Source organism: Desulfobaculum sp. SPO524 (assembly GCF_044987625.1).
In the GTDB taxonomy this organism is placed as follows: Bacteria; Desulfobacterota; Desulfovibrionia; order Desulfovibrionales; family Desulfovibrionaceae; genus Desulfobaculum.
Genome location: NZ_JBJDSB010000005.1, coordinates 1 through 114,077 on the forward strand (window position 1 = coordinate 1; position 114,077 = coordinate 114,077).

Genomic DNA, 114,077 nt, shown 5'->3' on the forward strand with positions numbered 1-114,077 from the left:
CGAGAGCCGAGAGCCGAGAGCCGAGAGCCGAGAGCCGAGAGCCGAGAGCCGAGAGCCGAGCAGACCCCAAACCCCAGCGTCAACAGCGTATTCGCGAAAAAATGCGCGCGGGTTGCCTTTTTCCATGTGGCGCAGTACGGCAAAGGCCGCCGACCATCCCGACGCGGCGCGCCGCCCCAGCGGGCGCGTGCCAACGGTTCACCCCAAACGCCGGTGCCAGCATCATGCATGTTCTCCTCACCGCCATCCGCCGCCTGAGCGGCCTCGTCAATACCCTGACCGAAGGGGCGCTCATGCTCTGCGCCGTGGGGATGGTGGCCGTCATCAGCCTGCAGGTCTTCTGCCGCTACGTGCTCAATGATTCCCTGTTCTGGTCGGAAGAGCTGGGGCGCATGCTCCTTGTCTGGCTCACCTTTTTAGGGGCGTGCGTGGCCTATAAACGCGGCGCGCACATCGGCGTAGACATCCTGACGGAGCGCCTGAGCGGCCACCCTCGCCGCGCGGCTCATATTCTGGCGCATCTGGTGGCGCTGGCGTTTTTCGCGGTGCTTATCACCTCCGGCATGCGCGTGCTGGACTTTATGCAATACCAGCAAACCGCGGCCCTTGGCATAACCAAGCAAATCCCCTTTAGCGTGGTGCCCCTGAGCGGCGCGGTGCTGTTTCTGCACGGTCTGGCCTTTTTGCTGGATGACCTGTTCGGCGGGGGCAAGGCATGACCTCCCTGCTGTTCGTCGCCCTTGTGGCGCTGTTTCTGCTCAACGTCCCCATCGCCATCGCCATCGGCGCGGCCTCCGTTGCCGTGTTTGCCCTTCAGGGCGACACCGGCCTTATGGTGGCGGTTACCCGCATGTACGCGGGGGCGGACTCCTTTCCGCTTATGGCGGTTCCGCTGTTTATGATTGCGGGGCAAGTGATGGAGGCCGGCGGCATTTCCCGGCGGCTTATCGCGTTTGCCGAAGCCCTTGTGGGCTGGCTGCCGGGCGGGCTGGCCGCCGTGTCCATCGTCTCCGCCATGTTCTTTGGCGGCATCTCCGGTTCTGCCGCGGCAGATACCGCCGCCGTGGGCGGCATGCTCATCCCGGCCATGGCGCGCAGTGGCTACCCGCGCGGCTTTGCCGGAGCGGTGCAGGCGGCTGGCGGCTCCATCGGCGTCATCATCCCGCCCAGCATCCCGATGATTGTGTTCGGCTTCCTCACCAGCGCCAGCATCGGCAAGCTGTTTGCGGCGGGCATTCTGCCCGGCCTGCTCATGGGGCTGTCCCTCATCACCGTGGCCGTGGTCCTGTCACGGCGCGGCGGCATTGAGGGCGGCGGACGGCTGCGCCCCTTCTCCCTGCGGCATATTCTACGCACGGGTCGCAGCGCCCTGCTCGCCCTTGGCGCGCCCGCCATCATCCTTGGCGGCATCCTCGGCGGCGTCTTTACCGCCACGGAGTCCGCCGCCGTGGCCGTGGTCTACGCCCTTTTCGTCGGCATGGCCGTCTACCGCGAATTGCGTCTTGCCGCCCTGCCGCGCCTGTTCATCCACGCGTCCATCACCGCCGGCGTGACCATGTTCATCATCACGCAGGCCACGGCGTTCTCGTGGCTGCTGACCATTGAGCAGATCCCGCAGGACATCACCTCCGCCCTGCTGACACTGACGGACAACCCCATCGCCCTCCTGCTGCTGGTCAACATCATCCTGCTGGCGGCGGGCACCTTTGTGGAAACCACCGCCGCACTTATCCTGCTGGTGCCGGTCATCCTGCCCATGCTGCCGAACCTCGGCATCGACCTCATCCACCTTGGCGTCATCGTGGTGGTGAACCTTGCCATCGGCATGCTGACGCCGCCCCTTGGCATCTGCCTTATCGTCTCCTGCGGCATAGCGGGGACACGCCTTGCGGACATCAGCCTGCGGGTGTTGCCCTTCCTGCTGGTGCTCATCGTTGACCTGCTGCTGGTGACCTTCTGGCCACCGCTGACGTCCTTCCTGCCCAGCCTCATGGGCTGACCAAACGAAAAACGCCCCCGCCGGAATCCATCCAGCGGGGGCGAAATGTTTTGGACGCGCGGCGCTAGGACCGCAGCAGCACCACGGTGTGCTCGTCAATGCCCTGCATCACCATCACGGCGCACACCACGCCAAGGACGGCGCACACGCCCCACACGCTCCAGCGCAGGGCCGGCGAACGCTCGGCCAGTGCCCGGTCCGCACCGCGAAAGGCGCTGACGATAACGTCGCAGGCAAGGGCAAAGGGCGGAAAGCCCAAAAAGCCCAACACCGGCATCTCAAAGATATGCAGCACGTCCACGAAGGGGATGGCGTAGTACCACTTGGCCCCGGCCCAGTAGTTCCAGCACTCCCACATGCCGCCGCACAGAAAACCCGCCACCAGCACGAGAAGCAGCCGGCGCGGCTTGCCAAGAAGCAGGAGCCGCAAGTGCGAGCGCGCGCGGAAGCCGTAGAGCACAGGCTCCAGCAGAAAGACCGGAGCGCCCCAGATGAGCGGAAAGCAATACTTCGGCCACGCGAGCGGCAACACAAGGCAGGCCACGCCAAGGGCGAACATGGGCCAGCGCCACGGGGCAACGCGCAGCGGCGGCCACTTCACATCCTCCCACAGGCCAAGGAATTCCAAAAGCCGCCGCGTCACGGACAGCGCAGGGAGCACCGTGGCGTAGGCCAACACGTACCCGCCCCAGCGGATGGCCGTCTCGCGCGGCAGACCGATGTAGTACCAGTTGCCAAGGCGAAAGTTTGCGGCCTCGAAGGCGAGCCACACAATGACCGACAGCGGCAACAGCGCCCAAAAGCTGCGCGGGCGCTCATACAGCGTGGAATAGCCGCCCATGACCACAAGCAGGGACTCCGCCCCAAAGATGTACGGCCACCACGCAAACAAAAAATAATAGGTCAAAAACGGCTCTTGCCGGAAGCTCATCCCGGCGGAAGCACTCACAAAGGCGGCGGCGGAAGCGGCCAGAACCACCACGGCCGTTCGCATCGGCGTCTCGTTCACGCTGTTTCTCCTCGTGGATTCATCATTTGCGCCCGTCACCGGACAGGGCTTCCAGCACCTTGATGACGGCGGCGAAGTCCATGTCGCCAAGGCCCGTTGCCGCGCCCGCCGCGTACTGCTGCGCCGCCGCATGCGCGGCCGGGGTGCTTGCGCCGGTGGCATGGGCCGTATCCAGCACAAACTTCATATCCTTATTCATATGCCGCAGGGGGAACTGCGCAGGGTAGGCGCCGTCCTGAAACATCTGCTCCTTCAGGGCGTACAGCCCGCAGGCCAGCGGCCCCGACGTGACGGCGTCCAACAGCACGGCATCATCCACGCCGCCCTGGCGGCCAAAGTTCAAAGCCTCGCCAAGGCCCTGCATCATAACCCCAAGCAGCAGATTCACGGCCATTTTGGTCATGCTGCCCTGCCCCACGCCGCCGCAGTGAATCACCTTGCGCGCCATGGTCAACAACACCGGACGCAAGGCGTCCACGGCCTCCTGCGGCCCACCGGCAAGGACAAGCAGGCTCCCCTCTTCCGCCGGACGGCGCGAGCCGGAAACCGGGGCGTCCACGTAGGTGACCCCAAGGGGCCGCAGCGTCGCGGCAATCTCGCGGGTAAATTCCGGCGACAGCGTACTCATGTTGACCACGGTCTTGGACGCATCAAGGCCCATGGCGCAGCCTTCCTCGCCGGACAACAGAGCGTAGACGGCCTCCGGCCCGGTGACCATCATCACGACGATGTCGCATTTTTCCGCCAGTTGGCGCGGCGTTTCGGCCACCATCGCGCCCAGCTCGCGCAGCATGGCGCATTTCTCGCGCGAGCGGTTGTACACCACCAGCGGGTACCCTGCCCGCAAAATATTCTCGGCCATGGGCCTGCCCATCAGGCCAAGCCCCATGAATCCTACGCGCGGCTTCATGCTTCTTCTCCTTTTCGCCACCTGCCACGCCCCCAGCACATTTGTACATTCCGGGGAGATTACGCGCAGAGAGGCGTTGCATTTCCTTTCAGTTCTCGTCACACTGCATTCAGGATCACGGCAACTGTTTGCTCAGGAGCAACCCATGCCAGAGTATCCCATGCAGGAACACGCTCTCGTCGTGGACGACAATCCCATCATGTGCGAAACCCTCGCCCGCTCGCTGACGGACGTTGGGTTTAACGCCGCCTCACGCCACTCCGCCCAGAGCGCGCTGGACGCGGCCCAGCATTCGCCCGTGGCCCTCGCCTTTGTGGACGTTCGCCTCGACGGGGCGGACGGCATGGCCCTTGCGCGGGAGCTGCGCGCCATCAACCCCGCCACGGAGGTGGTGTTCATCAGCGGCGTCGGCACCTCGTCCGACCTGATTCAGGCCATGCAAATCGGCGCGTTTGACTACCTCATCAAGCCCTTTTCGCCCGATGACCTGCGCCTGACGCTGGAGCGCTACACCGAGCGCCGCGCCCTCAAGCGCCGCATGGAGCGCGCCGAGCAGCGTCACACCACACTGTTGCATAACATCCCCCTGCTTATCTACCGCCTTCGGGAGGACTTCTCGCTGGCCTTCATCAACAAGGCCTGCTCCGTAGTGCTGGGCTATGACCCCGACGAAGCGACACGCCATGACAACTGGTTCCTCAGCCGCATCCGCATGGGCGACCGCGCCCGCGTGCGCGACGTGCTGACGCGCGCCTTTGCCAGCGCCACCCCCCTGACGGTGGAATGCCGTATGGCGCACAAATCCGGCTACAACGTGCACGGCTACATCAAGACCATGCCCGGCCCCGCCGCCGCAGGTGCAGGCGAACCGCGCCTTTTGGACGGCATCTTTGTGGACATATCGGAGCGCGTGCACATGGAGCGCACCGTGCTGCAGGACGAAAAGCTCAAGACCATCGGCGCCATCTCGGACGAAATGGCGCACGAACTGCGCAACCCGCTTATGGCCATCGGCGGCTTTGCCCGTAGGCTGCACGCCAAGGTGCCCGACATGCCGGAAACGGAAATCATCCTGCGCGAATCCCGGCGGCTGGAAAACCTGTTGGACCGCATCCGGGGGTATCTGGACCCTGTGGATATCACTGCCGAGCCTTTGCACATCCCACCCATCGTGTCCAGTTGCCTGGAGCACCACCTGCCTGTGCTGGAACAAACCGGCATCACGGCTGATATTGAGCTGGCGGACATGCTGCCCCGAGCCCTTGGCGACCCGGAGGCCATCTGCACCATCCTTGGCATTTTGCTGGGGGACGCCAGCAAGGCCCTCGCCAAGCAGGGCAAGCTGTCCCTGCGCACGCTCTCCACGCCAAAGTCCGTGGATATCCGCATCAGCTACGCCCTTGCCGACATCCGCGACATTGACCCGGAGCGCCTGTACCTGCCCTTTGAGGAAGGCGGCTTCGGCCTGCCACTGTGCTACAAGCTCATCAAAAACATGGACGGCCTCATGCGCGTACGGCGCGAAAATGGCAACGCCGTGTTCACCATTTCCTTACGCCGCACCTAGCGCCCTTGGCCAAGGGCGCCGAAGCAAGCCCGCGCCTTCCCCTTGGCGCGGGCCGCTTTTTTGCGTACTGTCTACAATGACGCCCTTTCCCCTCAGCCATGGAGCCTTGCATGTCGCAATACCCACAAATCCTTGGTGTTTTCTCCCGCACGCAAGCCGCAGGCGTTGGCCACGGCGCAACACAGGGTGAATATTCGCAGACCACCTACTGGTATGTCCGGCGGCTGGACGATGACGAATACGAAGTGCAGCCCCTGAACGACCACCACGTTCCGTCGGGCCTGCGAAACTCCATCACCAAGGGCGACTTCATCTCCGCCTATGCCCCGGAACCCCGATTTTACGAGCAAAACACCGTCCCAGCCATCAAATCCCTCCAGCAAAAAATCCGCAAAGGCGAAGAAGCCTACGCCGATGGCAATCTGGACGAGGCCGAAAAGGCTTTCCTCAAGGCGCTGATGATTGATGAACTGAATGTGGAGGCCAACATGGGCGTTGGCTCCGTGTACGCAGACAAGGGCGAATTCCACAAGGTCAAGAAGGTGCTGAACATTCTGCTGAATCAGGACGCAACCTTCGTGGCCGAACAGCGTGTGCGCTTCAACCGCCTGGGCATGAGCCTGCGCAAACAGGGCATGAACGCCGAAGCCCTGCGCTACTATGAAAAGGCGCTGGAGTACCACGACAAGGACGAGAATTTGCACTTCAACACCGCGCGCGTCTACTACGACCTTGGCCGCAAGGACGAATGCATACGCCATATCAACGCCGCACTCGCCATCAACCCCAATATGGAACCCGCCCGAAAATTCCTGCGCTACGTCGAGAAAAAAGGCGTTCCAAACAAGTAGTACACATCATTTCCTTTTTTGCTTTCAACATGGCATGCATGATGCTATTGTCTAACAAAAGCTGTTAACAACGTGGCAGCTTTTTCCTCCTTGATGCAGGCGGCTGGGCCCCCCAACCCGGCCGCCTCTTCTTTATCCATCTGAAATCGAAACAGCTTTGCCGCCGCCTCCTGCGCCTGCGCCTTTTCGGCGCAGAAGGCACCATCCGTATCCCATGCGGCAACTCCTGCCCAAAAGAAAAGACGGACCGCTTGGCCCGTCTGCGTGCTGCGCTCTCCGTCCCGCCGCGTGCTACTGCATAAACACCCCGCCCGTTCCGACAAAGCCGGAGCAGTGGCAGTCTCCGCCGTGGCGCTGGCTGTAGCTGAGGCTTTCGCGGCGGCACACCACCAGTCCATCGCGAAACACCACCCACACCCGGCCGTAGTTCCAGCACTCAAAGGTGGCGGAATCGCCGTTGCGGCGAATGGTGCGCGGCTCGCCAAGCAGGGAGCGCACTTCACTGCGGGTCATGTCCGCCTCAACAAAACGCTCTGCGTAGTCCGCCTGCGTTTTGCGGTTTTGCATAATGGCATCATAGCGCGCCTGCGTTTCCTCAAGGGTGCCGAGGATGGCGTCGCGCTCCTGCCGCAGGGGGGCGGCCTGCTCCGGCGGGGCCGTGCGCAGACGCTCCTGCACGGCAAGGGCCTTGTCCTCAAGGCGGCGCGTGGTGTCGTAGCGCTCGCGCATACGGACAAGATCGTCGCGCTGGCGCGCCGCGGTTTGCAGGCGCTCGCGCATGGCGTCGCCATCCACCCGCGCGCGCACCTTCATGCGCACCGCAAAGCTCTTGTCCTTCATAAAGAACGTTTCCTCGTCCACCTCCACCTGCATGGTCGCGGCAGTAAAGGAGCGCACCTCGTCGCGTGTCAGCCGAAAGTCGCTCATCTCCGTCAGCACCTCCACATAGGTGCCAACCTGCTCCACCAGTTTGCGCTTGGCCTGCATAAAGCAAATGCGGCGGGCCTCGGTGCGGGTGTCGTTATCCCCCATCACGTACACGTGCTCCGCCGTCAGGGTCTTCACCTCCGCGCGCACGGTATTCGGGGCGCACAGCGCGGTTCCCCCCGCCAGCACCAACACCAGCGCCATCACCCGGCCCAGGCACGCGCCAAGCCCTGTGCGGCCTTCCGCATGCCTCACAGTTCAAACTCCTGATTCTGCGCCACGGCAAAGCAGTCCATCTCCACGCCTCGTTTTTCCAGAATGCGGTTGCAGTGCTCCACCATCTCATCTACCTGCTCGTCCGTGCGCTCCTGGTTGATGTGGAACATGCCATAGCGCTTCACCCCCGCATCTATGGCCAGATTCAGGGCGTCGGTATACAGCGTGTGCCCCCAGCCGCGGGTGAGTTCATTATACTGCTTGGGCAGATATTCGGCGTCGTGGATGAGCAGGTCCGCCCCTTCGCTGAAGGCGGCGTATTCCTCGGGCGTCAGGCCGCCATCGTGGGCAAAGTCCAGCTCGTTGTCGGTAAGGAAGACAAAGCTCTTGCCGTTTTCCTCAAACTTGTAGCCCAGCCCCTTGTTGGGGTGGTTGAGGGGAATGGATGTGATGCGCATCTCGCCGATGGTGAGGTCCACCCCGCAGGCGATTTCGTGCGTGATGTTGGACAGCAGCGCTTTGTAGGGCACGGGAAAATACGGCGCTGTCATCACGCCTTCCAGCAGGGTTTCCAGCGCGCCCATGCCAAAGGGGCAACCGCGGATGTTCAGTGTTGTTTTGGGCAGGAAGATTGGCTTGAAAAACGGCAGACCAAGAACATGGTCCCAGTGCAGATGCGTAAAGAGCATGGTGTAGTCAAAGCGCCCTTCCGCAAGAAGTGTGTTGCCAAGGCGACGGATGCCGGAACCGGCGTCTATGATGACAATGTCGTCCCGCGCGTTTCGGACCTCCATACACGTGGTATCGCCGCCATAGCGGTTGTATTCCGGCCCGGATACGGGGATGGACCCTCTTGAGCCCCAGCAACGGATATACATGGCAGACTGCACCTCGGGTCCACGCGGCGCGCAGAAAAACACAAAGGTTATGCGGAAACACGCAAGGCATGCAGAACACTTCAATTGTAGCCTACTGGAAAACACCGCGTATTTCAACACGTTTGCTCAGAGTGACGCATAACGCGCCCTGCGTCACCACGCTGCGCCCGCCAACGGATGCGCCAAGCGAGCCTTGTGATGCAGAATATTCATCCCCCACTTTGCCAACATCCTGCAAAAGCTGTATGCTTTTCTGAGTTGTGTGCGCTAGGTCACGCTTTGCCAAGTGGCCGCGCATGTCCAACGCCGGGGGGGAAGGTTGGCTCGCGCCGCCCTCGCCACAGGGCCGCCACCTGACGACTCCTGCCCCGCCGGCGGCATTCATCACAAGCTCTGGACGGCACCCATGCCCTACCGCATCCCCACCGGCCTCAGTACGCCCATCCTTGACGAGCAGGCCACGCTCCTCCGCCTGCGCGGCAATACCCAGTTTCTCACCGAGCTGTATGGCGTCTTTCTGGATGACCTCCCGCCAAAGCTCACCGCCCTCAGCAGCGCGCTCTCTCAGAATGACGAAACCGCCCTGCGCCGCATTGCGCACTCCATCAAGGGCGCGGCGGCAACCATCAGCGCGCTGTCCCTCAAACAGCAGGCGGAGCGGCTGGAGCACGCGGCAAGACAAGGCCGTAGCGCCGAGGTACGCGACGTGGCGCAACGCATCATCTTCCACGGCCAGACCACCCTTGAGCATGTTGCGGCCAGCATGGAGCTTCGATAGCATTGGGGCTCTCACGCCCATTGCTTTCAGCCAAAGGAAGATGCACCACCATGAGCGAAAAAAAGGAAATATCCATCAACCGCGTGGACTGTACCGAGTGTATGGGCTGCGTGGAGATGTGTCCCGACCTGTTTGAATGGGACGACATCAACGAAGAAGTCGTCCTGCGCAAGGAATGCGCGACCGAAGCGGAAATGGCCGAGGCTATCGCCCTCTGTCCGCAGGACTGCATTGAAGTGCACGGTCCTTGCCAAAACGGCGACTCCTAGCCGCCCAGCGCCCGTCTCGAAGCAGCGCGCCGGCGAGGCCACAGGCGCGGCATACCACGCACCACACACAACAACGCCCCCGTTGGATTACTCCAGCGGGGGCGTTGTTGCGCGCGGGCGCTAGGCGGGGTCGTCGTCCCGCCCCGGCGTATGCGCGGGCTTTGGCGTGCAGGTATGGCAGCAACTGCCGTAGATGAATTCGCTGTAGGCGTAGAGGATGCGGCGCTCGCGGTCTAGCTGCTGCGGCGAGCACCGCGGCGCGGGATGGGCCTTCGCAAGGGCGGGCAGGTCCTCATACCGGGGGATGGCGCGCATGCTGGTGCCAAGGGTGGTCCCCGTTGCGGCGTCCAAAAGCACGGCCTCGCGCGTGTCAGTCACCGCAACCAGCGGAATGGGACCGTCGGGGTACAGCCGCGCTGCGGCAAGAACTTCGCGGTCAAAACTGCCGGGCTGTCCGGCCACGAAAAAGAGCAGAAAGAGCGGCGAGCCATCCTCATCGCAGGCCACAAGGTCCGCCACGCGGCAATAGGTTTCGCCGTCCACGGGAAATTCAATGCCCACCTTGGCCAGCAGGCGCTGCGGCGGATAGCCCAGCTCCTCTACCAGCATGCGGGCCATGGCCTGACGGAATTCCTCGTAGGAGGTTTCCTCGATGTCCTCGCCGGTCAGGTAGTCCCGAACCACCTGACCAAGACTTGTTTCGTGCATCCGCATCTCCTTGCCGGGGCGGATGGAGCGCCGGAACGCCTAGGCCTTGTCCGGGGCTCCCGCGCCGGGGGCGTCTTTCTTCTTGCCGTCGTACAGCTCGGACCACGAGAGCAGGTTTTCACCGGGGTCCTCGTTGTCCTTGATGGCCTGCAGAATCTGCTTAAACACCGGCAGATGGGGCTTGAGCTTCGCAAAGCCCACACGCACGGCGACGTACAGCGGGATAAAGATGAAGTTGTTGCCCACTTCATTGCCGATGGCCGGGATGGTGAACGGCAGCGGAAAGACAACTTCGGAGAAGCGCATAACCATCCAGCCGAGGGCAAAGGGCACAGGCCACAGGCTGGAGGCAAATAGCGCAATGTGGGAAAAGAAATTCTGCCCAAAGGCTTCGTTCGCCAGCGAGTTACAGGCCTTGTAGCTGGCCTTGTCCTTTTCGCAGATGGCCTGCACGGACAGGTTGTGCTGGCGAATCATGTCCTGATTGATTTTGGCAAAGTGCTTCCGGTTGAGGAAGTAGGCGCCGGCCAAAGACAGTTCCCCCACCACCGTGCACAGAAGCACCAGCAGAAACATCCCCACAAAGTAGGCTGTCAGCGGCTCAAGGGGCAGCCGAAACAGGGGGATGAACACCGGGTCAAAAAGATAATTGAGGCTGTCGAAGGATGCTAACACGTCTTCCTCTCAGGGCGTGGTCTTACGCGGAAAGTCCGCGGACCTCTTTTGTACGATGTCTTGCCGCCCCGCACAAGTGCGGCGCAGGGCGGAAAAAGGGCCGGCCGGTAAAGACCGGCCGGCCCGGGTAGGGTCTCGCTTTACAGAGCGTGCACTCGCCTAGAAGGGAGGCAGGATGCTGAAGCCCAGGAAGCCCTTGGAGCAGTAGCGCAGGCCAACGTACAGGGCCAGCACGACGAACAGGCGCTTCAGCCAGACGTCGGGGATGTACTTGGAGGTGCGCGGTCCAATCATGGAACCGATAACGATACCGATAAGCTCGGCACCGATGAGGCTCCACTGTACGGGCGTTCCCTTCAGGACCATGTAGGAGGCGATGGAGTTGATCATGCCGATGAACACGGCCATGGCGGAAGTGCCAGCCACAAGGTACATGGGCAGGCCAGCCACGGAGGTCAGGAACGGCACGAGCAGGAAGCCGCCACCAACACCGAGGAAGGAAGCAAGAGCGGCGATGAAGAAGCCACCAATAACCGGGATGAGCGGGTTGAAGTGGAACTCGACGCCGAAGAAGGTGAACTCGCAACGGGTCAGGGTGAAGGTCTTCACCTTAACGCCCTGGGCGGACATATCCACGTTACCGGTCTTCACGCTGTCCTCAAAGGCCTTGGCGGCTGCCTTGGCTTCCTTCTTCTTGTTCTGGGCCTTGGGCGTAGTCTCGTAGAAGAGGTAGCAGCCAAGGAACAGGACGAAGAGGCCGAAGTAGCCGAGGTAGGACTTCAGGCTGATCTTACCGGCGGTCAGCCACGGCACCAGCCAGGAACCGGCCACGGAACCGATGGCCAGCGCGATGCCCAGAGGGGCAACCAGACGGCCGGCGCGGTAGTAGTTGAACGTGGACAGCGCGGCGGAGCAACCCACCAGCCACTGGTTGGACACGCGGATGGAGTCGGTGACGACCTTGTTCAGGGCCATCTTTTTGCCGAAGCCCTTCGCGTAGTCGCCGAGGCCGTAAATGGTGATGTGACCAACACCGGCCATAATGCCGCCGAACGCGCCGACGGTGGAGAAGATCCAGCCAACCCAGATGGCCCACACGAGGCCGATCAGGGCGTTGAGGTTAGGTGCGCCGGGGATGCCGAGGTATCCCTTGGCGGCGTTGGGGTCGAGCTTGTCGGCTGCGATGGCCTGGCTCACAGCGTCGGTCAGGCGATCGGCCCATGCCGCTTCCTGCGTGCACAGCACCACGGCAATGGCGAACAGTGCGAGGAATGCGTGGTTGGACTTGAATTTCACAGTGCCACCCTCCTTAAAGGTTGAAAGAAGAAAAACAACGGTCAGCGCAAAGCGCGCTTCAGCAACATCTTCTGCCCGTGTCGCTCTCGTGCCGTGCGAGATGCCGCATTCGGCGACACGAACTCCAGCGCATGCGTGGTGCATGCCGTAACGCAAGCAGGCTCAAGGCCGCGGTCGATTCTGTCCATGCACAGGTCGCATTTGAGAACCTTGCCCGTGGTCTCGTCCCACTGCGGGATGTTCCAGGGACAGGCAATGATGCATGCCTTGCACCCAACGCACAGCTCCTGATCCACAAAAACGATGCCGTCTTCGCGGCGTTGCATAGCCTCGGTGGGACAGGCCGCAACACACCAGGGTTGCTCGCAGTGGAAGCATGGCATGAACAGGTTCATGATCTTGGGCTTGCCCGCCTTTTTCAGCGGACCTACCGTCACCATCTGCCCCAGACGCGCACCCGGAGGCACGGCGTTTTTTTGCTTGCAATGCACCTCACAGGCATTACAGCTAATGCACCGGTCCTGGTTGGTCTTGATCATGTACTTGCTCACGGAGCATCCCTCCCGTCTCTGGATGAAAAACTGAAGGCCTTCACACCGGCGCCAACAGTGCCGCAAGCGTCCCTGCGGCGTAGGCGTCCGTCTGAGTCTAGGCGGTTAAATCAGTTGCTTGAGCCAAGGTCAATGAGGCCGCATGTGCATGTGATATCTTTCACATGACACAAAAACCCCTTTACATTTCACCCGGAACCAAGCGTGTCCGCCAGCCGACAAAGGCTCGCAGATTCCTGTATGTCTATCATGGTTTGCGTTTCAGCTTAAGTATAAAGGGCAACACGTTCCTTTTTTCACCGCAGCGTCACAAACCGCTGGCATGCGGCAGTTTTCGTTTTGGAAAGCCGCAACCGCGCTCCCCCGCCATACAACAGCAGACCGAACCCTTCGGTCCGGTCTGCCTCATTCTTGTGTTTTTTCTCGCTCAAGAGAGCCACCTCCCGCGCTTTCTGGCGGTCAGGGGATGGTCCGTTGTGGAGGGGGCGGCAGAGCAGCGCTCATCAAACCGGCGCGGCCAGTTGGCGCTCGTCGCCCGGCCCTGGAGTGTATCGTCTCTCGCGCTGTGCGGTCCAAGGCGTCCTCTGTCTGCATATTGCCGTCGTCCCCGGTTGCGGACCAGTTCTGCTGGCTGGTCCCGTTGTGTGGCCTTGGGGGCACGTCGTCCCCCTTGCCATTTACCGCATAAGCTGTCGCCCTGCTTCAGCGGCAAACTCAAAGACCGGTCCGGGCACCGCGCCAAGCAGCAGGATGGCGGCGGCGAGCACCGTCCCCCACACACGGGTCATGGGGCCTTCGTCCACAGGCTCCAGCCGCGCGGCGTCTTCAGGCTCCACAGTGTAGGCGTGGCGCACCAGACTCAGATAGTAATAGATGGCGATGGCCGTGTTCACTGCCGCCACGATGACGAACCAGTTGTACCCGTGGTTCCACGCGCTGGTCAGCAGGAAGAACTTCCCGATGAATCCGGCCGTAGGCGGCAGGCCAACAAGGGCAAAGGCCGCCACGGCCAGCACCATGGCCATATACGGCGAGCGCCGGTACAGGCCGTTCAGGTCGTCCAGCTTCACGTTGCGCCCGTCCTCGCTGGTCTTGCAGATGACCCAGAAGCACGTCAGGTTCATAAGGATATACACCAGACTGTAGAACGCGGCCGCGGCAAGGCCCTGCGCTGTGCCCGCCACAAGGCCCAGCATCACATATCCGGCGTGGGATACGCTGGAATAGCCCAGCATGCGCTTTACATCGCGCTGTACAAGGGCGGAGAGGTTGCCAAAGGTCATGGACACCGCGCCAAGGATGGCGAAAATCAGCGTCACCTCCATACCCGGAGTCAGCAGTGCGGCAAGGCGCACCAGCACGACCACCGCGCCCAGCTTGGGCAGGGTTGCCACGTAGGCCGCCGTCTCGTTGCTGGCGCCCTCGTACACATCCGGGCACCAAAAGTGGAAGGGAAACAGCGCCAGCTTGTAGAACATCCCCGCAAGGAACAAGGACAGGCCCACAACAGCCATGGGGTTATTGGCCCACGACCAGTCCGCCTGCGCAAGGTCCACAAGGTAGCTGGAATGCTGCGAGGCCAAAATGTACGACAGGCCATACAGCGAAACAGCCGTGGCGACCGCGCCGAACAGGATGTACTTGATGCCCGCTTCCGCCGCGCTGCGCTCCTTCGCGCGGATGGGGATAATGGCGTACAGCGAGTAGGAGGAAATCTCCAGCGCCACATAAATGGTGATGAGCTCCGCACTGGACGCGAGGAACATCAACCCAAGGGCCGAAAACCCAAGGAACAGAAAGTAGTCGCTTTCCTTGTCCTTCTCCAGCGTGGGCTGGCGCACGGCATTGAGCGTGCCGATAAAAAAGCCCACGGCAATGGCCAGCTTGAAGAATTGGGACATCATGTCCACCCGGTACGCACCGTGGAAAAGCTGCCCCTGCGCCGTCATGGCGGCAAAGGAGACGGCCACGCCAACCGCGGCACCCCACGGCACCCACGATGCGTCATTGCGCAGCGTGGAATGGCGGCTGATGCTCTGGGCGAACAGCACCAGAAGAATCACGATTTGGAAAAGTTCCGGCAAGAACAGGTCGGGGCGTATGGACACTTGCATTACTCCTGTTTACGGCTCCTGCGTCGCGGCGGCTTTGGGCCGCCCGCCGCATCGTGACGTGCATCAGTCCGTTACTGCTCGGCCACCACTACCGGCAGTTCTGGCGCATAATCGGCCAGCGTCCGCGCTTCGGCAGGAATCTGCGCCGAGCGGACGCGGAAGTCCGAAAGCAGCTTTTCAATGGAGGGGTCCACAACCTTCAGGCACAGCGTGGGCGCAAGGCCGATGTACAGCACCAGCGCCGCCAGCGGCGCAAGGTACACCCACTCGCGGATGCCAAGGTCCCAGAAGTGGCCGGAAGGTACGGACGAGGGCCGTCCCCATGCCATCTTCAGGCCAAGGCGCAGCATGTACGCCGCGGCCACCAGCGCGCCGGGAATGGCGATGCCGCCCACCCAGTAGTTGGCCTCAAACGCGCCGAACAGCACCAAGGCTTCGCCAACGAAACTGTTTGTCCCCGGAAAGCCAAAGCTGGACAGCGTGAAAAGCCCAAAGAAGCCCATATAGATGGGCAGGAACTTTCCAAGGCCAAGGTTGTCCTTGATCTCGCGGCTGTGGCTGCGCTCGTACACCGCACCGACGAGCATAAACAGCGCGCCGGTGGTAATGCCGTGATTCAGCATCTGCATCAGGGCGCCCTCCACGCCCCGGACATTGAAGAGGAAGATGCCAAGGGTCACAAAGCCCATATGGCCCACTGAGGAGTAGGCAATCAGCTTCTTCATGTCGTTTTGCCCAAGGGCGGCAAACCCGCCGTACAGAATGCTCGCCAGCGAAATGGCAATCATCATCGGGGCAAAGTATTCACTGGCGGCAGGCGTCAGCGGCAGGCAGAAGCGCAGGAACCCATAGGTCCCCATCTTCAGCAGCACGGACGCCAGATACACGGACCCGGCCGCCGGGGCCTCAACGTGCGCGGCGGGCAGCCAGGTGTGGAACGGGAACATGGGGCACTTGATGGCAAAGGCCAGCGCCATGGCAAGAAAGGCCCAGAACTGGAAGGTAAAGGAGTACTGCCCCTGCATCAGCTCCGGAATGGAGAAGGTCCCGGTCTGATGGTAAAAGGCGACAATAGCCACCAAAAGCAGCGTGGACCCGGCCAGTGTGTACAGAAAGAACTTGATGGACGCATACCGCCTGCGCGGGCCGCCCCACACGGCAATAAGCAGGTACATCGGCACCAGCATGGCTTCCCAGAACAGGTAGAACAGCACAAAGTCCAGCGCGACGAACACGCCCACGCACGCCGCCGTCATCAGCAGCAGGCACACGTGGAATTCCTTCACGCGGCTGGAGATGTACTTCCACGAGCACAGGGTGCACAGCGGCAGCAGCAAGATGGTCAACAGCACCATAAACAGACTAATGCCGTCCACGCCCAGATGGTAGTTCAGGTTCCACTGCTCCACCCACGGCACCACTTCCTCAAACTGCATGGACGCCACGCCCAGCTTGAAATTGAAGAGCGGAGCCGCCAGCAGCAGCTCACACAGCCCGACAACCAGCGTAAACCAGCGGACCATGCACTCGGTGCGGAAAAACGCAAGCAGCACCGCCGCAACAAGCGGGAAGAAGATGAGATACGTCAGAACCGGATACCCTGCTTCGATCATACGAGTCCGCTCCGTGTCTTTGGGCCTAGGCCCAGAACCAGACCACGGCGAAGATGCCGAGTCCCAACAAGATTGCAAAGGCCAGATAATCCTGAAGGCGTCCGGTCTGCCCCTTGGCTGCGCCGCGCCCAACGCCGCGCACCGTGTAGGCCGTTCCGTCCACCACGCCGTCGATGGCCTTAACGTCGAACCATCCCGCCGAGGCGGCAAAGGCCATCAGCCCCCGCAGCCCCACCACGCGGTAGACCTTGGTCCACACGCCGTCGATGATGGCCAGGGGCCAGCAGATGACCCACATGGCCAGCTTGCCAGCCAGCCGGTACACCCAGTCAAAGTCCAAGTTCCGCGACGGATGCGGCTTGATGATGTTCCGCATGTAGTAAAAGCCAAGCCCGGTGAACCCAAGCAGCATAAAGGCCTGCAGCAGGTGCCACGGGGTGTAGGGCACGTAGCCGACGTCAAAGGAGACGAGGTTATGCACCACTTCCGGGACACCGTGGTGCGCGCCGGTTACCGCGTAGGGCAGCAGATCGTAGAGCATCTGCGGATACACGCCCATGACGAAGCACAGCGCGCTGCTCAGGAACATGGCGATGTACATATTCTTGGGGATGGGGTTCAGCTTTCTGGTCTTGTCCTCAGGCTTGCCACCCCAGAAGGCGAAATACGGCAGCTTGATGCCAACGGAGAGGAACGTGCCCACGGCGGCAATTTCCATCCCCAGCGCCAGCCACGTATGGTGCGCTTCCGCCGCGCCGGCGATGGTCATGGTCTTGGAGACGAAGCCGTTGAAGAAGGGCATGCCCGAGATGGACAGCCCCGCCACCACATAGCAAATCATCACCAGCGGCATGCGTGAGGCCAGCCCGCCAAGCTCGGTGAGCTTGGCCGTGCCCGTGGCGTACAGAATGGTGCCCGCGCTCATGAACAGCAGGCCCTTATAAAGGATATGGGCGTAGGCATGGGCGCATGCGCCGTTCAGCGTCATGGCCGTGCCGATGCCGATACCCGCCACCATGTACCCCACCTGCGAGACGATGTGGTAAGCCAGAATCCGCCGTGCGTTGTTCTCGATGGTCGCGTAGAAAACACCGTACAGCGCCATCACCACGCCCATCACCGCCAAAATTTCCCAGGACGCGAAGGCCCGCGCAAGGACGTACACCGCCGTCTTGGTGGTGTAGGCGCTCATAAAGACGGAGCCGGTCACCGTGCCTTCGGGGTAGGCGTCGGGGAGCCATGCGTGCAGCGGCACCACCGCGGCGTTCACGCAGAAGCCGAGAAGGATAATCCAGTCGTAGTACTGCGCGGTGCTCGGGTCGATGGCCGTAAAGGCGAAGGTGCCAAGGTCCCAGTACCGCAGGAGCAACCCGCCAAGCAGGAACAGCCCGCCAAGGGTATGGAACAGGAAGTACCGAAAGCCCGCCCGTGTGGAGGCCGGATTGTCATTCAGCCACACAAGGAAGGTAGACGCCACGGACATAACTTCCCAGAAAATGAACAGGGTGAAGTAGTCCCCGGCAAACACACAGCCAAACGCGCCGCCCACATACATGGCCGCCGCGATGTGCTGGTATTTTTCCTTCAGGTGCAGGGCGAAGATGAATCCGATGAGCGCCTGCACCGCAAACACATGCGCAAAGATGACCGACAGCTTGTCCACCCGGCCAAGCACCAGCGGCTCATCGCTCCACAGGTAGTGCAGGGGCATGTACACGCCCGGTTCCATGCTCAGGACGCTGGCGATGGCCAACAGCGGTGCCGCAATGAGCATCCACTTCCACCCGCCGCGCGGCCACACGGCAATAAGCGCCGCCACGCCAAAGAACCAGATGGTGGGATGCAGGAAGCTACTCGTCTCTGTCATAGTAGTCCTCGGGCTTGCCTAAGATTGGGAAGACGACCTTCTTGAGAATCACGGTCATGACCACGGCAAATCCACAGCCGAACACCGCCCAGAATCCGGGATACCGGTCCAGACCGAAGTGCGGATGATGCGGATGGATGAAGAAGTTGAGGGCCACAAGGATGCCCAGCGTCACAAAGAGCGCCTTCTTCCACGCCCCCGCACGCATCCGCTGCCAGGACAGCCAGTTGCCTATCCTTTCCTTGAGCATGGACTAGTACCCTCCGAAGACCGTGATAAAGTTCATGAATATCTGGGGATACAGGCCAAGAATCACACTCATCGCCGCGGTCAGGCACAGGGGCACCACCATAACCATGGGCGCTTCGTGCAATTCCGCCACGGCCTGCGCGTCCTTGGGCTTGCCAAAGAATGCTTGGAACGTGATAGGCGCGAAGTAGCCCGCGTTCAGCAGCGTGGAGGCCAGCAGCGCACACAGCAGCACCATGCGGTTGATGTCCACCGCGCCGTTGATCATGTACCACTTACTGACGAATCCGCAGACCGGCGGCACGCCAATCATGGACAACGAGGCCACGGCAAACGCGCCGAAGGTCCATGGCATTCTGCGGCCATACCCGCCCATGTCGCTGATTTTCTTGGTGTGGGCCACCACATAGATGGCGCCAGCGCCCATAAAGAGTGTGATCTTGGAGAACGCGTGGTGCGCAATGTGCGCCAGCCCGCCCTGCACGGCCAGCGGCGTCAGCATGCACACGCCAATGACGATGTACGACAACTGACTGACCGTCGAGTATGCCAGCCTCGCCTTGATATCGTCCTTAGTCAGGGCAATAAGCGAGGCCGCCACAATGGTGAAGGCCGCCAAATAGGCCGTTGGTATCCCGAGGAAGAGCTTGTCCATCACGTCCACGCCAAAGCCGGAGAGCACCACGCGGGACACGGAGAACACGCCCGCCTTAACAACCGCCACCGCGTGCAGCAGTGCCGAGACAGGCGTCGGGGCGACCATGGCCGATGGCAACCAGTTGTGAAACGGCATCAGCGCGGCCTTGGCAAGGCCCGCAATGTAAAGGACATAAGTCACAGTGACGGCGATGGGATGCTCCGCCACCACCTGCGCCGGGAACATGCCCTGCACCACGTCGCCAAGGTGGAAGTCCAGCGTGCCGCACAGCACATAGGTCATGACCATGGCGGGCAGGAAGAACAGCTTGGATGTACCGATGAGGTACACAAAGTACTTCCGCGCGCCGTTAAAGGCTTCATCATCCTGATGGTGCGCAACCAGCGGATACGTGAACACCGAGATAATCTCGTAGAAGAGATACAGGGTGAAGACGTTGGCGCTCATGGCCACGCCCACCGCACCGAAGATGGCGATGGCGAAGCAGAAATAGTAACGCGTCTGCGCGTGCTCGTTGAGGGAGCGCATGTAGCCGATGTTGTAGCTGGTGACCCAGAACCACAGGAACGTGGCGATAAGCCCAAAGATGAGCGTCAGCCCGTCCACGCAGAACTTCACGTAAATGCCGTCCAGCAGCGTGAAGAGCGTCAGGGTCCAGATGGTGCCCTTGAGAACGGAGGGGATGAAGCTCGCCATGCCGGCGAAGGCCACTGCCGCGGCCACGAAGCTGACGCCCTCGCGCGCGTTCTGGTCGCTGCGCATGAACCAGATCAGGAAGGGTGCGACAAGCGTCGCAACAAGCGGAATCAGGAGGCGATAGCTCTCGATGTACTCTGGCATGTGCCTACTACCCCTTCAGTTCGGAGATTTCCTGGCTGTCCTCGCCGCCGAAGCGCTTGACCACCACCAGGATGATGGCCAGCACAAGTGTCGCTTCGGCAGCGGCAAGGCCCATGACGAGCAGGGTGGACAATTGGGCCAGCGTCGCATTTGCCGGGGTCAACTGTCCGGCCGCCACAATGGACAGCCCCGCACCGTTGAGCATCAGTTCCACACTGATGAGCATGCCCACCAAGCTCCGCCGGTGTATGATGCCAAACAGGCCAATGCCCAACAGGGCAAGCGCCACAAGTTGATACAGGACCAGCGGTGTCATCGTGCCTTCCTCCTCTCCCATGCCAGCACCACGGCTCCGGCCATGGCCACAAGCAGCACAACGGAAATAAGTTCAAACGCGAGGATGTAGTCCTGCATGAGCCCCCGCCCAAGCTGCTGGATGCCGACCTCGGCCGGACTGCCGATGGACACCTGCGGCACCTTGATGCAGATGAGCGCCAGCATCACCGCCGGAGCGATGCCGCCCAGCAGGGCCAACACCGTCTGGCGCGCGCTGCGGGACTGGCGCTCCTCCGCGCCGGCAGGAGCGCGGGTCAGCATGATGGCGAAAAAGATAAGGACGACCACCGCGCCAATGTAGATAAGCAGCTGCATCAGCGCGATGAAGGGTGCATTCATGACCAGATACAGCCCGGCCACACCGAACATGGTCAGCACCAGCCCGACCATGGCCCGCACCAGGTCACGCGCCAGCACGGCCATAAAGCCGCCCAGCAGTATGACCACGGCATACAGGGCAAAGAGCATCTTGGCGAAGATCAGGGTATCCATCGAGTATCAGGCCTTCCTCTGCTATGCGCGCAGGTTGCGCGCGTTGGTTGGAATAATTGCCGACCGCCTGGGACCGCGCCCCTATTCCTCGTCCGCGCCACCCTCTCCGGCCTGCTCACGCAGGCGGGCCAGAAGGTCGTATTCAAAGTCGTTTCGCTCGTACCCGGCCAGATACACGTCCATGGAGAAGCGGATGGACTTCACCGGGCAGACTTCCACGCAGGTGCCGCACAGGCTGCACAGGTTGTAGTCCAGCTTCCACTTGGACGGCGTTTTGACGGGCTTCTTCTTGGGCGGCTCCGTTTTGCCCTTTACCTCGCCCACCATCTCCTTGGGGGCTTCGGGGCCTTCCTTGGCGGCGGGCTTTGGCTCCTTCTTCTTGATCACGGAGATACAGCCAGACGGGCAGCTGGTGACGCACAGCATGCAGCAGATGCACTTGGGCACTGCCGGCTCCTTGGGCTTGCCCACCAACTCGATGTGCCCGTGATAGGTATGGATATTGTCGACGGTCTTGCGCGGGTAGTGCACCGTCAGCTGCGGACGGACAAAGTTTTGTCCCGTCACCCGCAAGCCCACGAGCAGACTCCACAGGCCCTTTACCGTGTCTCTCATCGTCTTGACGGACTTGCACGCGTTCATCGGTTCGGACACCTCGCTACGGTCGTCGCCGCCCGCTTTGGGCGGCGGGTGCTGCGGCTAGACGTAATAGTTGATGGAGAACAGCTTCACCAACACGGCGGTAACAAGCAGGTTGATGATGGCCAGCGGTATCAGCCACTTCCACGCCAGATTCAGCAGCTGGTCGAACCGCACGCGGGGGTACGTCCAGCGGAACCACATCATCACAAAGATGAGCGCGTAGACCTTGATGAGGAACCACCACACGCCGTCCATACCCGGACCGCGCCAGCCGCCAAGGAACAGGGCCGCGGCCACGCCGCTCACCACAATCATGTTGGCGTACTCAGCAAGGAAGAACAGGCCAAAGCCCATGCCCGAGTATTCGGTGTGGAAGCCCGCCGTCAGCTCGGATTCGGCTTCCGGCAGGTCAAAGGGGGCACGGTTTGTCTCGGCCACCGCGCAGGTAAAGTAGATGACGAAGGCCAGGGGCTGAGAGGCCGCCAGCCACTGCCATGGCCAGCTCCCCTGCGCCTCCACCACTTCGGACAGATTCAGGGTGCCCGTCATCATCACAACGGACAGCACGGCCAACAGCATGGGAATTTCATACGCCACGCTCTGCGCCACGGCGCGCGCCGCGCCAAGGAGCGACCACTTGTTGTTGGAGGCCCAGCCCGCCAAACACAGGGACAGCACCCCAATGCCCGCAAAGGCCAGAATCAGCAAAATGCCAAGGTTGGCCTTTTGCACCACCAGCATGTCCCCCCACGGAATGGGGAGCAGGGTCACGAACACGGGCAAAAACGCCAAAAACGGCGCGGCCCAGAACAGCCACCGGTCTGCCCCTTCGGGCACGAACAGCTGTTTGGCAATCAGCTTCACGGCGTCGGCCACGGTCTGGAGCAGACCATGCGGCCCAACCTCAAAGGGTCCCGGACGCCGCTGGAAGTGACCGGCAACCTTGCGCTCCATCCACACAAGGAGCACGGCGTTCACGCCCACGAAGGCCGCCAGCAGGACAAGACCCACGACGATCTGAAAAAGCGGCAGGGGAATTCCGTAGATCATCTCGGCTGTGTTCATCGGTCGATCTCCGGGATAACAAGGTCAAGGCTGCCCAGAATGGACACGGCGTCCGCCAGCAGGGAGCCTTGCGCCACCTCGGCAAACAGGCTCAGGTTGCTGTAGCCCGGCGCGCGCAGTCTGATGCGATACGGCGTCTTGGAGCCGTCGCTGACCACATAGATGCCGATCTTGCCGCGCCCGCCCTCGGTGGCGGCGTAGGACTCACCAGCCGGAGCCTTGAAGCTGGGCTTGGGCGCCTTCTTGGCGATGTGCTTGCCGTCGGCCTTGGGGAGCTGGTCCAGCGCCTGTTCGATGATGCGCAGGCTCTGCTCCATCTCCTCCAGGCGGACCATGTACCGCGCCAGAGCATCGCCCTGCGTGTACACGGGAATGGAAAAGTCAAAGCGGTCATAGATGGAATACGGCTCGTCGCGGCGGCAGTCGTAGTCAATGCCCGACCCACGCGCCACGGGACCCGTCGCGCCGTAGCGGCGGCAGCAGTCTTCGTCGATGACGCCGATGCCCTCCACGCGCTTGCGCAGGATGATGTTGTCCGTGACGAGGTCCTTGTACATGGGGAAGCGCTCGCGCTCGTAGCGCACAAAGTCGCGCACGCCCTCGATGAAGGAGTCGCTGACGTCGGCCTTGACGCCGCCGAATCGGTGATAGCAGTAGGTCAGGCGGGAGCCGGTCGGCTCCTGCAGAAGGTCCTGAATGATTTCGCGGTCCGCGAAGGCGTACATGATGGGCGTGAACGCGCCAAGGTCCAGCAGATACGCGCCCCACCAGAGGAGGTGCGAGGCGATGCGGTTCAGCTCGGTGGCGATGACCCGCAGGTACTCGGCGCGCTCGGGCACCTCAATGCCCGCCAGCCGTTCCACCGCCAGCACATAGGTATGGCCCCATGCCATGGCATGCAGGTAATCTGCACGGCCCGTATTGGGCAGGAACTGCCACCACGTCTTGGTTTCGCCCATCTTTTCATGCATGCGGTGGATGTAGCCAAGCACAGGCTCGGCGCGGCGGATATACTCGCCGTCCAGCTCGCACACGATGCGCAGAACGCCGTGGGTCGAGGGGTGCTGCGGCCCCATGTTGATGATCATGGTATCCCGGTCCGGCCCCTGCTCGAAATGCCGGCAGTAGGAGTCACCATGCAACCTTTCATCCATTTTCAGCATATGGCGTCATCCCTTGTTCAACGTGCTCCGCTCTCGCCTCCGGCCCATGCCGCAGTCCCAGCCCTATTCGCTCTTGGCATCCTCCGCCGGTGCGGCCTCTGCTTCAGCAGCAGCTTTGGCTTCGGCCTTGGCCTGCTCTTCCTTCATGGCGGCGAACTTTTCCTCCATGGCCTTGGCCACAGGGTGGTCCGTCGAGCAGTGCACCAAATCCGTGATGCAAAAGACCTCCAGCATGCTCACGCGCTTCTTTTCCGGCTTCATGAGCGGTTTTTCGTCCATGTCGTCAGGCAAAAGCAGGCGGCTGGGGTTGGGATTGCCGGTAAAGGTCACGGCGTAGAAGTCCATACACTCGCGCTCGTGCCACTCCGCGCCCTGATAGATGCCCGCAATGGACGGCACCTGCGCGGCGTCGTGCGGCAGCACCACCTTGAGCGTGATGCGCCCGTGCGCCGAGTACCGGTCAAAATGATAGAGGACGACGATGCCCTCTTTCATATCCAGACAGGTAATATCTTCCAGAAAATAGCCCTCTGCCAGCATGCGGCGCGCCGCGCGGCGCAGCTGCACCGGCTCCAGCACAAGCCGCCAGTTCTGCCCGCAGACGTCCGGGTCGCACATGGCGTTGCAGACGGTGCTCATTTCCTCAAGCCACTGCATGCTCATCTACTCCTCCCCTGTCGGCGGCTCGGGCCACCAGCGGCGACCGGTCATCTTTTCCTGCAACTTGAACAGGCCCTCCAGCAGCCCTTCGGGGCGCGGCGGACAGCCCGGAACGTACACATCCACAGGGATAAGCTGGTCCACGCCCTCAATGATGCCGTACTGCCCCTTGAACTTGAACGGGCCACCACTGATAGCGCAGTTGCCCATGGCGATGACGTACTTGGGAGCGGGCATCTGCTCGTACAGGCGGACAAGGGCCGGGGCCATCTTCTTGGAGACGGTGCCCGCCACAATCATCAGGTCCGACTGACGCGGCGAGGGCCGGAACACCTCCGCGCCAAAACGCGAAATGTCGAACCGCGCCATGCCGGTGGACATCATCTCGATGGCGCAGCAGGCCAGACCGAACGTCATGGGCCACAGCGACATCGCGCGGCAGACGTCCAAAATCTTGTTGGTGAGTTCCAGATTCACCAGAGGCGGCTCTGTGCCGACCTCCGCCTTCCTCAGAACGAAATCTTCCGCGGCCATTCGAACACCCCTTTCTTCCAGAAGTAGACGCAGCCAAGCGCCAGAACGACGATGAAGATCGTCACCTTGATGAGCGGCCACCAGCCGAAACTAAACGGGTAATACGCCGCAACGGGGAACAGGTAGAGAACGTCCACGTCAAAGGCGAGAAAGAGAAGGGCGTAGACGTAATAGTTGATGCCGAAGCGCACCCAACTGGGAGAACCGTAGGGTTGCATACCGCACTCGTACGGCATGCCTATTGCGCCGCGCCGGTACTTGGGGGAGAGGAGCAAGGCACCCAGTATAGGCCCCGCTGCGAACGTAAATCCGAACAGCAGTGCCAACAGGATCGCCAGATTCAACCATGTAAAGACCATCGGCCGCTACTCCTTGTGGCTAAAGCACCTATGCAAAGGAACACGATGGGAATCGGCATCAGAACATTCCGCATCCGATACAACCCGAGTTACTGATTTTTCCGGGTTATTATGTCGAAATCACATTTGTATTCCCCGTGTCAAGAGCGTCTACTTCGATCATCCGTTCACAAATGGAAAAAGGCCTTTACAATGTCAAATCACAGGCTTATTGCTATAAACTTGCGTCGTTTTGCACTGGCGCCCTCTCTCCATGTCAGCCAGGCGTCACTTTTTCCTTGTCCCACCCCTGCTATTGCACTCTATTCACACAACTGAGTAGCTCCAGTCCGCCCGCCAATAGTGCCGCCCCTTCTCACGCTCTTTCGTTTCTTTTGAAATTTTCACGAAATTCACCAAAAAATTTTCCAGACGCACCGAACCCACAAAGACCTCCCGACAAGGAAAACCTTGCATCCCGTTCCAAGAGTCTATAGTGATTTTGCGCCACCGCTCTACGCAGCAAAACCCGAGACAAACGCTATGAATACATCCGACAAACATCAGTCCTTCAAAGACAAGGTCGCGCAGCTCCTTCCCGAAGGTGGGCATCTAAACATGTGCCTGACCTGCGGGCAGTGCTCCGCCGGCTGTCCGGCCACCGGGCTGGAAGGGATGGACCCGCGCAAGTTCCTGCGCATGGCCTCCCTTGGTCTGGACGAGGAAGTCACATCCACGCCATGGGTCTGGATGTGCACCATGTGCCAGCGTTGCGTCAGCGTCTGCCCCATGCAGATTGACATCCCGCAGCTGGTCTACAACGCCCGCGCCGCATGGCCCATCGACAAACGCCCAAAAGGCATCGTCAAGTCCTGCGAAATGGCCCTCTCCACCCCCACGATGAGCGCCATGGGCACCTCGCCCGAAGACTTCCGATTCGTCGTCGAGGACGTGCTGGAGGAAGTCCACGAGACCCAGCCCGCCCATACAGAACTCAAGGCCCCCATCAACAAGAAGGGCGCGCACTTTTTTGTGAACCAAAACTCCCGCGAGCCCGTTACCGAGCCCGAAGAAATGATCCCCCTGTGGAAAATTCTCGACGTGGTCGGCGCGGACTGGACCTATTCCGATAAAGGATGGGCCGCAGAAAACTACTGCATGTTCGCCGCAAACGACGCCGCATGGGCAGAAAACGTTCAAACCAAAGTGGAGGCTGTTCATGAGCTGGGCTGTAATGTCTGGCTCAACACTGAGTGAGGCCACGAATTCTATGCAGTCCGGTCCGGACTCAAAAAATTCGGCATTAAGGCCAACTTCGAATTGAACAGCATTATCCCGTGGTACGCGCGCTGGATTCGCGAAGGAAAACTCCCAGTCAACGCCGACTGGAACAAGGACGCCAAAGTCAAGTTCACCCTGCAGGACCCCTGTCAGATGGTGCGAAAGACCCTCGGCGACCCCCTCGCAGATGACCTGCGCTTTGTGGTAAAATCCGTGGTCGGTGAAGAGAACCTCATCGAAATGTGGCCGAATAAAGCAGACAACTACTGCTGCGGTGGCGGAGGCGGCTTCCTCCAGTCCGGCTACACCGAGGCGCGGCACGCCTACGGTAAGAAGAAGTTCGACCAGATCATGGCAACAGGGGCCGCATACTGCATCACCCCCTGCCACAACTGCCACTCGCAGATTGAGGACCTCGCCCACCACTTCAGCGGGGGCTACAAGACCGTCCACCTCTGGACCCTCATCTGCCTCTCTCTCGGCATCCTCGGCGAAGACGAAAGAGGATACCTCGGCCCAGAACTGGCCGCCCTCTGCGACTAAACCGCCCAAGGCGCCCGCACCAACCAAAGCCCCGCGCTTCATCACCACGCAGTGATCGAAACGCGGGGCTTTTTGCGCGCCCGCCACACCGGGCGCAACGCCCCCGGCCTAACCAATGGACACGTGCCTCCGGCGCAATGCCCCGGCCTTTTTTTGCTCCGCAGGGTCAAGGGCCGTGGGCCCTTAACGATCCCATTTATACGCCAGTGATGCGTTCCGGACGCGCGGCCTCTATCCGGCCCCAGCAACGGCGTCCCACACACACGGCCAACTCCCCCAACGTGGAGGAAAAGGCCACCCCCCCCCTTTTTCGGGCTGGCTTCCAGCCCGAAAACCTCGGGATTTTTAAGGGGTCGCACCCCTTAAACAGCGCTGCTATCTTTATCTCTAAGCCCCTTCGTCCTTTCAGGCCGAACTGACTAAGAGCTAAAGCCGCCGGAGGCAACCTCTTGCCCCACGCATTACGACCCGGCCTATCCCATGGCACCACAAACCTTATGAGTTTCGGCCAGATGCACTCTGGCCTTGCCCTAAGCGGGCGGTTTGCGTCATACTTGCTGTCGCATCTAGGGTGCGCGGATCCTTGGTGGCTGTTTTTTCTGTAGCCCACCGGGATATCGAACGATTACGGCTCCTATTCGTGAACTTTTTCACGATAGAGCCGCCAACCCTTGCGCGCAGCGGATGCGACCATGTAGTTGATATGCGAGAACGACTATCACGCGGATGGCTCAGACCGGCGTCCGCTGGCACAACGTCCGGCCCGCCGTCATAAGACGGCATCCGTCCCATCACCGCGTCAGGAGAGCACACAATGCCCACAAAAGAGGTGTACAGCGTTTGCGGCATGTGCAGCGTCCGCTGCCCGATTATGGTCGAGGTTGACTCTGGCTCCCTCGGTTTCATCCAAGGCAACCCGCACGACCCCGGCATGGCTGGGGGCCTGTGTCCGCGCGGCGGCGCGGGACGCGCGCTGTATGAAGACAGCGAGCGCCCACAGTTCCCCATGATTCGCGAAGGCGAACGTGGCGAGGGCAAATGGCGCCGTGTAACGTGGGACGAAGCGCTGGACTATATCTGCGACAGATTGAAGGGCATCATTGACACGCACGGCCCGCGCAGCGTGCTGTGGTCGGACCGTGGTGGCCCGTTTGCGGACCTGCACAAGGCGTTCATGCGCGGGATTGGCTCGCCGAATTACTGTAACCACGACGCATCGTGCGCGCGCAACGTGCTGCACGCGGCAAAGTCCGTGATGGGCCTTGGGCGCAAGGGCGTGGCGTATGACTTCAAGAACACGAAGCATATCGTTTTGCAAACGCGCAACCTGTTTGAAGCCATCAACGTGAAGGAAGTCAACGGCGCGCTGGACAGCCTGGCGGCTGGCGGCAAGCTGAGCGTCATTGACATCCGCGCGAACATCTCGGCCAGCAAGGCGAACAATTTCTTTATAATCCGGCCGGGCACGGACTATGCGTTCAACCTCGCGGTGATTAACTGCCTTATCACGAACAAGTGGTACGATGCGGACTACGCCGAGCGGCACATTAAAGACTTGGACGAACTGGCAAAGTTCGTTGAGCCGTACACACCGGAATGGGCGGAAGAAGAAACGGGCATCAAGGCGACCGACCTTGTAAAGTTCGTGAAGGAACTGAAAAAGGCCGCGCCCGCCGTCATCTGGCATCCCGGCTGGATGGTGGCCCGGTACATGGATTCGTTTTATGTGTGCCGCAGCATCTACCTCATCAACGCCCTGCTGGGATCCATTGGCGCCAAGGGCGGCCTGCCCATCGTCAACAAGCCCAAAGACTTTGGCCGCAAGGGCCTGAAGGCGTTCTCGGACCTGTTCCCGAAGCCTGAAGAAAAGCGCGCCGATGGCGCAGGCTGGAAGCTCAAACACATCGACGCGGGACCGGGCCTTATCAACAAGGCGTACGAGGCCATCGAAAGCGAAGACCCGTACCCCATCAAAGCGTATTTCATCCATAGGCACGACCCGCTCCACGCCCTGCCGGACCAGCAGCGCGTCAAGGACATCTGGAAAAAGCTGGACCTCATCGTGGCAACGACGTTCAGCTGGTCCGATTCCTCATGGCACGCGGACGTTGTGCTGCCCATGTCCACCTACCTTGAGCGCGAATCCCCGCTGGCGACCAAGAACGGCTTGAAGTCCTACTTCTTCCGCCGCGCCCGCGCTGTTGAACCGCGCTACGACACCCGCGCGGACTGGGAGATTCTGGGCGGCATTGCCAAGCGCATGGGCTTCGACGCCCTCGCTTTCGACTCCGCCGAGGATATGTGGAACTACCAGTTGACGGACACTGGCGTCAGCGTTGAGGACTTTGACGCCACGGGCGAAGTCTGGCTGGCGGAAAAGCCCCTGTACCGCGACATGAACGACTTTTCCTTCCCCACTCCGTCAGGACGGCTGGAAGTCATCTGCGAGAAGCTGGAAGACATGAACCTGCCTTCGCTGAAGCCCTACGAAAGCCCGGAGCGCCCGCCGGAAGGTCGCTTCCGCATTGCGTTCGGGCGCTGCGCACTGCATACGCAGGGGCACACCGTCAACAACACCATGCTGAACGAGCAAATGCCCATCAACCCCGTGTGGATCAATACCAAACGCGCGGCGGAGATGGGCATTGCGGACGGCGACGAAGTGGAGCTTTCCAACGGCTCCTACAGCGCGCGCACCGTGGCCTTTGTGACGGACTTCATCCACCCGGAGGCGGCCTTTGTGGTACACGGATTCGGGCACAAGCTCCCGCCGGAGACGCGCTCCAGCCGCGGCATTGCGGATCAGGAACTGATGGAAGGCGGCCTTGAAAAGTGCGACCCCGCCGGCGGCGGCGTGGCTATGCAGGAGCATTTTATCACCATTTCCAAACCGTCCTAACTGCGGCGCACCCACCACGAGCACCCCGGCCGGGGCTTCCTAGCGGAGGCCCCGGCCGATTTCGTATTGACAAGGGACCCGTCACTGGGACAAGGATTTTGACGAACCACTGAGGGAGAGGACGTTATGCGGCACATACTGGGAACAGCACTTGCCTTGTGCATATTCCTCGGCTGCGCGGCGCAAAACGCCACGGCGGCGCGCCTTCCCTTTGCTCCGGGCGAAAAGCTTACCTACAGCCTACGGTGGGAGGCCATCCCCGCGGGGACGGCGACGCTGGAGGTGCTGCCGCACACACAGGTAAACAACGCGCCGGCGCTGCACTTTCGCATGAAGGCGTGGACCAATGCCTTTGCGGACATCTTCTACACCGTGCGCGATGAGGTAAACGCCTATACGGCTCCGGACCTTGAAAAATCCGTGCACTACACCCAGCGCCAGCGCGAGGGCAGCTACAAGCGCGACATCACGGTGTCGTTTCTGTGGGAGACGGGTCAGGCGCAGTACGCCAATATCATCAATGGTCCCAAGGACCCTATTCTCATCCTGCCCGGCACGTTTGACCCGCTGTCGGTGTTTTATGCGTTCCGGCGCATGCCGCTTAAGAAAGGGGCGCAACTGTACGCCCCGGTCACGGACGGGGTGAAGAGCGTTATGGGCCGGGCCACCGTCCTGCGCAGAGAGCGGCTGACCGTACCCGCTGGCACATTTGACACGTGGGTTGTGGAGCCGGAGCTCCGGCACATCGGCGGCGTGTTCAAAAAGAGCAAAGATGCCCGCCTCCTTGTGTGGGTTACGGCGGATGAGCGCAAGATTCCGGTGCAAGTCTCCAGCCGCGTCATTGTCGGACGCTTCTTTGCCGTGCTGACGGATATAGTTCCGGGGCGGCCACACAGGGAAGACACGCGGCCCAGCACCGCGCAGCAGTCGGCCCCGGCAGTTGAAGGTGCGGCGCAAATGGCTCCGCCAAGGCCAGCCAACTAAGGAACGACGCGGCCCCCGCAAGGCCCCCCAGAGGGGAACGGAATTTTTCTGGCCGCATCCTTGCCCTTCTTGGAACATTCAGTCATTATTGAACAATCAACACATTTCCCCTGTTTTACATAGGCTCCTGACCGCTCATGCACGACATCCACGAATCCATACTCCTCCTTGGCCACGGCGCAACACCTGCATCCGCCCTGCTGGACCAGACGGGCTATACGGTCCGCCACGCTACGGACAACACCGAGGCCATCCGCTCCATTGCGGCACTTCCGCCGGACCTTGTCGTGCTGGACGCAGGAGCCTCGCCCGAGGACATCACCGCCACCTGCCACGCGCTGCGTTCGCAGGCCGCGGAAAGCGACCTGCCCATCCTCATTCTGTCCGACTGCACGGCCCCCAACCTAATGATGCGCACCATTGAGGAACTTGGCGCGGTGGACTTCATCGCCAAGCCCTTTCAGCCGCAGGAACTTCTGGCGCGCATCCGCCTGCACCTGACCATGCGCAGTCAGGGCCAGCTCAACCGCCTGTACCTCGACCACCTTGAGGACCTTGTGGAACAGCGCACGTATGAGCTTCTGCGCGACAATCTTTTTCAGGAAGCCCTGAACAAGCTACTGGGGCTGTCCCTTGCGTCGCTGTCCACCACAACGACCCTGAACCACGCGTTGGACATTCTGCTGGCCCTGCCGTGGGCCAAGGAAGGCGCCAGCGCCGGAATATTCCTTACGCAGGACGATGGCAGCTACCACCTTGCGGCCAGCCGGGGGTCGCGCTCCATGCAACCGCATATGTGCCCGCACATCGGAAACGGTCCCACTCCCGGTCTGACCTGCCTGCGTTGCGGCGAGGTTCTGCACATTATCAGTTCCCCAGGTGAAGCCAGCGACAAAACCGCCGTGGAACATCAGGAAGCCTGCGTCCCGCTGATGCAGGACAACACCTTCCTCGGCGCGCTGACCATCATCATGGACGCGCCGCACAGCTTCGACGCACCGGAGCGCGAATTTCTCATCCATGCGTCGCAGACCATCGCCAATATTCTGCGCCACAAGGACTCCGAAGAGCAGCTGCTCTTTCAGGCGTACTTCGACCCGCTGACGGGCCTGCCCAACCGCACCAACCTCGTACGCACCATCAACAGCCATATTGGGCACTTGGCTCCGGGGTTGTCTCCAGTGCTGTGTATGCTGGACCTGGCGCAATTTAAGCTGGTCAATGAGAGCCTCGGGCACCCCACAGGGGACGCCGTTATCCGCGCCGCAGCGGAGCGCCTGCGGTCCTTCAAGGCCTACGGCATGGTTCCGGCGCGCATTGGTGGCGACGTGTTCGCGGCCTTTTTGCCGCAGGTGGAGGACAAAGCGCGGGCCATCAGCATTGCGCGGGAAATCCAGCGCCGCTTTGCCAGCCCCTTCCCCGTGACGGACGACGGCATTTACCTGAGTTCCTACATCGGCATCGCCATCGGCGCGGGGGAAAGCATGGACGGTGAATCCCTCGTCCGCGACGCGGACACTGCCCTGCACAAGGCCAAGCAGGATGGTCCGGGACGCCACGCCGTGTTCTCCTGCGCCATGCACATTTCAGCGCAGCGCTTCATGCGCCTTGCCAATGACCTGCGCCGCGCCCTAGACAATGACGAACTGGTGCTGCACTACCAGCCGCTGGTGGAGCTGGCTTCCGGGCGCATCCGCGGCGCAGAGGCCCTTGTCCGCTGGAATCATCCGGACCTTGGCATGCTGCCGCCGGACGAGTTCATCTCCGTAGCGGAAAAGACGGGCCTTATCGTCCCACTCGGGCTGTTTGTCCTGCGCCGCGCCTGCGAGCAGTACGCCGCACTGCGGGACAAAGCCGCCCCGAACGGCGACTTCACCATGAGCGTCAACCTCTCCGGCGTCCAACTTAGCTGTACCACCCTCGCCGACGACATCGCGACCATCCTGCGCGAAACAAATGTTCCGCCCCATGCGCTCAAGCTGGAAATTACCGAAACAGCGGCCATGACCTCGCCGGACCACGCCCGCGAACTGTTCACCAAGCTCCGCCAGCAGGGCATCACCATCGCCATCGACGACTTCGGCACTGGCTACTCGTCCCTGTCGCACCTGCACAGCTTCCCCGTGGATACGCTGAAGATTGACCGCTCCTTTGTGTCCGGCCTCGCCGATGCGCACAACACCACACCCATTATCCGCGCCGTGGTCGCCCTTGGGCACAGCCTCGGCATGAGCATTATCGCCGAGGGCGTGGAGGGCGCGGACCAGCGTGAACTCCTCTCCGACCTGCGCTGCGAGTATGGGCAGGGATTTTTCTTCTCGCGCCCCGTACCCTTTGAAAAGTTCGGCGAATAGCCGACATTCCATCCCTCCCCAGCGGCAGGCAACCCCCTGCCGCCCTTGACGAAGCGCCCCTCGCTTCCATGAATGGACAGCACTCTTCGCGCATGGACCACTTTTTGCTTCTGCGCAGGTGGTAGGCAACTCTCCATTCACCAGCAACAGGGGCGTCAATGTCACAGCAACCACCACAAAACACCGCGGGCAGCGGGCAGACGCCGCCATCCGGCCCCGCCGAAAGCATGACGGGCACACCCAGCGGCGCGCCCTCGCACTCCAGAACGCGTCACAGTCTTGACGCCATGGAGCGCGCCTTTGCGCCCACGGACGATATGCCGCAGTTCCACTGGTCCATCCCATGGGCGGACCTGATGATGACCATGTTCATCGTGTTCACGGTGCTTTTCGTCTACGCCAGCGCCAAGCGCGACTTTCTGCTGGCCTTCCGTGGGCATGTCGAACACGAAAACGTGCAGGATATAGACGAACTGGGCCGCCACGAGGGCGAAGTGCCCGTCTATTCCTTCCCCAAGACCGGCATCCATCCCAGCCCCGGCCCGCATCAACTCTTTGAGCGCTGCAAGGCCATCGTTGGCGAATCCGGCATTCAAAATGTCTCCATCGAGATGGAGGGCGACGTTATCCGCCTGAGTATGCACGGCCCCATGCTCTTCGACCGGACCGACGCGGTCATCAAGCCCGAAGGACGCCGGTTTCTCGACATGGTCTCCGGCATCATCGCCAAGGCCAAGTACAACGTGCACGTGCACGGACACACGGACAACTACCCGGTGCACACTCCCAAGTACCCCACCAACTGGGAGCTTTCCACCGCCCGCGCCACACAGGTGGCCCGCTACCTGACCGAGCGGCGCGGCGTTGCGCCGGAGCAGGTGACCATCAGCGGGCACTCCATGTTCAAACCGGCCGCCCCCAACCTCTCCGGGGAAGGCAAGGCCAGAAACCGCAGGGTGGAGATTGAACTCTCGCGCCCGGACCAACCCGATAGGGAGCACTCATGATACGGGCGAACATCATCGGCGTCTGTCTCTTCGGCATCATCTTTCTTGTCTCGTTCATCCTCACGGGGCACGTTGGCGTCTACCTGAATCTGGAGGCGTTCCTCGTTGTCACGTCGGGCACATGCGCGGCAATCCTTTTGTCCTACCCGCTTTCCGAACTCCGCATCGCATGGTCAGTAGCGCGGGGAGCCTACAAATCCCCTGGCACGCATCCGGACAAGGTCATCTCCGTCCTGCTGGATATGGCCATCCGTTCGCGCATGGACGGACTGACCAGCCTTGAGCGCATGGAGGAACAGACCACCGTCTACTTCCTGCGCGACGCCCTGCGAATGCTGGCAGACAACTATCCGGATCACGAAATCCGCGAGATTCTCACCACTGAGAGCATGTTCTTCCGCCAGCGTAGGCAGCACAACGAACGCATCTTCCGCTGCATGGCCGCCTATGCCCCGGCCTTTGGCCTTGCAGGCAGCGTCATCGGCCTTATCGGCCTGCTGACCGGCCTTGGCGACACAGGCGAGGTTCTGCGCTATATCCCCATCGCGCTCATCTCCACGCTGTACGGCATCCTGCTGGGCAACATCGTGCTCTCCCCCATAGCAGAAAACATCCGCAGCAAGACCGACCGTGAACTGCTCCTCCAGCACATCATCATTGAGGGCGTCTGCGCCATCAAGACCGAAACAAACACCCACATTCTGGAAAAGAAGCTCACCTCGTTCCTGACCCCGGCAGCACGCACCGAAGCCCACGACAGCTTCGCAGACATCCGCCGCAAATACCTGCGCGCCGCGCGCCTGCGCCAAAGCGGCTCCCCCGCACCAGCCAGCGCGGCCAAATCCACCGCCGTCGAAACGCACTAAGCCCCACCTCACCCCGCTGACAACACCACAGCGCCGAAGCAACTAAGCTGCTTCGGCGCTGTTTGCGTTGGGGCGTACGGTGGTGGTGACGCCTCACTGCTGTTCCCTCCGGGGGGTTAAGGATTTCATCCTTAACAATCCTCCCATGGGGGTTGGGAGCTGGGCGTGTGGCGTACTGCCCTTTCCCCGCCACCACGCTCCGCCCTCCATATGGGGATTCTTAAGGGAGTCACTCCCTTAAGCCGTCGGAGACCAAAAAACGCACGGCACGGGCACGCGTTGGGGCGTACGTTGGTGGTGACGCCACACTTCTGTTCCCTCCGGGGGGTTAAGGATTTCATCCTTAACAATCCTCCCATGGGGGTTGGGAGCTGGGCGTGTGGCGTGCTGCCCATTCCCAGCCACCACGCTCCGCCCTCCATGTGGGGATTCTTAAGGGAGTCACTCCCTTAAGCCGTCGGAGACCAAAAAACGCACGTCGTAGGCACGCGTTTGGGGCGTACGTTGGTGGTGACGCCTCACTTCTGTTCCCTCCGGGGGGTTAAGGATTTCATCCTTAACAATCCTCCCATGGGGGTTGGGAGCTGGGCGTGTGGCGTGCTGCCCATTCCCAGCCACCACGCTTCGCCCTCCATATGGGGATTCTTAAGGGAGTCACTCCCTTAAGCCGTCGGAGACCAAAAAACGCACGTCGCAAGCATACGTTTGGCCGCGCGGTCAAAAAAAACGGGGAGAGGACTGGTGTCCTCTCCCCGCTGGAGAATCGGTATCTGCGCCCTTGGGCGGCGCGGATTAGATAATGCGCTTACGGATATTCGTGACGAAGATTTCCGCAAGGATAACGATGGTGAAGATACACAGCAGGATAACGCCCACTCGGTCCCACTCAAAGAGGTTGAGGGCCGTATCCAGTGCCATGCCGATGCCACCTGCGCCGACAAGGCCGATGACTGCGGATTCACGCACGTTGATGTCCCAGCGGAAAAGCAGAATACCCCAGAATGCGGGGGCGACCTGCGGCCAGTAGCCCTTGAGGAGCACTGTAGGCCACGGAGCGCCCGCGGCTTTCAGGGCTTCGACGGGGCCTTCCTTGGCCTCTTCCAGCGCTTCGGCGATGAGCTTGCCGCAGAAGCCGACGGACCTGAAGCCGATGGCGACTGCGCCTGCCAGTGCGCCGGGGCCGAACATGGCCACGAACAGGAGCGCCCACACGAGGGAGTTCACTGTACGCGAGGACACGAGGATCAGCTTAGCCAGCCAGTTCAGCAGGGGCATCTTGGTGATGTTATTGGCACCCATGAGGCCGACGGGCACGGCCAGCACAATAGCCAGCAGTGTACCCAGCGTGGCGATGTGCAGGGTTTCCATCAGGGGGACATGCAGTCCCACGGGATAGTACGCCAGATCAAGCGGCCACATGCGGTTAAAGAGGTCCTGCACCTGCGCGGGCGCGTCGTAGAGGAACTCCGGGATGACTTCAACGGTCCTGACGGACCACATAAAGAGCGCCACCGCACACAGATAGAACGAGAACCGAGCCAGACGCTCGGCCGGGGTAAACCGTTCCCATTTCATCATATCATTCATCGGAACATTGCCTTCACTTTCACCGACAGAAATTCCGATACCATGATCAAGGCGATGATAGAGATCAGGATCGCGGCGAGGAAGTCGTAGTCAAAGCGCTGGAACGCGGCGAACAGGGTGCCGCCGATACCGCCAGCGCCAACGATGCCGACCATTGTGGAGTTACGCAGGTTGGCGTCGAACTGATACGACGAGAAGCCAACGAAACGGTTAAACACCTGCGGCAGCACCGCAAAGATGAGCACGCTCATAAACGGTGCGCCGGACGCGCGGACGGCTTCCACGGGCTTGAGGCTGATTTCCTCGATGGCTTCGGCGAACAGTTTGCCGATGAAGCCGATGGACGCGAAAATCAGCGTCAGGATGCCAGCCAGCGGGCCAAAGCCCACAGCCTTCACGAACAGGATGGCGAAGATGACCGGGTGGAACGAACGGCAGATGCAAATCACCGTCCGCGCGGGCCAGGTCAGCCAGTCGGGCATCAGGTTGCGGGCGGAGCACAGGCCGATGGGCAGGGAGAACAGCACGCCAAACGCCGAGGCAATGACGGCAATCTGGATGGTCTCCAGCATGTTGCGGATCAGCAGCTGCCAGCGCTCAAAATTGGGCGGCACCATCTCGCCGAGCAAGCTTGCGGCATTGGAAAAGCCCTGAATGAAGCGGCTCCACGTGATGTCCAGATACGACATGGCATACAGCGCATAGGCAATGGCCAGCAGGTAGCCCAGCCGCGCCCACCAATTTGGTTTGAAGGGCGTTTCCCTTCGCTCTGCCACCGAACTCATTGCAGCCAATCCTTGCCGCCGTAAATTTCCTGAAGATGCTCGGTACCGAGGGCATCGGGCGCGCCGTCAAAGACGACATGGCCCTTGCTCATACCCACGATGCGGTCGGCAAAGCGCTTGCCGAGGTTCACGTCGTGAATATTGACCACCAGAGGAATATTGCGGTCCGTACAGACCTTGCTGAGCAGTTCCATAATTTCCACGGAGGTCTTGGGGTCCAGCGAGGAAGTCGGCTCGTCGGCGAGCAGAATGTGCGGGTCCTGCATCAGGGCGCGGGCAATGCCCACACGCTGGCGCTGGCCGCCGGACAGGCTGTCCGCACGCTCGTTGGCGAATTCCAGCAGGCCCACGCTGTCCAGCAGGTGGAATGCCCTTTCGATGTCATCCTTGGGGTACTTGCGCAGCCATGCACGCCATACAGGCAGATAGCCAAGGCGACCACACAGCACGTTTTCCATCACGGACAGACGCTCAACGAGGTTGAACTCCTGAAACACCATGCCGATGCGGCGGCGGGCGGCGCGCAGGTTGCTGCCGGAGAGGTTGGTGATGTCCAGGCCGGAGATGCTGATGCTGCCGCTGGTGGGATCGATGAGCCTGTTGATGCAGCGGATGAGGGTGGACTTGCCCGTACCGGACGGGCCGATGATGGCCGTGGTGGATCGTCCGCTCACTTCAAAGGAAATGCCTTTCAATACAGGCTTTCCCGCTACATATTCCTTTACCAGGTTGTCGATGCGCAAGGAGCGCTCTGAGTCATTCTTCATAGGTACGCTGTTCCAGTTCTTTACACGTATGAACCCGGAAAGGCCTTGGCCTTTCCGGGTTTTCACTCCGTCACGCCAAAAGGCGATCGGGTTTAGTTCTTTTTCTTCGCCCGCTTGGCGGCTTCCTTGGCGGCCATCTTCTTCAGGCCATCCTTGTTGTAGTAGGTGCCGGTGGATTCCGCGATGTCGCGGATGATCTTCCAGTCAGCCATGTAGGTGACGGGATAGAAGCGGTCGGCGCCCTTGAAGTTTTCCTGCATTGCAGGCGGGAAGCGGTACGTGTGGAACGCGCCAACAATCTTCTGCACCAGTTCGGGCTTCAGGTTGTGCGCGTAGCCAAAGGAAGAGGTGGGGAACTTGGCGCTGCGGTAAATGATGCGGAAGTCGTCGCGGTCGATACGGCCGGCTTCGGCCATGCGGTCGAACACGTCGGAGGCGACGGGAGCGGCGTCGTAGTCACCGTGGGCAACGCCCATGATGGACTGGTCGTGCTTGCCGGAGTACATCACGCGGTAGTCCTTATCCGGGACAAGGCCTTCCTTGGGGAAGAGCGCGCGAGGAGCGAGGTTGCCGGAGTTGGAGGAAGCGGACGTGTGCGCCACGACCTTGCCCTTCAGGTCCTCCAGCTTCTTGTAGGGGCTGTCGGCGCGGACGATCATGATGAGGTTGTAGCCCTGGAAGCCGTCGGCGTAGCCCTTAACGGCCATGGGCACAAAGCCGGCCAGATTCACGGCAAAGCCGGTGGGGCCGGTGGAGAAGCCAGCGATATGCAGGCGACCGGAACGCATGGCCTCAACTTCGGCGGCGTTGGACTGCACGGTGTAGTACACAACGCGCTTGCCGGTAGCTTTCTCAAGGTAGGCCTGGAAATCGGCGAAGGCATCCCTGTACACTGCGGGATCTTCAACAGGCGTGTAGGTAAAGACCAGGGTGCTCGGGTCGAGCCATTCGGACTCGTCCTTGGGGCTATCTGCCACCAGGTCGCCGTCCTCATCACAATACAATTCGTCAAGCTGACCACGGTTCAGGCAGTCGCCAGCAAAGGCGACACTAGCACTGGCAGCCATCAGCAGGACCAGAAGAGCGGTAAGAAATCTCTTGGCCATCAGAAACCCTCCAATCGGTTGTTTCAAACGGGACTCCGTTCTCGACTCTCGTACCGCGGCTTGAACCCCACACGCCGCGGCCTCCATTACACTGCAACACAGAGGATGCCCTGCATCCTCTTGGCGGGAATTTCCACGCCCGCCTGCGGTGCCCTTATATGATTTCCCCGCTTTTCACAAGATTATTACGATCTTGTATCGGTTTTTTCTATGGCAGGCGCATTTGCGATGCCCGCGAATTCCTGCGATGGTTTCTGCCCATTTTTTGATTCAATCCCCGGCGGCCAATGCCGCGCCCAAGCTGGCGCGGTCCATCACCAGCGCCGCCCTGACGACGGAGGAGACGTTATGCCCCTTATGCAATTGCCCCAGCTGCTCAGCACGCCCCGCACCACCGCCACCGCCCCCGGAGCGCTGTCCTCGCTCTTTACCCATGCGGCGCGGTTCGGGCCACGGGGCGTGCTTGTCCATGGGGCGAGCCTTGCCGCATCCGGCGCACTGGCCCGCCTGCTTGGCGACTGCCCCGGCGATATGGATTGCCGCGCATGGCAGCATCCCGGCGGCGAGCCCACCCTCCATCAGCTAACCGACCTGCTCTGCGCCGCGCGCGAGCACGGTGCGGACTGGATTGCCGCTGTGGGCGGCGGTAGTGTGCTGGACATCGCCAAAGGCTGCGCCGGGCTTTATCACCAGACCGGCGATGTGCAGCAGTACCACGATGGCGAAACCATCATCGGCGACACCCTGCCCTTTATTGCCGTCCCAACCACGGCGGGTACCGGCTCCGAAGCAACGCCCGTCTCGGTGCTCACCAACACCGAAACGGGCGTCAAAAAGTCCTTCCGCAGCCCCACCATGACCGCGCAGGTGGTGCTCCTGGACGCCGAACTTCTTACCGGATGCCCGGCCAAGGTTGTGGCGTCGTCGGGGCTGGACGCCATGACGCAGGCCATTGAATCCTACACCAGCAGATACGCCACGTGGTTCTCGCAAACGCTGGCCCTGCGCGGGCTGACCCTGCTGGCGGAGCATCTGCCCCGCGCCTATGACGCCGCCACCGACGGAGAGATCCCCCTGCCCCATGCCGAGGGCATCCTGCTCGGGAGCTTCCTTGCCGGGGTGGGCTTTGCGTCCTCGCGCCTTGGGGTGGTCCATGGCCTTGCCCACCCGCTGGGCGCGCGCTTCCACCAGCCCCACGGCCTGACCTGCGGCGTCTGCCTCCCCGTTGCCATCGAACTGAACCGCGAAACCATGGGCGCGCAGTATATGGAAATGAGCGATGCCATCGGCGCAGACCTTTGGGAAACCGTCCACGCCCTGCTGGCGCACTTTGGCATCCAGAACCCCTTTTCCGGGCAAACGCTTGCCGACCGCGACGCCGTTATTGAAGAGGTGCTGGTTTCCGGGTCCACCAAGGCCAACCCGCTGCCCATCACGCGTGAGCATGTAAACTGGCTGCTGGACCGCCTGCTGGCTTAGGTCACATGGGCGGGCGCCCTCTCCATAAACGCACAAAGCCCCGAACAGTCTCCTGCTCGGGGCTTTGTGCGTGGTCTCGCCCACAGGGCATAGCGCGCTATTCCAAACGCCCTTTGCCGCGCAATGTCTCGCGAATGGTTTGGGTGACGGTCTCCCACGTCATGGGCTTGCCCACAAAGGCGTCCATCCCCGCACCAAGGAAGCGTTCCACATCCTCGTTGGTGCTGTAGGCCGTCATGGCAATGATAGGAATCTCGCAGTCCAGCACCCCGGATTCCTGCGTCCGGATGCGGCGCGTGGCCTCGTCCCCATTCATCCCCGGCATGCGGATGTCCATAAGCACCACGTCAAAACGCTGCTTGCACAGAATATCCAGTGCCTGTTGGCCGTCGCCCACGGTTGTAACGCGGTGCCCTTCCCGTTTGAGAATCATCAGCACCACGGTTTGATTGACCGGATTGTCCTCGACCAGCAGTATCTCCAGTGGCGGCAGCCCCGCATCGCGCCGCGCCGCACTGGCCTTGCCAGCCCCATTTTTCCCACGCTTTATTTCATCATCCATAACTGCCTTGGCCATGCCGTGTTTGCAGAATTGCCCCGGCCCTCTGCAAGCGCCTCCCATGCACGCCATCACACAACGCCTGTCCACCCCGTACCCAACTCTGACAAACACACGGGAATTCCAGACGTTCCCTAGTATAGAATATACATACCGTTTTTTGTCAATGTTTCGGCCAAATCTGCCTGTCCGGCGGTGGCTTACGCCACACCTTTCTCCTGCCATGCACAAGAACACTGCTATTCCAACATGTTGCAGACTTGTCCACACCACCCCGCAACGGCCAAAAGGTCTCCGCAGCGCGCAGGCCGCCTTGATTTATGACTCTTTTTCCTGTGTGGCCATCAACAGATCCCCATTGAGAATGCTTTTCAACACCCTTCTCTCTCCCCACAATCAGCCAAAACCGTCCACACCCATCCGGAATGCGCACCATCCATGCCCGCCGCGCGCGCACTTTCCTGCACCTGCGGCGCTCAGGGCGCTGTCGGCAATCTTACACTTTCCACACACCAAAGTTTATCCCCTGCTATTTCGGGCTGTTAAGAAATATACCTTGTGGACAACCATGTGGATTTTCACCCCTTTTGGGCCCTTTTTTTCTAAAACGCATGAAATACTTGCGTTTTCGACTAACCCGTCAGTTTTCCAACACCCCTTTACCTCATGGCGCTTTTGGACTATGCTTCTAGAAATTATCTGCTTTTCATAAGCACTTCAAATTACTACTGATTTTCTTCCTCTTCGAGGCGTTTCGGCACTGGTGAACCCGGTGCGAATCCGGGGCGGTTCTGCCCCTGTAACCCGCGCCGCCGCTGGCGGACATGGCGACCACCACACCGCCACCCAGCAGCCCCGCGGGAAGCCAGACCACGGTCCGAAGCACTCTAAAGAAAACGAAGCGCCAACGCGGGGCGTGGCGGCTTCGTGTCTAACTCTCCAACGCGTTAGGAATGCAGTACATGCAACCCTGGAAATCCGTTCGTGGCTTTGAACGCTTTAGCTTGTGCGACTGGCCGGGCAAAACCTGCTGTGTCATCTTTCTTGGCGGGTGCAATTTGCATTGCCCTACCTGCCACAATGCCACCATGGCATGGCACCACGACACGCTGCCGACCCTTGACCAATCCGCCATGATGCGCTTTTTGCAAAACCGCACCAAATGGCTGGACGGCGTCACCATCACCGGCGGCGAACCCACCACCGTGGACGGTCTGGAGACCATCCTCGCCGACATCCACGCACTGGGCTATGCCATCAAGCTCGACACCAACGCCATGAATCCCGGCGTGGTGGCCGACATGCTGGCAACGGGCTATGTCACCACCTTTGCCGTGGACGTCAAAGGTCCCTACGAAAAGTACCCGGCCCTTACCGGCAACGCCGTCTCCGCCGAAACGGCGCAGCACAATGTTGAGCGTATTTTCGCCATGGCGCAGGACAACCCCGGACGCTTTTACTTCCGCACCACCCGGGTGCCCCTGCTCACCGATACGGACATCGAAACGGTCCGCGGGTACCTGCCCGCCGGCTTCCCCCTCACCGAACAAAAATACATAGAACCTCGGAGGACGTCAGATGCCCAGACAGATTCTGAAACGAGACGGATGCATGGAGACGTGGTCACTGGAGCGGATTGCGAGTGCCATCCTGAAGGCGCTGCAAGCCAACGGGGTGAAGGATCCGCTGCTCTCCAAGCGACTGGCTCGTAAGGTCGAATCCAAGCTGAGCGGCATCGAAGTCGCCGAGCAAGAGCACGTGCAGGACCTCGTGGAGCAGGTCCTGATGGAATCCCGCATGTACGGGGTTGCCAAGAAATATATCATTTACCGCGAACGCCGCCGCGAACTGCGCGCCCACGACAACGCCTATCTGGATGTGAAGGACACCATCGACACCTACCTGTCGAAGGCGGATTGGCGCGTGGCGGAAAACGCGAATATGTCGCACTCCTTTCAGGGGCTGATGCTGCACCTTTCCGGCTCCATTCAGGCGCGCTATGCACTGGAGAAGTATCCGGAAGAAGTCCGTCAGGCGCACGAGCACGGCTATTTCCACATCCACGACCTGTCCTTTGGCCTTGCCGGATACTGCGCAGGCTGGAGCCTGCGCGACCTGCTGCTGGAGGGCTTCAACCTTGAGGGCCGTTCCTGCGCTGGTCCCGCGCGGCATTTTGATTCCGCCCTCGGGCAGATGGTCAACTTCCTCGGCACGCTCCAGAACGAGTGGGCCGGGGCGCAGGCCTTCAATAACGTAGACACCTACCTCGCGCCCTTTATCCGTCACGACGGGCTGGACTACGAGCAGGTGCGTCAGGCCATGCAGAAATTTGTGTTCAACCTGAACACCACCTCGCGTTGGGGCGGCCAAAGCCCCTTCACGAACATGACCTTTGACCTCACCTGCCCCAAGCACATCCGCGACGAGGCCGTCATCATTGGCGGCAAGCTGCAGGACGCCACCTACGGCGACTTCCAGCAGGAGATGGACTGGATCAACCGCGCATTCCTTGAGGTTATGCTCGACGGCGACTACCACAAGCGCATTTTCTCCTTCCCCATCCCCACGTACAACATCACGGCGAACTTCCCGTGGGAATCGGAAATCGGCGATTTGCTCCTGAAGCTGACGGCCAAGTACGGCGTGCCCTACTTCCAGAACTTCATTAATTCCGACCTGGACCCCGAGGACGTTCGCTCCATGTGCTGCCGCCTCAAGATGGACCTGCGCGAACTGCGCAAAAAGGTCGGCGGCCTGTTTGGCGCGGGCGACCTGACCGGCTCCATCGGCGTGGTGACCCTGAATCTGCCCAAGCTGGCCTATCTGGCGCAGGGCGAGGAAGACTTCCTCGACATCATCACCGAGTACGCCACCATGGCGCGCGACTCGCTGGAGTTCAAACGCAAGCTCATCAACGACAACCTTGAGCGCGGCATGTTCCCGTGGTCCCAGCGCTACCTGAAAAACGGCTTTGACGGCCACTTCTCCACCATTGGACTGGTGGGCGGGCACGAAGCCTGCCAGAACCTCTTGGGCAAAGGCATTGAGACCGAAGCAGGCACCCGCCTGATGCAGCGCGTGCTGGAGCACCTGCAGGAGCTGACCTCCAAGTTCCAGGAGGACACCGGCCACCTGTACAATCTGGAAGCCACCCCGGCCGAGGGCACCAGCTACCGCCTCGCCAAGATTGACAAGCAGCTGTACAAGGAAATCAATTCCTCGGGCAACGGCGTGCCGTACTACACCAACTCCACGGCCCTGCCCGTCGGCATCTCCAACGACGTGGTCTTCGCTCTGGAGCATCAGGACAAGCTCCAGCCGATGTATACCGGCGGCACCGTGTTCCACACCTACCTTGGTGAAGCCGTCTCCGACACCACAGCGCTCAAGAACTTCATCGTCAAAACCTTCACCAATACGAAGCTGCCCTTCCTGTCCATTACGCCCACGTTCTCCATCTGCAACGAGCATGGGTACATTGCCGGAGAGCACTTCACCTGCCCCACCTGCGGTCAGGATGCCGAGGTCTACACCCGCATTGTCGGGTACTACCGCCCCGTGTCCCGCTGGAACAAGGGCAAGCAGGCCGAATATGACGACCGCGTTGTGTTCCACGAAGTCTGCGACCGCTGCTAACCGCGGCGCTGTACGATAAACAGACGCGGCCCCGGCACATCAATGCCGGGGCCGCTTTTTTGTCGCCATGCCACGCTCTGCGCGGTATGCGCATGCCTGACTAGAAGCGCTCGAAGTCGTCGTCAGCGTCTCCGTCCATATCAAGGGCGATGCCGCTGCCGCCGGACCCACCGGAGGATGCCCCGCCGCCACCGGACGCCTTGGGCTTGGACCCGCCACTGATGGGCTTTGCCGCGCTGAGCTGACGGTTGGCCCCAGCCGAACGCGACGGCAACGCGCGGGATGCGCCGGAGCCGTTGCTCTTCAGCTTAAAGAACGCCATGGTCTGCTGGAGCTGTTCGGCCTGGCTGGACAGTTCCGTCGACGTAGACGCCATTTCCTCGGCTGCGGCGGCGTTTTGCTGCACCACCTGATCCAGCTGCTGGATGGCCTGATTAATCTGCTCCGCGCCGGAATTCTGCTCGTTACTGGCGGCGGCAATTTCCTGCACCAGCTCGGCGGTGCGCTTGATGTCCGGCACCATCTTGGACAGCATATTCCCGGCCCGTTCGGCCACTTCCACACTGGAGGACGACAGTTCGCTGATTTCCGCCGCGGCGGCGCCACTGCGCTCGGCCAGCTTGCGGACTTCGGCGGCCACAACGGCAAAGCCCTTGCCGTGCTCGCCAGCGCGGGCGGCCTCGATGGCGGCGTTAAGGGCCAGCAGGTTGGTCTGCCGCGCAATTTCCTCAATGATGGAAATCTTGTCGGCAATCTGCTTCATGGCCTCCACGGTGTCGATAACGGCCTTGCCGCCGGTTTCGGCGTCCGATGCGGACTGGATGGCCATTTTTTCGGTTTCAAGGGCATTTTCCGCATTCTGGCGGATGTTGGCGGTCATCTCTTCCATACTGGAGGAGATTTCCTCAACGGATGCGGCCTGTTCCGTCGCCCCCTGCGACAGGGACTCGGACGAAGCCGACAACTGCTGACTGCCGGACGAGACATTCTCGCCCGCGCTTTGGACGTCGCCCACCACTCCAGCCAGACGCTTCAACATATTCTTCAGGGCGTCGGCCAGTGCGCCGATTTCGTCGCGCTGTTCCAAATCAATGCTTGCATCAAGATCGCCCTGCGCGATGGTCTGGGCAAAGTGCACGCCCTTGCGCACGGGGACCGTAATCGCCCGCGTGATGAGGAAGGCGGCCAGTATGCCGATAACACCCGCCACACCAGCGCCGGTAAAGACCATGGAATTGGATGACGCCATCTGGGCGTCCATCTTCATCTTCTGGTCGTCACGCGCCTCAATACAGACGCTGCGCGCCTCTTCGGCGGCGGCGACCATGCGCTCTGTGGCTTCGTCCTGTTCGCGCATCTTGCTCACATATTCGTTAAAGGAGGCGTAATACTTGCTCACGGCCTCCTCAACCCCCTTTGCGGCCTCAATGTCCACAGGGTCTTTGAAGATGGATTGCAGTTCCTGCGCCTTGCCTACAATAAATTCCACGCCCTCCGTCACCATTTGGAAATAGCGGTCCTCGCCGGTAATGATGACTTCCTTCTCGTTCTTGCGGATGTCCTTAAACTGCTGAATGAAGGTTTCCGCCACATCGGCGTTGGCCAGCTTGGAGTTCAGCTCTGCCACGGATGCGGTTCCGGACTGCTGCATTTTGCGGAACTTGCTGTTCTGTTCGGCGCTGATTTTCTCGCACTGGATGAGAGCTTGGTCCGCAAGGTCGCGCATGGTGTTCATAATATCATCGCGTTCTCCTTGCAGAGACACGTACTCCTCAAACACATCGGAATAGCTTTGCACCTTGTCAATAATGGCGTCGGCCTGCTCAATGTTCACGGGATCGCTGAATGTGGAACGCAGCTCCTTGGTTTCGGCCACGATTCCTTTGAACAGCTTCTCCTGTTCGGCCTTGGACGCATCATCCTGATCCATCATGTACTGGGTCACATGAAGGCGCGCTTCAAGCAGGTCCTTAACAATGCGGTTGACCCCGTCGGCCTTGACCACCCGTTCCCCAACGGCGGACATGCCCCGAATGCCAACCATCGCCACAACAACAGTGAGCACAAGGACCACACAGAATCCGAGACTCATTTTGATGCCGAGCTTCAAGTTCTTAAACATGAAGACCCCTCCGGTTTATTGGTCCGGCCCGCGACCACACGGGCATGCGAACACTACACACTACCTCCGCACCATCAAGAAGTGTTCCAAATATTGATCATGCTGTATGCATTACATTTCAGCATCTTACAGAGCCACCACCTGCACGACACCTGCGCCTACAGCGTACAGTGCGATAACATCACACTGCATTGCGACAAAATCGCAAACCGCTACAGATCCTCCCGCCGCCAATACTGCCGCAGCAGTTGGTAGAAGCGTGCGGTTTTGAGGCCGGAAAGCGCCATGGCGCGCTTGGCGTCGCCCTCCACAAAGGCCATCAGCGAACGAATATACCGCCGCTCCGCGTCCTCCATGACCATGCGCCGATACTCCTTCCATGGCTGACCGGGAAACACTTCCACCGCATCACCGCCGCATGGCGCGGACTGCTCGGCCTGCGCCGTATCGCCCACGGCGCAGCGCGCATAGCGGACCTTGAACTCTACGGGCAAATGGTGCGGGTACAGCGTTGGCTCACTCCCCGCCGCAAGGGCCGCGGCGCCCAGCACCTGCCGCAGTTCGCGCACATTTCCCGGCCAATCCGACGCTGCCAAAACGCCCAAAAACTCCGGGCTGGCCCCCTTCACCGGCTCGCCTGCCTCATGCGCCAGCCGCGCCAGCAAGTACACGGCCAAAGAGGCAATATCCTCACGCCGCTGCCTGAGCGGCGGCAGGCGCAGCACCAGCGACTTGAGCCGAAAGAGCACATCATCGCGGAACGCGCCCGTGGCGGTCATCACGTCGAGGTCGCGGTTGGTCGCGGCGATCAGGCGGAAGTCGCTCTCCTCCTCGTGTGAGGCGCCAACGGGCCTAAAGCGCCGCTCCTGCAACACGCGCAGAAATGTGGACTGCACATCAAGGGGCAGCTCCCCCACCTCGTCGAGGAAGAGCGTGCCGCCGTGCGCCTGCTTAATGAGTCCCGCGCGGGTCGTATCCGCCCCGGTGAATGCGCCGCGCACATGCCCAAAGAGCAGACTCTCGGCCAGCCCCTGCGGCAACGCCGCGCAGTCCACCACCACAAACGGGCGACTGGCCTGCGCCGAAGAACGGTGGATGCACCGCGCAATGAGGTCCTTGCCGGTTCCTGTCTCGCCGGTGATGAGCACGTCCGCCCGCGTCTGCGCCGCGCGCGCCGCCTGTTCCAAACATTCGCGCAGGGCCGGGCTGCTGCCCACAATGTCGCACCCATGCAGGCGCGGCGCACTGCCCGAATCGCGCTGGCCCCGGTACTGCAGCGCCCGGCGCAGGGAGTGCGTCATCCGGTCCAGCGAGCAGGGCTTGACGATAAAGTCCCACGCGCCGCCGCGCATGGCGCGTTCGGCCACGTCCGGGTCGTTTGCCCCGGTCAGGACGATGACTTCCGGCCCGCCATGCCGCCCCCGCAGCGCAGGCAGCATGGCCAGCCCATCGCCATCAGGCAGGCGCACATCCAAAATAACAATATCAAACGCCTGCGCCGTGCTGGCCGCACGCGCCCGTTCGCACGACGCCGCCGCCGTGATGTCGTGCCCCTGCCGCGTCAGGGCATTTTTCATGTAGTCCCGAACAAACGGGTCATCATCCACGACCAGAACCCGCGCCATACGCCTCCCCTTTCTGCTCCATACGCCATACACTGGGCATAGATAGTGACCTTGTATTCTACCGCATCTCCGGCCCTGCGCCAACGCCTGTGCGATTTTTTCGCACTGCCGCCACGCAAAAAAAGCGCCCCGGCATCGCCAAACGATGCCGGGGCGCTCAGGGCGCAGTATCCTTAAAAATGTCAGGAGGATTCGTAATGCAGCATGCTCGTTCCCTGCGGCACGCCGCACAGCCCCGCCACCTTGGGGCACTTGGCCTTAAAGGCAAAAAACGCGTCGGCAAAATTATCTCGCAGGGCCTCAAAATTGCCCTGCCCCTTACTCAGCACCACATCCACCGACGCCATGCGGTCCACAAAGCCCGGCGCGCAGCGCTCCAGCACTGTGCCCGGTGTATCCACGCCCGAGGAGACCACCTCACACAGGTCCGTCATACCCACAAAGCGGGCGTCCTCCATGGTGGCGTCGTTGATAATGGGCACGCCGCGCACCACGTAGGTCACCACGCACCCGGCCTCGGCCAACCGGCGGACCAGCAGGGTGTCAAAAGCAATTTCCCCAGCGTTGTCGCCCAGAATCATCACGCTGGCCCCCGGTGTGAGGCGCTGGCGGAGCATAACGTAGGTGTCATCATCCACAGCGCCGATGTCCTCGCGCGACAGGGCGTCTTCCACATCCACCACCAGTTGGACGCCCGCATCCATGTAGTTGCCGATGATGGACACGCCAAGGGCGGCCCGCAGCGGGTCCGCCTGCTGGCGCACCAAGGCATCCAGCCGGGGCAACAGGCGCAGGGCCTGCATATTGGATTGCTCCTTATACCCGCGGAAGGGGTCCACATCGCCAACGGAGTCAGCCAACAAGGCGTACAGCCGCCCGGCCAATGCCGGGGGCGACAGCGTCAGGTCCAGATTGGCAAATTCCGCCGCCCACTCCTGCACCACACGCTGGTGGATATCCTCACGCGCGGGCGCGGCAAGGCGCGCGCCTTTCAGCGCCTGCGTCAAAAAACACGGCAGGCAATCAAGTGATGTATGCATTCGCTCCTACTTTTCGGGCTATTCCATGAGATAATCGGTCACATTCTCCACATAGCTGCTGATGGCCTGACGGTGTTCGTCAACCATGTCCTGAAACATGAGGCCTATATACATCCGATTTTTATGAAGGGAAATGTTCTTCACCTTGCCCGTGAGGGCGATGGGCATGTCTGTACCCATCATGGTGAAGGTCAGCTCCACCTTTTCATCCACGGAGAACGACGGCAGGCCGTTTTCATCCTCCTTGGAATCCAGCACAAGCTGACAGCCGCCGGCGCTGAGGTTCAGCATCATCCCCGTTACGCGGATGTACTCTCCATCGCTCCCCGCCCCGCCAAGCTCAATGGGCAAAAAGCAGTCCACGCGCTGGGCCTTGCGCAGGTTCAGGGACTCGATGCTCTTCGGATATTTGAGGAACAGCAGGCGGTACGGCGCGGACAGATTCCACACCACCTCGGACCCAAAGCCATACACCTGCCCCTCGTGCAGATAACGCACCGTCACGGGCTTTTCCACGTACAGGAAGTCGTTAAGCCCCGGTATCCTCGGCACTTTCACGATGAGGTAGCTGCCCCGGACCATGCCCACAAAGTCCGACTTGAACCTGTCGCCCATACCGGCGGGTTCCACCAGAATCTTCGTGCCAATGCTGATGCTGAGCATCGCGGCGTCGTGTGTTTCCGAGCCTTTTCGTTGCTGCGCCACTCGTTATCTCCCGGTCTTTTGGGGGAAGGCAGGGGCGCCGCGCCCCTGCCCGTGTCCTACGCCAAAATGGCGGGCGGCGCGCCGCCCTGCCCTGCGCGGTCAATACCGCTCAAACGCCCCTGCCCCATCCGGTGCATCCTCGCCCTGGGGCAAGGCCTGCGCCTCATCAGCGCCGGAACCATTCACATGGAAAAAGCCCATGGTCCGCCGCAATTGCTCGCTCTGTCCCGCCAGTTCCTCGGATGTGGACGCCAGTTCCTCCGAGGCCGACGCGTTTTGCTGAATCACTTGGTCAAGCTGCTGAATCGCTTGATTAATCTGCCCGGCCCCGGCGTTCTGCTCCTCGCTGGCGGCGGCGATTTCCTGCACAAGGTCCGCCGTCTTGCGGATTTCCGGAACCAGTTCCTTCAGAAGCTCTCCGGCCTGTTCGGCCACGCTGACGCTGCGCTCGGACACCTCGCTGATTTCCGCTGCCGCCTGCCCACTGTGCTCGGCCAGCTTGCGCACCTCCGAGGCCACAACGGCAAAGCCCTTGCCATGCTCACCAGCGCGTGCGGCCTCAATGGCGGCGTTCAGCGCCAGCAGGTTCGTCTGCCGCGCTATGTCCTCCACGATGGTAATCTTCTCCGCAATGTCGCGCATGGCCTGCACGGTTTGCAGCACAGCGCCGCCGCCATCCTGCGCCTTTTGCGCCGCGCCTGCGGCCATGCCTTCCGTGGCGCGCGCGTTTTCGGCGTTCTGCCGGATGTTGGCCGCCATCTGCTCCATGCTGGACGACACCTCTTCCACGGACGCGGCCTGCTCCGTTGTCCCCTGCGACAGACTCTCGGACGACGCGGACAGTTCCTCACTGCCTGCGGCCACATTATCCGTGGCGGACTGCACATCCCCCACAATCTCACGCAAACGTCCGGCCATATCGCGCAGTGCGGCGGCAAGCTGGCCCACTTCGTCCCGCTGCTGCACATCAAGGGTCGCGCCAAGGTTGCCGTGCGCCACCTGCTGGGCAAATTCCACGCCCTTGGTCAGCGGCCGCGCAATGCCCGTTGCCAGCACAAATGCCACCACCACAAGCACGGCCGCGATAATCAACCCCGTGTACGCAACGGACCACGCCAGCGCGCGGATAGGGGCGAGCACCTCCGCGTAATCAATTTCCGCAATCACCGCCCACGTTGCCCCGCCCACCTGTACCGGAGCAAAGGCGGACAGCACATCATTGCCGTTGTAGTCCTTGATGACCTCGGCCCCTTCCTTGCCCGCCAGCGCCAGCGCCACGGCTTTGGTGTCTACCCCGTTGTTGGCCACCGTTCCGGCAAAGGACGCCAGCACGCTGTGCCCCTCCGGGTCCAAAAAGGAATCCGAACGCATCCGCTTATCCGGTCCCACGAGGTAGGTTTCTCCGGTTTCCCCCATGCCCTCACGCTCCTGCATGATGGCATTGATGGACGACAGCGACACCTGCAGCGCAATAACAAGCTCCACCTTGCCGCCATGCACGATGGGCTGGGCAATAAAGGCCGCCGGTTCGCCATTACTCGGCGCGTACGGCGCAAAGTCCGCCATGCCGAAGGCTTTGGTCTCCATCACGCGGCGAAACAGCTCCCCAAGGTTGGAGTCCGCGTACTCGCCGTCCATGAAATTCGTCTTATAGTCAGCCTCCTGCGCCACGGTGTAGAAGGCGTCCCCCTGCGGGGTGAACAGGAACAAATCGTAGTAGCCGTACAGCTCCACATAGCGCTTGTAGAAGTAGGTGCCGTCCTCGTCCTTGGGGCTGAAGGCTTCGCTCACGTCGATGTCCGCCAAAATTGCCCACGTGTGCCCGCCAACCTCTACCGGCGCAAAGGCGGACAGCACCGGATTGCCGTTGTAGTCGCGCACCACATCCGCCCCTGTTTCGCCCTCCAGCGCGCGGCGCACAGCCGTGGTCCGCACGCTGCCCTGCTGCGGGTTGGCAAAGGACGCCGCTACGGAATGCCCCTGCGGGTCCAAATACGAATCCGAACGCATCAGGTAGTCCGGACCGACGAGGTACACCTCGCCCGTTTCGCCCATGCCGCTGCGCTGCTCCATGATTTCCGCCACGGCCTGCGAGGACACCTGCGCCGCCACCACACCAACGATGCCGCCGTCGGCCCCATGGATGGGCGCGGCCACAAACTGCGACGGCAATCCCCCACTTGGGGCGTAGGGCCGCATTTCGGACAGCACCGCGCGGTTTTCCTCCATGGCCCGCGTCCACACATCACGCAGGGGCGAGTCCACCTCGCCCACCCGCTGGGCAAAGTCCGCCTCCTTGGCCACGGAATACACCACATCGCCATAGCGCGGCCCCAGCAGGAACACATCGTAGTAGCCGTAGGCGCTGACAAAGGTTTCAAACATCGGCGCGAAGCGTTCGTGCACCGCGCGGTACTCCTGCGGCGCCACAAAGCGCCCTTCCCCATCGCCGCGCATCTGCGCCAGTGGGTCAAAGGCGCGCACAAAGGCCGCGTACGCCTGTGCTGTGGTGGGGTTTTCCGCCATAACGGTCATATCGCTGAGACGCTCGGCGAAGAAGCGTTCAATCTGCTGCTGGCGCACATCGCGCACGGAGCGCAGTTTGGTCATGGCCTCGCGGCGCAGCGTGGCCGCCGTTTCCGCAAGGACTCCGGCATCCCCTTGCCGCTCCGAGAAATAGCGCGTGATTTGCGCCTTTTTTATCTCGCGCATGGAGCGGAGCTGCCCATACGATTTTTCCATAAGTGCCTGTGTCGCCTTGTTTGATGCCCACCACCCGATGAATAGCAGCGGCACCAATCCCGCACACAGAAGCAAAAGCGTCAGCTTCGGCTTCATCTTGATGTTCGCGAGCAAACGCATGATTGGCCCCCTTTGACCTAAGCTCCGTGCCAGCGGCACGCATAAGACAGTCCCCCAACTTCGGATGGTAGCACAGCATGGTGGATTCTCACAACGCTGGCGGGGGGTGTGGGAGTGGGGGCGTTTGTTGTGGGCTGAGGGCGGGATGGGTGGTGATGGCGAGGGGGGGGATGGGTGGTGATGGCGGGCGGTGGAGGTGTTGCGCCATGGTTCAATACCTCCGGTGGCTTAAGGATTTCATCCTTAAGAATCCTATGTATGGGGAGGAAAAAGGAGGCCCCCGCTCACGGGGTGTGAGCGGGGGCGAGGTGTGCGGGCGGGAAAAGGGATTAGGTGGATTCGATGACGTCTCCGGTTCGGGTGACTGTAACTTCATTATACGTCACGCCGCTGCCGGACATGGCGATGCCATCCTTTACGGCGCGCGGCAGGCCCTGGCAGCACGGGACTTCCATACGCACAACCGTCACGCTGCGCACCCGCGCCGTGGAGAATATTTCCGCGAAGCGCTGGGCGTATTGCGCGTCGTCAAACTTAGGACAGCCGATGAGGACAACCTTGCCTCGCACATAGCGGTCATGAAAGTTGGGCATGGCGACCGGGGCGCAGTCCGCCGCCACCACAAGGTCCGCGTCGTTCAGGAACGGCGCATGGGGCGGCACAAGGCGAATCTGCACAGGCCAGTGGGAGAGCTGGCTTTCTGGCGTATCCGCACTGGCCGGGGCGGCGGAAGAAGGCGTCATATGCTGGAGCGCCGCGCCGGGGCAGCCGCCAGCGGGCTTCAGGGTTTGCATGGCGCTTCCCGGACAGCCGCAGGCGAGCGGGGATTCCTGCTCCTTGGTGCGAGCCACATGGGCCATGGCGGCTTCCTCGTCAAAGGGGTCGGCCTCGCGCTCCACAATGCGCAGGGCGTCCTGCGGGCACTCGCCAAGGCAAGCGCCAAGGCCGTCGCAGTACATATCCTTTACCACCTTGGCCTTGCCATCCACGATGGCCAGCGCGCCTTCGGCGCAGGACGGGATGCACTGCCCGCATCCATCACACAGGGATTCGTCTATTTCAATAATCTTTCGGATGATCTTCCTCATGGTCTATTCCTCCTCGCCGCATCCGGCGCACATTTTCGCTGGTTCGTGGACGGGCCTTTCGCCCGCCGTGTGAGCCCATAGTGCCCGCAGTGGTCTCCCGCCGCCTTGACGCATGTCAAACAGGTGCGACTGAGGCGAAAAAAGCCCCCCTTCCGCCACCGGGCGAAAGGGGGGCCAGTGCCGCAGGTGCGGCGTTATTGCTTGTTGAAGATTTCGGGCGGACGCGTGGTGTCGCCGCCGGTGTTCGGGAACGTAGGATACACGTACGCCTTCTCGCCGGTGTCGATGAGGTGGTTGGCCCCTTCCATAAACCGGTTGAAGCGGTGCTTGCACTCATAGAACCCGTGCCACCATGCGTAGTCCGGGGCCATCATGCCAGCGCCCATGCGCGCCCTGCGGCCCTCGTGGTGCCACAGCTCGTAGTATTCCACTTCCAGCTCTTCGTCGAAGAAGGTCTCCTTGCTCAGCAGGCCCTTTTCGTACAGCTTGTCCAGCATGGCCTTGGCGGGCTTGAAGTAGGCTTCGTTGTATTCCTCGACGGCCTTGTCGAAGTCCACATAGAAGTCGTTCACCCACTTTTCGCCGTGGCACTGCTGACAGATTTGGCTCATCTTGTCGCGCTCGGTCTTCCAGTCCGTCTTGGCCGGGAAGGGCTTAAAGTCCTGCGGGCGCACCGTCAGCGGGGCCTGCGTCTCCCACGACAGCCGTTCGGTTACGTCGTGGCTGGTCTTCACATTGCCGGAGCCGGACATATGGCACGACGCACACGTCGGGCCGCGGTAATCCACGCCGGGTGTCCACGTACCGGGGGCGGAATCCCATGTGTATTCGTCGCCGAAGGTGTTGTAGATGTCGCCGTGCTTGGATTCCGTATAGATTTCAATCTGCGGATGGTCCGGGCCAAGGTGGCACTGCCCGCAGGCTTCCGGCTTGCGCGCCTCCATTACGGAGAAGCGGTGACGCGTATGACAGCTTGTGCAGCTGCCAAGGGACCCGTCAAGATTCACGCGGCCAACGCCAACGTTGGGCCACGTGGCCGGGTCCAGCTTGCCGTCCTTCATCTTGAGCACGGTGCCGTGGCAGTAATAACAGCCCGTCTTGCGCTCGTTGTCGGAGTTCATGCCCTTGTTCAGCCACGGGTCCAGCTTCCACATGATTTCTACGGTGTTGGCGTGCTTGGAGCGGCTGTACTGCTTCACCTCGTCAGGATGGCAGCGCGAACAGTCCTTGGGCGTCACCACACCGGCGACGGGCACGCGGTATTCCCTGCGGCCCCATGGTGAATCGCTGTTTTCGTACTGTTTGAAGTGCTCCTGACTGATGTCCTTGTCCACAGGGTCGGCAAGGTGGCAATCCAGACAGGTTATGCCCGCATTGGCATGGCGACTGCGCGCCCAGTCCGCAAACAGACCCGGGTGCTCCACCTTGTGGCACTCAATGCAGGCTTCGGCCTGCTTGGGCATGCTGCGCTCCAACCGGAATTCACGCGCTTTTGGAAAGTTCTGCGCCCACGCCGCAATGGCGAAGCCCCCCACAAGCGCGGCGGCCACGACGACGGTTCCCCATACTCTTCGTGTGTTCATAGCTCCTCCGTCAGCTGGGTCCGAATAGCATCCACATCCTCATCTACAACCCGGCCAGTGAGGCATCGGGCCGCAATTGCTTAAAGTCATAGAATGGCCGCTCGTTATGGACCAAGTCTCTATGACAATCGACACACTTCTTCTCGTAGCCCTCGCGCGCATAGAGCACCGTCCGGTGCGCCAGCATGGCCCCGCGCTTGTCCGGAATATACAGGATGTTGCGGTGGCACTTCTGGCACTGGGCGTTCTTGAAGGATTTGTAGGCCTTTTCGCGCTGCACGGCGTTGTCGTAGGCCTCCGAACCTTTGACAAAGTGCAGCACCACGTCGCGGATGCCGTGGGCCGTTTTCATGTAGAAAAAGTTCACGGTGTCCTGCGGCGCGGGAAGGTGGCAGTCCATACAGTCCGCCACGGCCCCCTGACCGTTGTTCACGTGGCTTGAGGTCCGCCATGTATTGTAGGCAAATTCGATTTCGTGACAGGATGCGCAGAATTGAGGCGTGGAGGTTCTGACCATTGTATAATACGTCAGACTAAAGATCGGAAATGAGATAAGGACACCAAAAACGACCCAAAGCGTCGGCTTCGTCCACTTTCTCATGGATACACTCCCTGAGATATAGTCATTCCATCCCTATAAAAAACACAATGTATACCGTTATACATATCAAAATGCCTCCCGGCCACCCTTTTACAGACTTTTTCTTACCACAACGCAAAGCGGCCCCGCACAAGGTGTGCGGGGCCGCGATACTCATACTGGAAGGGGCCGTGATTAGCCGAGAATAGCCTTCAGGTCCTCATCCGGGGTGGCGATGGGCTTGATGTCGTAATTCTCCACCAGAACGTTCAGTACGTTGGGGGTCAGGAATTCCGGCAGCGTCGGGCCAAGGCGGATATCCTTCACGCCAAGGTACAGCAGCGTCAGCAGGATGGCCACGGCCTTCTGCTCGTACCACGACAGCACCATGGACAGCGGCAGGTCGTTTACGCCGCAGTCAAAGGCCTCGGCAAGGGCGGTGGCGATGCGGATGGCGGAGTAGGCGTCGTTGCACTGCCCCACGTCCAGCAGGCGCGGTATGCCGCCGATGTCGCCCAGCTGCTTGTCGAAGAAGCGGAACTTGCCGCAGGCAAGGGTCAGCACCACGCAGTCGCTTGGCACCTTTTCCACGAACTCGGTGTAGTAGTTGCGGCCGGGCTTGGCGCCGTCGCAACCTGCCACGAGGAAGAAGTGACGGATGTCGCCGCTTTTCACGGCGCTTATGACGGTGTCTGCCACGCCCATCACGGCGTTGCGGGCAAAGCCGGTCATGACCGCGCCCTTGTCTTCCTCGGCGGCAAAGCCGTCCATAGCCAGCGCCTTGTCAATCACAGGCCCAAAGTCGCCGTTGGTGACGTGCTGGGCGCCGGGCCAGCCCACAAGGCCGGTGGTGTAGATATTGTCCATGTAGCTGGGCATGGGCTTCTGGATGCAGTTGGTGGTCATCAGAATAGCGCCGGGGAAGTCTGCAAACTCGCGCTGCTGGTTCTGCCACGCCGTGCCGTAGTGGCCGTAGAAATGCGAGTACTTCTTCAGCTCGGGGTAGCCGTGACAGGGGAGCATCTCGCCGTGGGTGTACACGCTGATGCCCTTGCCCTCGGTCTGCTCCAGAATGTCGCGCAGGTCCTTCAGGTCATGGCCGGAGACGAGGATGGCCTTGCCCGCACGGTGGCCCAGCGGCACGCTGGTGGGCACGGGGTGGCCGTAGGTGGACGTGTTTGCGTCGTCCAGCAGTTCCATAACCTTAAGGTTTACTTCACCAGTTTTGAGGGTGAGGCCTACCCAGGCGTTCAGGTCAAGGTCCTGATAGATAGCGGCCAGCCCCTCATGCAGGAAGGCGTAAACTTCGTCACTTTCCTTGCCGAGGATACGGGCGTGGTCGGCGTAGGCGGCAACGCCGCGCAGGCCAAAGAGCACCGTATGCTGCAGGGAGCGGATATCGTCGTTTTCGGCGTGGTCCACGGTCAGCCCGCAGCGCTCGCCCTCTTCGGACAGGTCCGCACCGGCGCGGGGGGTGAAGGTCACGGCGCCTTCGGTGTATTGGGCGCGGCCACCAGCGGCGGCGACCTTTTCAATAAGGCCCTCACGCAGGCGGACGGCCTCGGGGATAAGCCTGTCAAACCGCGCGGGGTCAAAATTCACGTTGGTCAGGGTGGAGAACAGCCCGCTGGCCACGAAACGGTCGGCGTCAATGTCGGTCACGCCCACGCGCCGCCCTTCCACGGCAACCACGGCAATGCCGCGAAGCAGGTAGGTCAAAAGATCCTGCTGGGCCGCAACGTCCGGCTGCTTGCCGCAGACGCCTACCTTGGTGCACGAGCCTTTGGCACGCTGTTCACACTGATAACAAAACATAGGTCCCTCCTTTTCGGGATGGTGGTGGTCGTGTTTGCCTTTCCACACTTTTCTACCCGTAGAGGGGAACAGGAACTTTGACCTACGTCAATTGGGCCGAATTCGTTGCGTTTTTCCTTACGACGCAGGCGGGAAACCTGCCCTCGACAAGCCGCTGTACAGGACGGCAACCTCCCGGAACCCCTGTGCCTGCGCGCACTTCTCCCGGCATGAAACAGTCCCCCCACCGCTCAACATCGGGCCGGGAAAAAGCGCAAAAAAAGCGCCGGAGCGGTTGCCCCGGCGCTTTTCTACGTGATTTTCAGATGCGTTAGCCTTCGTGCACAGGAATGTATTCCCGCACGGCCTCGACCAGCTCGTCCACGTCCTTTGGTCCCAGCACATAGAACAGGTCCGGGGTTTTCAGGCACAGAACGCGCTTGGAGCGGGAAACCACCACGGCCTCACGTCCCGCAGGCAGCGTGAACATGCCGGAGCGGTAGCCGAAGTAGGCCATACAGCGGTCCTTCTTCATGGGGGAAAGGGTCTCGTCCGTTTCAAGGTCGGTGACAAAAGCGCGGGTCACCTTGTCCAGCGTCACGCTGGCGCGCAAAAACGGCGGGGCCTCAACGAACACGCGGCCCTCATCCACCATAACGCGGGTGCGGGACGGGTTGATATACAGCATGTACCAATACAGCGCAGTAATGGGCACCGCTACAGCCAACAGACATATGCCGGTCCACATGATGCCGGAGCGGAAGCTCCACACCGTGGCGGCAGTGACGGCGGCGACAAAGACCAGCAACAGGCCGATCACCACACCGCGCATGGGTACGGGAAAAATCTTGGTCATGAAAAATCCTCTTTGTTCACAGTCTTTCCTCGCCCGAAGCAAGCAGCTCCAGACGGTCCGTCTGCTTCAGCGTGATAAAGCGCCCGCGGACCTCAATAAGCCCGGCGTCATTCATCCGCCTGAGTACGCGGGAGAGCGTCTCCTGCGCCGTGCCGAGAAGGCTTGCCAGATGACCCTTGGCTATGTCCAGTTCCAATTGCTCGGCGCCGCCGCTGCGTTCGGAAAGATCGAGCAGATAGGCGGCAAGGCGCTGGGGCGTTTCGCGCAGGGTCAGGTTCTCCAGCTTCACGGTAAAGCGCCGCAACTTCATGGCCATAGCGGCCAGCATGTTGAAGGCCACGCCCGCCTCGCGCTCGATAAGCCGGTGCAGGGCCTCGCGAGGGAAATACAGCACCCGCGAGGGGCGCGTTGCCTCGGCATTGGCGGGAAAGTCCCCACCCTCGAACACCGGCACCTCGGCAAAGGGTTCGCCCGGACCATAAATGTGGATAATCTGCTCGCGTCCCTCGGGGGACAGCTTGAAAATCTTCACCTGTCCTTCAAAGACAACATAAAAGCCGTCGGCCCTATCGCCCTCCACGAAGATGGTTGCGCCCTTGGCAAGGCGCGTCTCCACGGCGATATCGGCCACGGCGTCAAGCTGCCCGGATGACAGGCCGCTAAAAAGCGACAGGTCGGCGATGAAGTCCCGCTTGTGCATGGCTACGATGTCCTCCGAGGGGCGTTGTAGCACCAGTTGGGCCGGGGGGCAAAGGGGCGCGCGGCCCCTACTCGCCCGCGCCCTCCTCCCGCACATGTGCGGTCAGGCCAAAGTCCGCAAGGATGGCGTAAAAGGCCGGGATGACAAGCAGCACCAACACCGTGGATGCCAGCAGGCCAAACACAAGGCTGATGCATAGGGGGATAAGAATCTGCGCCTGTAGGCTGCGCTCCGTCAGCAGGGGCACAAGGCCCATAATGGTGGTCATGGACGTAAGCAGCACGGCCCGGAAGCGCTCCCGGCTGGCCTGCCGCGCGGCATCCACCACATCCATGCCTTGGCGCAGGTGAATCTTGATGAACTCCACCAGCAGGATGGAATCATTCACCACCACGCCCGCAAGGGAGACGAAGCCCATGATGCTGGGCATGGCCAGTTCCTGCCCAAAGAGCAAATGCCCCCACACCACGCCGATAAAGGCCAGCGGGATGATGGCAATGACCACAAACGGCTCATAATAGCTGCGAAACTGAAACGACAGCAGCACAAAAATGCCGAACACGCCGATGACAAGGGCCTTCATGAGCGACTTGCCGGTCCGCGCCCCTTCGCGCGCCTGCCCTTCCATGGCAATGCGCACGCCGGGATGACGCTCCAGCATGCCGGGGACAAAGCGCGCCTGCGTATCCGCCACAATCTCGCCCGCGTTGGCGCGCATAAAGTCCACCTCGCCCTGAATGGTCACCGTGCGGCGGGAGTTGATACGCGCAATGCGCGCCCAGCCGCGCCCCTCGTCAATAACGGCGATGCTCCCCAGCGGGGCCTGCCCGCCGCCGGGCATGGTCACATGAAACATATCAAGGTCCGCAAAGCTGTTCTGGTCCAGTTGGTCGAGCTGCACGTTGACCTCGTAGCTCTCCGGCCCGTCCTGAATCTCCAGCGCGTCCACACCGTAGAATCCGGCCCGTAGCTGGCGGGCAATGTCCGCCGCCGTCACGCCAAGGGCCAGCGCCCCTTCACGCAGGCGCACGCGGACCTCGGGCTTGCCGGGGCGCAGGTCGTCGGACACGTCGTACACGCCGTCGTAGCCGCGCAGCCACGTCACCAGCTCGTTGGATGCGGATTTCAGTTCGTGCAGGTCGTCTCCCTGCAAACGCATATCAATGGCAAGGCCGCCGGGACCGATGACCGGTTCCTTGTAGGCGATACTGATGGCGTCCGGCTCCTCGCCGACCTCCTTGCGCCACAGGCGGGAAATCTCATCAATGGTGCCGTCGCGCTCCTCGGCGGAGAGCAGGTCCGCGCTGACGGTGACAAGGTGCGGCCCCACCTCATGGGAGTCCGCATTGGTGGAGTACTGCACGTTGACGTTCTCAATGAGCTTTTGCCCATCCGGCTGCCGCGGGGCAAGCTGCTGCCCGACGCGGTGCAGGGCCTCCTCCACGCGCCCGGCCACGGCCTCGGTGCGCGAAAGGGGCGTCCCCTGCGGCAGCAGAACCCGCGCCTCCAGCACATCGCCGTCAATCTCCGGGAAAGCACGCATTTTGAGCCGCCCACCAGCCACCATACCGATGGACACCACAAACACCGCCACAACGCACCCCACCCACAGGTAGCGGTAGCGCACGGCCCAGTCCACACTACGGCCAAGGCGGCGTTCGCGCATGCCCTCAAACCACGCATCAAAGCGCTGGCGGAAGGGGGACCGCTTGTCCTTTTCGTGCCCGTGCAGGGAGTGCGACAGATGCCGGGGCAGAATGCAAAAGGCCTCCACAAGGCTGACGCCAAGGGTAATGATGAGCACCACGGGCATCACCCACAGCACCTTGCCGATATCGCCCCGGATAAGCAGCGCCACGGTGCCAAAGATGAGCACCGTGGTGGTGAACGACGAAAACACGCCCCGCGCCACCTCCACCGTGCCGTCCACGGCGGCGCGGTAGGCGCTTTTGCCGCTGCGCAGGTGCGAGGCGACGTTCTCGGAGATGACGATGGCGTCGTCCATAAGCAGGCCGATAGCCATCAGCAGGCCCACCATGGAGATCATATTCAGCGACAGCCCCAGCCCATCCAGCACAAAGGCCGCGCCCATAAACGACACAGGCAGTCCCATGGCCACCCAAAAGGAAAAACGGAACGTAAAGAACAGCCACATGGTCAAAAACACCAGCACAAGGCCCTGCACGCCGTTGCTCACCAGCATCTGGAGTCTGTCACGCACGATTTTGGAAACATTGCGCGTGAGGGTGTATTCCACGGTGGGCGGGGCCTCGCGGCGCTCGCGGTCCACAAAGGCCTGCACCGCGTCCATAATGCGCAGGGAGTCCTCGTCCTTGGTCTTGCTGACCATGAGCAGCCCCGCGCGCTGGCCGTTGAACAGAATCTTCTGTTCGTCCAACTCAAAGCGGTCCGTAATGCGGGCGATGTCGCCAAGGCGAATCTCCGCCCCGGTGGCGCCCGACACCACGGTCAGGTCCTCGTACTCGCGCACGCTGCGCCGCTCATCATCAAAGCGCACAAGGATGTCCGCGTCGCGCGTTTCCACGCTACCGGCGGGCAGGTCAACACTCTGGGCGGCGATGCGCTCCGCAATGTCCGAAACGCTCAGCCCGTACTGCATCAGCGTGCCCGCACGCAGTTCAATGCGGATTTGGTGGTCGGAGAAGCCCTGAATATCCACCTGCGAAATCTGGGGGAGCATGACCATGCGGTCCTTCACGCCCTCGCAGTAGAGCTTGAGGTCCGACGCGGTCATCGGGCCGGTAACCGCCACGGACACCACCATGTCCGTGCGCCCCAGCTGCTTGACCACCGGGTCCTCCGCCGTGTCGGGAAAGTCGTCAATGGCGTCGATTTCCGTTTGCACATCGTTGAGGAACTGCGGCATATCGCCGCCCTCGACCATCTCCACCACCACACTGCCAAGGCCCTCGCGGGCCTCGCTGCGCACCTCGTACACGCCGGTCACGCTGTCCACGGCGTCCTCAATGCGCTGGCAGATGGCGTTTTCCACTTCCTCGGCCGTAGCGCCGGGGTAGACGACGCTCACTTCCACCTCGGGCGCGGTAAAGTCGGGCAGGGTTTCGCGCTGCAGGTCGGACACCGTCAGCACGCCAAGGAACAGGAATATCCCCATCAGCAGGTTGGCGGCTGTCGGGTGCGCGGTAAAGAACTCCACAACGGGTGTAATGGCCTTCATCGGACCACGCCCTCCCCGGTTGCCTCGGCGCGCACGCGGCTCAGGGCCTCGTCATCCACACGCGGGTCAAGGAGCATGCCATCCACCGCCGGGACAAGGTCGGTAATCACCACCTGCTCGCCGGGGGCGACACCCTCCAGCAGGGCCGCAACGTCGCCCTGCACCATGTCCACACGCACCGGACGAAAGCGCAGACGGTTCTCGGCGTCCACCACATTCACGCGGCCTTCGCGCACGGCGGAGCGTGGCACCACAACGCGCTTGCCACGCGGCTTCCCGCGCAGTTCCACCTCGCAGTACATATTCTTGACCAGTGGCGGCCGCTCGCCGGGGCGCGCCTGCACGTAGGGATTATCCACCACGACGATGACGCCCACGGTGCGCGTTTGCGGGTCGATGGTGTCGGACAGGCGCGAGAGGCGCGCGTCCCATGCCACCGCCCCGCCGGGCAGGTCCAGCCGCACGGTGGCATCCACACCGATGGCGCGGCGGATGTCGTCCATATCGACGTGCTCAAGGGGAAGAAGGGGAGCGGTGCCGGGACTGAGCAGGCGCAGAAATGCGGCCAGCGGCACCTGCGCGGGCACCTCGGACGCGCCAATGGAATCCGCCACCACCATCACCTGACCGGGCGAGACGTATTGCGTCTTCTCCACACTCACTTTGGCGATGCGGCATTCAAAGGGCGCGCGGATGACGGTATGCTCCACATCGCGGCGGGCGTCCTCCAGCCGGGCGCGGGCGGAGTCCAGTGTGGCGCGCAGACGCTGGCGTTCGGCGGGGATCAGGTCCAGCGTACTTTGGTAGGTCTGCACCGCGTTGCGTTGACTGAGCCATGCGCGTTCCTCACGGTCGAACTCGGAGCGGGAAATGGTGCCGCTCTCCAGCAGGCGGCGCTTGCGCTCAAGCTCCGCCCGGCTGATGGTGAGGGCCTCGGATTCCACAGTCAGCTTCCGCTCTGTATTGCGCTTTTTTTGATCCAGTTCACGCAACTGGGCCAAGGCGCTTTGCACGTCGGCCTCGGCGCGCTGGCGGGCAAGGCGGTAGCTGGTGGGGTCTATGCGCAACAGCTCCGCCCCGGCGGGCAAAATGGCTCCGGTATCAAGGCTGGGGTGTACAGCGACAATCTTGCCGCTGACCTCGGCCACGGCCTCCCACACCTGCGCGGGCTGCACGTTGCCATAGCCCACGGCGCGGGGCACAACGTCGACCTCCGGCGCGGGAATCACGCGCACCGCGCGGGCTATCTCCGCGCCCTCCAGCCGCCGGGGCTGCTGTTTTGTCTTCACCAGCGCCACAAAAATAAGCACTCCGACAAGCACTGCCGGAACAATGAGCATCCTGCGCGACACCCTCTTCATAGTCCCCACTCCCTTCCCGCCCGCACAGCGGACGTGTTGCACACACCACGTTCCATGGCCCGCGCCTTACTGGCCTGCGGGCGTCTCATCGGCGCTCTTGTCCCCGGCGGCCTCATCATCAGTCACCTCAAGGGACGGCGGGGTGATGAACAGCCCGGAGGTCAACATGGTAAACCATGTCCGCGCCACTTCGTTTGGCTCCTTGCCCTCGTCAAAGGTCTCCGGAACCATGTAGTTATTGATGACCGCGCTGATGATGCCCGTGGCGATTTCCGGGTCAATGGAGGGGCGGATTTCGCCCTGCTCCACGCCCTTGCGGATAAGGGCCGTATAGCGCTGGAGCCCGCGGGCGCGCCTGAGCTGCACGCGCTCCCAAATCTGCGGGTACTCGCGCTTGAGGTCGCGCATAAAGGGTTGGGAAATCTTGGAGGAAAAGGCAAAAATGCGGCGGTACACCGCGCCGAAGCAGTCCGTCACCTTGTCCGCGGACTCCATGGCCGTAAACACCTCGCCAAGGCGCTGCTCCATGGACCGCCGGACGTATTCGTCCACAAGGGCTTCCTTGCCCTGAAAGACCTTGTACAGCGTCTTTTTGCTCATCCCCAGTTCGTGGGCGATGTCATCCATGGTCACGCGGCGCAGGCCATATTGCTCAAACTTCTCTGCGGCGACGGCCAAAATGCGTTCGCGGCGTTTCTCATCCATTGTGTTGTTCTCCTTTCACCGGGGAAACCATTTCCGTTTCCATAGTTTCCTTCACTTTTGCATGGAAACCATACCGGGTCAACAGGGTGTCAAAAGATACATCAACGCAGGCAAAAGGCAGGACAGACAAGGCTTTTCCTCTGCCGCCAAATACAGGCGGAGGAAACTCGAGCCGCGATATGGGTTTCGTACCGCTCAAGGCGCGCCACGCCGGACACCGCAGCGCCTTCACTGCGTCGGACATTGCGATTGAGGGCGGATACTTATATAACCATGCAATGGAAACCACGCGCCACAAACCAGCGGGGCACGCTCCCCCCGCCACCATCACCCGCGAGGGCGGCGGCCTCATCCTTGCCGGACGGCTGGATTCCCGCGGCACGTCCGTTATCTGGAAAGAGGGCCTCACCTTGGCCGGTGCCGGAGAATGCGCGTTTATCGACCTCTCGCGCGTCAGCTATCTGGACACCATGGGCGCGGGGCTGATTCTGCGCATGCGTCAGGCCGCCACACGCGGCGACGCACAGCCGCCCCTGACCGGCACCAACGCCGACCACGAACGCCTGTTGGCCCTCTTTGACGGGGCGGACCTTGCCGCGCCCACCGCGCCGCGCCGGGGCGGATTTGTGGAGCAGGTCGGCGACTCCGCCGTGGCCGTGGCCCGCGACTTCAAGGACCTTGTCTCCTTTGTGGGCGAAGGCGCGTTCTCTCTGCTGTGCGCCCTGCGCTCGCCCTCCTGCATCCGGTGGAAGGACACCATCGCCACCTGCGAGAGCGCGGGCGTCAACGCCCTGCCCATCATCGCCCTTATCGGCTTCCTCATGGGCCTTATCACGGCCTTTCAATCCGCCGTGCCCATGCAACGCTTTGGCGCGGACATCTACGTGGCCAACCTCCTTGGCCTGTCCATGCTGCGCGAGCTTGGCCCGCTGGTGACGGCCATCCTGCTTGCGGGGCGCTCCGGCTCGGCCTTTGCCGCGGAAATCGGCACCATGGTCATCAATGAAGAGGTGGACGCCCTGCGCACCATGGGGCTGGACCCCATACGCTTTTTGATGGTGCCGCGCGTTCTTGGCACCTTGCTGATTATGCCGGTGCTGACCATTTTCTTTAACTTTTTCGCGCTGATTGGGGGCGGCATTGTGGTAACGGGGCTTGGGTATCCGCTCATCACCTACGCCACGCGCGTCTTTGAAAACGTCACCACCGGCGACGTGCTGGGCGGGCTGTTCAAGGCGCTCATCTTCAGCATTCTTGTGGCGGGCATCGGCTGCCAACGCGGACTGCGCACCGGGTCCGGAGCCAGCGCCGTTGGCATATCCACCACCTCCAGCGTGGTGAGCGGGCTGGTGCTTATCGCCGTGGCGGACGGCATTTTGGCCACCATCTACTACGCGCTGGGGATATAGCCATGACCGACGCGCCACTCATACAGGTGGACCGCCTCGTCGGCGGCTATGGCGAGACCGTCATCCTTGATGATGTCAGCTTTTCCGTGGCACCGGGCGAGGTGTTTGTCATTCTTGGCGGGTCGGGCTGCGGCAAGTCGACCCTGCTCAAGCATATGATCGGCCTCAAAGCCCCGCGCTCCGGCCGGGTGCTCATAGGCGGGGAGGACTTCACCGCCGCAACGGGCGACGACCACCGCGCCATTCTGCGGCGCTTTGGGGTCACGTACCAGTCCGGGGCGCTGTTCGGGTCCCTGACCATCCGCGAGAACATCCGCCTGCCCATGGAGGAGTTCACCACCCTGCCGGACGAGGCCATGGACCTTGCCGCACGCATAAAACTTTCCCTCGTGGGCCTTTCCGGCTACGAGGAGCATATGCCTGCGGAACTCTCCGGCGGCATGCGCAAGCGTGCGGCCTTGGCGCGCGCCATGGCGCTGGACCCGGACATCATGTTTCTGGACGAACCATCAGCCGGGCTGGACCCCGTTACCTCTGCGGGGCTGGACGAGCTTATCCTCAGCCTGCGTGACAGCCTCGGCATGACCTTTGTGGTGGTTACACACGAACTGCCCAGCATTTACACCATTGCGGACCGTGTCATAATGCTGGATAAGCGCACGCGGGGCATCATCGCGGAAGGCCGCCCCAATGACCTGAAGGACCACTCCGACAACCCGTGGGTCCGCCACTTCTTCAACCGCAAGGCGGAAAGCGACGAACAACCATGAGCACTCGGACAAGCCGATTCCGGCTCGGCCTCTTCATCCTGACGGGGATAGGCCTTTTGGCCGCGACCATCATCTACCTTGGTGTTGGCACCACCTTCCGCGAAAGCATTGTCGTGGAATCCTACTTTGACGAATCCGTCCAAGGGCTGGACGTTGGCGGCGCGGTAAAGTTCCGCGGCGTAAAGGTGGGCACGGTCAAGAACATCACCTTTGCCTGGACGCGCTACCCCCACGCTGATGAGCTGGGCCGCTACGTGCTGGTGGACATGGCGCTGGACAAGGAGCTGGTGACCAATTTCTTCGGCCAGCGCATCGCGCGGGAGAAGTTGTACCTGCGCCGCCCCATTGAGCTTGGCCTGCGCGCCCGCCTGACCACGCAGGGCCTGACCGGCGTCGCCTTCTTGGAGCTGAACTTCTTCGACCCCGAGGACTCCCCGCCCCTGCCCATTAGCTGGGAGCCGGAGAACCCCTACATTCCCTCCGCGCCCAGCACTATGAGCCGGCTGGAAGCCGCCATGGACAGCATCGGCGACGCCATCAAGGAAATTGAATTCCAGCACATCGGCGACACCCTCGCGCAAATTCTGGACAAGGTGAACACCGGCCTCGACGAGGCCGACGTCGCCACCCTTGGCGGCCTCATCCAGCAGGACCTGTTGGAACTGCGCAAGGGCCTGCGCCGCGTCAACACCCTGCTCAGCGACCCACGCCTTGAAACCATCGTCCCCGACGCCGCCGCTGCCGTGGCCGGAGCCCGCCGCATGGTGGCCAGCTCCGAAGAAAACTTTGTGGCCACCTTCCAGCAGGCGCGCAATGTCAGCAGCAATCTGGAGCGCGCCAGCGTCAGCATCAACACCCTGCTGGAGGACGACAAGCTCGGCGCGGCCCTCTCGCGCCTGCCCGGCACCATAGAGGACATCAGCGCCGCGGCGCAGGACATCCGCCGCAGCATGAAACAGTTGGAGCGCACCCTGCGCGGCGTGGGCGACCTGACGGAATCCGAGTCCGCCAACATCCGCGCCATCCTCCAGGACACCCGGCGGCTGATGGACAACCTCAACGCCGTGGCCGGGGAAGCCCGCCAGAACCCCGCGCGCCTCATCCTTGGCGCGCCGCCCAAACGCATCGACCCGGAGAAACTGCCGTGAAGCGCTACGCCACCACCGCCCTCTGCCTTGCCGTGACGGCGCTCGCCCTGCTGTGCGCGGGCTGCGCCGGAAGCCTCACAGGCCCCGCGCCGGAGATTCACCACTACGCCCTGCGCCCCGCGCCGCCGGCGCCCGCAAACGTTAGCGCGCCGGGCGTCCTTAAGGTCCGCCGCCTCGCCATCGCGCCCGAAAGTTCCGGACGCGAAATGGTCTACCGCACGGGCGAGACGCTCTACGCCTTTGACTACTACAACCAGTACCTCGTGAACCCGGCGGATATGCTGACGCAGGCCACACGCCGCGCCATGCGCTCCGCCGCGCTGTTCACCGCCGTGGCCGGGGATGGCTCCTCCCTGCGCCCGGACTACGTGCTGGAGGGCACGGTCAGCGCCCTGCACGGCGACTTTCAAGACACGGATGCCCCCGCCGCCGTGGTGCAGATGCAATTCTTCCTGCTGCGCGATACGGTTGGGGACTACGACATCATGTTTGACCACACCTACACCCAGCGCATCCCCTTACGCCGCCATAAAGCGGCTGACCTTGCCAACGCGTTGGAGCGCGGCGTGCAGGACATCCTGCACCAGCTTGCCACCGACCTCGCCGCCACGCTGTCCGCGCAGCAGTAGGCCACCGCACGCAAAAGCGCCCTGTCCGAAACCATCGGACAGGGCGCTTTTCTTTTTTCCTTCGCCGAACGCGTGGGCGCTATTTGGCGGCGTCCTCGTAGCGGTAGGCCTTCTTGATGAGAATCGTCTCGCGCGGGACGTCGCCCATGCCGCGGGACCGGCCCGTCGAAACCTTACCGATTTTCTCCACCACATCCATACCACGGATAACGCGGCCAAACACCGCATAGCCAAAGCCGCGCGGGGTTTCGTCCTTGTGGTTCAGAAAGTCGTTGTCCACCAGATTAATGAAGAACTGGCTGGTGGCGCTGTTCACCACGGAGGTCCGCGCCATGGCGATGGTGCCCTTGTCGTTGGAGAGGCCGTTGCCCGCCTCGTTCACGATGGGCTGACGGGTGGAGGTCTTTTGGTTCAGTGTGCCGTCAAAGCCGCCGCCCTGCACCATAAAGCCGTCAATCACGCGGTGAAACTGCGTTCCGTCATAAAAGCCGTCGTCCACATACTGGAGGAAGTTCTTTGTGGAAACCGGGGCGTTCTTCTCGTCCAGCATCACCATCACGTTGCCCATGGTGGTTTCCAGCACCACCACAGGGCCGGGACCCGGCTTGGCGGCAAAGGCGGCGGTGGCGAAGCAGAGGGCGGCCAGCGTCAGGGCCGCCAGAAACAGTCGTGCAGTTTTCATATGTCACTCCTTGTGGGGTGGTTGTGCGTTGCGTAAGGCGCGCCGGCAACGCGCCAAGGGCGGACAAAGGGCCGCCCTAGTCCGATTTGGCGCTGTCGTCGCGGTAGGCGTGGATGATGCGCTCATAGGTATCAGGAATAATAAAAATGCGCACCAAGCGCCCATGGTCCTGCGCCTTTTCGACAATATCAAGCACCGTGTCCATTCCCCCGACAATTTTGCCGAAAACTGGCAGGCCGTAGGAGATATCCACGTGCGGATCGTAATTGAGTTCCGGATTGCCGTCCCAATTGACGTTGATAAAAAAGCCCGGCGTCAAGTTCTTCCCGCCAGCGTTGCGGTGGGAAAAGGCAATGGTGCCGAATTCATGGGTCAGGCCGTTGTCCGCCTCGTTGGCGAACTCCAGCACCCCGGTATCCCGGCGTTTCAAGTTTTCATCAAAGTAGCCGCCCTGCAGCATCACGTTGTCAATAAGGGCATGGAACACGGTGCCGTCATACAGCCCCTGCTCCACAAACCGCAAAAACATCTCGGTGGTCTTCGGGGCGCGGACGCGGTTTAACTCAAGAACAACGTCGCCCATGGTCGTTTCCATGACCACACGGGGAAAGCGCACGGTGTCGTCTGGGCGCGCCGGAGCGCCGCCCATGGATGCGCACCCAGCCAAAGCACACAGCGAAAGACAAAGAAACGCCGCACGCAAGGAGCGAACCAGCTTCATTATTTTATCCTCATAGGGTATGATGTGATATGTTTCCGTTTTACCGATGTGATTAGGGAAAGATGGCACCGGTGTAAAGCGCCGAAGACACGGCCACGTACCGCAGGTAGCACAGCCACATGCAGCATCCACCTCCTTCGCCACGCACCTCCGTGGGATTCCGGCGCCACCGTTGGTGGCTGAGGGCGCTCTACGCCCTTGGACTCCTCATCGCCACCAGCATCTTTGCCGCAGCAGCCTACTGGATAGACGACCAAGCCGCATCGGACTACGAGCGCATCTTTAACGACCAGCAAATGACAGCGGTGCAGCTCTCCCGCCGCGCCATTGAAAACCGCCTTGGCGCCCTCAGCGCCGCCATCACACACCTTGCCCGCAGAACCATGCCCAAAATCGAATCCGGGAGCGAGCGCAAGGCCACCTTTCCCAATATGTTCGAGCCACTGCGGGCCAGCTTTCCCGAACTGCTCGTCCTTGGCTATTACGAAACGCCCGACGCGCCGGGGATGCTGGCTATTTCCGGCTTTCAGAGCGCGGAGCAGGCCGAGCGCGAGGCCGAACGCTGGATTCAGGAGTCGTGGGGCATTCTTCAGGATTCACCGGACGCCATGTACGCCCCGGACCTGCACATTACCCCCCGCAACCGCTTTTTAGCCATCATCGCTCCGGTGCGCACCACCACGGTCATGCACGGCGCGGTTATTGCAGTGGTCAACCTGAACCACATCGTCAACAGCTACGTCAGCCCCCTGCGCCTGCAAGGCTACGGCGAAGTCTTCCTCCTTGACCGGCATGGACGATTTTTATTCAACAACGCCCGCCCTGTTTTGGGCCGCAGCATTCTGGAGCCAACCTTTGACGACTCCCCCGTGCCCAGCGCATGGCGCCTCAAGGTTCTGGAATCGCATGAAGGGCACATCACCGGCAAAGGGGACGGTTCCGGCGGGCCGTGCTGTAGGCTGGTGGCATGGGCCACGGCGTCCATTGGCACCCAGCACCTGACCATAGGCCTCTCCGCCGACGCCGCAAAGGTCAGCGAGGGATTCACCTCCCTGCGCATGCAGCGCACGGCCTTTGCCGTGGTGCTGACACTGTTCTTCATCGGCGCGGGTATTTTGCTCTACCGCGCCGTGGTCGCGCGCCGCCTCAGCTATCAGGACGCCCTGCTGCGTACGGAGCAGGACACCTCGCCCGACGGCATCCTTGTGGTGGACCATAACCTCTACGCCACCTTCTGGAACGTCAGCTACCTTGAGCAGTGGCACCTTGAACCGCAGGACCTGCTCCCGGAAAACCGCGAACAGGCGTTTTCGAAAATTGACGCGCTTATGCCCGACCCGGGCGCCATGTACCAGCACTTTCTCTGGCTGTGCGAGCACCCGGAGGTCGAAGAGGATGACTACGAGCTGGAGCTTCGCGATGGCCGCGTCATAGAGCGCCGCTCCCGCGGCTTCTTCAGCGACAAGGGCAAGCATCTGGGCCGCATTTTCTGGTTCCGCGACATCACCGAGCGCAAGCGGCAGGAGCAGCGCATTCAGGAAGCACTGGAGGAATTCGAGGCCATTTTCGACAACTCCATGGTGGGCGTTCTCTACGTGCGCGAAAACCGCGTCATCGTCCGGGTCAACGCCCTGTTTGCGGAAATGTTCGGCTACACGCCCGAGGAAATGCAGGGCCAAAGCACGCGCATTATCCATACCTCGGACGAAACCTACGCCGACTTTGCCGCCACATTCATCGACCGCTTAAAGCGCAGCGAAACCGTGCACGCGCAATACGAACTGCGCCGCAAGGACGACACGCCCTTCTGGGCGGAGTTTACCGGCAAGGCGCTGGACCCGTCGGACCTCGCGCGCGGGGTCATCTGGGTTGCCACCGATGTGACGGAGCAGATAAAGCTGGAGCAACTGCGCGAAGACGTGGAGCAAATCATGCGGCACGACCTGAAAAACCCGCTGCACAACGTCATCTACGTGCCCCAGCTCCTGCGCGATGACGGCAACCTGAACCCGCAGCAGCTCAAGCTGATGGACGAACTGGAAAAGTCCGGCTACCGCATGCTGGATATGGTCAACCGCTCCATGGACCTCTACAAAATGGAACGCGGCACCTACAAACTCTCCCGCGAGGCCGTGGACATCAACGACCTGCTCACACGCATCATCACGGACCTGAAACCCGTGACCGAGGCGCGGCAGGTGCGCATCCGCCGCAACCGCGTGGGCAACGTCGCGCCGGACACGCCCTTTACGGCCTACGGCGAAAACCTGCTGCTGTACTCCATGCTGGCGAACCTCATCCGCAACGCGGTGGAGGCCTCGCCCATGGACGGCGTCGTCACCATCACCCTGGACGACTCCGCCGGAGCCATCAGCATCCACAACGCCGGAGCCGTGCCCAAGGAAATCCGCAGCAGATTCTTCGAAAAGTTCGCCACAGCGGGCAAGCCAGGCGGGACGGGCCTTGGCACCTACTCCGCCGCGCTCATTGCGCGCTCCCACGGCGGCTGCATCGCGCTGGAGACCAGCCGCGAAACGGGCACCTCCGTCACCGTCAAGCTACCCCTGTGGGTGGACGCCCCCAGCCCGACCTGCGACTAATCCCACCTGACGCGTAGCGGTCCACAGCGAAATCGTGTACCGTCCAGCGGCTGCCCCAAGGCGGCAGCGCCCCCCATTGCACGATATATCAGGAGCCTTCATGCCAGGGAAAACCGTACGAGAAAGCCGCATTTCCATGTCGCAGCTCATGCTGCCGCAGGACGCCAACCCCGCCGGAAACGTCCACGGCGGCGTGGTGATGAAACTCATCGACAACGCCGGGGCCGTGGTAGCCATGCGGCATGTGCGGGGCAACGTCGTCACCGCCAGCATCGACAGAATGGACTTTTTGCACCCCGTGTTCGTGGGCGACCTCGTACACGTCAAAGCTTGCCTGAACTATGTGGGCACCTCGTCCATGGAAGTGGGCGTGCGCGTGAATGCGGAAAACATCCTCACCGGCGAATTGCGCCACGCCGTTTCCGCCTATCTCACTTTTGTTGCTCTGGATGAGGACGGCAAGCCCATGCAGGCCCCGCCCCTTATCGCCGAAACGTCCGAAGACTTCCGCCGCAGGGACGCCGCGCAGGCGCGCCGCTCGGTCCGGCTGACGGAACGCCGCATGGCCAAAAACAGCAGGAACCGCGCAATATGACCACCCCAGACCTCACAGCCATGGCCCACACCCTGACCGCCATCGCCGAAGACGCCGGACGCGTCATCCTTGGCATCTACGAAGACGGCTTCGACGTGGAATACAAGGCCGACGATTCGCCCATCACCCGGGCGGACCGCGCGTCCAACGCCCTCATCTGCGAGCGCCTCGCCGCCGCGTATCCGGACATCCCCATCCTGTCCGAGGAGGGCGCGCACCTGCCCGCCACCCAGCGCGCCGCATGGCCCCGCTTCTTTTTGGTGGACCCGCTGGACGGCACCAAGGAATTCGTCAAAAAGAACGGCGAGTTCTGCGTCAACATCGCCCTTGTGGAAGGCACAAGCCCCGTCCTTGGCGTCATCCGCGTGCCCGTGCGCGGCGTGACCTACTGGGGCGGGCCTGAGTGTGGCGCGTTCCGGCAGTACGACAACACCGAGGCCGCGCCCATCCACACCGCCACGCCGGGACCGGACGGCCCGGTCCTGCTGGCCAGCCGCTCGCACCCCGCGCCGGAGACCGAAACCTTTGCCGCCGCCAAGGGCGTGACCCGGCGCATCGACGCAGGTGGAGCCATCAAGTTCTGCCTGCTGGCCGAGGGCACGGCGCATTACTACCCGCGCTTTAACGTGACATGGGAATGGGACACCGCCGCCGGACACGCCATTGTCCTTGGCGCCGGCGGCAGTTTTACCGCTCCGGATGGAACGGATTTTCTCTACAACAAGGCGGACCTTGCCAACGGCGGCTTCCTCGCCGGATGGCAATAATCTTCCCCTGCGGCGGATGCGCGGCCTCCCTGCGCTCCGCTGCCCTCTAGGCGGTCGCGGCTTTGCCCGCGCCCCACTTCTGCCGAAAAGCCGCAATCTCCTCCGGCGAATACAACGTCTGCGCAAAGGGCGCGCCGTAGATGCGGTCCAGCACGTCGTCCGGCAGGGCGAGGCGCTCGGTCACCGCCGCATACAGCGCCGCGTAGGGGCGCTGGTCCGCCGCGTTGGTGCGGCCAAGCTCCTCTACGTGCACGCCCAGTTCGCCGCGCATCACGGGCACGAACACCCGCGGCGCATCCTCCAGCCGAAACACGGCCACGCGCACGGATGCGGTGCCGCCATACACGCGCCAGCCCGCCTCCGGCGCAAAGCCCTCCGCCAGCACGTCCACCCCGTGCACGCCGTGCAGCTCCTCGCGCATCCAGCGGGCCATATAATCCGTCTCCGGGTCAAAGGCCGCAAGTCGCTCCCGCGCCACCTGCGCCAGCGCGTCGGCCTGCTCTTCTAGCTCGGCCTGCTCTTTTGGGTCTGCATGATTCTCCGTGCCCGGACGCTTCCCATTCTCCGCGCACACGGCCGCCGCCACCTCGTTGTGGAAGAGGTCCGACAGCACAAAGGCCACAGGGTCGCGCACCAGCGTGACCACCAGCGCTTCACGCTGGGTTCTGTTGCGCCGCACAAACCACGCGGCAAGCGCGCCCTCGCGCACATGGTCCGGCACCGGACGCGACGCGGACCGCGCCTCGCGCCGCGCGGCCTCGCGCATGGTGGGGGACAGAAAATGCACATGCACGGGCAGAACACCCGGCACCGCGCGAAGGGCGGCGTACACACTCATGGAGCCAACGCGCCCCATCTGGTGCACCAGCACCACGCGCCGCCGTGGCCCCAGCCATGCGACGGCCCTGTCCTGCCGGACAAGGGCGGCCATACGCCACACACTCTGAACACGGCTCATCAGCCGCCGCAATACTGACACAGCACCTCCGGGTGGTTTGGTCTGCTCCGCACAGCGGCGGCAGGGGGGACACGCCGCCTCAGGCTACGCGCCGCCAAAATACAATACATCCACAATACAATGCGCAATGATAAGCGGATACACACTCCCCGTGCGCCACATGCACAGCGAAAACACCCCGCCGATGACAGCGGCATTAGCCACGGCGGCAGGCCCAAGGGACCAATGGATAGCGCCGAACACAAGGGCCGAAAGCCCCACAGCCACCCCCGGCGCGCCCGTGGCCCGCATAATGGCCGTCCACGCCAGCCCGCGGAAAATGATCTCCTCCACAACACCAACAAAAAAGAGCCCGATGGTGGCGTCCACAGCGCCAAGCGCCGTGCCTTCCATCACCGGCACGCTGCCCAGCTTGCCCCCCGGCGCAAGGGACTCAAAAAACGCCAGCCCCCACGTATCCAGCAAAATGCCCGCAACGCTCATCCCCAGCGCGTAAAAGACAAAGAGCGCCGGCGTAAGCCGCTGCAGGCCAAGGTCCTCGGGGCGCACCATCCCCCGCGCCGCCGCCCACACAAGGATGACAATGGGCAGGGCTTTGACAAAGGTGTAGTCGATGCCAATCCACACCCGGTAATCCGTCACGAAAATATTGGCCATGTCGTTGAGCAAAAACGGCACGGCCAGCACCGCATACAGTCCCATAAGGCTCTGGGAACCGTTTCGCATAGGCTCCTCCTTTCGCTCCGGCGCGGCGCTTTGCGCCGCTTGCCTGCTACTCTACCACGCGCGGTGCGCCTTTGCCACGGCGCGTCTGCGCCCACCTGCGCCCTGCCCGAAACAGGCGCCCCGCCCCATGCTTTTCCCCCCGCAAAAATGGATAAAAAACCCGACTTGTCATTGAAAAGCACCGTCCGTATACTGTCTGGCTCCACAAACAACCCCAACAAACCGGTGTTCCGCAATGCCTTACAAAGGACCCCACATTTCCATTCCGCCAGAGCGCCTTGTTCCGCGCGTTCTGGGTCTGGACTACAAGGAATTCAGAAGATGGCCCGAGGCCGTGCGAGAGACCGCACTGGACCTCGCCGCAGAACTCTTTCTGATACGCTACAATCCCTTTATCGACCCCGAAATGGTCTGGAAGAGCGCGCAGGCTTCCTTCAGCCGCGCCAAACTCGCCCTGTCCGAGGAATATTCCTCTGTGCTTGCAACGGGCATGTTCCGCTTCTGGAACCAGTTCAAGGACGACCAAAAGTTCAAGGACGAGGTCACCACCCGGGCCGCGCAGTTCCTGCCGCCGGAGGCGCTGGACACGCGCCCCAACTCCCGCGTGGAGTGCGCCACCGACGCCACTGACCTGCGTATGGAACTGCCCATGTTCGTCGCCCTGCCCGAAACCACCGCGCAGGTCCGCGACCTTGTGCGTCTGGCCGGGGCCATGAACTTCTCCCTCATCCCGCGCGGCGGCGGCTCCGGCCTCACCGGCGGCGCCATCCCAGCGCGCCGGCGCAGCGTGGTCCTCAGCCTCGCCCGCCTCAACCGGATGCTGGACATCGACACCGAGGCCAAAACCATCTGCTGCCAAAGCGGCGTCATCACCATCGACGCCATCAAAGCCGCAGCGGAAAAGGGCCTGCTGTTCACCGTGGACCCCGCCTCCAAAAGCGCATCGTCCATCGGCGGCAACGTGTCTGAGAACTCGGGCGGTCCCTTTGCCTTTGAATACGGCACCACCATCGACAACATCCTGTCCTATAAAATGGTGATGCCAACGGGCGACCTGATTGAGGTCCGCCGCAAGGACCACCCGCGCCACAAGATTATGCCGCATGAAACGGCGGTCTTTGAGGTGCTGAGCGAGCAGGGTTCCGTCATGGAAACCGTCTCGCTCTCCGGCACGGACGTGCGCGCCGAAGGCCTTGGCAAGGACGTGACCAACAAGTTCCTCGGCGGCCTGCCCGGCGTGCAGAAAGAAGGCGTGGACGGCATCATCACCGAGGCCTGCTTTACCTGCTACGACCAGATGGCCCACTCGCGCGTGCTGTGTTTGGAATTCTTTGGCCGCACCATGCGCCCGGCCATGCACGTCATTAAGGACGTGGTGGGACTGCGCGACGCCATCCGCAAGGAAGGCGACCTGGTGAAGATCTCCGCCCTTGAGGAGTTCGGCAGCAAATACGTGCAGGCCATCGAGTACACCAAAAAGTCCATGCGCTACGAGGGCGAGCCCATTTCCGTGCTCATCCTGCAACTGGACTCCAACGACGAAAACGCCCTTGAGGACGCCGCGCGCCGCATTATCGACATCGTGGAACCCTACGACGATGTGGACGTCTTTGCCGCGCGCGACCCGCGCGAGGCCGAAGTCTTCTGGGAGGACCGCCACCGCCTGTCCGCCATTTCCAAGCGGACGTCGGGCTTTAAGATCAACGAGGATATCGTCATCCCCATTGACGTCATCCCCGAGTTCTCGGACTTCCTTGAGGCGCAGAACCTTATCTACATGGCCAAGGCCTACCGCCGCGCCCTGCAGGAGGTTGGCCGCCTGCCCGGCATTGGCGTGGATGACAAGTTCCTGAACATGGAGTTCACCTTCTCGTCCAAAATCATCAACAGCCAGGTGACCCACAGCGAGATTTCCGATCAGGAACTTGAAGTGCAGGCCTACTACTTCTTCCGCGACCTCAAGAGCCGCTACAGCGACCTGTCGGAAGAAATGGACGCCATCTTCGAGCACATGCGCGCCACCCGCATCGTCATTGCCAACCACATGCACGCGGGCGACGGCAACTGCCACGTCAACATCCCGGTCAACTCGAACGACGCCGAGATGCTGGCCCTTGCCGAAGAAGCCATCCACGCCGTGGCGGATACCGTCATGAGCATGGGAGGCGTGGTGTCCGGCGAGCACGGCATCGGCATCACCAAAATCGGTTTCCTGCCGGAGGAACGCATCAAGGCCCTTGCTGACTACAAACAGCAGGTGGACCCCAAGGACATCCTGAACCCCGGCAAGCTCACCACCCGCACACTGCCCGCGCCGACCTATACGTTCTCGTTCAACAAACTCATCGAGGACATCGGCAACACCGGCCTTGCGGATAAAGAGCGGCTGATGAGCATGCTCACCAACATCCAGACCTGCACCCGCTGCGGCAAGTGCAAACAGGTCTGCCCGATGTATACGCCCACGCGCTCGCTTATCCACCACCCGCGCAACAAGAATATCAGCCTTGGCGCGCTCATTGAGGCCATCTACTACTCGCAGGTGACCGGCGGCGAGCCGGACCGCGACCTGATGGACAAGCTGCGCGAGCTGGTGGACCACTGCACCGCCTGCGGCAAGTGCATGGCCGTGTGCCCGGTGAAAATCAACACCCCGGAAGTCACCCTGCACATGCGCACCTTCCTTGAGGAAAAGGGCGCTGGCGGGCATCCCCTCAAGACGCGGGTGCTGCACTTCCTTGCCAAGAACCCCACAAACAGGGTGCCTCGCGCGGCCAAGATGGCGGCCATCGGCCAGACCATGACCAACCGCACCGTGGGTCTTATCCCTGCGCCGTGGCGGAAGCGGGCGGAGAATCCCATGTTCCAGGGCAAGGGGCCGTCCCTCGGCTTCCAGCACCTTGGCGACGCACTGCGCCTCAGCAAAGGCTCCTTCTTCGTCCCGGATACGGACACCGCCGACGGCGGCGCTGTGCTGTACTTCCCGGGATGCGGCGGCGGGCTGTTCAGCAGCAGCATCAGCCTTGCCGGGCTGTACCTGCTGCTCAAGTCCGGCACCTCGGTGGTGCTGCCGCCGGAGCACATGTGCTGCGGCTATCCGCTCATCACCGCGGGCTGCGAGGAAGCCTTCAACGCCAACCGCTCGCGCAATATCGACCGGCTGGCCGACCTTGTACGCTCCGCCGCCGACGCCGGACTGTCCGTCAAACACGTGCTGACGGCATGCGGCACCTGCCGCGAGGGCCTCAAGGAATACCATCTGGAAACCTTCACCACGCCCCTGACCCACCGCGACGTGACGCAGTACGTCATGGAGGCCGCCCCCCGCGTGCTGGACGCCGCCGCCCCCGACGACGCACCGCTGCTGTACCATGCGGCGTGCCATGCGGAATGGTCCGGCGTCCCCGCCACCAAGGCGTCCGGACGCTACGCCGAAGCGCTTGCCGAGCTGACGGGCACCACGGTGAACATCTCCCCCGGCTGCTGCGGCGAGTCCGGCATGGGAGCCATGACCACCCCCGCGCTGTACAACAAACTGCGCGCGGAAAAGCAGCAGCGCCTCACCAGCGACCTGCGCGACTACCCGGCGGACCGCCCCATCGTTGTGGGCTGCCCGTCCTGCCGCATCGGCATCCGCCGCAGCCTCATCGCCATGAAGGACGCCCACCGCGTCATCCACACGCTGGAGTACATGGCCGAGCGCCTTGGCGGGCCGAAGTGGAAAAAAGAACTGCTCTCCGCTATAGGAAACAGCGACCCGCGCCCCGGCGTGCGTCCTGTTACCCTGCACAAGGGCTAACCCATAGCCCCGCGCGGCCATGCCGCCGGGGCGCAACCCGTGGCGGACTCCCACCCGGAGTCCTGACCGCAGGGCGCACAAGCATATGACTGAGGGGGCAACGCGCCGCCCCGCGCGTGAAGCGCATACAGCTTCACCACGGCCGCCGCGTTCCCCCTCTTTGCATGCCCGCCCTGCCAGACCGATAACCGGAAAAAACACGCATGCGCATTCTCGCCATTGATTTTGGACTTAAACGCGTTGGGCTTGCCCTTACCGACGGGCTGGGCATGATGGCCTTTCCCTACAAGACCATCGTGCGCACCACGAGGGACAAACTGTTTGCGGAATTGTCCGAAATACTGGAAAAGGAAAATGTTACCGCCATCGTGCTGGGCCTTCCCCTGTCCCTCGACGGAGAGGAAACGCTCATCACGCGGCAGGTCTACAACTTCAAGGCCAGCCTTGCCCGGCGCACGGACCTGCCCATCCACTACATGGACGAACGCCTCTCCAGCGTAGAGGCCGAAGAACAACTCAAGGAAGTCGGCCTGCGCCGCAAAAAGCGCAAAACCGTGCTGGACCAGCAAGCCGCCGTCCGCATCCTTGAAAGCTACCTCGCACAGGAGAAACGCGACGCATGAGCATGAAAAGAACGTTGATCGCATGCGCTGCCCTCACCGTTTTCCTCTGCGCCGTCTCAGGCTGGTTTCTGTGGCAGGCGCACTCCTTTTTGCACACCCCGGCCGAAACGCCGGGCCGCGAGGTGGTGGTCCACATCACCCCGGGGGAAACCTTTGACGAAGCCGCCTCGGCCCTTCAGGCCGACGGCGTCATCACCGACGCATGGCGCTTTCGTCTGCTGGCCCGCCTTGAGGGCAAAGCCCAGTCCATCAAGGCCGGGGAGTTCAGCCTGCATTCCAGTTGGACGCCCCGGCAGGTGCTGGACGCCCTCACCGAAGGCCGCGCCATGCTCCACAAGCTGTTCATCCCCGAAGGCCTGCCGTGGTGGAAGGTCGCCCGCGTGGTGGAGGAATCCGGCCTCACAACCGCCGAGAGCTTTGAAAAAGCCATCCACGACAAGGACCTGCTGCGCAGCTACAATATTCCCTTCGACAGCGCCGAGGGCTTCCTCTACCCGGAAACCTACCTCATCCCCCGCCCGCGCGGCGGCGACGCGGCCCCCATTGTGCGCACCATGCTCAGCACCTTCTGGGAGCAGGCCGGCAACCACATCTGGCCCAACGGTCCGCCGCCAGAGGACGAGCTGAAGCGCATCGTCACGCTGGCCTCCATGGTGGAAAAGGAAACCGCCGCCGCGTCCGAGCGCGCCCGTATCGCGGGCGTGTACACCAACCGTTTGCGCCGCGGCATGCGCATGCAGTGTGACCCCACCGTCATCTACGGCCTTGGCACCGCCTTTGACGGCAACATCACCAAAAAACACCTGCGCGACTCGTCCAATCCCTACAATACCTACCGCCACAAGGGCCTGCCCCCCGGCCCCATTTGCTCCCCCGGCCGCCCGGCGCTTGAAGCCGCCATGCAGCCTGAAAAGCACAAATATATCTTCTTCGTCTCCAAGGGCGACGGCACCCACAAGTTCAGCCGCACCCTGCGCGAGCACAACCGCGCCGTGCGCCGCTACCTGCTGCGCCGCTAAGGCGGCTTCCACACGACATCACACGCCCTTCGGCCGCCAGCCGGAGGGCGTTCTTTTTTGCCGCGCGCAAACGGTTTTCGCGTCAGGGTGATGCAATTTCATGTAAACCTGATATGATTTGAGGAGCTGTATCGTCCAACAAGCCAGGGGACCATCTCATGCGCAAATCCATCGTCGTGCAAATGCTCCTTGTCGTGGCGGCCACGCTCATTATTGAGGGGCTGTTCTTCTACACCGCTATTTCCTACGGCCTGCGCGGCTTTGCCACCGAGCAGTCCGAAGAGACGCGCGCCGCCATCATTATGGAAAAACGCACCAAGCTGCGCGACCTTGTCCAACTTGCCATCTCCACCGTGGATGAAATCCACGCCCGCTCCAAAGACCTCGCCGCCCTCAAGCGCGACAAGGTCGCGGAGCTGCGCCCCATCGTGGAGACCGTGCACAGCCTGCTGCAAAACACCCTGCATGATGTCGAAGCCGAAGCCTCTCTTGCCGAGGCCAAAGCCCGCATCACCGCCATGATTACCCGCATGCGCTACGACGACGGCAACTATCTGTGGATTACGGACCTTGATGGCCGCATGATTGCCCACCCCATCCGCGCGGACCTCAATGGCAAGGACCTCTCGGACGCCACCGACCCCAACGGCAAGCACCTCTTCCGCGAAATGGCGCGCGTTGCCGCCGAGACCGGCGCAGGCACCGTGGACTACCTGTGGGCCAAGCCGGGGGAAAAAAAGCCCAAGCAGAAGGTCTCATACGTTAAACTCATTCCGGAACTGGGGTGGATTGTCGGCACGGGCGCGTGGGTGGAGGACATCACGGAGGAACTCAAGCAGACCGCGCTGGAACAAATACGTGGCATGCGCCTGAGCGACGGCAACTATCTGTGGATCAACACCCTTGAGCCGCGCATGGTCATGCATCCCGTGAACCCGGAACTGAACGGCAAGCCCCTTGGGGACATTACGGACACCAAGGGCAAGCATCTGTTTATGGAATTTGCCGACGTTGCCCGCGAAGAAGGGCAAGGCTTCGTGGAGTACCACTGGAGCAAGCCCGGTCAGGACGGCGACTTCCCCAAGCTGTCCTATGTGCAGCTCTTCCGCCCGTGGGGGTGGGTCATTGGCATGGGCGTCTATATGGACGATGTGCAGACGCAGGTGGACAGCCGCCACCAGCGCTTTGCCCACGCCATCAACACCAATCTCAACATCACCGCGCTCATAGGTTTTGTTATTGTGCTTGGCGCGCTGGGGACCATCTCGGCGCTGATGTGGATTATGCTCAAGCGCCCGGTGGGCACGCTGGTCACCTACGCCGAGCGCGTGGCCGAGGGCGACCACGAAGCCACCTTGCAGGGCCGCTTCCATGGGGAACTCCTCACCCTCAAGAATTCCATATCCGCCATGCTGGACAGCCTGCGTGACAGTATGGCCGATGCGGAACAAAAAAGCGCGCAGGCCGAAGAGGAAGCCGCCCGAGCGCGCGAGGCCACGGCCGAAGCCGAAGAGGCGCGCGAGATGGCCGAACAGGCCAAGCGCCAAGGCATGCTGGAGTCCGCCCGCGCGCTGGAGGGCATTGTGGAACGCATTACCACCGCGTCCGAAGAGTTGTCCGCACAGGCGGACCTCACGGCGCAGGGCGCGCATGACCAAAAGGAACGCCTCGACGAAACCGCAACAGCCATGGAGCAGATGAACCACACCGTGATGGAGGTGGCGCGCAATGCCTCCAACGCTGCGGAAAATGCGGACAGCACGCGCCAGCGCGCTGTGGAGGGCCAGCGGATTGTCGCAGACGCCATCGAGGCCATCAGCTCCGTGCACACCATGGCCAGCGTCCTCAAGGACGACATGGGCAAGCTGGAGACGCAGGTGGAGTCCATCGGCGGCGTCATCAACGTGATTAACGACATCGCGGACCAGACAAACCTCTTGGCCCTCAATGCCGCCATTGAGGCCGCCCGCGCAGGCGAGGCAGGGCGCGGCTTTGCCGTGGTGGCGGGAGAGGTCCGCAAACTGGCTGAAAAGACCATGAGCGCCACCAAGGAAGTGGCGCAGTCCATCTCCGGCATTCAGGACTCCACGCGCAGCAATGCCGCGCATGTGGATAAGGCGGCCACCGCCGTCGAAGAGGCAACGTCCCTCGCCAACGAGTCCGGCAAAGCGCTGGAAGCCATTGTCACCCTTGCCGAGGGCACAGCCGAACAGGTCAGCAACATCGCCACGGCAAGTGAAGAGCAATCCGCCGCCAGCGACGAAATCAACCGCGTTATCGAAGAGGTCAACAGCATTGCCAGTACCCTCTCCGACGGCATGGACGAGTCGCGCCAAGCCCTGCAGGAGGTCGCCAGCCAGTCGTCCGACCTGCGAAAGCTCATCGACAAAATTATGGAGGAGAATTCCTAGGGCAGAAAACAGCCCACAGGGAACAACAGGGCGTCAGGAGTGCGCCCCATACAACGAAAAGCCAACACAGCGGCGTGTCAGGACGAGGTCCGGGCGCGCCGCACCAGCGTCCGGGCCAGCGCAAGGACCTGCCGGGCGGTGTCGTCCACCGTGGGCACCGTGGGCACAGCGCGGCGCAGGGCCGCAAGGGCGCCCGCATCCCGCGCCAAATGCTCCAGCACGCGCGCCAACGCGTCAGCATCGCCGCAGGGGAAGAATGCCGCCCCGGCGCCCTCCTCCGCCGCCTCGGCAAGGGCAGGGATGGCCGACGCCACAACCGGAACGCCCGCCTGAAAGGCCTCACGCAGGACAAGGCAATAGCTCTCCTCACGCGAGGGAACCACCACCACATCCAGCCCGCCCAAAATCTGCGGCACATCCTCCGGCCCATACGCCCCGCAGTAAGCAATATTCGGCGCGGCATCCATGCGCGGGGCAAGGGCGGCAAGCCAGTCCGGCTGAATGACCTGTCCGTGCACCTCAAGGCGCACCTCGTCCTCACTCAGGCGGTCCATGGCGTCCAGCAGGATGTCCAAGCCCTTCTTGAAGGTCACCGTACCAAGGGAGCCGACGCGAAGCCGCCCGGTGCGCTCCCGGTGCGGGACTTCCGCGTGCGCGCGCACGCCAAGGGGCACATGGTGAATGCGCTGCGGCGGCACCCCGGCACGCTCCAGATTGCGCCGCATATAGGCCGACGCCGCCAGCACCGCGTCCGCACGGGCCAAGGCGGAGGTCAGATACCGCCGCCGCAGGCCCAGCATGCGCGCCAGCGCGGCGCGGTCCAGCACATGGCCCAACTGCGGCACACGCTGGAGCAAGCACCACGCGCAGGTGTCGTCCGTTTCCGGACCTTCGGCGCACAGGTGGCCGTCGGCGCGCACCAAATGACACTGGTTGCAAAAGGCCCACGAATCATGCGCCGTCACCAACGTAGGAAGCCCCCGGTCAACGAGGGTATGGAGCAGGCTTCCGGTAAAGCCAATCAGGTGATGCACATGGACCACATCGCATCCCCCGGCCTGCACCAAGTCCGCCACCGCCGTCCCAACGGCGTCATCCTTGAAGCGCGCGGCAAAATCCGGACGCACCGGCACCGCCACACCATGAAAGGGGACGCCAGCCACAACGCGGGAGGTCACCTCGCCAAGGGCGCCGCCGCCCGGCCGGGGATAATAGCAGTCCACCGCGTGCCCGGCGGCCAGAAAGGCCCGCGCCATATCAAGGACGTGAAGCTCCACGCCGCCAAGGCGGTTCTCCGGTGATTCATGCAGGATACAGGCAATTCGCATAGCTCTACCCTATGCCCTTGCGCCCGGCTTGAAAAGCCCGCGCCCGGCGCGCCGGTGGCGAGTTGTCGCAAAAAAGCCCCGCCTCCCACACGGGAAACGGGGCTGAAATGGCGATGGACGCCGGAGGAGCGATGAACCCTAGAAGTTCAGGTTCAGGTGGGCGCGCAGGGCGTCCATGTGCTCCTCGGCCACGGCCTCGGCGCGGCGGTTGCCGTCGCGCAGGATGTCCCACACCATATCGGGGTTGGCGTCGATTTCCTTGCGGCGGGCGTGGATGGGCTCCACGAAGTGCTCCATGGATTCCAGCAGCAGCTTCTTACAGTCCACACAGCCCCAGCTTGCGTCGCGGCAGCCCTTGTCGATTTCGGGCAGGCGCTCGGGATCGGTCATAATCTGGTGGTAGGGGAACAGGTTGCACACATCCGGGTTGCCGGGGTCGGCCTTGCGCATGCGGTTGGTGTCCGTCAGCATGCTCATGACCTTTTTGCGCACGGAGTCCATGCTCTCGCCGAGGGCGATGGAGTTGCCGTAGCTCTTGGACATCTTGCGGCCGTCCAGACCGGGCAGCTTGGACTCCTTGGTCAAAAGGGCCTGCGGCTCGGGGAAGAAATCGCCGTACAGATGGTTGAAGCGGCGGGCGATTTCGCGCGTCAGCTCCAGATGCGGCAGCTGGTCGTGACCAACGGGAACCCGCTCGGACTTGTACATAAGGATATCGCCGGTCATCAGCACGGGATAGCCAAGGAAGCCGTAGGTGTTCAGGTCCTTCTGGGCCAGCTGTTCCTTCTGGTCCTTGTATGTCGGGCAGCGTTCCAGCCAGCCAAGGGGCGTCATCATGGAGAGCAGCAGATGCAGTTCCGCGTGGGCCTTCACCTGCGACTGCTGGAAAATGACGCAGCGCTCCGGATCCAGTCCGGCGGCAATCCAGTCCTTGACCAGTTCGGGCACAAAGCCCTTAATCTTGCGGGGATCGGCGTATTCGCTGGTCAGCGCATGCCAGTCCGCCACGAAGAAGAAGCAGTCGTAGTCCTTCTGCAGGTCAACCCAGTTCTTGAGGACGCCGAAGTAGTGGCCAAGATGGAGCGCCCCGGTGGGACGCATGCCGGAGACGATGCGTTGTTTGTTCTGAGACATGACAAGGTTCCTAAATCAGATGCAGTAGCGGTGCGATTAACGACAGCACGGGCGCGAACACCAGCCGAAGCCCCCCGCTCATGATGAGCAGAAGAAGGATGATGAACCCGTACCGCTCCAGTTGCATGTATTTGTATGCCACGTTGTGCGGCAACAGTTCTGCGAGAATCTTGCTGCCATCCAGCGGCGGAATGGGCAGCAGGTTAAACACGCCAAGGATGACGTTGATAAGCACGCCGAAGCGTAAAATATTCACCAGCGGCGGGTAAAAGAAGGACGCCATCTCGCTGGCGGCGGGCGGATAGTTCAGCATCAGCGCAAAGCCCGCATACATCAGCCCCGCAAGGACAAAGTTCGCGGCCGCGCCGGCGGCGGACGTAACGATAATGCCCTGCCGCACGTTGCGGAAGTAGCGCGGGTTGATGGGAACGGGCTTGGCCCACCCAATGATGAAGCCGGAGGTCATAGCGGTCAGCACGAAGACCAGCGTCCCGATGGGGTCCAGATGACGGATGGGGTTCAGCGTAAGCCGCCCCGCGTTTCTGGCCGTTGGGTCGCCGTACCAGTAGGCTGCTGCGCCGTGGGCCACCTCGTGCAGTGTGACGGCGAGCAGAAAGGGAACCGCCATAATGGCGATGCGCACAATGGCGTGGGAAATGTCGAACATGGGCCTTGCGACTTACCACGAACGCCCACCGGGGGCAACCCGGCGGGCGCGTGAGTCGGCTGATGAAACCCGGCAGTGATGGTGCGCTACAGGTTCTCTAGCGCGGCCGCCACCTTGGTCTTGAGTTCCGTCAAATCCACAGCCTTGACCACGTAGTAGTCCGCGGCAATGGATTTGAGGTCGTGCTGGAAGCTGTCGTACGCGGTGCACAAAATCACCGGCAGGTTTTGCTCCTGGCTGCGGATCTGCTGGAGCAAATCCAGCCCGGAGCGGTTGTTGCTGAGCTTGATGTCAAGCACCACGACCTCCGGGTCCTCGCGTTCGAGAACGGTAAGGATTTCCTCCTCACCATCGGATGTCGCCACGTCGTAGCCTTCCGTTTGCAGCTCTTCCTGGTAGAGCATGCGGATGTGTCGTTCGTCGTCGACAACCAGGACTTTTCTTTTGCTCATGGCCCCTCCGCGGGCGGAATGGACCGTTTACGACCACGGCCCGAAATGTTTACCTTTGCGGCATTGGCACATGCAGAACTCGCATTTGGTCATATTTAGCCACAAATCCCGCCAAAAAGAAATGTGAAATTTCAAAGCCGGGAAAAAGGCTTGCATCCGTTGCCGCCTCCTTGTACACACCAAATCCTGATCACTTTAGTACGATTTCAGGCAGGATATCCATGATACATATACATATCATACCCACAGATGAACGAAAGGACTTCCCGAAGCTCAAATCTGTGCTCGGGCTGCTCAACAAACTGGGGCTGCGCCGCACGGATGCGCTCATTATCCGGGGGGATGAGATGCTCACCCCCGACCGCGCCCTGAAAAACGGCGACCACATCACCGTGCGCCTTGTGGGCTCAAGGGGGTAGCGCCATGAAATGTTCCCGCTGTAAAAGTTTGGCGCAGGTCGCCCTGCCCAGCCATCACGCCGGTTTCTGCCCGGACTGCTTCAACCTGTTCTTTTCCCGTCAGGTGGAGCGCGCCATCAGGCATTTTCGCATGTTCACGCACAAGGACAAGGTCCTCGTCGCCCTCTCCGGCGGCAAGGATTCCCTCGCCCTCTTCCGCGAACTGCACATGCAGGGCTATGACGTCACGGGCCTGCACATTGATTTGTCCATCCCCAATTCCTCCAGCCACTCCCGCGCTGTGGTGGAACAATTCTGCGAGGGGCTTGGCGCGCCGCTGCGCGTGGTGAACATGGCCGACGAAGGCCTGCCCATCAGCGAAGTGAAGCGCAAAATCAACCGCCCGGTGTGCTCCGTATGCGGCAAGGTCAAGCGCTACTACTTCAACAAGGTCGCCCTTGATGAAGGCTTCACCGCGCTGTGCACAGGCCATAACCTTGATGACGAGGTGGGCCGCCTGTTCTCCAACACCCTGCGCTGGGATGTCTCGTACCTGAGCGACCAAAGCCCTGCCCTGCCCGCCGAGGGCGGCTTTGCCCCCAAGTACCGCCCACTGTACCGCCTGTCCGAGTTTGAGACGGCGGCCTACTGTTTCCTCAACGGCATTGAGCACAGCACCGCCATCTGCCCCTACAGCGCCGGAGCCAGCTTCCCCGTGCGCAAGGAGCTGCTCAACACGCTGGAGGAGAACAGCCCCGGCAGCAAGCTCCAGTTCTACGAGGGCTTCCTCAAGACGGCCAAACCGCTGTTCGAGGCCGCAGAGGAACGCGACGGCTACGCCGTCTCCCCGTGCACCGGGTGCGGCTATCCCACCTCGGCCGGCCTCTGCAACATCTGCCGCATGAAGGAGCAGGTCGCCGCAGAGGACTAGCCCCCACGCTTTCCGCACCACCACCGCGCCGCGCAGGATGACCTGTGCGGCGCGTTTTTTATGCAGGGTGCGGCGGGCGCAGCCGCGGTGGACTTTGCCGCGTTTTTCCGCGCCCCGCCTTGCTCCGGCGGGAAATATGCGGTACATCTGCAAGAGAATGCCACACATGTCGGCATTGCTCCAATGGCCGGCCATACGGCATAAAACACCGACGTTGCAGGGGGACACGATGCGAAGGCACGCTCTGGTCATGCTGGCGCTTGTCGCCACACTGCTCATTCCCGCAGGCTGCGGCAAAGGACCGGTCCCGGACGGGGCCTCCTACAGCTACATGTTCGGGTCCCTCTCCACGGAAGAGCCCGGCACCATCACCGAACTGCACAACGCCGTTATCAAGGCGCTGAACACGCTGGAACTGCCCATCTCCTTCAACAAGAAGGACAACCTTGTCGCCGTGGTGCAGACGTTTACCGCCGAAGGTGAAAGCATCACCATCACCATCCACTACCGCGCCGAGGACGTCTCGGAGCTGGTCTTCTCCTCCGAGGACCGGGTGGACGTCTACAAGCTGAGTGGACTGCTTGAAGAAATCCGCAAGAATATGTCCATTATTTAGGCGGCGCACGTCGCCGCCGCCCCCAGCGCCATCCTGCGAGTCCGGCGCCGCATAGTGCGGCGCCGGACGGCGCGCCTTCACGCCCGCCCTGCGCATGCCCGAAGTCTGTAGGCAACGCCGCGCCCAGCGCCAAACGCTGTTCCCCAGCAGCACTGCGCCCTTAGGGCTTCCCGCCGCGCGGGGCACCCCCTTCCAGCCCCTCCGCCTTGCTCCACCATGGCTCACCGCCCCGCGCCCGCGCGGCATTGGCAAACGCCGCAAGGCGCGCTATAGCCCGTGCGTCGAGGAGACACACCACCCATGACGCACACCACGCCCGCCATATCCGTTGTTTTGCCCGCCTACAACGCCGCCCGGCACCTGCCAGCCTGTCTGGACAGCCTGCTGGCGCAGGACGCCGGGAACTATGACATCATCGCCGTTGACGACGGCTCCACCGACGACACCGCCCGCGTGCTCACGGACTACGCCGCCCGCCACGACCGGATGCGCGCCATCCTGCGCCCGCACGAGGGCGTGGCCGCCGCGTTCAACACGGGCATGGAGCACGCCACAGGCCGCTACATCGCACGCATGGACGCCGACGACACCTGCGACCCTCGCCGCCTGCGCCTGCAGGCCGAGCACCTGAGCGCCAACCCGCAGGTGGGGCTGGTGGCCAGCACCGTCACCTACGGCGGATGCCGGGAGACCTGCGCGGGCTACGCCCACCACGTGGACTGGACCAACACCCTGCTCAGCGCGGCAGACATCTTTCTGCACCGCTTTGTGGACCTGCCCTTTGCCAACCCGGCGGTGATGTTCCGGCGCGAATGCGTTGCCGCCCATGGCGGCGCTCTGGATGGGGATTTCCCGGAGGATTACGAAATGTGGCTCCGCTGGCTGGATGCCGGGGTGCGCATGGAAAAGCTCCCCCAGCCGCTGGTAACATGGAACGACCCGCCAACCCGCCTCACCCGCACGGACTGCCGCTACGACCAGATGGCATTCTACCGCGTGAAGGCGGCCTACCTTGCCCGCTGGCTGAGGCGCACCAGCCCGCACTGGCCGGAGGTCTACATCATCGGCGCAGGCCGCCCCACCCGCCAGCGCGCGGACCTGCTCCTTGACCACGGCGTGAACATCCGCGCCTATGTGGACATCGACCCGCGCAAAATCGGCAATATCATCGGCGGGCGCCCGGTCATCGGCCGCGCGGGCCTGCCCGCGCCGGGGGAGTGCTGCATCATCTCCTACGTCGGCAACCGCGGCGCGCGCGATGAGGTCGCGGAGTTTCTGACCGGGGCGGGCTACGTTATGGGACGGGATTTTCTGCTCGCCGCGTAAGGGACGCTTTGCGCCACTGCCGCCGGGGATTGTCCGAGGTCTCCACCACGGGCGGCGCATCCGGCCCGGCCCACGTCACGCGTGTGGCGCCGTCCCACCCCGGCGTAAAGAGTGGAATATGCCGCTCCGCCACAGCGCGGCGCACAACACGGTTCGGATAGCGGCGGTAATTGATGAATCCTGCCGAAGCCAGCGCAAGACGCGGGCGAACCGCATCATACAGCCCCGGAGCGAAACTGCTCTTGCTGCCGTGGTGCGGCAGGACCAGCACGTCCGCCCGCACATCCCGGCCGCTAGCCAGCACGCGGGCAATGCCTGCCTCCTCCACGTCACCGGGCACAAGGGCCAACCCGCGCCCCTTCCACACCAGACGCACCACCAGCGACGCATCATTCTTGCCCAGCGTGGCGCGCTCCGGCGTGCCCTGTGCCGGCGGCCCCAGCACCTCCAGCCACAGGTCCGGCGTCAGCAGTATGCGCTGGCCCGCGTGCCACGCTTCCGGCGTCAGCCCGGCGGCGCGGACATCCCCGCGCAGGCGCTGTACCTCAATATTCCCCGGCCAATCGCCATTGCCCGCAAAACGCCCCACCATAAACCGCCGCAGCAGGAAGGGATAGCCCCGGTAGTGGTCCGCATCAGGATGCGTCAACACGGCAATGTCCAGCCTGGGCGGACGCCCGTTGGCAAGGGCCGGCCCCACCACAGCGCGGCCAAGGTCAAATCCCGGCAGAGAACCGCCAGCGTCCAGCAGCACCCTCACGCCCCCCGGCGCGTCCACACACACGGCCTGACTCTGGCCCGTATCCAGCATGGTCAGGCGCACCCGGTCCTGCCCCTGCAAGACGCCGCGCACCAGACCGGGACCCGTCAACAGCATCACGCCCAAAAGCGCCGCCCACATCGCGCGCCGCCGCGCGCGGGCAAGCGCCAGCCCCACGGCGGCAACGGCAAGGGCGTAGCCAAACATCTGCGGCCACAGCGGACGCAGGGCCGCCACCTCGGGCAGCATGCCGCCATCCGCCAACATGTGGAGCACCGCGAGGCCCGCATCCAGCACGCCCGCCGCCACGCTCAAGCCCAAATGGCCAAAGGGCGCGGTCCACGGCGCCGCCAGCAGCGCCATGCCGCACAGCCCAAGGGGCATCACCACCAGCCCAAGCAGTGGCAGCCACAGGACGTTCATATACAGCCCAGCGGCCACACAGCCAAAATTGCTGACGATGAGGGGAAGGAGGGCGATATTGGTGCTGGCGCTCATAAGGAGCACCACCGCTCCGCCGCGCAGGGTGCGCTCCCACAAGGGAGCGCGGTGCCCGCCGTCATGCTGGAGCTGGGGCCGCCGAAAACGCCGCGCCACGTGCGCGGCGCACAGCTTAGCCGCATGCCACAGGGCCGGGGCAAACAGCCCAATACCCGCCACGGCCACCGCCGAAAGCTGCAAACGCAGGTCGTACACGGCCAGCGGGTCCATGGCGAGGATGCACACAAGGGCCACAAACAGCCCATCCACCAGCACGCGCTCGCGGTTGAGCAGAAGCAGCGCGCCCCACGCGGCAAACATAATGGCCGCGCGGACAAGGCTTGGGGAGCCGCCGCCAAGCCACACGTACCCCGCCACGCAAGGCGCGGCGAGGAGCACCGCCAGCTTGGGGCGCGGCACCCGCAAATACACGCCCGGCGCCACCAGTCCCACCAGCCACGCCGCGCCGACCCCCAGCCCCGCCGCAAAGCCAAGGTGCATCCCGGACAGGGCAAGGCTGTGGGCAAGGGACGCCTGCCGCATGACGTCAAAGGTGGGGGACTGCAAAAAGAATCTATCCCCGGTCAACAGCGCCGTCAGCATGGCCCGCCCCTGCGTCATGGGGCCGTCCCCGGCCACAGCGGTGACGATGCGGTGGCGCAGCCCTTCGGGCACCTGTCCGGACAGGTCGGGGTCGCCGCGCATGCCGCGCGTCCACCCACGCCAATACACGCCCCGCTGCGCCCAGTAGAACGCGGTGTTCCAGTTGCCGGGGTTCACATACCCCCGCGCCGGGCGCGCCCGTGTGGTGACGCTCACGCGCATCCCCACCCGCGGGTCCGCCGCCGGGTCCTGCCAATTCCATAAAAAGCGCCCCGGAACGCTGACCGTTTCGCCAGTATCGCGGCGGCACGTTGCCCCGCGCAGGAACATGCGCACCGCGCCGCGCGGGGAGCGCTGCACCTCGTCCACCACACCCGTCACGCGCACGCGTTCGCGCGCCTGCATCCACGCGGGCACCTCCGGCGGCGGCGCAGGGGCAACATACAGGCCAACGCCCCACCCCGCACAAAAAAACAGGGCCAGAGCACACACTCTGACCCAAAATCGTTTCGGAAAAGCGCCAAGGGCGCACAGGGCAAGGCCGCCAGCAATGGCGGCGTGGGGCTGGCGCAGCATCAGCATGCCCAGCATGGCCGCCCCGAAAAAGACCTGCCACGGCAAAAGCCCCGGCATAACAAGGGGCCGCGTCCCTGCGCCGCGAGCGGACATCCGCCTCCCCCTACGCTCCCGCGCCGTCTGTGGCCGTCATATGCAGTCGGCCAAGGATGATATCTGCCGCGCGCCCCGGAGCGCCCGGCTCACCCACCAGTTCCGCCAGCCGCGACAGCGTGGCGCGCACCTCGGCATTGGTGCGCGCATCCAAAAAGCCCAGCGCCTTGGCCGCGATGTCCTCAGGATTCGCATCCTCCTGCAACAGCTCGGGGAAGACCTCCGTATCCATAATGAGATTGGGCAGGCTGATGTAGGGCACATCCACAATGAGCCTGCCGAGGGCATAGGTCACGGGCGACAGGCGGTAGGCGATGACCGTGGGCACGCCCACAAGGGCCGTCTCCAGCGCCACCGTGCCCGACGCGGCAATAACCGCGCCGCTGCCGCGCATGGCGGCGTAGCGGTTTTCCGGCTCCTCAACGGTCACCGGAAGCCCGGCAGGGAGCGCGGCCTCAAGCGCCGCGCGGTCCACACCCGGAGCGCGGACCACGGTAAAGGTCAGCTCCGGGCGCACATGGTGCATACGCTTCGCGGCCGCCAAAAAATCCGGATACAGGGACTCAATCTCCTTGCGACGGCTGCCGGGAAGGATGAGCACGCGGTTCGGGTCCGGCTCCACATCCTCAATATCCGCAAAGGGAATCTGGTCCACCAGCGGATGCCCCACATAGTCGGCGTCCAGCCCGTGGGCGGCAAGGAAGGGCTTTTCAAAGGGCAGAATGCACAGCACCCGGTCCACCTTGTCGCGCAGAAAGTTCACGCGGCCCTTGCGCCACGCCCACACCTGCGGACAGATGTAATACAACACCGGGATGCCCAGCCGCCGGGCCATACGCACCACAAAGAAATTAAAGTCCGGCGCGTCAATGCACACCACGGCGCGTGGCCGCTCGGCCTTGAGGCGGGCGTAGATGCGGCGCATCAGCCCCAGCACGCGCGGCAGGTGGGCCACCACCTCGGTAACGCCCATCAGCGACAACTCGCTGATGTCAAAGACCTTTTTGCACCCCGCCTCTTCCATGGCGGAGCCGGCAAGGCCCATGCACCGCACGCCGGGGGCGCGCTGCCGCAAGGCGCGGACAAGCAGCGCTCCGTGCATATCGCCCGAAACTTCGCCCGCGCTCAGCCATATCGACTCGCCGTTACGCTTCGTACCCATATCGTTCCTACAGAAATTCAATCTTTGGCAGTCTGCCGAAAATTTGATAAACGCCAACGCACCAATAAGCGAATTGCACTGCAATGACAATGACGACGCCCGGCCATTTCGTGGGCCACGCCCCGGCACGGACGCACGACGTATTCACGCCCTTTCGTGGGCATTATCAAAGCGAGTCATGCTATCATGAGTAACAAAACCATGCGTGTAGGCGTTATCGGCCTCGGCTGGATGGGCAAAATCCATCTGCGCGTCTACTCCGAAATGGCCGACGTGGAAGTCGTCGGCGTTGTGGACACGGACGAAAACGTGCTGGCGGAAGTCCGCGAGCGCTTCGGCGTTGCCACCTACAGCGACATTGACGACCTGCTTGCCCAGCCTATGGACGCCGTGAGCGTCTGCGTGCCCACGGTGTACCACCTGCCCGTCGGCCTCAAGGTCATGGACAAGAACATCCCCCTGCTTATCGAAAAGCCCCTCGCCGCTTCCGCCGACGAAGGCCGCCAACTCATCGAAAAGGCGCAGGAAAAGAACCTGCCCCTCATGGTCGGCCACATCGAGCGCTTCAATCAGGCCGTGCAGCGCGTGAAGAGCCTTGTTGAAGGCGAAGACGTGGTGTCCATCAACATCGAGCGAGTTGGCCCCTACCCGCCCCGCATTCAGGATGTGGGCGTCATCAAGGACCTCGGCTCCCACGACATCGACCTCATTCGCTTCATCACCGGCGCAGAGTACGACAAGGTCTTCGCCGTTACGTCGTCCTCCCTTGGCAAGCATGAGGACTCCGCTCTCATCACCGCCCAGATGGACAACGGCGTGCTGGCCCAGATCAACACCAACTGGGTGACGCCCTACAAGTCCCGCTGCATCAGCGTGGCGACGAAGAGCAAGTACATCCACGCCAACCTCGTGACGCAGGAAGTGAAGGAATACAGCAAGTTTGAGGGCTACGACGCCAACTACATGGTGCGCGAATGGCCCGTTATGTTCCGCGAGCCCGTGCCGCTGGAACTCAAGGCCTTCCTCAGCGCCCTGCGCGATGGCACCGAGGTGCCCATCACCGGCCGCGACGGCCTGTACGTGCTGGAAACCATCGAGCGCGTGCTTGATCCGGAAAACGCCTAGCGCTTCCGGTCACCACACAAAAAAGCGCCCCGCTTCGGCATTGCCGAGGCGGGGCGTTTTCTGTGCGTTACTGCCGCCGCACGGGGCGGCGGCCAGCGGAAAGGCTTAGTCGCGGGCGCGGGTGATGCGCGCGCCAACGCCCTCCAGCTTGTGTTCAATATTCTCGTAGCCCCGGTCCAGATGGTAGATGCGCTGGACCTCCGTGGAGCCTTTGGCGGCCAGACCGGCCAGCACCAAGGACGCGCTGGCGCGCAGGTCCGAGGCCATCACCGGCGCGCCGATGAGGCTGTCCACGCCGCGCACCATGGCCGTGCGGCCATCAAGGGTGATGTGCGCGCCCATGCGGCTCAGCTCCTGCACGTGCATGAAGCGGTTCTCGAATATGGTTTCCTTAATCATTCCGGAGCCTTGGCTCAGGCACATCAGGGCCATAATCTGGGCCTGCATGTCCGTGGGAAAGCCGGGGAACGGCAAGGTCACCACGTCCACGCCGTGCACGCCCCCGCCATTACGGCGGGCCACGACCACGTCGCCCTTCTCCTCAATATACACGCCCATCTCGCGCAGCTTGGCGATGACGGCCTCCAGCTCAAACATGGGGCAGTCCTCAAGCAACAGCTCGCCGTCGGTGATGGCAGCGGCGCAGAGGTAGGTGCCCGCCTCAATGCGGTCGGGCATGATGCGGTATTCGCAGCCGGAGAGGCGCTCCACGCCCTCAATGGTAATAATGCTGGTGCCCTGTCCGGTAATCTTGGCCCCGCAGGCGCACAGGAAGTTGGCAAGGTCCACCACTTCCGGCTCGCGCGCGGCGTTGACGAGAACGGTTTCGCCTTCGGCAAGGGCCGCGGCCATGAGCAGGTTTTCGGTGCCGCCCACGGTGGGGAAGTCGAACTGAATATGTGCGCCGCGCAGTCTGCCGTCGCAGGTGCCGTGGATGTAGCCCTGCTCCAGATCAAACGTTGCGCCCATCTTTTCCAACGCCTTGAGGTGCAGATCCACCGGGCGCGAGCCAATGGCGCAGCCGCCGGGCAGGGACACGCGGGCCTCGCACAGGCGCGCCAGCAGCGGGCCAAGGCACAGCACGGAGGCGCGCATGGTCTTCACCAGCTCGTAGGGCGCTTCGGGCACAAGGGTGCCGGGCGTCACCGTAACGGTGCCGTTTTCAAATGTGGTCCCGCATCCCAGAATGTCCAGAAGACGCAGCGTGGTATTAATATCGCGAAGATTGGGAACGTTGGTATATGTAACAGGTCCGTCAACGGCCAGGCTGGCCAGAAGAATGGGCAGTGCGGCGTTCTTGGAACCGCTGACTCGTATCCGGCCTTCCAATGGGCGTCCGCCCTCGATGATGAGTTTTTCCATGAAATTGCTTTCGCCTTTTTTTGAGCAAATCAATAAAATTGCTTGACCGTCATGCTGACCTCGGCTATCAGAGCCTCCGCAACACGGTGGGTGTAGCTCAGTTGGTAGAGCACTTGGTTGTGGCCCAAGTGGCCGTGGGTTCAAGTCCCATCACTCACCCCATATGCACTTAAAGCCTCGTCATTGACGGGGCTTTTTTTGTGCCCATAGTGCGCCGCGCCGGGCCGAAAGCCTCCGCCCGCGCGTGCGGCCGGGCGCCACGACGCGCCCCGTGCCGACTGTCTCGGGACTTTCATTATCTCCGGCTGTTTTGTCAACTCCTGCCGCGCCATTTCCGTGGCCCCCGCGCGCCCCGGCAAGGGCGCTTCGCCGCCGGATTTGCCCGCCCTGCCAGCCCCGCGCCGCGCCCAAGCCCTGTACACAAAAATGTCCTCCGGCGGACACATTTGACAGCGCGGCCCCCGCCTACGCCGTGACGGACCCTGCGAAAACCCTCCGCGGCGCGCCGCACGAGCGCCCCCCCTTTGTCCGCAGTCCCACCGCGCCGCTTCAACGCGCCCCCTCCAAATGGCCCCATCCAGTAGAAATTTCGCCTTGGCGGCGATTTGTTGCCAATCTTCTCTTGACCAATGGCGGCTCCTTGGCTATCACTCCCTTCACCACACGGTGGGTGTAGCTCAGTTGGTAGAGCACTTGGTTGTGGCCCAAGTGGCCGTGGGTTCAAGTCCCATCACTCACCCCAGTATGGATTCAAGGCTCCGCACATGCGGAGCCTTTTTTCCGTGCATCCTTTGCCCGGCTCCCGGCAGTTCCCGTTCCCTGCACCGCTTGCCGACACGTTCGCACAACAGGCTCGCCCAACACATTCGCCCGATACGTCTGTAGGATACGCCATGCGCCCAGCCGCCGTTCTCGTCATCATCACCGCCCTTGCGGCCATTACTGCCGCCGTGCTGCTGGTCAGCACGCAGGACTACGCCTTCACGTTTTCCTCCCCCAGCCCCCGTCTTGTCAGCAAAGTCGCGCACGAGGTCCACACCGTGCCCGCGTCAAAGCCATTTTTGCGCTTTGTGGACGAAACCAAGCTGACCCGCACCCTCAACCGCCACGAAAAGCTCCTGTCCAACGTGCAGATTTCCCTGCAGGACGGCGCGTTTCGCGACTCCCTGCCCCCGGAGAACCAAGGCGACCGCGTAGCCTGCTACGCCATCACCATGCAGACCGAATCCGACGACACCATTCAGATACTCTCGCGCCGCATCAAGGCCCGTCACCTGACGGCGTCCCTTATCCGGTCCATTGAGGACGGCATAGACCAATACTACACGTCCACCAGCCGCCACCCGTCGCGCGGGGGCCGGACCATTACGGTCTCCTGACCCTTCCACGCCAGCGCCGCCCCCACAAACGCAAAAAAGCGGCCCACACAATGAGGCCGCTTGCAGATGCAAATATGGTCTGGATGACGCATGCCATAAGTCCGGCGTCTGCGTGCTCTGGAATATGTTTTGACTGTAGGGCCAGGGGATGGCGGACTCGCTTCGGCTTGCCGCACGCTCTCTCAGCACCCGCCCGCATGTGACGCACGCCTGATGCCCCGCATAATACGGAGCACCTCTCCCTTCCCCAAAAGATATCCTGCCCTAAGCACTCCACCCTGACGAGCCGCAATGAGCGCGGCGCGCTTTCACGGCGCACACGGCGGCGCACACGTCGGCGCATTCATCTGAAGGGGAACACCGCTCGGGAAACTTCCCCATCCGGCGCGCGCCGCGACGCACGCGCTACAGGTAGCCCACCTGCCCGAGGGCCTGCTTGAATACGCGCCATGCCTCCTGCTGGTCCTGCACAAGGACGAAATTTTCGCGCAGGTCGCCGTCGTCAAACGCGCCCTCGCGCCAGCGCCCCTCCTCCTGAACGAAGGTCTCGTGCATTTCGGACGAAGCCACCATGACCCGGTGGGTCACTGTGTCCCTGTAAACTCTTGGACTTGTTGTAAATCGGGTCGATACGATAGGCATAGTACTCTTCCGGATCACAGGTCTAGCGCAGAATAACGTGTCATCCTCATGGATTACGTTCCCATCTTGTAGCGTTGGCCCGTGCAAATGACAAGCGCCGGCGCCACTTTTTCCATGCTTCCAAGGCGTTGCACGCTTTGTGCTCCCGCCGCATTTTCCATTGCCGCAGCACTCCACAGTCTATACAAAGCCTGTTATACTCTCGCGGAGACACGGGGTGGACCACAGCGCCCATCATGTACGCAGCACGAATGCATACTTTTCTTCCATGAATTGAAAATAGAGATTTGCCGTTACGTCATGCGCACCTTTGCCACCATCTTCAGCCTTCTTTCCGCAATCCTCATTCCCATTGGACTGCATTACTTCGGCCTTGTGGACCTCACCTCGCCCACACCGCGCGTGCGCATTCCGCTGTCCGTCTTCTATGCCGACGGACCATGCCCCTTCACCCTCTCCGCGCAGGACAAGAAGCTGGTGGAAGACGCCCTGCGCAAGCATCATCCCATCGTTGAGGGCGCAAGCCTGTTCATTGAGCCGCATGTCACAGCCAGCGGCGGGCCGGGGTTCGAGTCGCGCCCGGTTCCGGCCTTTAGCCTCAACATCGCCCTTGAATCCGGCGACGCCCTTGATGTGCGCCACCGCGTGGTGCGTGACAAGTCCCTGCCCCACACCATTGCGGACACCGTCCAGCGCGCCATAGCCCAATACCTGCAAATGGACCTTGCCCCCAGCCCGGGCGTGCGCCGCACCATTACCATCTCCGGCCCACAATCCCGCCTGCCCGCGCGCCTCTGCCGCCTGCCAGCATAAAAAAACGGCCTGCCACAGGGGCAGACCGTTCAAGATTCGTCCATCAGCGGCGCGGCTCAAGCACTTGGCCGCAGCGCCGCGCACCGCCTTAGGCGCCACGCAAAACGCGCGCATCGCCAACGCGCACCGTCACCTTTTCCTTATCCAGATACTCCATGACCGGAATGGCGAACTTGCGCGACAGCGTCGTAAGCTCTTTGAAGTCCGGGGCCGTCATCTGGCCCTTGTCCGTGATGAAGCCCACCACCATGTCCTGCAAGCGCTGCATGGCCGGGGTGTGGAAGTACATGTCCTCCTTCACCTTCACCAGCTCGCCAGCCTGCACCAACAGGCGAAAGACCGGGGCGGCCTCCTTGAAGGTGACACCCAGCGGGTCCAGCACGTCGCGCACGTTTGGCGGGGTGATGCCGCCAGCCGCGTAGGCGTCCTTGATGGTCGCCTGCAATTTTTCCTGATCCGCCGCAAGGGAGACCTTGTGCTCCGGCAGACGCACGCGCTCGGCCTCGGCCACCAGCGCCTTTTGCTTCACCAGCCGCTCCACCACAAAGTGGATGAGCTTTTCCGGCAAAGCGCGCCCCCACTTGGACGAGGCAAGCTCGCCGCGCACCACGCCCTGCTCCATGGGCTTGGCCTTGTGGTAGGCCGCCACAGCCTCCACAGCGCCAGCCGCAAGGCGCTCCACCTCCGCGCCGGCCACAAATCCGCGCGCGTCCTTATCGAACAAAAACGCCGCGCCCTTGCTCATAAGCTGCTGCATGGTCTTGTCCAGCGCCTTGGATTCCAGATTGGACATGGTCATCAGCTGGGCAAAGGTGAGGCCCTCGGCCCCGGCAAGTTCAAGCTGCGCCGTCACAACGTCTGCGGGGTCCTCACTGCGCAGACGGTCCAGACGCGCCATGGCGTCATCCGAGAAGCGCTTGACCTTGCGCCCAAGGGGATTCACCACCATGCCGCCCGCAATGGTCCGCAGGGGCGAGAAAGACCGCAGCACGACGCGGTCGCCGTACACGGCGGGCATGGGGTCGCTGAAGCGCACCTGACAGATGGCGGTTTCGCCGGGCTTCAAGACGTCCCGGTCCAGCAGATAGATGCGCGCCAGCACCTCCTTGGTGCCGTGGTGGAAGTGCAGTTCCTTGCGGTGCTTAAGCTCCTTGCCCGCCGAGGCAAGGTAGGTCAGCTCCACATCCCACACGGTGCTGGGGAACAGCGTCCCCGGACGCGCCATAACCTCGCCGCGCGAGATGTCCTCCACCTCCAGCCCCGCAAGGTTCACGGCGGTGCGGCGGCCGGCCGGGGCCTCCTCCACGCTGTCGCCATGGGACTGCAGACTGCGCACCTTGGCGCGCGTTCCTGCGGGGTAGAGTTCCACCTCCTCGCCGATGCGCACGGCGCCGGATACCAGCGTCCCGGTCACCACAGTACCGTGCCCGCGCAGGGTAAACACCCGGTCGATGGGCAGGCGCAACAGGTCCGAGCGGCGGCGCGCGGCAAAGCCCGCGGCCATATCCTGCACGGCCTGACGCACCTCCTCCAGCCCGTCGCCCGTGTGGGACGACACCGGCAACACCTGCGCGTCCTCAAGGAAGGTCCCGGCGAGCACGCCGGACAAATCCTCGCGCACCAGCTCCAGCCAATCCGCGTCCACCATATCGGCCTTGGTAAGGGCCACCAGCCCGTGCTTCACGCCGAGCAGGGTACAAATCTCCAGATGCTCCCGCGTCTGGGGCATAACGCCCTCGTCCGCCGCCACAACCAGCAGGACGAAGTCCACCCCCGATGCGCCTGCGACCATATTTTTAACAAAGCGCTCATGGCCGGGAACGTCAATAATGCCGAGGCGTTTCCCGTTTGGCATATCCCAATGGGCAAAGCCCAGTTCAATGGTTATGCCGCGCTTTTTTTCCTCGGCCAGTCTGTCGCAATCAATGCCGGTGAGGGCCTTCACCAGCGTGGTTTTGCCGTGGTCGATATGTCCGGCTGTGCCCATGATGACAGGCATGGTTCCCTCTCTCCTTCACCGGACGCATCCGGTGGTCATGCTCGTATATGAAATCTCGTTCTACTGCGTAAGTTGCCTTGGTCTTTCCTTCTATGGCAAAAACGCCGCCCTCTCAACCCGGCAAGGGCGTGGGCGGCGTGTTGACGCATCGGCGGCATTCTGGAATATCAATAGGGAAATCTCTACAAGGAGAGCGAGATGAAACCCACCTTTGAAGGACCGGTCCTCTTCGTGGCGGATATGAAGGCCTCGCGCCCATTCTATACCGAGGTGCTGGAGCAGGAAGAACTCTTTGCCGTAGAGGACGCCTACACCGCCTACAAAGGCTTCGCCCTGTGGACAGCAAAGGACGCGCTCTCCATGATGCACAAAACCCTGCCCGACGGCACGGACACGCCACAAGGGCGCAATAATCTCGAACTCTACTTCGAAACCCCGGCCCTTGAGGCCGCGCTGGAAAACCTGCGCGAGCACGACGTTGCCCTGCTCAATGACATCCACGAACAGCCGTGGGGCCAACGCGCCTTCCGCATCCTTGACCCCGACGGGCACATCATTGAATTTGCCGAACCCATGGGTGTTGTGGCCCTGCGCTTCCACAACCAAGGGTACTCGCCGCAGGAAATCGCCGACAAGACCATGACGCCGGTGGATGAGGTCAAACGCCTCATCACCTCCTAAAAGCACGCAAAAAGGCCGGGGCACCGTGTGGCGTCCCGGCCTTTGCCGCGTTTATTAAACTGTTTCAACGTCGTCATGCGCCACGGCTTCGCGCTGGCGGTAGCGTTTTTGCTCCGGCGCAAAGGCGTAGCATCCAGTCAGCGCGCCGTGCTTCACACTGCCGGGATACTCGCGGCAGACCTGCGGTTTCACGTCATGAATGCCGCAGGAGTACCCGCCGTCCGGCCGCGTGACCATCCACGGGCACTGCTCCGCCGGCAGCGAGGTGCCGGGGCGCACCCACAGCCTGTCGCGCAGCCACTCGCCATCCTCCAGCACATCGCCGACCCATTCCAGAATATCCTCCCGCCCCGCCGCCAGCCAGCGGGCGCGGTCCTCCTCCGTGCATGAGCAGCGGTAGTCCAGCGTAAAGCAGCACAGCCCGCATTCATTGCAGGCAAAGCGCTCCATGCCGGTTTCCATCCAAATGCCGTCGCCCTCGCCATCCGGACCGGGAGCGACCTCTGTCCGTCCCCAGAATACCGTATGGCACAGCGCCGCAAGCTCTGCGAGGGGGAGCCGGGCGCGCTCCACCGCCTGCCAAATGCACTCCCCAGCCGCATCAGCCGGGATGTAGCGCGGACCAGCAGCGGCATCCACCCGCAGGGCAATGCCGCCATCGTGCTCCACAATACGCGCCGCCCCCCCAAGAAAACGCGGGGCAAGGTCGGCGAACAGCGCCATCTGCGGCGCGTATTGCTCAAAATCGATGCGCATGGCCTCCACGGCCTCATCGCGCGTCAAAAATATCCTTTCCTTGTCACACATAACGCCTCCAGAGACGCTTCTTGCTCCCGTGGCGAGAACTCCTGACACGTACAACAACTGCGAAGCCAACGGGAGAGACTCGGCGCGACTATAGAACGTATTCTGCAACAAGTGAAGGCATGGACGGCTTTCTGTTTTTCACAGTTGCGGGTTTTGCATAAAAACGCAGTGCGGACGCGAAAACGCGCGCGTTTTGCCGATGCGTTTCTGCAAAACGTTGCCGCGTTCTGCACCGCGTTTTTGCGAGTCGTCCACAGCGTTTTCCTCCTTCCACATGCCCGCGCGCACAAAAACGGCCCGCCTCAAAAGAGACGGGCCGTTTTACGCGGCGCTTTGGCCATACGGACAGGCGCGGCGTAAGGAAAAGACTCCAGCGCACAACGCGCAGGGCAACGCCAGAGTTCTGGGCGCGGCAAACAGCGTCGCCGTGAACCGAGCCGCAGTATGCCGCGGCTACGCGGCGGCCTTGGCGGCCTGCCACGCCTCACGAATGCGGGCTTCCACATAGGCGACAGCGGCGGCGTCCTCTTCATCAATATTGAAACACCGGGCGTCCTGCCCGCCAAGGCCGCCGGGAGCCCAGTCGCCCCGGTCCTCCGGGTCCGTGACCTGATCATCGTAAAAGCACACGGACAGCCAACGGTCCGCCGGGTCATCGTCCACAACGTCCACCATAACAAACAGGTCGCGGTCATGCCCGGGACAGGCCCCGCGCAATGAATAGGTAATACCCGGACGGGCCTTGAAGGACAGCTCCGCCTCGCCGCACTGCTCCAGCACCGCCTTCAGGCGGGCAAAAGCGGGCTTTACCGCGTTGGGGTCCTGCGTCCATGCTTCAAGAAAACTGGTGCACTCGGTCATACGCTCCTCCTGTCGAGCTTGGCGATGGTTCATGATGTGGCGGTGCGGAGCGTACCGGGGCGCGCGCCGACTGGCAACATCCCGAGTGCCCTCCATGGATATGCACGCGGCGCCTTCCTGCGCGCCGCCCACTGTAGTACCCCCTAAAGCATTCGCCCGCCGCAGCCCCCGTCAGCCGTCCGCTCTCAGGGTTTCTCACTTTTTTTTCGCCGCCGCGTCATAGCGACGCACTGTACAGCCTGCACTTCTACAGTGCGGCGCCACTCATACGCACAATGTACTAGAGACGACTCTACAGTGTGCACACCAGTCTTTTTCAATTCAAAATCACAAATTTGACAAAACAGGCCGTCCTGCTATCCTACACGCAACACACACCTTCGAAACACCAATCAAACGCTGGTCAACGAGCGCCACAGACAAAGAAGCAGTACATCTTCCGCAACACAACACAGCGCAGACCATATTCTCCATCAATGCACCACGAAGCCGCAGTCACGGACCACGGTCCCCACTGCCGCAGCTCCGTGTCCGCCGCCTTTTCCAATGTTTCCATCAAGCATGCCGCGCGCAGGCTCTCCCCGCCCGTTTCGGACGGGGCTTTGCTGTGCGGCTATCGGTAGAGAACCCCGGCCTCACCGACGCCGGTTTCGTGAACCCAACCCAGGAGTATGCATGTTTAAAAAACTGATCCTTGCAGCAACCATCATCACCCTCTGTCTGACCGCACAGCTTTCCCACGCCAGCGACACCGGCAAGGTCCGGCTTATTACACCTGCCTACGCCTGCGCGCTGACCACCACGAACCTCGCCAAGGCCGTCCTGAACCGCGCCGGAATCGACAGCGAAATCACCATGGTTTCCGTCGCCACCATGTGGAAGGCGCTGGAACTGGGCGAAGCCGATGCCACGTTGGCCGCATGGCTCCCCTCCACGCACGGCGAGTATTACGAAGCGTGCAAGGACTCTGTGGAAAACCTTGGCGTCAACACCGCTGGCGCACGTCTTGGTTGGGTGGTGCCCAGCTATGTGGACATTGACTCCATTACCGAGCTCAATGCCCACAAGGACCAGTTCAATGACGAAATCGTCGGCATTGCCCCCAGCGCGGGCCTGATGCTGCTGTCCGAGAAAGCCATCAAGGACTACAATATCGACATGGACCTTGTGCCCAGCAGCGGCGCGGCCATGACCGCCGTCCTTGGCGACGCCATCCGCCAGAACAAATGGGTTGTCGTGACCGGTTGGTCCCCCCACTGGAAGTTTGGCCGCTGGGACCTCAAATACCTCGACGACCCCAAAGGCTCCCTTGGCGGCTCCGAGGAAATCGATACCATCACCCGCAAGGGCTTTAGCACGGACAACCCCAAGGCAGCCGCCATTTTGGACCGCATTGAGTGGGACATCGACACCATGCAGAACCTCATGGCCGAAAACGAAAAGCAGGGCGCGGACCCGCTGGCCAACGCCAACGCCTTCCTCGACGCCCACCCCGAGCTGCTGAATACCTGGCTGGGCAAATAAGCCCACCACCCAACATACGCACACAGAACCGCCCCCGCCGGACAGCTCCGACGGGGGCGGTTTTTTGCTTCGCAATTGGGGGGGGAGTGATAGAATAAAGCTTATAGAAAAACAACAGGAGACAAAAATGGAATACCAACAGTTTTTGAAAGACTTCGTAGAACGAACCACCGAAAATCTCAAAATCATCCAAGAACAAAAAAAACATCATGACAAAGGATACGAGGTTACCCAACTCATCAACTCGTGCCTAGGTCTCATTGTTTTCGTTAATGAAAACAAGAGCAATTTTGAAGCAACAGAAATCAGCTATGATGCGCTTATTAAAAAACAAAAAGAGCACTCTTTCTCATTCAACGACAGCACTGCGCGCATTAAGTATACAGAGTTATCCTTAGATAAAAATGATACCCCACAAAAAACGCGGAAACTTAAACATAAAGCCCCCACCAAAAGCACGCTGGAACACATGAGACACTCATTAGCTCATAGCAACATTGGAATTATTGCAAAAGATCATCAGATCAAGGGGCTGACACTCAAAAACAAACTGGGTGGCGAAAAAACAATTTGGCATATCGCCATCACCATTGAGGAATTTCTTAAATTACTTGATTTTTTAACACAGCAGGTACATGAAAGAGAAGAGTAAATATCCCCCCTACGCGCCGCCAACCTCCGCCACCACACGAACCGCCGCCCCACTCACACCGGCAAGGCGCATGGGGAAGCAGTACAGCGGAAAGGTCCGCTGCGGCAGCAGGTGGGTGTCCGCCAGATTCTCCACAACAAAGATGCCGCGCGCCGCGCACATCTCGTCCACGCGCCTGTGTTCCTCACCACGGCGGATGCCCGGAGCGTCGATGCCGATGTACCAGACGCCGCAGTCCAGCAGATATTCCACAGCATCCCACGACAATTCCGGGTGCGGGCCGAAGTACCCGTCCGTTCCCCAGTGCCTGTGCATCCAGCCCGTGCGCACAAGGACAAAATCCCCGACGCGCAGGTCCCCTGTCACACGCAGGGCGTCCACGCCAATGTCCTCCGTGTCCGGCACATCAACCAGCCGCCCACGGGGAAAGAACCGCTCCGCCGTCGGCGGCTCGGCGTCCATCACATCCATATGCGTCCCCATGTGCCCAAGGCGGGCCACAGGATTCTCCGCACGCTGGAACGCATTGGCGTCCGTCAGCGGCAGGGTCAAATCAATATACATCACTTGCACTCCTTTTATTAACCATGTTAACATTCTGTATAAAAAAAGAGGCTACGACGAACCAGCCACGCCGTGCGCCTGCTCCAAATGCTCCTCCACAAGGGCCAGTAGCGCGCAAAACTCGGCCGCCTGCGCGCCGGGGTCACCAGCGCCAAGGTGCGCTTCCAGTGCGGCGTAGAGGTCATCATAGTGCGCCTCAGTCTCGTGGTGGACCGCCTCGCCCTTGGCGGTCAGACGCAAGCTCACCTCACGGCGCCCAGCCGGGCGCTCCTTCTCCAGCATCCCTTTGCGCACCAAGCCAGTGGTCATGCGCGAGACTGCCGCGCGGGACACGCCGTTCATGGCGGCAAGGCGCGACACATTCAGCCCGGGATGATGCCCCACAGCGTCGATGACATCAAGCTCCGCCGGATACAGCACCGTCCCATCCGCATGTGTATACGTCTGGGATTCCAGATGATCAGCCTTGGCCTTGAACCGCCGAAGCCCCTCCAAAATCGAGCGGGCGGCCTGTGTTGTGGTGCGCTTCATTCGCTCTTTGTAAACGTGGTTAACAAACGGGTCAAGCGTTTTGTCTACTCCACCCGAATGAACCGCCAGACGCTTGTGCAACGTGGCAGAATACAGGCGCAGGGGGGCACCCAGTGATGTCCTCTGCGCTTTATCACAAGTATGACCACCAGAAAACGATGACACCGGCCTGCGCGATACCCCGTCGGCAAGGCGCGACGTAATGCGGGATTGATGCAGGATGCGAAAAGAAAGGATAAGGGCGACACCTCTGCAAGTCTGTTACCCCTTTGTTACCCCCCACAACAAAAAAAGAGGTCACGCAAAGTGCGTAACCTCTTGAAATTCTATGGTGCGCCAGGGAGGATTTGAACCCCCGGCCGTCGGCTTAGAAGGCCGATGCTCTATCCAACTGAGCTACTGGCGCATGGGTTGCGTCTTATATGCCACAGTGGGGGGAGCGGTCAAGTGGTCTGGCGGGAAAAGGTAAAACTGTTGCACGCCGGGGGGCGAGGGGGTACCATCCGCGCTCTGGCAGGCTGCGGGGTCCGGCCACGCGCCGCGCCCTATCTTCCACAACCTTCACGGCTTGCGCCACCCGAGGTAAAACCACTGCTTCCCCGCTTTTCGTCATTCGCCGATATTCAGGTTCATCTGGACAAGTTGGGCCTCTTTCATATGGACCTTGGACTGGAGCGCGTCCACTCCGCCACCGCCGCGCTGAACCTGCTCTCCCCGTCCTACGGCGTCATCCACGTTGTCGGCACCAACGGCAAAGGGTCAACCTCGCGCACCATCGCCGAGCTTGCCCGCGCCCACGGCCTGCGTGTTGGCCTCTACGCGTCGCCGCATTTCATCACCCCACGCGAGCGCATCCTTGTGGATGGCCGCATGCTGCCGCCGGACGCATGGGTCCGCAGCGCCAACGCCGCCATGGACGCCGCGCCGCCCGAGGGACTGACCTATTTCGAATTTCTCACCGTGCTCGCCATCCATGCCTTTGACGCCGCAGGGGTGGACCTTGCCGTCATGGAAGCCGGACTCGGCGGCACCTACGACGCGGCGGGCGTGCTGCGCACAGACCTCACCGTCTATACCGCCATCGGCATGGACCACGAGGCCATCCTCGGCCCCACCCTTGCCGACATCGCCGCAGACAAAGCCGGAGCCATGCGGGGCGGCACTCCCGTGGTCACCACACCGCAGGACGACGCGGCCATGCGCGTGCTTACCGCCCACGCCGCCGATGTCGGCGCGCCCCTCTTCCGCGCCGCCGATGTCCTCGACTACGCGCCGGAAACAGGCACCATCCGTCGCGCCAAAGCCCACGCGCCCAGCGCCGAGGGCGTCCTCCCGCGTATGAAAGGCCCACACCAGCAGCGCAACCTGCATCTTGCCCTTGCCGCATGGCACCTGTACGCAGAAGCGCGCGACATCGCCATCACTGCAGACGCCTGCCGCGCCGCCGCGGCCACGGCCATGGTTCCGGGCCGGTTCCAACATATACCGGGCGAGCCGGACATCTATCTTGACGGCGCACACAACCCGCAGGCACTCACCGCCCTTGCGCAGACCCTGCGCGCCGAGGGGATTCAGCCCGCGGCAGTCATCTTCACCTGTCTTGCGGACAAGGACCTTGGCACCATCGCCCCGCAGGTCCGCGCGCTGGCGCCAGACGCCCCGGTCTATGTGCCGGAGATGCCGGACAACTCCCGCGCCAGAAACGCCGCTGAAACAGCCCGCGCCATCGGCGCGCCAGCCCACGCCGCCCCGGATATGGCCAGCGCCCTCAGCCGGGCCAAGAGCCACGGCGGGCCGGTGCTGCTGTGCGGCTCCTTGTATTTACTGGCCGCATTCTTTACTCTGCATCCTGAACACTTGAGTGACAACGACCACACCCACTAAGCCGGAAAACACATGCCGAACCTGTACCGACACATCCCCTCCGTGGACGCCGTGCTCGCGGCGCTGGACACGGTGGACGACATAGCCGCCCAGCCCCGCCCCCTTGTCCGCGGGCTGGTGAATGACTTTCTCGACTCCTGCCGTGCGGACATCCGCAGTGGCCGCGTGACCGAAGCCGAGCAGTTGTCCCTGCCCGCCCTCACCCCGGCGCTGACCGCCTTTGTCCGCGCCGCATCGCGCCCGCATTTCCGGCGCGTGCTCAACGCCACGGGCGTGGTCATCCACACCAATCTTGGGCGCTCCATCCTTGCTCCGCAAGCCATGGACGCCGTGGCCGACGCCTGCGCCAACTACTCCAACCTTGAGTTCGACCTTGCCACCGGAGAACGTGGCAGCCGCTACAGCCACGTGGAAGACGTACTCTGCCGCCTGACAGGCGCGGAAGCCGCCCTTGTGGTCAACAACAACGCCGCCGCCGTGCTCATCGTACTGGAAACCCTTGGCAAAGGCGGCGAGGTTATTGTCTCGCGCGGGCAGTTGGTGGAGATTGGCGGCTCGTTCCGCATCCCGGACGTAATGGCGAAAAGCGGCGCACACCTTGTGGAGGTTGGCGCCACCAACCGCACCCACCCGCGCGACTACGAGGACGCCATCACCGAGGACACGGCCGCACTCCTGCGCGTACACTGCTCCAACTTCCGCATCGTGGGCTTCACCAAGGAAGTGTCCTCGGCCCAGCTGGCGGAACTCGCCCGCGCCCATGGCCTGCCCAGCATTGAAGACCTTGGCAGTGGCAACCTGCATCCCTTCGCCTCCGGCGAACTGGACGAACCCACCGTGCAGGACACCGTGGCCTCAGGGATTGACGTAGTCACCTTCTCCGGGGACAAAGTCCTCGGCGGGCCGCAGGCGGGCATTATCGTCGGCAAAAAGGACTATATCGACCGCATCAAGCGCAATCCGCTGAACCGCGCCATGCGCATCGACAAAATGACCCTTGCCGCGCTGGAAGCCACCCTGCGCCTGTACATCGACCCCGACGCCGCGCCCAAATCCGTCCCCACCCTGCGCATGATTACCGCAGGCCAGGACGACCTGCACAGGCGCGCCACCGAGCTGGCCGCGGCAATCGACAGCGCCCTGCCCCATCTGGCCCAGACCGAGCTTGCGGCAGGCCAGTCCCGCGTGGGCGGCGGCTCCTTCCCGGAGCGCGATTTGCCCACGACGCTGGTGCGCATTCTGCCCACCGCGTCCATCAGCGCCGACGCCCTGCGCCGCGCCCTACTGGACACCACCCCGCCCCTTGTGGGACGCATTGAGGACGACGCCCTGTGTCTGGACCCCAGAACGCTGGGCGATGACGAATTTTCCATGGTCGCCGGCGCTCTTACCGAGGCACTCACACGGCTGACCGCATCTGGCAACGCACAGTAAGGCGGCCCATCCGCCACATCTCCCCTCACCGATTCAACACAGAGGATGATAGAACATGGCTCAAGACGAATTGCTTTTTGAATCCCGCAACAGCTGGGAAGTGTACGAAACCGAGGAACACCGCTCCGCAATGGACGAGCTGGCCGACCGCTATCTCGACTTTCTCACCCGCTGCAAGACCGAACGCGAAACCGTGGACTACGTCACGGACATCGCCACCAAGGCCGGATTCACCGAGGACTTCTCCGGTGACAAGGTCTTCCGCGTTATGCGTGGCAAGACCATGCTCCTCGCCCGCAAGGGCAAGAAGCCGCTGTCCGAAGGCATCCGCCTGCTGGGCGCGCATTGCGACGCCCCGCGCCTCGACTTCAAGCAGCACCCCCTCTATGAAGATTGCAACATCGGCCTCGCCAAAACCCATTACTACGGCGGCATCCGCAAGTACCAGTGGCTGGCGCGCCCGCTGGCCCTGCACGGCGTCATCGTCAAGGAAAACGGCGAAACCGTTACCGTGAACATTGGCGAGGACGCGGGCGACCCGGTTTTCACCGTGCTGGACCTGCTGCCCCACCTTGCCTACGAGCAAGCCGAAAAGCCGCTGTCCAAGGCCTTTGAAGCCGAAAAGCTCAACGTTGTCCTCGGCCACGCCCCGGCTGCCAAGGACGGCGACGACGACAAGGACACCGGCCGCATCAAAAAGCAGGTCCTGCGCCTGCTGAACGAAAAATACGGCATTGTGGAAGAGGACTTCTTCAGCGCCGAGATTCAGGTCGTGCCCGCCGGTCCTGCCCGCAAGGTCGGTCTGGACGGCTCCTTGCTTGGCTCCTACGCCCACGACGACCGCATCTGCGTATTCACCGGCCTGGAGGCCCTGCTCACCGCCGAGCAGCCCGAACATACGCAGGTGGTGCTGTTCTGGGACAAGGAAGAAATCGGCTCCGAGGGTTCCACCGGAGCCAAGAGCCTGTTCTTCGAGTACAGCCTTGAGGACCTCATTGACGCATGGGAGCCCGGCACCCGCCTGTCCCGCGTGCTCATGAACTCCAAGGCCATCTCTGCCGACGTGCACGGCGGTCTGGACCCCGACTATCAGGAAGTGCACGAAAAGCTGAACGCCTCGCTGCTGGGCCACGGCCCCGTGTTCTGCAAGTTCACCGGCCACCGCGGCAAGGTGGCGGCCAACGACGCCCACGCCGAATACGTGGGCTGGCTGCGCGGCCTGCTGAACAAGGCAGGCATCCCGTGGCAGATGGCCGAGCTGGGCAAGGTGGACCTCGGCGGCGGCGGCACCGTTGCCAAATACCTTGCCGTGTACGGCATGGACATCATCGACTTCGGTCCCTCGGTCCTCGCCATGCACTCGCCCTTTGAAATTGCCTCCAAGGCCGACCTCTACATCACTATGCTCGCCTACCGCGAGTTCCTGAAGAGCTAACGGCCACCCACACGACGTCAAAAAGGGCGGCTCCTTTCGGGGCCGCCCTTTTCTGTATGCTGTGTTCTGCGTGCGCGACGCAGCGTCTTCTCCTACTCTGCGCCAGCGCTCACGCGCATGGTGAGAAAAGGCGTAAAGTCTGCATGGAGCATGGCGTCCAGCTCCGAGCGGTCCGTCATGGGCACCCGCACGTGCAGAAAGGCAAACAGCGGGTACTCCAGCCAGTTGATGGGGCGCAGTTCCAGCGGCTCGGTAAAGCGGCTGGCAAAGCCCTCGTAGTCCACATCCTGCACGTCCGCGCCCTTGATGCCCGGAGGCAGGTCGCCAATGATGTTGGCCCAGATATACCCATCGCGCTCAGCGATAAGGGCGTCCCAGTCCGGGCGCTTGTTGTTCAGATAATAATCATACACGTCGATATCCCACGCGTGGGCGGCGATGTCCGTCACGCACCAGCCCGCAAAACGCATAGGATTGACCTCAATGGGCACAATGGAGCCGTCCGCACGCACGCGCAGCTCGGCATGCATGGGGAAGTTTTTCAGCTCCGCCAGCTCGCCGAGGCGCTGCGCCCACGCCGTAAACATGGGCAAACGCTCCCGCATAATGGCCGAGGACGTCACATACAGCCTGTCGCTGACGTCCTTGCCCGACGAAAACTCGTGGTGCAGGATGTTCAGGATAACGGGCTCGCCCGCGTCGTCAAAGTAGACGTCCACGGCAAATTCCTCGCCGTCGATGACTTCCTCAATGATGAAGGCATCAATGTTCAGAACCTGCCGGGGGTAGATGGTCTGAATCTCGTCCACCTCAGCGCGGATGGCGCTGACGGCCTCGCGCCACTCCTCTGCGGTGGCGGCAAGGTGCACGCCAAGGCTATAGAACCCAACACTGGGCTTAACCACCACAGGCAACGGCAGGTCCGCCGGGTCCACGGCGTCCAACTCCGCAAAGGGCACCTTGCGGTAGAAAAAGTCCGGATTTTCGGTGCGCAGCAGGTCGCGGCATCTTGCCTTGTCCTTAAAGATGTCTATGGTCTCCGGCAGGGACGTAAAGGCAAGGTTTTCGCCAATCCAATCAATGGCGTTTTCGGAATTGCAATAAACGCGGGTGATGGCCCCTTCCTTCACCTGCTGGACAAGGTCCGCCGCATCAGTGGTGGCAATGCCGGAGCCGACCAGCATCTGCCGCGCCCGCTCCGTATCGCACACGGGCAGAGCATTCTGGCGGATAGAGTCCTTCAGAAACTGCGAAACATATGGTTTATCAAGAAGTATCATAATCAGTACCTTACCTTCCCTTCTGCGTGTATGGTCCCGCCGCCCTTGGCGGACGGTGGTAAATCCATCCTTGACTTCACCCGGGGGTGAAGTATTACATCCCTCGAACAGGAGTTGAACGATGCCTCTTTATGAATTTGAATGCGAAAAATGCGGTGCGCAGTTTGAGGATTTGGTGGCGTCCGACGCGGCCGCGCCCCCCTGCCCTGAATGTTCCAGCGGAGCGACACGGAAACTGCTCTCAGCCACCTCACTTCACATCGAAGCGGCCAGCCCCCTCGACAGAAAACCCGACGCCAAGGTGCAGCACAATGTGCAAAAAGCCATGAAGCGTCGCGCTGTCGCCGCGGCCGCATGCCCCGGCAAAGCCAGTGGCGGATGCAGCGGGTGCAGTAGCGCAAGCTAACCGCACTCCCGTCCATACCTCCCGCGCGCATCCCGCG

At 62.2% G+C, this 114,077-nt stretch carries 98 protein-coding genes, 3 tRNA genes, 1 pseudogene and 1 riboswitch; of the genes and pseudogenes, 42 read left to right on the top strand and 60 right to left on the bottom strand.

The window, feature by feature from the left end:
- The first annotated feature begins 224 nt into the window (after nt 1-224).
- Both ACI3L3_RS14320 and ACI3L3_RS14325 read left to right on the top strand, forming a co-directional pair.
- Nucleotides 225-719 carry a TRAP transporter small permease gene (locus tag ACI3L3_RS14320; protein ID WP_404845832.1) on the top strand — a complete coding sequence of 165 codons (495 nt, stop codon included), beginning with the start codon at nt 225-227 and terminating at the stop codon, nt 717-719.
- Nucleotides 716-1,999 (top strand): TRAP transporter large permease, encoded by a 1,284-nt coding sequence (locus ACI3L3_RS14325; RefSeq protein ID WP_404845833.1) that lies wholly within the window; start codon nt 716-718, stop codon nt 1,997-1,999. Before ACI3L3_RS14320 ends, ACI3L3_RS14325 begins: the two co-directional genes overlap by 4 nt.
- A gap of 64 nt (nt 2,000-2,063) precedes the next feature.
- On the opposite strand, the gene ACI3L3_RS14330 is transcribed toward ACI3L3_RS14325, so the two are convergent.
- Together ACI3L3_RS14330 and ACI3L3_RS14335 are read right to left on the bottom strand one after the other, a co-directional pair.
- On the bottom strand, nt 2,064-3,008 hold the full coding sequence (locus tag ACI3L3_RS14330) for a hypothetical protein (RefSeq protein ID WP_404845834.1): 945 nt from the start codon (nt 3,006-3,008) through the stop codon (nt 2,064-2,066).
- A gap of 22 nt (nt 3,009-3,030) precedes the next feature.
- Nucleotides 3,031-3,918, bottom strand: a complete 888-nt coding sequence (locus tag ACI3L3_RS14335) for an NAD(P)-dependent oxidoreductase (RefSeq protein WP_404845835.1) — start codon at nt 3,916-3,918, stop codon at nt 3,031-3,033.
- A 145-nt stretch (nt 3,919-4,063) separates the two neighbouring features.
- Here ACI3L3_RS14335 and ACI3L3_RS14340 point away from each other — a divergent pair, with 145 nt between their 5' ends.
- Together ACI3L3_RS14340 and ACI3L3_RS14345 are read left to right on the top strand one after the other, a co-directional pair.
- The gene (locus ACI3L3_RS14340) at nt 4,064-5,485 is read left to right on the top strand and encodes a response regulator (RefSeq protein WP_404845836.1); all 1,422 of its coding nucleotides are present in this window, start codon (nt 4,064-4,066) and stop codon (nt 5,483-5,485) included.
- Between the two features lie 110 nt (nt 5,486-5,595).
- Complete coding sequence (locus ACI3L3_RS14345) at nt 5,596-6,336, top strand: tetratricopeptide repeat protein (protein ID WP_404845837.1); 741 nt, start codon at nt 5,596-5,598, stop codon at nt 6,334-6,336.
- Between the two features lie 291 nt (nt 6,337-6,627).
- Here ACI3L3_RS14345 and ACI3L3_RS14350 read toward each other — a convergent pair whose 3' ends face one another.
- Together ACI3L3_RS14350 and ACI3L3_RS14355 are read right to left on the bottom strand one after the other, a co-directional pair.
- Nucleotides 6,628-7,518 carry a hypothetical protein gene (locus ACI3L3_RS14350; RefSeq protein ID WP_404845838.1) on the bottom strand — a complete coding sequence of 297 codons (891 nt, stop codon included), beginning with the start codon at nt 7,516-7,518 and terminating at the stop codon, nt 6,628-6,630.
- Complete coding sequence (locus tag ACI3L3_RS14355) at nt 7,515-8,357, bottom strand: MBL fold metallo-hydrolase (RefSeq protein WP_404845839.1); 843 nt, start codon at nt 8,355-8,357, stop codon at nt 7,515-7,517. Before ACI3L3_RS14355 ends, ACI3L3_RS14350 begins: the two co-directional genes overlap by 4 nt.
- Before the next feature lie 406 nt (nt 8,358-8,763).
- On the opposite strand from ACI3L3_RS14355, the gene ACI3L3_RS14360 reads away from it, so the two are divergent.
- Together ACI3L3_RS14360 and ACI3L3_RS14365 are read left to right on the top strand one after the other, a co-directional pair.
- Complete coding sequence (locus tag ACI3L3_RS14360) at nt 8,764-9,135, top strand: Hpt domain-containing protein (protein ID WP_404845840.1); 372 nt, start codon at nt 8,764-8,766, stop codon at nt 9,133-9,135.
- Nucleotides 9,136-9,185: 50 nt separating this feature from the next.
- Nucleotides 9,186-9,404: a ferredoxin gene (locus ACI3L3_RS14365; protein ID WP_404845841.1), complete on the top strand. Its 219-nt coding sequence runs from the start codon at nt 9,186-9,188 to the stop codon at nt 9,402-9,404.
- Nucleotides 9,405-9,524: 120 nt separating this feature from the next.
- Here ACI3L3_RS14365 and ACI3L3_RS14370 read toward each other — a convergent pair whose 3' ends face one another.
- The 17 genes from ACI3L3_RS14370 to ACI3L3_RS14450 form a co-directional block, all read right to left on the bottom strand.
- Entirely contained in the window at nt 9,525-10,112 is a 588-nt protein-coding gene (locus tag ACI3L3_RS14370; RefSeq protein ID WP_404845842.1) for a type I restriction enzyme HsdR N-terminal domain-containing protein, read from the bottom strand.
- A gap of 39 nt (nt 10,113-10,151) precedes the next feature.
- Complete coding sequence (locus ACI3L3_RS14375) at nt 10,152-10,787, bottom strand: hypothetical protein (RefSeq protein WP_404845843.1); 636 nt, start codon at nt 10,785-10,787, stop codon at nt 10,152-10,154.
- A gap of 159 nt (nt 10,788-10,946) precedes the next feature.
- Complete coding sequence (locus ACI3L3_RS14380; RefSeq protein WP_404845844.1) at nt 10,947-12,083, bottom strand: sulfite exporter TauE/SafE family protein; 1,137 nt, start codon at nt 12,081-12,083, stop codon at nt 10,947-10,949.
- A 41-nt stretch (nt 12,084-12,124) separates the two neighbouring features.
- A complete protein-coding gene (locus ACI3L3_RS14385) occupies nt 12,125-12,634 on the bottom strand; it encodes a 4Fe-4S dicluster domain-containing protein (RefSeq protein WP_404845845.1) in 510 nt (169 codons plus the stop codon).
- Between the two features lie 677 nt (nt 12,635-13,311).
- Entirely contained in the window at nt 13,312-14,748 is a 1,437-nt protein-coding gene (locus tag ACI3L3_RS14390) for an NADH-quinone oxidoreductase subunit N (protein WP_404845846.1), read from the bottom strand.
- A 71-nt stretch (nt 14,749-14,819) separates the two neighbouring features.
- Complete coding sequence (locus tag ACI3L3_RS14395; RefSeq protein WP_404845847.1) at nt 14,820-16,361, bottom strand: NuoM family protein; 1,542 nt, start codon at nt 16,359-16,361, stop codon at nt 14,820-14,822.
- Nucleotides 16,362-16,386: 25 nt separating this feature from the next.
- Nucleotides 16,387-18,228: a Na(+)/H(+) antiporter subunit D gene (locus ACI3L3_RS14400; RefSeq protein WP_404845848.1), complete on the bottom strand. Its 1,842-nt coding sequence runs from the start codon at nt 18,226-18,228 to the stop codon at nt 16,387-16,389.
- Entirely contained in the window at nt 18,212-18,478 is a 267-nt protein-coding gene (locus ACI3L3_RS14405) for a hypothetical protein (protein WP_404845849.1), read from the bottom strand. Before ACI3L3_RS14405 ends, ACI3L3_RS14400 begins: the two co-directional genes overlap by 17 nt.
- A gap of 3 nt (nt 18,479-18,481) precedes the next feature.
- Nucleotides 18,482-19,975 (bottom strand): monovalent cation/H+ antiporter subunit D family protein, encoded by a 1,494-nt coding sequence (locus ACI3L3_RS14410; RefSeq protein WP_404845850.1) that lies wholly within the window; start codon nt 19,973-19,975, stop codon nt 18,482-18,484.
- A 7-nt stretch (nt 19,976-19,982) separates the two neighbouring features.
- Nucleotides 19,983-20,291, bottom strand: coding sequence for an NADH-quinone oxidoreductase subunit NuoK (nuoK, locus tag ACI3L3_RS14415; protein WP_404845851.1), 309 nt, complete (start codon nt 20,289-20,291; stop codon nt 19,983-19,985).
- A complete protein-coding gene (locus ACI3L3_RS14420; protein ID WP_404845852.1) occupies nt 20,288-20,803 on the bottom strand; it encodes an NADH-quinone oxidoreductase subunit J in 516 nt (171 codons plus the stop codon). The genes nuoK and ACI3L3_RS14420 overlap by 4 nt, the downstream gene beginning before the upstream one ends.
- An 81-nt stretch (nt 20,804-20,884) precedes the next feature.
- Nucleotides 20,885-21,445, bottom strand: a complete 561-nt coding sequence (locus tag ACI3L3_RS14425) for a 4Fe-4S binding protein (protein WP_404845853.1) — start codon at nt 21,443-21,445, stop codon at nt 20,885-20,887.
- A gap of 57 nt (nt 21,446-21,502) precedes the next feature.
- Complete coding sequence (nuoH, locus tag ACI3L3_RS14430; RefSeq protein ID WP_404845854.1) at nt 21,503-22,510, bottom strand: NADH-quinone oxidoreductase subunit NuoH; 1,008 nt, start codon at nt 22,508-22,510, stop codon at nt 21,503-21,505.
- Complete coding sequence (locus ACI3L3_RS14435; RefSeq protein ID WP_404846049.1) at nt 22,507-23,664, bottom strand: NADH-quinone oxidoreductase subunit D; 1,158 nt, start codon at nt 23,662-23,664, stop codon at nt 22,507-22,509. Before ACI3L3_RS14435 ends, nuoH begins: the two co-directional genes overlap by 4 nt.
- A 72-nt stretch (nt 23,665-23,736) precedes the next feature.
- On the bottom strand, nt 23,737-24,336 hold the full coding sequence (locus tag ACI3L3_RS14440) for an NADH-quinone oxidoreductase subunit C (protein WP_404845855.1): 600 nt from the start codon (nt 24,334-24,336) through the stop codon (nt 23,737-23,739).
- Nucleotides 24,337-24,867 (bottom strand): NADH-quinone oxidoreductase subunit B, encoded by a 531-nt coding sequence (locus ACI3L3_RS14445; protein ID WP_404845856.1) that lies wholly within the window; start codon nt 24,865-24,867, stop codon nt 24,337-24,339.
- The gene (locus ACI3L3_RS14450; protein WP_404845857.1) at nt 24,843-25,226 is read right to left on the bottom strand and encodes an NADH-quinone oxidoreductase subunit A; all 384 of its coding nucleotides are present in this window, start codon (nt 25,224-25,226) and stop codon (nt 24,843-24,845) included. The genes ACI3L3_RS14445 and ACI3L3_RS14450 overlap by 25 nt, the downstream gene beginning before the upstream one ends.
- A 522-nt stretch (nt 25,227-25,748) precedes the next feature.
- Here ACI3L3_RS14450 and ACI3L3_RS14455 point away from each other — a divergent pair.
- The 6 genes from ACI3L3_RS14455 to ACI3L3_RS14480 all read left to right on the top strand — a co-directional run bounded on the left by ACI3L3_RS14455 (nt 25,749) and on the right by ACI3L3_RS14480 (nt 35,139).
- On the top strand, nt 25,749-27,029 hold the full coding sequence (locus tag ACI3L3_RS14455; RefSeq protein ID WP_404845858.1) for a (Fe-S)-binding protein: 1,281 nt from the start codon (nt 25,749-25,751) through the stop codon (nt 27,027-27,029).
- Nucleotides 27,030-27,843: 814 nt separating this feature from the next.
- Entirely contained in the window at nt 27,844-29,928 is a 2,085-nt protein-coding gene (locus ACI3L3_RS14460) for a molybdopterin-dependent oxidoreductase (protein ID WP_404845859.1), read from the top strand.
- Nucleotides 29,929-30,054: 126 nt separating this feature from the next.
- Complete coding sequence (locus ACI3L3_RS14465; protein ID WP_404845860.1) at nt 30,055-30,912, top strand: DUF3108 domain-containing protein; 858 nt, start codon at nt 30,055-30,057, stop codon at nt 30,910-30,912.
- A gap of 137 nt (nt 30,913-31,049) precedes the next feature.
- Nucleotides 31,050-33,266 carry an EAL domain-containing protein gene (locus ACI3L3_RS14470; protein WP_404845861.1) on the top strand — a complete coding sequence of 739 codons (2,217 nt, stop codon included), beginning with the start codon at nt 31,050-31,052 and terminating at the stop codon, nt 33,264-33,266.
- Between the two features lie 158 nt (nt 33,267-33,424).
- Nucleotides 33,425-34,273, top strand: coding sequence for a flagellar motor protein MotB (locus ACI3L3_RS14475; RefSeq protein WP_404845862.1), 849 nt, complete (start codon nt 33,425-33,427; stop codon nt 34,271-34,273).
- Nucleotides 34,270-35,139: a motility protein A gene (locus tag ACI3L3_RS14480; RefSeq protein ID WP_404845863.1), complete on the top strand. Its 870-nt coding sequence runs from the start codon at nt 34,270-34,272 to the stop codon at nt 35,137-35,139. The genes ACI3L3_RS14475 and ACI3L3_RS14480 overlap by 4 nt, the downstream gene beginning before the upstream one ends.
- 792 nt (nt 35,140-35,931) lie before the next feature.
- Here ACI3L3_RS14480 and phnE (ACI3L3_RS14485) read toward each other — a convergent pair.
- From phnE (ACI3L3_RS14485) to phnD, 4 genes are all read right to left on the bottom strand, one after another.
- On the bottom strand, nt 35,932-36,726 hold the full coding sequence (gene phnE, locus ACI3L3_RS14485; RefSeq protein ID WP_404845864.1) for a phosphonate ABC transporter, permease protein PhnE: 795 nt from the start codon (nt 36,724-36,726) through the stop codon (nt 35,932-35,934).
- The gene (gene phnE, locus ACI3L3_RS14490) at nt 36,723-37,511 is read right to left on the bottom strand and encodes a phosphonate ABC transporter, permease protein PhnE (protein WP_404845865.1); all 789 of its coding nucleotides are present in this window, start codon (nt 37,509-37,511) and stop codon (nt 36,723-36,725) included. The genes phnE (ACI3L3_RS14485) and phnE (ACI3L3_RS14490) overlap by 4 nt, the downstream gene beginning before the upstream one ends.
- Nucleotides 37,508-38,278 (bottom strand): phosphonate ABC transporter ATP-binding protein, encoded by a 771-nt coding sequence (gene phnC, locus ACI3L3_RS14495; RefSeq protein WP_404845866.1) that lies wholly within the window; start codon nt 38,276-38,278, stop codon nt 37,508-37,510. Before phnC ends, phnE (ACI3L3_RS14490) begins: the two co-directional genes overlap by 4 nt.
- 92 nt (nt 38,279-38,370) lie before the next feature.
- Complete coding sequence (phnD, locus tag ACI3L3_RS14500; protein WP_404845867.1) at nt 38,371-39,384, bottom strand: phosphate/phosphite/phosphonate ABC transporter substrate-binding protein; 1,014 nt, start codon at nt 39,382-39,384, stop codon at nt 38,371-38,373.
- 348 nt (nt 39,385-39,732) lie between these two features.
- On the opposite strand from phnD, the gene ACI3L3_RS14505 reads away from it, so the two are divergent.
- Nucleotides 39,733-40,863, top strand: a complete 1,131-nt coding sequence (locus tag ACI3L3_RS14505; RefSeq protein ID WP_404845868.1) for an iron-containing alcohol dehydrogenase family protein — start codon at nt 39,733-39,735, stop codon at nt 40,861-40,863.
- 97 nt (nt 40,864-40,960) lie between these two features.
- On the opposite strand, the gene ACI3L3_RS14510 is transcribed toward ACI3L3_RS14505, so the two are convergent.
- Complete coding sequence (locus ACI3L3_RS14510; protein WP_404845869.1) at nt 40,961-41,440, bottom strand: response regulator; 480 nt, start codon at nt 41,438-41,440, stop codon at nt 40,961-40,963.
- A gap of 720 nt (nt 41,441-42,160) precedes the next feature.
- Nucleotides 42,161-42,319: riboswitch (cobalamin riboswitch) on the top strand.
- Between the two features lie 65 nt (nt 42,320-42,384).
- Here ACI3L3_RS14510 and ACI3L3_RS14515 point away from each other — a divergent pair.
- Both ACI3L3_RS14515 and ACI3L3_RS14520 read left to right on the top strand, forming a co-directional pair.
- Nucleotides 42,385-43,134, top strand: coding sequence for an anaerobic ribonucleoside-triphosphate reductase activating protein (locus ACI3L3_RS14515; protein WP_404845870.1), 750 nt, complete (start codon nt 42,385-42,387; stop codon nt 43,132-43,134).
- Complete coding sequence (locus ACI3L3_RS14520; RefSeq protein WP_404845871.1) at nt 43,034-45,058, top strand: ribonucleoside triphosphate reductase; 2,025 nt, start codon at nt 43,034-43,036, stop codon at nt 45,056-45,058. Before ACI3L3_RS14515 ends, ACI3L3_RS14520 begins: the two co-directional genes overlap by 101 nt.
- 100 nt (nt 45,059-45,158) lie before the next feature.
- Here ACI3L3_RS14520 and ACI3L3_RS14525 read toward each other — a convergent pair whose 3' ends face one another.
- The 15 genes and pseudogenes from ACI3L3_RS14525 to ACI3L3_RS14595 form a co-directional block, all read right to left on the bottom strand.
- The gene (locus tag ACI3L3_RS14525; RefSeq protein WP_404845872.1) at nt 45,159-47,180 is read right to left on the bottom strand and encodes a methyl-accepting chemotaxis protein; all 2,022 of its coding nucleotides are present in this window, start codon (nt 47,178-47,180) and stop codon (nt 45,159-45,161) included.
- A gap of 212 nt (nt 47,181-47,392) precedes the next feature.
- Complete coding sequence (locus ACI3L3_RS14530) at nt 47,393-48,805, bottom strand: sigma-54-dependent transcriptional regulator (RefSeq protein WP_404845873.1); 1,413 nt, start codon at nt 48,803-48,805, stop codon at nt 47,393-47,395.
- 182 nt (nt 48,806-48,987) lie between these two features.
- A complete protein-coding gene (locus ACI3L3_RS14535; RefSeq protein ID WP_404845874.1) occupies nt 48,988-49,845 on the bottom strand; it encodes a damage-control phosphatase ARMT1 family protein in 858 nt (285 codons plus the stop codon).
- Between the two features lie 18 nt (nt 49,846-49,863).
- Nucleotides 49,864-50,550, bottom strand: a complete 687-nt coding sequence (locus ACI3L3_RS14540; RefSeq protein ID WP_404845875.1) for a flagellar brake protein — start codon at nt 50,548-50,550, stop codon at nt 49,864-49,866.
- Between the two features lie 99 nt (nt 50,551-50,649).
- Nucleotides 50,650-52,341, bottom strand: coding sequence for a methyl-accepting chemotaxis protein (locus ACI3L3_RS14545; RefSeq protein ID WP_404846050.1), 1,692 nt, complete (start codon nt 52,339-52,341; stop codon nt 50,650-50,652).
- Between the two features lie 24 nt (nt 52,342-52,365).
- Nucleotides 52,366-53,412 (bottom strand): annotated as a pseudogene (locus ACI3L3_RS14550) (cache domain-containing protein); the annotation flags it as partial.
- A gap of 329 nt (nt 53,413-53,741) precedes the next feature.
- The gene (locus ACI3L3_RS14555) at nt 53,742-54,500 is read right to left on the bottom strand and encodes an ATP-binding protein (RefSeq protein WP_404845876.1); all 759 of its coding nucleotides are present in this window, start codon (nt 54,498-54,500) and stop codon (nt 53,742-53,744) included.
- Nucleotides 54,501-54,694: 194 nt separating this feature from the next.
- Nucleotides 54,695-56,083, bottom strand: a complete 1,389-nt coding sequence (locus ACI3L3_RS14560; RefSeq protein ID WP_404845877.1) for a multiheme c-type cytochrome — start codon at nt 56,081-56,083, stop codon at nt 54,695-54,697.
- Nucleotides 56,084-56,126: 43 nt separating this feature from the next.
- Complete coding sequence (locus ACI3L3_RS14565) at nt 56,127-56,684, bottom strand: cytochrome c3 family protein (protein WP_404845878.1); 558 nt, start codon at nt 56,682-56,684, stop codon at nt 56,127-56,129.
- A gap of 174 nt (nt 56,685-56,858) precedes the next feature.
- Nucleotides 56,859-58,478, bottom strand: coding sequence for a hydroxylamine reductase (gene hcp / locus ACI3L3_RS14570; RefSeq protein ID WP_404845879.1), 1,620 nt, complete (start codon nt 58,476-58,478; stop codon nt 56,859-56,861).
- Nucleotides 58,479-58,788: 310 nt separating this feature from the next.
- Complete coding sequence (locus ACI3L3_RS14575) at nt 58,789-59,313, bottom strand: PH domain-containing protein (protein ID WP_404845880.1); 525 nt, start codon at nt 59,311-59,313, stop codon at nt 58,789-58,791.
- A 16-nt stretch (nt 59,314-59,329) separates the two neighbouring features.
- Nucleotides 59,330-60,013: a Crp/Fnr family transcriptional regulator gene (locus ACI3L3_RS14580; RefSeq protein ID WP_404845881.1), complete on the bottom strand. Its 684-nt coding sequence runs from the start codon at nt 60,011-60,013 to the stop codon at nt 59,330-59,332.
- Nucleotides 60,014-60,080: 67 nt separating this feature from the next.
- Nucleotides 60,081-63,212, bottom strand: coding sequence for an efflux RND transporter permease subunit (locus tag ACI3L3_RS14585; protein ID WP_404845882.1), 3,132 nt, complete (start codon nt 63,210-63,212; stop codon nt 60,081-60,083).
- Nucleotides 63,209-64,573, bottom strand: coding sequence for an efflux RND transporter periplasmic adaptor subunit (locus ACI3L3_RS14590; RefSeq protein ID WP_404845883.1), 1,365 nt, complete (start codon nt 64,571-64,573; stop codon nt 63,209-63,211). The genes ACI3L3_RS14585 and ACI3L3_RS14590 overlap by 4 nt, the downstream gene beginning before the upstream one ends.
- A gap of 66 nt (nt 64,574-64,639) precedes the next feature.
- A complete protein-coding gene (locus ACI3L3_RS14595) occupies nt 64,640-65,278 on the bottom strand; it encodes a TetR/AcrR family transcriptional regulator (protein ID WP_404845884.1) in 639 nt (212 codons plus the stop codon).
- Nucleotides 65,279-65,457: 179 nt separating this feature from the next.
- Between ACI3L3_RS14595 and ACI3L3_RS14600 the strand changes: the two genes are divergently transcribed.
- The 4 genes from ACI3L3_RS14600 to ACI3L3_RS14615 are packed head-to-tail and all read left to right on the top strand — an operon-like array spanning nt 65,458 to nt 69,234.
- Nucleotides 65,458-66,687: an ABC transporter permease gene (locus tag ACI3L3_RS14600; RefSeq protein ID WP_404845885.1), complete on the top strand. Its 1,230-nt coding sequence runs from the start codon at nt 65,458-65,460 to the stop codon at nt 66,685-66,687.
- 2 nt (nt 66,688-66,689) lie between these two features.
- Nucleotides 66,690-67,457, top strand: coding sequence for an ABC transporter ATP-binding protein (locus ACI3L3_RS14605; protein ID WP_404845886.1), 768 nt, complete (start codon nt 66,690-66,692; stop codon nt 67,455-67,457).
- Nucleotides 67,454-68,605 (top strand): MlaD family protein, encoded by a 1,152-nt coding sequence (locus ACI3L3_RS14610; protein WP_404845887.1) that lies wholly within the window; start codon nt 67,454-67,456, stop codon nt 68,603-68,605. Before ACI3L3_RS14605 ends, ACI3L3_RS14610 begins: the two co-directional genes overlap by 4 nt.
- Entirely contained in the window at nt 68,602-69,234 is a 633-nt protein-coding gene (locus tag ACI3L3_RS14615; RefSeq protein ID WP_404845888.1) for an ABC-type transport auxiliary lipoprotein family protein, read from the top strand. Before ACI3L3_RS14610 ends, ACI3L3_RS14615 begins: the two co-directional genes overlap by 4 nt.
- Before the next feature lie 79 nt (nt 69,235-69,313).
- Here the strand turns inward: ACI3L3_RS14615 and ACI3L3_RS14620 are convergent, their stop codons facing one another.
- Nucleotides 69,314-69,916, bottom strand: a complete 603-nt coding sequence (locus tag ACI3L3_RS14620) for a peptidylprolyl isomerase (protein ID WP_404845889.1) — start codon at nt 69,914-69,916, stop codon at nt 69,314-69,316.
- A 76-nt stretch (nt 69,917-69,992) separates the two neighbouring features.
- Nucleotides 69,993-70,637 carry a peptidylprolyl isomerase gene (locus tag ACI3L3_RS14625; RefSeq protein ID WP_404845890.1) on the bottom strand — a complete coding sequence of 215 codons (645 nt, stop codon included), beginning with the start codon at nt 70,635-70,637 and terminating at the stop codon, nt 69,993-69,995.
- Nucleotides 70,638-70,756: 119 nt separating this feature from the next.
- Here ACI3L3_RS14625 and ACI3L3_RS14630 point away from each other — a divergent pair, with 119 nt between their 5' ends.
- The 3 genes from ACI3L3_RS14630 to cysQ all read left to right on the top strand — a co-directional run bounded on the left by ACI3L3_RS14630 (nt 70,757) and on the right by cysQ (nt 74,599).
- The gene (locus tag ACI3L3_RS14630; RefSeq protein WP_404845891.1) at nt 70,757-73,237 is read left to right on the top strand and encodes a PAS domain S-box protein; all 2,481 of its coding nucleotides are present in this window, start codon (nt 70,757-70,759) and stop codon (nt 73,235-73,237) included.
- A 100-nt stretch (nt 73,238-73,337) separates the two neighbouring features.
- Entirely contained in the window at nt 73,338-73,832 is a 495-nt protein-coding gene (locus tag ACI3L3_RS14635) for an acyl-CoA thioesterase (RefSeq protein ID WP_404845892.1), read from the top strand.
- Nucleotides 73,829-74,599, top strand: a complete 771-nt coding sequence (gene cysQ / locus ACI3L3_RS14640; protein WP_404845893.1) for a 3'(2'),5'-bisphosphate nucleotidase CysQ — start codon at nt 73,829-73,831, stop codon at nt 74,597-74,599. The genes ACI3L3_RS14635 and cysQ overlap by 4 nt, the downstream gene beginning before the upstream one ends.
- A 46-nt stretch (nt 74,600-74,645) precedes the next feature.
- On the opposite strand, the gene ACI3L3_RS14645 is transcribed toward cysQ, so the two are convergent.
- Both ACI3L3_RS14645 and ACI3L3_RS14650 read right to left on the bottom strand, forming a co-directional pair.
- On the bottom strand, nt 74,646-75,578 hold the full coding sequence (locus ACI3L3_RS14645; RefSeq protein ID WP_404845894.1) for a hypothetical protein: 933 nt from the start codon (nt 75,576-75,578) through the stop codon (nt 74,646-74,648).
- Between the two features lie 63 nt (nt 75,579-75,641).
- The gene (locus ACI3L3_RS14650; RefSeq protein ID WP_404845895.1) at nt 75,642-76,283 is read right to left on the bottom strand and encodes a CPBP family intramembrane glutamic endopeptidase; all 642 of its coding nucleotides are present in this window, start codon (nt 76,281-76,283) and stop codon (nt 75,642-75,644) included.
- Between the two features lie 235 nt (nt 76,284-76,518).
- On the opposite strand from ACI3L3_RS14650, the gene ACI3L3_RS14655 reads away from it, so the two are divergent.
- The 4 genes from ACI3L3_RS14655 to ACI3L3_RS14670 all read left to right on the top strand — a co-directional run bounded on the left by ACI3L3_RS14655 (nt 76,519) and on the right by ACI3L3_RS14670 (nt 84,135).
- A complete protein-coding gene (locus tag ACI3L3_RS14655; RefSeq protein ID WP_404845896.1) occupies nt 76,519-80,082 on the top strand; it encodes an FAD-binding and (Fe-S)-binding domain-containing protein in 3,564 nt (1,187 codons plus the stop codon).
- Nucleotides 80,083-80,285: 203 nt separating this feature from the next.
- Nucleotides 80,286-80,705, top strand: coding sequence for a Holliday junction resolvase RuvX (gene ruvX / locus ACI3L3_RS14660; RefSeq protein WP_404845897.1), 420 nt, complete (start codon nt 80,286-80,288; stop codon nt 80,703-80,705).
- Nucleotides 80,702-81,724, top strand: a complete 1,023-nt coding sequence (mltG, locus tag ACI3L3_RS14665; RefSeq protein WP_404845898.1) for an endolytic transglycosylase MltG — start codon at nt 80,702-80,704, stop codon at nt 81,722-81,724. Before ruvX ends, mltG begins: the two co-directional genes overlap by 4 nt.
- Before the next feature lie 158 nt (nt 81,725-81,882).
- Nucleotides 81,883-84,135, top strand: a complete 2,253-nt coding sequence (locus ACI3L3_RS14670) for a methyl-accepting chemotaxis protein (protein ID WP_404845899.1) — start codon at nt 81,883-81,885, stop codon at nt 84,133-84,135.
- 77 nt (nt 84,136-84,212) lie between these two features.
- Here the strand turns inward: ACI3L3_RS14670 and ACI3L3_RS14675 are convergent, their stop codons facing one another.
- From ACI3L3_RS14675 to ACI3L3_RS14690, 4 genes are all read right to left on the bottom strand, one after another.
- Nucleotides 84,213-85,463: a glycosyltransferase gene (locus ACI3L3_RS14675; RefSeq protein ID WP_404845900.1), complete on the bottom strand. Its 1,251-nt coding sequence runs from the start codon at nt 85,461-85,463 to the stop codon at nt 84,213-84,215.
- 138 nt (nt 85,464-85,601) lie between these two features.
- Nucleotides 85,602-86,597: a tryptophan--tRNA ligase gene (trpS, locus tag ACI3L3_RS14680; RefSeq protein WP_404845901.1), complete on the bottom strand. Its 996-nt coding sequence runs from the start codon at nt 86,595-86,597 to the stop codon at nt 85,602-85,604.
- A 10-nt stretch (nt 86,598-86,607) separates the two neighbouring features.
- Complete coding sequence (locus tag ACI3L3_RS14685; protein WP_404845902.1) at nt 86,608-87,264, bottom strand: site-2 protease family protein; 657 nt, start codon at nt 87,262-87,264, stop codon at nt 86,608-86,610.
- A gap of 86 nt (nt 87,265-87,350) precedes the next feature.
- Nucleotides 87,351-87,716 (bottom strand): response regulator, encoded by a 366-nt coding sequence (locus ACI3L3_RS14690; protein WP_404845903.1) that lies wholly within the window; start codon nt 87,714-87,716, stop codon nt 87,351-87,353.
- Nucleotides 87,717-87,937: 221 nt separating this feature from the next.
- Here ACI3L3_RS14690 and ACI3L3_RS14695 point away from each other — a divergent pair, with 221 nt between their 5' ends.
- The 4 genes from ACI3L3_RS14695 to ACI3L3_RS14710 all read left to right on the top strand — a co-directional run bounded on the left by ACI3L3_RS14695 (nt 87,938) and on the right by ACI3L3_RS14710 (nt 90,987).
- A complete protein-coding gene (locus ACI3L3_RS14695; protein ID WP_404845904.1) occupies nt 87,938-88,135 on the top strand; it encodes a hypothetical protein in 198 nt (65 codons plus the stop codon).
- Between the two features lie 4 nt (nt 88,136-88,139).
- Complete coding sequence (locus ACI3L3_RS14700) at nt 88,140-89,045, top strand: ATP-binding protein (protein ID WP_404845905.1); 906 nt, start codon at nt 88,140-88,142, stop codon at nt 89,043-89,045.
- A 229-nt stretch (nt 89,046-89,274) separates the two neighbouring features.
- Complete coding sequence (locus ACI3L3_RS14705) at nt 89,275-89,661, top strand: DUF3568 family protein (RefSeq protein WP_404845906.1); 387 nt, start codon at nt 89,275-89,277, stop codon at nt 89,659-89,661.
- Between the two features lie 300 nt (nt 89,662-89,961).
- Nucleotides 89,962-90,987: a glycosyltransferase gene (locus tag ACI3L3_RS14710; RefSeq protein ID WP_404845907.1), complete on the top strand. Its 1,026-nt coding sequence runs from the start codon at nt 89,962-89,964 to the stop codon at nt 90,985-90,987.
- Here the strand turns inward: ACI3L3_RS14710 and ACI3L3_RS14715 are convergent.
- Nucleotides 90,956-93,499: a DNA internalization-related competence protein ComEC/Rec2 gene (locus ACI3L3_RS14715; protein ID WP_404845908.1), complete on the bottom strand. Its 2,544-nt coding sequence runs from the start codon at nt 93,497-93,499 to the stop codon at nt 90,956-90,958. The two genes, ACI3L3_RS14710 and ACI3L3_RS14715, sit on opposite strands and share 32 nt — an antisense overlap.
- A 10-nt stretch (nt 93,500-93,509) precedes the next feature.
- Nucleotides 93,510-94,661 carry a lipid-A-disaccharide synthase gene (gene lpxB / locus ACI3L3_RS14720; protein ID WP_404845909.1) on the bottom strand — a complete coding sequence of 384 codons (1,152 nt, stop codon included), beginning with the start codon at nt 94,659-94,661 and terminating at the stop codon, nt 93,510-93,512.
- Nucleotides 94,662-94,847: 186 nt separating this feature from the next.
- On the opposite strand from lpxB, the gene ACI3L3_RS14725 reads away from it, so the two are divergent.
- Nucleotides 94,848-95,786 carry a Gfo/Idh/MocA family oxidoreductase gene (locus ACI3L3_RS14725; RefSeq protein WP_404845910.1) on the top strand — a complete coding sequence of 313 codons (939 nt, stop codon included), beginning with the start codon at nt 94,848-94,850 and terminating at the stop codon, nt 95,784-95,786.
- 105 nt (nt 95,787-95,891) lie between these two features.
- Here the strand turns inward: ACI3L3_RS14725 and murA are convergent, their stop codons facing one another.
- Complete coding sequence (gene murA, locus ACI3L3_RS14730; protein ID WP_404845911.1) at nt 95,892-97,148, bottom strand: UDP-N-acetylglucosamine 1-carboxyvinyltransferase; 1,257 nt, start codon at nt 97,146-97,148, stop codon at nt 95,892-95,894.
- A gap of 86 nt (nt 97,149-97,234) precedes the next feature.
- Between murA and ACI3L3_RS14735 the strand changes: the two genes are divergently transcribed.
- From ACI3L3_RS14735 to ACI3L3_RS14745, 3 genes are all read left to right on the top strand, one after another.
- Nucleotides 97,235-97,310, top strand: a tRNA-His gene (locus tag ACI3L3_RS14735).
- 504 nt (nt 97,311-97,814) lie between these two features.
- Nucleotides 97,815-97,890, top strand: a tRNA-His gene (locus ACI3L3_RS14740).
- Nucleotides 97,891-98,041: 151 nt separating this feature from the next.
- Nucleotides 98,042-98,527 carry a hypothetical protein gene (locus tag ACI3L3_RS14745; RefSeq protein WP_404845912.1) on the top strand — a complete coding sequence of 162 codons (486 nt, stop codon included), beginning with the start codon at nt 98,042-98,044 and terminating at the stop codon, nt 98,525-98,527.
- 405 nt (nt 98,528-98,932) lie between these two features.
- Here ACI3L3_RS14745 and ACI3L3_RS14750 read toward each other — a convergent pair whose 3' ends face one another.
- Nucleotides 98,933-99,115, bottom strand: coding sequence for a hypothetical protein (locus ACI3L3_RS14750; protein ID WP_404845913.1), 183 nt, complete (start codon nt 99,113-99,115; stop codon nt 98,933-98,935).
- Between the two features lie 354 nt (nt 99,116-99,469).
- Between ACI3L3_RS14750 and ACI3L3_RS14755 the strand changes: the two genes are divergently transcribed.
- Nucleotides 99,470-99,982: a hypothetical protein gene (locus tag ACI3L3_RS14755; protein ID WP_404845914.1), complete on the top strand. Its 513-nt coding sequence runs from the start codon at nt 99,470-99,472 to the stop codon at nt 99,980-99,982.
- Nucleotides 99,983-100,070: 88 nt separating this feature from the next.
- On the opposite strand, the gene selB is transcribed toward ACI3L3_RS14755, so the two are convergent.
- Nucleotides 100,071-101,981 (bottom strand): selenocysteine-specific translation elongation factor, encoded by a 1,911-nt coding sequence (gene selB, locus ACI3L3_RS14760; protein WP_404845915.1) that lies wholly within the window; start codon nt 101,979-101,981, stop codon nt 100,071-100,073.
- A 198-nt stretch (nt 101,982-102,179) separates the two neighbouring features.
- On the opposite strand from selB, the gene ACI3L3_RS14765 reads away from it, so the two are divergent.
- The gene (locus tag ACI3L3_RS14765; RefSeq protein ID WP_404845916.1) at nt 102,180-102,662 is read left to right on the top strand and encodes a VOC family protein; all 483 of its coding nucleotides are present in this window, start codon (nt 102,180-102,182) and stop codon (nt 102,660-102,662) included.
- A gap of 54 nt (nt 102,663-102,716) precedes the next feature.
- On the opposite strand, the gene ACI3L3_RS14770 is transcribed toward ACI3L3_RS14765, so the two are convergent.
- Together ACI3L3_RS14770 and ACI3L3_RS14775 are read right to left on the bottom strand one after the other, a co-directional pair.
- Nucleotides 102,717-103,469, bottom strand: coding sequence for a YkgJ family cysteine cluster protein (locus ACI3L3_RS14770; RefSeq protein WP_404845917.1), 753 nt, complete (start codon nt 103,467-103,469; stop codon nt 102,717-102,719).
- A gap of 453 nt (nt 103,470-103,922) precedes the next feature.
- The gene (locus ACI3L3_RS14775; protein WP_404845918.1) at nt 103,923-104,330 is read right to left on the bottom strand and encodes a hypothetical protein; all 408 of its coding nucleotides are present in this window, start codon (nt 104,328-104,330) and stop codon (nt 103,923-103,925) included.
- A gap of 675 nt (nt 104,331-105,005) precedes the next feature.
- On the opposite strand from ACI3L3_RS14775, the gene ACI3L3_RS14780 reads away from it, so the two are divergent.
- The gene (locus tag ACI3L3_RS14780; RefSeq protein ID WP_404845919.1) at nt 105,006-105,854 is read left to right on the top strand and encodes a glycine betaine ABC transporter substrate-binding protein; all 849 of its coding nucleotides are present in this window, start codon (nt 105,006-105,008) and stop codon (nt 105,852-105,854) included.
- 127 nt (nt 105,855-105,981) lie between these two features.
- On the top strand, nt 105,982-106,506 hold the full coding sequence (locus ACI3L3_RS14785; protein ID WP_404845920.1) for a HEPN family nuclease: 525 nt from the start codon (nt 105,982-105,984) through the stop codon (nt 106,504-106,506).
- Nucleotides 106,507-106,515: 9 nt separating this feature from the next.
- On the opposite strand, the gene ACI3L3_RS14790 is transcribed toward ACI3L3_RS14785, so the two are convergent.
- The 3 genes from ACI3L3_RS14790 to ACI3L3_RS14800 form a co-directional block, all read right to left on the bottom strand.
- A complete protein-coding gene (locus ACI3L3_RS14790; protein ID WP_404845921.1) occupies nt 106,516-107,070 on the bottom strand; it encodes a cyclase family protein in 555 nt (184 codons plus the stop codon).
- A gap of 51 nt (nt 107,071-107,121) precedes the next feature.
- Entirely contained in the window at nt 107,122-107,601 is a 480-nt protein-coding gene (locus ACI3L3_RS14795) for a MarR family winged helix-turn-helix transcriptional regulator (protein ID WP_404845922.1), read from the bottom strand.
- Between the two features lie 329 nt (nt 107,602-107,930).
- A tRNA-Arg gene (locus ACI3L3_RS14800) sits at nt 107,931-108,007 on the bottom strand.
- 236 nt (nt 108,008-108,243) lie between these two features.
- On the opposite strand from ACI3L3_RS14800, the gene ACI3L3_RS14805 reads away from it, so the two are divergent.
- The 3 genes from ACI3L3_RS14805 to ACI3L3_RS14815 are packed head-to-tail and all read left to right on the top strand — an operon-like array spanning nt 108,244 to nt 112,354.
- Nucleotides 108,244-109,485, top strand: coding sequence for a bifunctional folylpolyglutamate synthase/dihydrofolate synthase (locus ACI3L3_RS14805; protein ID WP_404845923.1), 1,242 nt, complete (start codon nt 108,244-108,246; stop codon nt 109,483-109,485).
- A 12-nt stretch (nt 109,486-109,497) separates the two neighbouring features.
- On the top strand, nt 109,498-110,919 hold the full coding sequence (gene selA / locus ACI3L3_RS14810; RefSeq protein WP_404845924.1) for an L-seryl-tRNA(Sec) selenium transferase: 1,422 nt from the start codon (nt 109,498-109,500) through the stop codon (nt 110,917-110,919).
- A 55-nt stretch (nt 110,920-110,974) separates the two neighbouring features.
- Nucleotides 110,975-112,354, top strand: coding sequence for an aminopeptidase (locus ACI3L3_RS14815; protein WP_404845925.1), 1,380 nt, complete (start codon nt 110,975-110,977; stop codon nt 112,352-112,354).
- 92 nt (nt 112,355-112,446) lie between these two features.
- Here the strand turns inward: ACI3L3_RS14815 and ACI3L3_RS14820 are convergent, their stop codons facing one another.
- Nucleotides 112,447-113,634 (bottom strand): ATP-grasp domain-containing protein, encoded by a 1,188-nt coding sequence (locus tag ACI3L3_RS14820; protein WP_404845926.1) that lies wholly within the window; start codon nt 113,632-113,634, stop codon nt 112,447-112,449.
- Nucleotides 113,635-113,755: 121 nt separating this feature from the next.
- On the opposite strand from ACI3L3_RS14820, the gene ACI3L3_RS14825 reads away from it, so the two are divergent.
- Nucleotides 113,756-114,040 (top strand): zinc ribbon domain-containing protein, encoded by a 285-nt coding sequence (locus ACI3L3_RS14825; protein ID WP_404845927.1) that lies wholly within the window; start codon nt 113,756-113,758, stop codon nt 114,038-114,040.
- Nucleotides 114,041-114,077 lie beyond the last annotated feature (37 nt).

What these genes read in the sequence shown, in the direction of transcription:
- ACI3L3_RS14690 (WP_404845903.1), bottom strand. Translation starts at nt 87,716, where the DNA reads ATGAGCAAAAGAAAAGTCCTGGTTGTCGACGACGAACGACACATCCGC.
- ACI3L3_RS14470 (WP_404845861.1), top strand. Translation starts at nt 31,050, where the DNA reads ATGCACGACATCCACGAATCCATACTCCTCCTTGGCCACGGCGCAACA.
- ACI3L3_RS14335 (WP_404845835.1), bottom strand. Translation starts at nt 3,918, where the DNA reads ATGAAGCCGCGCGTAGGATTCATGGGGCTTGGCCTGATGGGCAGGCCC.
- ACI3L3_RS14460 (WP_404845859.1), top strand. Translation starts at nt 27,844, where the DNA reads ATGCCCACAAAAGAGGTGTACAGCGTTTGCGGCATGTGCAGCGTCCGC.
- ACI3L3_RS14320 (WP_404845832.1), top strand. Translation starts at nt 225, where the DNA reads ATGCATGTTCTCCTCACCGCCATCCGCCGCCTGAGCGGCCTCGTCAAT.
- ACI3L3_RS14695 (WP_404845904.1), top strand. Translation starts at nt 87,938, where the DNA reads ATGATACATATACATATCATACCCACAGATGAACGAAAGGACTTCCCG.
- ACI3L3_RS14560 (WP_404845877.1), bottom strand. Translation starts at nt 56,083, where the DNA reads ATGAACACACGAAGAGTATGGGGAACCGTCGTCGTGGCCGCCGCGCTT.
- mltG (WP_404845898.1), top strand. Translation starts at nt 80,702, where the DNA reads ATGAGCATGAAAAGAACGTTGATCGCATGCGCTGCCCTCACCGTTTTC.
- phnC (WP_404845866.1), bottom strand. Translation starts at nt 38,278, where the DNA reads ATGAAGAATGACTCAGAGCGCTCCTTGCGCATCGACAACCTGGTAAAG.
- ACI3L3_RS14815 (WP_404845925.1), top strand. Translation starts at nt 110,975, where the DNA reads ATGGCTCAAGACGAATTGCTTTTTGAATCCCGCAACAGCTGGGAAGTG.
- ACI3L3_RS14450 (WP_404845857.1), bottom strand. Translation starts at nt 25,226, where the DNA reads ATGGTCTTTACATGGTTGAATCTGGCGATCCTGTTGGCACTGCTGTTC.
- ACI3L3_RS14685 (WP_404845902.1), bottom strand. Translation starts at nt 87,264, where the DNA reads ATGTTCGACATTTCCCACGCCATTGTGCGCATCGCCATTATGGCGGTT.
- ACI3L3_RS14670 (WP_404845899.1), top strand. Translation starts at nt 81,883, where the DNA reads ATGCGCAAATCCATCGTCGTGCAAATGCTCCTTGTCGTGGCGGCCACG.
- ACI3L3_RS14565 (WP_404845878.1), bottom strand. Translation starts at nt 56,684, where the DNA reads ATGAGAAAGTGGACGAAGCCGACGCTTTGGGTCGTTTTTGGTGTCCTT.
- ACI3L3_RS14795 (WP_404845922.1), bottom strand. Translation starts at nt 107,601, where the DNA reads ATGAAGCGCACCACAACACAGGCCGCCCGCTCGATTTTGGAGGGGCTT.
- ACI3L3_RS14370 (WP_404845842.1), bottom strand. Translation starts at nt 10,112, where the DNA reads ATGCACGAAACAAGTCTTGGTCAGGTGGTTCGGGACTACCTGACCGGC.
- phnE (WP_404845864.1), bottom strand. Translation starts at nt 36,726, where the DNA reads ATGAATGATATGATGAAATGGGAACGGTTTACCCCGGCCGAGCGTCTG.
- ACI3L3_RS14585 (WP_404845882.1), bottom strand. Translation starts at nt 63,212, where the DNA reads ATGAAGGCCATTACACCCGTTGTGGAGTTCTTTACCGCGCACCCGACA.
- ACI3L3_RS14395 (WP_404845847.1), bottom strand. Translation starts at nt 16,361, where the DNA reads ATGATCGAAGCAGGGTATCCGGTTCTGACGTATCTCATCTTCTTCCCG.
- ACI3L3_RS14555 (WP_404845876.1), bottom strand. Translation starts at nt 54,500, where the DNA reads ATGAGGAAGATCATCCGAAAGATTATTGAAATAGACGAATCCCTGTGT.
- ACI3L3_RS14345 (WP_404845837.1), top strand. Translation starts at nt 5,596, where the DNA reads ATGTCGCAATACCCACAAATCCTTGGTGTTTTCTCCCGCACGCAAGCC.
- nuoH (WP_404845854.1), bottom strand. Translation starts at nt 22,510, where the DNA reads ATGAACACAGCCGAGATGATCTACGGAATTCCCCTGCCGCTTTTTCAG.
- ACI3L3_RS14610 (WP_404845887.1), top strand. Translation starts at nt 67,454, where the DNA reads ATGAGCACTCGGACAAGCCGATTCCGGCTCGGCCTCTTCATCCTGACG.
- selB (WP_404845915.1), bottom strand. Translation starts at nt 101,981, where the DNA reads ATGCCTGTCATCATGGGCACAGCCGGACATATCGACCACGGCAAAACC.
- ACI3L3_RS14480 (WP_404845863.1), top strand. Translation starts at nt 34,270, where the DNA reads ATGATACGGGCGAACATCATCGGCGTCTGTCTCTTCGGCATCATCTTT.
- ACI3L3_RS14745 (WP_404845912.1), top strand. Translation starts at nt 98,042, where the DNA reads ATGCGCCCAGCCGCCGTTCTCGTCATCATCACCGCCCTTGCGGCCATT.
- ACI3L3_RS14510 (WP_404845869.1), bottom strand. Translation starts at nt 41,440, where the DNA reads ATGGCCAAGGCAGTTATGGATGATGAAATAAAGCGTGGGAAAAATGGG.
- ACI3L3_RS14780 (WP_404845919.1), top strand. Translation starts at nt 105,006, where the DNA reads ATGTTTAAAAAACTGATCCTTGCAGCAACCATCATCACCCTCTGTCTG.
- ACI3L3_RS14825 (WP_404845927.1), top strand. Translation starts at nt 113,756, where the DNA reads ATGCCTCTTTATGAATTTGAATGCGAAAAATGCGGTGCGCAGTTTGAG.
- ACI3L3_RS14705 (WP_404845906.1), top strand. Translation starts at nt 89,275, where the DNA reads ATGCGAAGGCACGCTCTGGTCATGCTGGCGCTTGTCGCCACACTGCTC.
- ACI3L3_RS14710 (WP_404845907.1), top strand. Translation starts at nt 89,962, where the DNA reads ATGACGCACACCACGCCCGCCATATCCGTTGTTTTGCCCGCCTACAAC.
- hcp (WP_404845879.1), bottom strand. Translation starts at nt 58,478, where the DNA reads ATGTTTTGTTATCAGTGTGAACAGCGTGCCAAAGGCTCGTGCACCAAG.
- ACI3L3_RS14390 (WP_404845846.1), bottom strand. Translation starts at nt 14,748, where the DNA reads ATGCAAGTGTCCATACGCCCCGACCTGTTCTTGCCGGAACTTTTCCAA.
- ACI3L3_RS14725 (WP_404845910.1), top strand. Translation starts at nt 94,848, where the DNA reads ATGAGTAACAAAACCATGCGTGTAGGCGTTATCGGCCTCGGCTGGATG.
- phnD (WP_404845867.1), bottom strand. Translation starts at nt 39,384, where the DNA reads ATGGCCAAGAGATTTCTTACCGCTCTTCTGGTCCTGCTGATGGCTGCC.
- ACI3L3_RS14785 (WP_404845920.1), top strand. Translation starts at nt 105,982, where the DNA reads ATGGAATACCAACAGTTTTTGAAAGACTTCGTAGAACGAACCACCGAA.
- ACI3L3_RS14435 (WP_404846049.1), bottom strand. Translation starts at nt 23,664, where the DNA reads ATGGATGAAAGGTTGCATGGTGACTCCTACTGCCGGCATTTCGAGCAG.
- murA (WP_404845911.1), bottom strand. Translation starts at nt 97,148, where the DNA reads ATGGAAAAACTCATCATCGAGGGCGGACGCCCATTGGAAGGCCGGATA.
- ACI3L3_RS14405 (WP_404845849.1), bottom strand. Translation starts at nt 18,478, where the DNA reads ATGCTCAAGGAAAGGATAGGCAACTGGCTGTCCTGGCAGCGGATGCGT.
- ACI3L3_RS14420 (WP_404845852.1), bottom strand. Translation starts at nt 20,803, where the DNA reads ATGGATACCCTGATCTTCGCCAAGATGCTCTTTGCCCTGTATGCCGTG.
- ACI3L3_RS14520 (WP_404845871.1), top strand. Translation starts at nt 43,034, where the DNA reads ATGGAGACGTGGTCACTGGAGCGGATTGCGAGTGCCATCCTGAAGGCG.
- ACI3L3_RS14400 (WP_404845848.1), bottom strand. Translation starts at nt 18,228, where the DNA reads ATGACAGAGACGAGTAGCTTCCTGCATCCCACCATCTGGTTCTTTGGC.
- ACI3L3_RS14590 (WP_404845883.1), bottom strand. Translation starts at nt 64,573, where the DNA reads ATGAAGAGGGTGTCGCGCAGGATGCTCATTGTTCCGGCAGTGCTTGTC.
- ACI3L3_RS14355 (WP_404845839.1), bottom strand. Translation starts at nt 8,357, where the DNA reads ATGTATATCCGTTGCTGGGGCTCAAGAGGGTCCATCCCCGTATCCGGG.
- ACI3L3_RS14530 (WP_404845873.1), bottom strand. Translation starts at nt 48,805, where the DNA reads ATGGCGCGGGTTCTGGTCGTGGATGATGACCCGTTTGTTCGGGACTAC.
- ACI3L3_RS14765 (WP_404845916.1), top strand. Translation starts at nt 102,180, where the DNA reads ATGAAACCCACCTTTGAAGGACCGGTCCTCTTCGTGGCGGATATGAAG.
- ACI3L3_RS14820 (WP_404845926.1), bottom strand. Translation starts at nt 113,634, where the DNA reads ATGATACTTCTTGATAAACCATATGTTTCGCAGTTTCTGAAGGACTCT.
- ACI3L3_RS14440 (WP_404845855.1), bottom strand. Translation starts at nt 24,336, where the DNA reads ATGAGCATGCAGTGGCTTGAGGAAATGAGCACCGTCTGCAACGCCATG.
- trpS (WP_404845901.1), bottom strand. Translation starts at nt 86,597, where the DNA reads ATGTCTCAGAACAAACAACGCATCGTCTCCGGCATGCGTCCCACCGGG.
- ACI3L3_RS14340 (WP_404845836.1), top strand. Translation starts at nt 4,064, where the DNA reads ATGCCAGAGTATCCCATGCAGGAACACGCTCTCGTCGTGGACGACAAT.
- ACI3L3_RS14365 (WP_404845841.1), top strand. Translation starts at nt 9,186, where the DNA reads ATGAGCGAAAAAAAGGAAATATCCATCAACCGCGTGGACTGTACCGAG.
- lpxB (WP_404845909.1), bottom strand. Translation starts at nt 94,661, where the DNA reads ATGGGTACGAAGCGTAACGGCGAGTCGATATGGCTGAGCGCGGGCGAA.
- ACI3L3_RS14755 (WP_404845914.1), top strand. Translation starts at nt 99,470, where the DNA reads ATGCGCACCTTTGCCACCATCTTCAGCCTTCTTTCCGCAATCCTCATT.
- ACI3L3_RS14635 (WP_404845892.1), top strand. Translation starts at nt 73,338, where the DNA reads ATGCCAGGGAAAACCGTACGAGAAAGCCGCATTTCCATGTCGCAGCTC.
- ACI3L3_RS14675 (WP_404845900.1), bottom strand. Translation starts at nt 85,463, where the DNA reads ATGCGAATTGCCTGTATCCTGCATGAATCACCGGAGAACCGCCTTGGC.
- ACI3L3_RS14410 (WP_404845850.1), bottom strand. Translation starts at nt 19,975, where the DNA reads ATGCCAGAGTACATCGAGAGCTATCGCCTCCTGATTCCGCTTGTTGCG.
- nuoK (WP_404845851.1), bottom strand. Translation starts at nt 20,291, where the DNA reads ATGACACCGCTGGTCCTGTATCAACTTGTGGCGCTTGCCCTGTTGGGC.
- ACI3L3_RS14325 (WP_404845833.1), top strand. Translation starts at nt 716, where the DNA reads ATGACCTCCCTGCTGTTCGTCGCCCTTGTGGCGCTGTTTCTGCTCAAC.
- ACI3L3_RS14655 (WP_404845896.1), top strand. Translation starts at nt 76,519, where the DNA reads ATGCCTTACAAAGGACCCCACATTTCCATTCCGCCAGAGCGCCTTGTT.
- selA (WP_404845924.1), top strand. Translation starts at nt 109,498, where the DNA reads ATGCCGAACCTGTACCGACACATCCCCTCCGTGGACGCCGTGCTCGCG.
- ACI3L3_RS14620 (WP_404845889.1), bottom strand. Translation starts at nt 69,916, where the DNA reads ATGAAAACTGCACGACTGTTTCTGGCGGCCCTGACGCTGGCCGCCCTC.
- phnE (WP_404845865.1), bottom strand. Translation starts at nt 37,511, where the DNA reads ATGAGTTCGGTGGCAGAGCGAAGGGAAACGCCCTTCAAACCAAATTGG.
- ACI3L3_RS14595 (WP_404845884.1), bottom strand. Translation starts at nt 65,278, where the DNA reads ATGGATGAGAAACGCCGCGAACGCATTTTGGCCGTCGCCGCAGAGAAG.
- ACI3L3_RS14790 (WP_404845921.1), bottom strand. Translation starts at nt 107,070, where the DNA reads ATGTATATTGATTTGACCCTGCCGCTGACGGACGCCAATGCGTTCCAG.
- ACI3L3_RS14770 (WP_404845917.1), bottom strand. Translation starts at nt 103,469, where the DNA reads ATGTGTGACAAGGAAAGGATATTTTTGACGCGCGATGAGGCCGTGGAG.
- ACI3L3_RS14465 (WP_404845860.1), top strand. Translation starts at nt 30,055, where the DNA reads ATGCGGCACATACTGGGAACAGCACTTGCCTTGTGCATATTCCTCGGC.
- ACI3L3_RS14475 (WP_404845862.1), top strand. Translation starts at nt 33,425, where the DNA reads ATGTCACAGCAACCACCACAAAACACCGCGGGCAGCGGGCAGACGCCG.
- ACI3L3_RS14775 (WP_404845918.1), bottom strand. Translation starts at nt 104,330, where the DNA reads ATGACCGAGTGCACCAGTTTTCTTGAAGCATGGACGCAGGACCCCAAC.
- ACI3L3_RS14630 (WP_404845891.1), top strand. Translation starts at nt 70,757, where the DNA reads ATGCAGCATCCACCTCCTTCGCCACGCACCTCCGTGGGATTCCGGCGC.
- ACI3L3_RS14625 (WP_404845890.1), bottom strand. Translation starts at nt 70,637, where the DNA reads ATGAAGCTGGTTCGCTCCTTGCGTGCGGCGTTTCTTTGTCTTTCGCTG.
- ACI3L3_RS14605 (WP_404845886.1), top strand. Translation starts at nt 66,690, where the DNA reads ATGACCGACGCGCCACTCATACAGGTGGACCGCCTCGTCGGCGGCTAT.
- ACI3L3_RS14580 (WP_404845881.1), bottom strand. Translation starts at nt 60,013, where the DNA reads ATGCACAAGCGGGACTTCATCGCCGACCTGTCGCTTTTTAGCGGCCTG.
- ACI3L3_RS14575 (WP_404845880.1), bottom strand. Translation starts at nt 59,313, where the DNA reads ATGACCAAGATTTTTCCCGTACCCATGCGCGGTGTGGTGATCGGCCTG.
- ACI3L3_RS14525 (WP_404845872.1), bottom strand. Translation starts at nt 47,180, where the DNA reads ATGTTTAAGAACTTGAAGCTCGGCATCAAAATGAGTCTCGGATTCTGT.
- ACI3L3_RS14445 (WP_404845856.1), bottom strand. Translation starts at nt 24,867, where the DNA reads ATGGCCGCGGAAGATTTCGTTCTGAGGAAGGCGGAGGTCGGCACAGAG.
- ACI3L3_RS14425 (WP_404845853.1), bottom strand. Translation starts at nt 21,445, where the DNA reads ATGAACGCGTGCAAGTCCGTCAAGACGATGAGAGACACGGTAAAGGGC.
- ruvX (WP_404845897.1), top strand. Translation starts at nt 80,286, where the DNA reads ATGCGCATTCTCGCCATTGATTTTGGACTTAAACGCGTTGGGCTTGCC.
- ACI3L3_RS14600 (WP_404845885.1), top strand. Translation starts at nt 65,458, where the DNA reads ATGGGTTTCGTACCGCTCAAGGCGCGCCACGCCGGACACCGCAGCGCC.
- ACI3L3_RS14505 (WP_404845868.1), top strand. Translation starts at nt 39,733, where the DNA reads ATGCCCCTTATGCAATTGCCCCAGCTGCTCAGCACGCCCCGCACCACC.
- ACI3L3_RS14700 (WP_404845905.1), top strand. Translation starts at nt 88,140, where the DNA reads ATGAAATGTTCCCGCTGTAAAAGTTTGGCGCAGGTCGCCCTGCCCAGC.
- ACI3L3_RS14650 (WP_404845895.1), bottom strand. Translation starts at nt 76,283, where the DNA reads ATGCGAAACGGTTCCCAGAGCCTTATGGGACTGTATGCGGTGCTGGCC.
- ACI3L3_RS14515 (WP_404845870.1), top strand. Translation starts at nt 42,385, where the DNA reads ATGCAACCCTGGAAATCCGTTCGTGGCTTTGAACGCTTTAGCTTGTGC.
- ACI3L3_RS14360 (WP_404845840.1), top strand. Translation starts at nt 8,764, where the DNA reads ATGCCCTACCGCATCCCCACCGGCCTCAGTACGCCCATCCTTGACGAG.
- cysQ (WP_404845893.1), top strand. Translation starts at nt 73,829, where the DNA reads ATGACCACCCCAGACCTCACAGCCATGGCCCACACCCTGACCGCCATC.
- ACI3L3_RS14715 (WP_404845908.1), bottom strand. Translation starts at nt 93,499, where the DNA reads ATGTCCGCTCGCGGCGCAGGGACGCGGCCCCTTGTTATGCCGGGGCTT.
- ACI3L3_RS14535 (WP_404845874.1), bottom strand. Translation starts at nt 49,845, where the DNA reads ATGCATACATCACTTGATTGCCTGCCGTGTTTTTTGACGCAGGCGCTG.